The organism is Paraburkholderia sp. IMGN_8 (genome assembly GCF_038050405.1).
Lineage (GTDB): Bacteria > Pseudomonadota > Gammaproteobacteria > Burkholderiales > Burkholderiaceae > Paraburkholderia.
Map to the genome: position 1 here is coordinate 2,587,741 of NZ_CP150901.1, position 115,343 is coordinate 2,703,083.

Sequence of the window (115,343 nt, forward strand, 5' to 3'; positions counted from 1 at the left end):
TTCTCAATTACAAAAATATTGCATAGAATGCGCTTCGCAAGACTTTTGTAATAAACATGAAATATCCGGGCAAGGATGTCGATACCTGCCCGGTCATCAGACTCATGACGGGAAGAAAGATGAAGTTGCGGTCCGACGAGCCGAAGCTCGGCAAAATCAGCACGACGCTGTGCAGCATGTTGGCTGCCGGCCCCGCCCTCGCACAGGGCACCGCCGGCACGCCGCCGCCCGACAAGGAAGGCCAGCTCGCGCCGATCGCCGTGCAGGGCCAGGCGGACGACGGCTTCAAGACCGACCATTCGGCGTCGGTCAAATTCACCGCGCCGTTGATCGATACGCCGAAATCGGTGACCGTCATTCCGCAGGAGTTGATCCAGAGCACCGGCGCCGCGACGCTGACCGAAGCCCTGCGCACGGTGCCGGGCATCACCTTCGGCGCCGGCGAAGGCGGCAATCCGCTCGGCGACCGGCCGTTCATCCGCGGCTACGACGCGCAGGGCAGCACGTTCGTCGACGGCTTGCGCGACATCGGCGCGACCACCCGTGAAGTGTTCAACATCGAAAGCGTCGAAGTGACCAAGGGTTCCGACGGCGCGTACGGTGGCCGAGGCGGCGCGGGCGGCAGCATCAATCTGATCACCAAGACCCCGCATCTCGGCAACTCCGCCGCCGGCAGCGCGGGCCTCGGCACTGACCGCTACCGCCGCTTCACCGCCGACGGCAACTGGCAGATGGCCGACCACGCCGCATTCCGCCTGAACGTGATGAGCCACAACAACGACGTCGCCGGCCGCGACGCGGTCAACAACGAACGCTGGGGCATCGCGCCGTCGTTCACGTACGGTCTCGGCACGCCGACTCGCGTGACGGCCAGCTACTACCACCTGTCGACCGACGATTTGCCCGACAGCGGCATTCCGTACTTCTACACGACCACCAACAAGCCGGCCAACGTCGACACGATCTATCCGGCCAACGTGGACCGCCACAATTTTTACGGCCTGATCGACCGTGACTTCCGCAAGACGACCTCGGACGTCGGCACGGTGCGCATCGAGCACGACATCAACAGCAACCTGACGATCCGCAACACCATGCGTTATACGAAGTCCACTCAGGACTACATCTGGACCCAGCCGGACGACAGCCAGGGCAACGTCGTCAACGGCATGGTGTGGCGCCGCACGAATACGCGTGCGAGCGACGTCTACAGCCTCGCGAACCAGACCGAACTGTTCGGCGAGTTCAAGACGGGCTTCATGAAGCACAGCTTCACCACCGGCCTCGAACTGTCGCGCGAAACCAGCGTGAACGATTCGTACAACGTGGCGGCGGCGAGCGGCGCGATCTGCAAGACCAAGGGTATCGGCGCGGCGTCGGGCTATAACTGCACGAGCCTGTGGTCGCCGAATCCGAACGACCCGTGGGCCGGATCGGTTAGCCAGGCGAACGATCCGAGCGAGCAGCGCACGGTCACCAAATCGCTATATGCGTTCGATACGATCGAATTCACCAGGCGCTGGCAAGCCAACGTTGGTTTGCGCGTCGACGATTATTCGACGGATTTCCGCAATACGGTCGCCAACGGCGGCAAGCGCACCTCGCGCGACGACACGCTGTTCAACTACCAGTTCGGCCTCGTCTTCAAACCGGCGTCGAACGGCAGCATCTATGCGTCGATTGCGACCTCGTCGACGCCGGCCGGCGCGCTGCTCGGCCAGGGCAGCGAAACGCAATCGCTGACACCGGGCCGCGGCGGCGTCGGTGCGAACGCCGATCAACTCGCGCCGGAAAAAAACCGCAGCTACGAAATCGGCACCAAGTGGAATGTGCTGAACAACCACCTGTCGCTGACGGGCGCGCTGTTCCAGATCGACACGACGAACGCGCGCGTCACGCTGCCGAACAACGAATACGCGATGGTAGGCAACAAGCGCGTACAGGGTTTCGAATTCGGCGTGGCCGGCCAGCTGACCAGCAAGTGGCAGGTGTTCGGCGGCTACACGTATATGAAGAGCGAGTTGCGCGACAACGGCAAAACCACCTCGGACAACGGCCACCAGTTCCCGAACACGCCGAAGAACAGCATCAGCCTGTGGACCCACTACGACGTGCTGCCGAAGTTCACGATCGGCGGTGGCGCGTTCTATATGTCGCAGGTGTACGGCGACACGGCGAATCTGCGCGCGGTGCCGTCGTACTGGCGCTTCGACGGCATGGCGACGTACCGGATCAACAAGAAGGTCGATCTGCAACTGAACGTGCAGAACATCTTCAACCGGACGTATTACGACCAGGCGTATCCGGCGCACTACGCGTCGATCGCTCCGGGACGTTCCGCGTTCCTGACGCTCAACGCGCGCTACTAAGTCACGGCCAGATGGAACACGTGACGTTGAAGGCGCTGGCTAGCGTGTCGCATGACGAGCTTGCCACGATTCTCTCCGGGCCGCCGGCCAAAGCGGCCGCATGGGTGGCGGCGGCCGCGCATAACGGCATTGTCGAGGCGCAGGCCGTGTATGGGCAGTATCTCCTCGACGGCCACGGTGTCGAACGCAACGCGGGGGAAGCGCTGACGTGGTTCAGGCACGCGGCGCGACGGGATCATCCGATGGCGATGAACATGCTGGGCCGCTGCTACGAACACGGCTGGGGAATCGCAGCATGCGCGCCGGTGGCCGTCTACTGGTACCGGCTCGCGGCACAGGCGGGGCTCGACTGGGGCATGTACAACTACGCGTCGGCGCTCGCGCTCGGCAACGGTATCGAGTGCGATCGCGCGCAGGCGTTGCAGTGGTTCCGGCGCGCCGCCGATCTGGGTCACGTGAAGTCGATCAATTTTATCGGCAGCTTTTACGAGGATGGTTGGGAAGTCGATGCGGACACAAGCATCGCGTTCGACTATTACCGGCGTGCGGCACAAGGCGGCGACTTTCGCGGTCAATTCAACTATGCGCGGCTCCTCGCCGAGCGCGGCGAGATCGATGCCGCGCTCGGGTGGTTGCGGCGCGTGCCGCATACGGCGACCGCGGCGTTCGTCGCGAAGATGCAGGCGTGGCTCGCCGCTTCGCCGGTGACTGCATTTCGCGCGTTGGCGGAGGACGTACGCGCTGCAATGAACCTGACGCAGGAGTCGCGCGCATGATGCTGCATCTTCAGGCTCTGCTCAGCAAACAGCAGGTCGCGCAATGCCGTGAAGTGCTCGACGCGGCGCAATGGATCGACGGCAATGCGACCTCCGGCGAACAGTCGGCGCAGGCCAAGCGCAACCAGCAGTTGCCCGAAGGATCGCCGGCCGCGCGCGCGGTGGGCGACGCGATTCAGGACGCGCTCGGCCGCCATCCGCGCTTCTTTTCCGCCGCGCTGCCGCTCAAGGTGTTTCCGCCGCTCTTTAACCGCTATGCGGGCGGCGACGGTTTCGGCACCCATGTCGACAACGCGATCCGTCAACTGCGCGGGACCGACTTCCGCATTCGCAGCGATCTGTCGGCCACGCTGTTTCTCGCCGAGCCCGACACCTACGACGGCGGCGAACTTTCCATCGAAGATACCTACGGCGTGCATCGCGCAAAGCTGCCCGCCGGCGACATGGTGCTCTACCCCGCTTCGAGCCTGCATCACGTGAGTCCGGTGACGCGCGGTGTACGAGTCGCGTCGTTCTTCTGGATTCAGAGCATGGTGCGAGACGACGGCGAGCGCGCGCTGCTGTTTCAACTCGACAACGACGTGCAGCGCCTTGCCGCCGAGAAAGGTTCAAACGATTCGACGGTGGTCAGTCTCACCGGCATTTATCACAATCTGCTGCGCCGCTGGGCCGACGCCTGAAGCGGCGGACTACTCATCTCGCGCAAAACAGTCTTTCTTTTTGCACCCAGAAAGACGGCCCTCCAGCATATTTACTTTCCAGTTCGTTAAGCGCAACGTCCGTTGTTGACACGCGCCGCTACGGTACGGGTTGCTCTTCCCCGCTTTAACCTGACTCTTCGCGGACTCGCTGCTGACTCGCTGTCACGTTGAAGATGGACCCGCTCGCGCTGCGCATGAAGAACTACGCCGATGCCGATCCGCAAGAAAACAAGCCGTGGTCAAGCAAGGCCTTGCGCGAGTGCTATCGGCTCGGTGCCGAGAAATTCGGCTGATCGCGGCGTACGCCCGCACCGCGTTCGATGCGCAACGGCAGCACGCTGATCGGCATGGGTATGGCGAGCGCGACCTATCCGGCCAATCGCAGCGAAGCCTCGGCCATCGCGCGGATTCTGCCGGACGGCACCGCGATGGTCGCCTCCGGCACGCAGGACCTCGGCACGATCCGCGTGCCGCGCGTGGTCGGCGTGTATGACGTGGGGCGCGTGCTGAATCAGAAAACCGCGCGCACTCAACTTATGGGCGGCATCGTGTGGGGCGTGGGCGCGGCGTTGCAGGAAGAGACCTCGCTCGATGTGCGCTATGGGCGCTTCACCAACGCGAATCTCGCTGAGTATCACGTGCCGGTGAATGCCGATATCGGCTCGCTCGATATCACCTTCCTCGATCAGCCCGATCCATATATCAACTCGCTCGGCGTACGCGGGATCGGCGAGATCGGCATCACGGGCGTGCCGGCGGCGATCGCGAATGCGGTGTATCACGCGACCGGTGTGCGCGTGCGCGATCTGCCGGTGACGCTCGATAAGGTGATGGGCACGGTGCGGGTGTGAGGTGGGCCTGCTCTGTGGGCCCGTTGTGTGGCCAGTTAAGCGCCGGCCGCGCGGTTCATGATCTCAGCCGTCGTGGCGATCTCCGCGTAGTCCGCCGCGAGATTGGCAAGCGAGAGCGCATGCACGTCTTCGGCCGCCCACATGCGGCCGTTCAGGTCGTGCATGTCGAACGTGAAGGCCGCGTCGCTTGCCACTAGCGTCTTGAAGCCAAGGTTGCCAGCCGTGCGCGCGGTTGATTCAACCGAATTGTTCGTGATGACACCCGCAATCACCACTTCGGCGATCTGCCGCACCCGCAGCCAACGTTCGAGTGCGGTCGCGATGAACGCATCCGGCACGTTCTTTTCGACAACATGCTCGTAACCGTTCGGCGCGAACGCCGCCTGAAACTCGACGCCGCTCTGCCCCGGCCAGAACACCGATTCCGGCTCGCGGGAAATGTGGCGCACGTGGACGATCGGCCGCGCGGTCTCGCGCCAACGTGCGAGCAAGGCCGCGAGATTACGCTCGGCGTCCGGGTTGTTGCGGCGGCCGAGCTTCGGATGCTGAATGCCTTTTTGCAGATCGATCAGGATCAGCGCGGCGTTGTCGTCGAGGCGCTTCATGGCGAGGAAGGTCCGCTTTGATGTGAGGTAAGCGGCTCATTGTACGAGCACGGGCACGCATAGCGGCACACCTTAGCCGATGCATTGGCGCTTGCCTGCAACTGCGTTGCATCGCACAATCGTCCTCATCCCTTCTACCGGTGCCCGCCCATGGCCTATGCCTCGCTCGCCACTGGCGTGCTGCTCGCCGCAGGCTTCGGGTCGCGCTTCGATCCGGACGGCCTGCACAACAAACTGCTTGCGCGCATGCCCGACGGCACGCCGGTCGCCCACGAAGCCGCACATCGGCTGCTGCAGGTCGTGACGCGGGTGCTGGCCGTGGTGCGGCCGGGCTCGGACGCACTCGCGCGCTTACTGAACGACGCCGGTTGCGACGTGATGTTTACCGCCAACGCGGCGCGCGGCATGGGCGCGAGCCTCGCCGCCGGCATCGAGGCCAGCGAAGATGCCGAGGGCTGGATCGTCGCGCTCGCCGATATGCCGCGCATCGCCGTCACGACGATCGAAGCCGTGGCGCACGCGCTCGATGACGGCGCTTCGCTGGTCGCGCCGTTTTACCAGGGGCAGCGCGGCCATCCGGTCGGCTTCGGCATCGAGCACCGCGACGCACTGTTGACGCTCGACGGCGACACCGGCGCACGCTCGCTGCTGACTTCGCACCACGTGATGCGGCTGAATGTCGACGACGCCGGGATTCTGCGCGACGTGGATACGCCAGAAGATTTGCGCAATGTCTAGCGCTGGCGCGATCGGAGCGGATTCCAGGCCGGGACGCTTGATCCGGGTCCGTGTTTAGACGCATACTGTACATTCATACAGTATTTTGGCCACTTGGATGGGCGCGTGACGCTGCGCGTGCATCCACGGCGCGTCCGCATGCAACGCATTCCGATCGAACCGTCTTTTGCCGCGTGGCGGCGCGCCGCACGAGCGCTGCTGCGGCAAGGTGTCGAACCAGGGCAGATCGAGTGGATCGAGTCCGACGGTGCGGTGGCACACGGCGAAAGCGACGAAAACGGCAATAGTGGCGCCGCCCGGCAAGATACACGCTCTTCGGCGGCGGCCGGCACTGAGGCTGCTTCCGGTACTTCAGGCACATCAAACGCCTCGGGCACCGCCACCACTACCACCGCCTTTGCCGTCCCCGCGATTCCCCGCGAACTGCTCGCCCGGCTGAAAACGGCTGGCTGCTTTCGGGCACCGGACCGCTGGGCGCTGTTGTATCGCGTCCTGTGGCGTTGGACGCACGGCGAGCGCAACGTCCTCGATCCCGGTGACGCCGACGGCGCGCTGCTCGATCAGCGCGTCCAGGCCATCGAGCGCGAAACGGACGATCTGCTCGCGCTTACGCTATTCAGACGGCGCGATCCCTCAATGGGCCCGCCGGAATTCGTCGGCTGGTACGAACCGCATCATGACCTGCTGGAGCGCGCCGCCGCGCGGTTCGCCCCCCGCACGGGCAATTCCACGTGGATGCTGACCACCCCGCGCGGCGCGGCATTCTGGAACGGGATGCTGCTGCGCATCGGCCAACCGCTTCCGGACGAAGCCGCTCATGCCGCTGAGGCCTCTCAGGCGTCAGCCGCAAGCGCCATGACCGGCGAAGCCATCACCAGCGAGCCTACTGAAGCGCTCTGGCTTGCGTATTACGCCAGCGCCTTCAATGCGGCGCCATCTTCCGTGCCGCTGCGCTACTGGAGAACGCCGCCCGCCGGCCCGCCATTGCCTGCGCACCTCGCGCGCGAGCGCAGCCGGCTTGGCGCACAAAGCGCCCCCGTCACCGTGCCGGATGCGCCGCCGGTCGAGTATTCGGCGCTGACGCCACCGTTTCGCGAGCCGACCGGACCGCTTGCCACCTGCAGACGGTGCGCGTTATGGCGCAACGCGACGCACGCGGTCGCGGGCGCCGGGCCGGCACATGCGGCAATCATGGTGGTCGGCGAACAACCCAGCGAGCAGGAAGACCGGCAAGGCGAACCCTTCACCGGACCGGCCGGCCAGCTGCTGGATGCCGTGCTCGCGCGCGCGGGCGTCGAGCGCGCGGCGCTGTATCTGACCTGTGCCGTCAAGCATTACAAATGGGAATTGCTCGACCAGCAGCGCGTCCACCGCACGCCCGCGCGGCGCGAGGTCGAAGCTTGCCACTACTGGCTCGAAGAAGAACTCGCGCGGATCGCGCCGCGCGTCGTCGTCACGCTCGGCCCGACCGCGCTGAAAGCGCTGACCGGCGCGCACGTCAATCTGTCCGAATACCTCGGTCAGACAATCGCCCACGGCGGGCGCCTGATCGTGCCGACCTACCATCCGTCGTACGCGCTGCGAACCGCCGACGCCCGCTTACGCAACGACATCGAGGCGACGATCGTGACGGCGTTCAGCCGCGCGGCGAAGCTGGTGGAGGGCTGAGCAGCGTTGCTGCCCCGGGCAACAATTTGCCGAACGCAGCATGCTGTTTGAAGGTGAGGAAGTTCGGGAAACATCAAAACCGCAACGGTGAGCATCTGCGGGAGGCCAGTACTAGCCAGGCGCCAGGCACGCGCCGGCTCGCCCCCGCCCGGCATGCCGCTTGCACGTGCCAAGACTGTCGCGCAAGCCGCGCCGATTCCGCCTAAGCTGATGTGACGCCGCGATCCCGAGCGCAACGCACAAACGGCGCATGAGCGGCGAACGAGCGTCGAACGCGGCCTGCGCGTATCCCACCCTACTATCCATGAGCGAAACCAGCCCGCGCCTTTTCATCGTGTCCCCCCATTTCGAGGACGCCGTGTTCAGTTGCGGCGCGCTGCTCGCCGCGCATCCCGATGCCGCGGTCTGCACGGTATTCGCCGCACCGCCCGAGCACCAGATGCATACCGAATGGGATGAAAAGTCGGGGTTCAAGGACGCTCATCAGGCAGTCCACGCGCGCACGCTCGAAGACAACCGCGCGCTCGAGGTGCTCGACGCGATTCCGCTGCGCATGCCGTTTCGCGACGGCCAGTACCTCGACTCGCCGTCGATCGCCACGTTGGCGGCGGCACTCGAAGAAACCATTTACCGCTCGACCGCCAACACGCTGCTGATGCCGCTCGGCCTGAATCACGCCGACCACGAACGGGTGTTCGAAGCCTGCTGCGAAATCCTGCCGCGCTTGTCGCATCTCACGTGGTTCGGTTACGAGGAAGCGATTCACCGGCGCACGCCCGGCGTCGTGCAGGCGCGGTTCGCCGATCTGGCGCGGCGCGGCATTGTTGCGACGCCGGCCCACCCGAGCGCACATCACACGATCGATCTGGAGCGCCAGGTGCTGCTCAAACGCGAAGCAGTCAACGCGTACGAAAGCCAGCTGCGCGCTTTCGGCGCGGGAAATTACGACGACGTTTTCGCCCCCGAACGTTACTGGCAACTCAGCGTAGGCCGTCGCGCGAAAAAGTAAGCGCCCAGAGCGTGTTGAATCGCCTACGCTTGAAGGGAATGGCAGGCGTGCTCAAGCGTGTACTCAGCCTCCGCCGGCCGTACCGGTCCACTTCTTCGCTACAGGTGATGCAATGAGCTACGACATGCATACCAGTCCGATTCCCGATCCGCACGCCGATCCGACCCGCGACCCGGAAGGCGATCCGCTAGTGCCGCCGTCGCCCGGCCATCACAACGAAGAGCCGCAGCGGCCGGAGGGGCCGCCGGACAAGGATCCGGTGTGAGACCGGGCGTTCATGAACACCGTCATGAGCGCCGACACGGAAATCAGCGCGTGAGTTCGGTGAAGCCTTGCAGCAAGCGGTCGATATCGGCGGCGTGGATGTTGCCCATGGTCGAAATGCGGAACAGTTCGGCCGACAGGCCGCCCTGACCGGCATAGATGACGAAACCGCGCGCCTTCAAGGCGTCGTGCAGTTGCGGATACGACACGCCGTCCGGCAAGCGATACGCCCGCAGCACCACCGACGACTGCTCCGGCGGCAACACACTGCCGATGCCCCGCTCCGCCAGACCCGCGCGCGCCTGCTCGGCGAGCGCGGCGTAACGCGCATGACGCGCGCGCCAGCCGCCTTCGTCGGCGATTTCGCGCAATGCCTCGACCAGCGCGTAGTACGCGTGGACCGACGGCGTGAACGGCGTGTTGCGCTGATCCTGCAAACGCGCCAGACGCCCGAGGTCCAGGTAATACGTGCGGCTCGCCGCTTGCGCAAGCGCGGCGCGGCGCACCAGCACGAACGACGCGCCCGGCACGCCATGCAGGCACTTGTTCGCGGTTGCCGCGACGGCGTCGAGACTGGTGTCCGCGAAATCGATTGCTTCCGCGCCGAAGCTGCTGACGCCGTCCACCAGCAGGCGCAGACCGCGCTCGCGGCACAGCGCGCCGAGCGCTTGCAGATCGTTCAGGCGGCCGGTCGTCGTTTCATGGTGAATCACGGCGACGTGCGTGAACGCTTTGTCCGCGTCGAGGTGTTCAGAAATCTTCGCGAGGTCCGGCGCCTGCATCCAGTCGTGTTTCAGCGACTCGTGTGCGATGCCGTACTGGGTGGCGATCTGCGAAATGCGCTCGCCGTACACGCCGTTTTCGATCACCAGCAGCTTGCCGTTCTGCGGCACCAGCGCGGCGGTCATGCTTTCCACGGCCGCGGTGCCGGAGCCGGTCATCAGCACCGCTTGCCACGCTTTGGCGTCAAGCCCATAGAGCTCGACCAGGCGCGTGCGCGCTTCTTCCTGCAAATCGAAAAACTCGCTTTCGCGATGGCACAGATCCGTTTGCAGCAGGCTGTTGCGGACGCGTTCGGTGAGCGTCACCGGGCCGGGATTGAGCAGCAGCATTAGCGCACTCCTTGAGCAGCGCCGATGTGGCGCATCAGGCGCGTCTTCACATCGGGCGGGGTGATAGTGGGACGCGGCAGACCATCCGGCGTGCCGCGGCGGATCGCCAGACGCGCGAAGCGCGGACCGTCGAGCGGCGGCGCTTCGAACAACGCGTCGATCACGTTCAGGCTGTCGCTTTCAACCGCCGATGCGTAACCACATGCCGCGGCGACACCTGCAAACGACACTTGCGGCGACACCGTCGCCTGACCGCCGGTCGAGTCGTGCGCACCGTTGTCGAGCAGCACGTGCGTGAGATTCGCCGGACCGTATGCGCCGAGCGTCGCGAACGCGCCCATACGCATCAGCGCGGCGCCGTCGCCGTCGAGCGCGACGACGTGCAGGTCGGGGCGCGCCAGGGCAAGGCCCAACGCGAACGGCGTCACGCAACCCATCGAGCCGACCATGTACAACTGGTTCGGACGATCGTCGATTGCGTAGAGTTCGCGACCGCAAAATCCCGTCGACGCCAGCACCACCGTCGATTCGAGCGGTGTGTGCGCGATGACTTTCTTCAACGCGTCGTGACGTGACGGCAATTCATGCGCCGCCACGTTCCTGAACTGCGAACGCGGCGCAGCCGGCACGCGGCGCGCGCCTGCATGGCTCTCTTTCAGTTCATATGGCGCGACGCTGCCCTTCTGCATCACAAGCGCGTATGGACGGCCGGTTCCATCCATGTGAGCGATTGCGCGATCCAGCGCCGGGCCGATCGCGTCGGTTTCAGTGGGGAAGGTTTCCCACGGAATGTCCATCGTATCGAGCATGGCGGGCGTGACCGGTCCCATCAGCGCGTGCTGCGGTTCGTCGGCAACGCCCGGCTGGCCGCGCCACGTGACGATCAGCAATTGCGGCAAGCGGAACGTCCACGTCAGCGAGGTCAAAGGGCTCACTGCGTTACCGAGCCCGGAGTTCTGCATCATCGTGATGCCGCGCCGGCCGTTTTGCGCGCCGAGCGTGACGCCCGCGATCAACGCGACCGCGTCGCCTTCGTTGGCCGCGGACACGTAGTGCAGCGAATCATCCTGCAACACGTAGTTGATGAACGGCGTGAGATACGAACACGGCACACCTGCGTACCAGTCGAAGCCGCGTTCGCGCGCCGCCTCGACGAATTGTGCTGCTTCGATCATTGCGCTGCTCCGCTGGCTTTGCCCTTGGCGTTGCTGTCGACGGTTGTCGCGAACGGCGCTTGCGCATGGGCAAAATCGCCGGCACGACGGAAGTCTTCCAGGTCGTTCACACCGCGCCAGTGGCCGTGCACGTATTGCACTTCGATCGATTCGCCTGCTTCGATCAGCGCGTTCAGCAGCGCGGGCATGTCGAGCGAATCGAAATCCGGACGTGCCTGCAACGTGGCGAGTACAGCTTGCAGACGCTCGCGGCCTTCACCGCGCACATTCAGCAGACCGACCCAGCGGCCATGCGGCGTTTGCGCAGCGATCGCCGACGCAGCCGCCTGCCCGCTCGACACATGACGCAGCACGACCTTGTTGCCGAACAGACCGCGATCGTCGGCTGCCGAGCACCACGCGAAGTCGCGCACGCTGGCGTTTTCCGCGTCGGTCAACGACGAATCGACCACCACGCTGAACGCCGCTTCGCTCTCGACCAGATCGCGCAGGATGTAGCTGCGGAACAGCAGATCGCCGTACGAGATGACCGTGTCGCCCGCGAGCTTGTCGACGGCGCAGGCGAGCGACGCGAGTTCGCCGGTTTGCGCATGACGTTCGTTGACGACCAGCTTGACGCCGGCCGTATCGATCGCATCGGCGCGATAACCGCCGACCACCGTGATGTCGTTGACGCCCTGCTTCTTGAACGCATCGACGAGCCAGCGCAGGAGCGGCTTGCCCGCGATCGGCAGCATGACTTTCGGACGATCTTCGGTGACCGCTTCGAGGCCCGCGCCGCGGCTTGCCGCCAGCACGACTGCCGCGCTTGCCGCGCGTCCACCCGACAGATAGCGGTCTTCGGCCTCCGAGTATTCGTCGGCATCTTGCAGACGGAAGATTTCGTTGACTGCCGCGATGCTGTCTTCGACGTTGACGAGCGTTTCGCTGCTGTGAATTTCTTTGGCGACCGCTTGCATCGCCGAGGTCGCCGCGCGGATCAGATGATTCGCCCAGATGATTGTGCTGATGCCAGCTTCGCGGAACACTTCGGTGGGGGTGCTGTAGTACTTGGTCGGCACAATCACGAGCGGCCCGCGGCCGGCCCATTCGCGCGCGAACTCGAGGATTTCGTCCGGCCGCGAGAGCTTGCTATGAATCAGGATCGCGTCGGCGCCTGCTTGCCGATAGGCTTCCGCGCGACGCAGCGCTTCATCCATGCCCCAGCCGGCGATGAGCGCTTCGACGCGGGCGACGATCGAGAAGTGCTCATCGGACTGCGAGTCTTTACCTGCTTTGATTTTGCCGCAGAACTCATCCATATCGGCGAGCGGCTGGCGTTCGCCATTGATGAAGCTATTGGTTTTCGGGAATTGCTTGTCTTCGATGCAGACGCCGGCGATGCCGCGCTGTTCGAGTTTGCGCACGAGGCGGCGCACGTTGTTGAAGTTACCGTAACCGGTATCGCCATCGAGGAGGATCGGCAGATCGCTGGCATCGGCCATGAATTCGAGGGTATCGACGACTTGCGTCCAGCTGGCTTCGTTGTTGTCGCGCACGCCGTATTGCGCGGAAATTGCGAGGCCCGAACCCCAGATTGCTTTGAAGCCCGCTTCGCGGACGATGCGGGCGGAGAGACCGTTGTGGGCCTCCATCATGAATTCGAGTTCATTGCTAATGAGCATTTGGCGCAGGCGCACGCTGCGGGAGGCGGTGATGAATGCAGGTTCGCGGGCGTTCATGTTTTTGCTTTGCTCCTGGTGACGGGCTATTGGTGTTTTTTTGCCCGGCTGGCGGCTTTGGAAAATGGCGACTATAGCTGAAATCGTTTTTATGCGTCTTTTTGCCCGTATTCGGCTTTTTGTTGTTGCCGTTAAGTGGAAAAATGTGCTGTTTTTTGCATTTCCCATGCAATGGGGGTTTGGGTTTTCTGGTTTTGGATTTGGTTGGCGTCTTGCGGTTTTATGAGGCTTTGCCTTGATGGGATTGAGTTGGTGGGTTTTTGTTTTGTCTTTTTGCCTTTGGCGATTTTGGTGGTTTTGAGGTTTTTTAATATCTGGTTTTATTCGCTTTCTGTACCAATTTTTATATTGGTTTATTAGCCCTGCCACTGGGGTGCTTGCCTGCTCGGCGCTTTTTTTCTGTGTGCCTGCGGTGGTGGCCTTTCCTTGTTTTGTTATTGGTCTATTAGCGTCGCCCCTGTGCGGGGCAGGCACTTACTTTCTTTGCCGCCGCAAAGAAAGTAAGCAAAGAAAGCGGCTTCACACCGCTAATTCTTAAGCGGGTCCCCTGGCTTGGAGGAGGTAGTGGAGCATCTGGAATCAGTGCTCTCGCACACTCCGCGCTGGTGACAAGGCAGTCATTCTTCCCGCCTCGCACTGCGTGCTCGCCGGAACGGTCCGCAAGGGAAAACCGCGGCTTCGTTTGCGCGCAGTCGGGGCCATCGGCTTCGCCTCGGCGAAACACTGAAGTTTGGGAGCGCGCGCCACTATGCCGGGCGAAACGTCGCCGCTGAAATCAGAGGGCGGCTTTGTGAATTACCGTCGAGTGCCGAAACCAACGGGCAGTTTGATGAAGTACCGCCACGGCGCGCGCAGCGCCGCCGGAAGTATGACTGCCTTGTCACAAGCGCGGAGTGTGCGAAGACACAGATTCCAGATGCTCCACTGCCTCCTCCAAGCCGGGGGACCCGCTTAAGAATTAGCGGTGTGAAGCCGCTTTCTTTGCTTACTTTCTTTGCGGCGGCAAAGAAAGTAAGTGCCTGCCCCGCACAGGGGCGACGCTAATAAACCAATAAGAAAGCAAGGAAAGGCCAACACCGCTGGCACACAACCAACAAGCGCCCCGCAAGGCAAAAACCCAAATCAACAGACAAATAAAAAAATAAAACAACGGGTTTCCCCTCCCTGCGGAGCAGTCGCTCCCGAGCCGTAAACACAGTCAGCGACAAGCCACTCGCTGCAAGCGACCAAAAGCGACCAAACCCGACCGACCACTTGCGAAAGCAAACCCCATCGCTATGACTCTGAACAAAAAACTAGCCTCAATGATCGCCGTCCTCTGGATCGGCTTGATCCTGATCGGCGGCTTCGGCGCATGGCAAAACCGCGCCTCCATGATTGCCGATCGCCGCGATCAACTCACCTCGCTGATCGACCAGGCGAACCACATCGTCAACCGCTATTACACGCTCGCGCAGCAACACACGATCACCGAGGAAGAAGCAAAAAAACAGGCGCTGGAAACGCTAGCCGCCATGCGCTATGGCAAAGACGGCTACATCTCCGTCAACGACTCGCAGCCCGTCATGCTGATGCATCCGATCAAGAAGGAAATGGTCGGCAAAAACTTCGCGCAGTTCACCGACCCGGCGGGTAACCATCTGTTCGTCGACATCGTCAACGCGGGCAATCGCGACGGCGGCGGCTTCGTCGACTATATGTGGGCCAAACCAGGCGGCGACCATCCCGTCGCGAAAACAAGCTACGCACTCCACTTCGCGCCGTGGGACTGGTATCTCGTCACCGGCATGTACATGGACGATGTGCAGAGCGCCTTCTACGCCAGTCTGCTGCGCTGGCTCGTCATCACCGTGACGCTCGGCGTGATCGCCTCGGCCGTCATGCTGCTGGTTCTGCGCAGTATCCGCCGCACGCTCGGCGGCGACCTGGAAGCGGCCGTCGAGGCAGCCCAACTCATGGCACGCGGCAACCTCGCCACGCGCGTGCCGGTTCGTCAGGAAGACACCGGCAGTCTGCTGCACGCACTCCACACCATGCAGACCGGTCTCGTCGATACGGTTTCGCGCGTGCGTCAGGGCACCGAAAACATCAATATCGGCGCGACCGAAATCGCCGCCGGCAACACGGATCTCTCGCAACGCACCGAAGAACAGGCAGCGGCGCTCGTCGAAACCGCGTCGAGCATGGATCAGATGACGGTCAACGTGAAGCAGAACGCGGACAGCGCGCAGCAAGCAGCGCAACTCGCCGGTCAAGCCGCGGATGTGGCCACGCGCGGCAGCCGCGTGGTCGACGACGTGGTCCGCACGATGGGCGAAATCACCAGCAGCTCGCGGCAGATCGGCGACATCATCGGCGTGATCGACGGCATCGCGTTCCAGACCAACATCCTCGCGCTCAACGCTGCCGTCGAAGCGGCCCGCGCGGGCGAACAGGGGCGCGGCTTCGCCGTCGTCGCCGCGGAAGTGCGCAGCCTCGCGCAACGCTCGGCCACGGCCGCCAAGGAAATCAAGGCGCTGATCGAAACGTCTACCGGTACCGTCGAAGCGGGCGCGTCGCTCGTCGCCAACGCCGGTTCGACCATGAGCGAGATCGTGCAATCGGTGCGCCGCGTCAATGAAATCCTCGAAGAGATCAGCAACGCATCGCGCGAACAAAGCGCGGGTATCGAGCAGGTCAATCGCGCGGTCGGCGAAATGGATCAGGTCACGCAACAGAATGCGGCGCTCGTCGAGCAAGCCGCCGCCGCGGCCCATTCGCTGAAAGATCAGGTGGGCGTGCTGCGCGAGGCGATTTCGAGTTTCGCTCTGCCGGCCTGAGGCTCAGTCTCCAAAGCGCGGCGCAGCACACAAAAAAGAAGGCGCTCAACAGGCAGAGAGCGTCTCTTAACACGCCGCGTCGGAATCGACGCATTAATCGAACGAACCAGCCGCGCGGATTTTTAAATCGCGCGGTTTTTTTGTTTTTCGCGCCCCCCATGAAGCGCCCGCTTTTCAGCAGACGCTCACCACGCTTATCACACCCATGACCGCAACCAGGTTAAGCCGAATTTGGCATTGCCGAATTCGGCTAAAGGCGTTTTCATCGGAACCCGCCGCTTCCGATAATGGCCGCTTTCAAACGCGCGCCTCGCGGCAAGCTCCGCCGGAGAGCATCCCGAGCGCCGTCCCATCAAGGCTCGCCGTCATGCTGCTACACCTCCTTTACCTGCTCGCCATCGTCGCCGAAGCCATGTCCGGCGCGCTGATGGGCATGCGCCGCGGCATGGATCGCTTCGGCCTGTGTCTCGTCGGCACTGTCACCGCGCTCGGCGGCGGCACGGTGCGCGATGTGTTGCTCGGCCACTATCCGCTTGCATGGGTCTCGCATCCAGATTACGTTCTGATTACAATCGGGGCGGCAGCAATCGCCGCGGCAGGCGCGAAGTGGCTACGCAACTGGCAACGGCTGTTCGTCACGGTCGACGCGATCGGCCTGATCGCCTTCGCGATCATCGGCTGCGACGTCGCGGCGACTGTGGACGTGAGCCCGGCGATCGTCGTGCTGGCCGGCGCGATCACCGGCGTATCCGGCGGCATGCTGCGCGACGTGCTGTGCAATCAGGTGCCGCTCGTGTTGCGCAAGGAGTTGTACGCCAGCATCGCGCTTGGCGCCGGCGCGCTGTACGTGGCTTTGCAAGCCTGCAACGTGGCGCCGGAGCCGGCCTCGGTCATCGTGCTGGCAGGCGGCTTCGCGGTACGCATGCTGGCGGTGCGGTTTCGTTGGCAACTCAAGGTATTCACCACCGCCGATTCGGGCGGTACAGGCTAATCCCGCCGCACGCCACACGCGTGCGGCTTTCGCTCAAGGAGCACGCTCGACAGTCACGCGTGACGGGCCGCCGGCTTCGCCGGTTTGCCTCGCCGCGCACTGCTGTTCGTATCCGCACCCATGATCCAGAAGAAGAAACTGCAGTCGCACGATCCGTACGTGCCCGTCGCGAAGAACCATTTGCTGAGCGCGCGCCTGCCGATGTGGCGCTCGAAACTCGTCATCCTGCTGGTGTTCGGCGCCTTCGCGTCACTGGCGGCCCGCGCGTTCTGGGTGCAGGTGGTGAATCAGGACTTCTACGTCGATCAGGGGCAAAAGCGTTATCAGCGAACCATTGAACTCGATGCGACACGCGGGCGGATCGTCGATCGCAATGGCTCGATGCTTGCTGTAAGCCTCGCGACCTACGAAATCTGGGCCACCCCGAAGCTGCTCGACGAAGCCGCCTTCCCGCCGCTCTCGAAGCTGCTCGACTTGCCGCTAACGGAAGTGCGCCGGCGGCTCACCGCCGACAAGACCTTCGTGCTGCTCAAACGCCAGGTGGACGCGGACACCGCGGATCACGTCGGCAAACTGGGGCTCGCCGGCATCACGCAAATCGCCGATTCGAAGCGCTTTTATCCGGAGGGCGAATCGGCGGCCCACGTGGTCGGCTTCACGGATATCGAGGACAACGGCCAGGAAGGCGTCGAACTCGCCGCCAACGAGCAGTTGCTCGGCGTGCCCGGCCAGCGCGAAGTGATCCGCGACCGTTTGGGCCGGGTCGTGTCCGAGACCGGGCCGCTGGTGCCCGCGCAGAACGGCGAAACCATCCACCTGACAATCGACCGGCGGATTCAACAGCTCGCGTATGCGCAGCTGAAAGCGGCGATCGCCAAACACCACGCCGAAGCCGGCAGCGTGGTCGTGCTCGATGCCCGTAATGGCGAGATCCTGGCGCTGGCCAATTATCCGAGCTTCGATCCGAACGACCGCGCCCGGCTGACCGGGCGGCAACTGCGCAATCGCGCGGTGGTCGACACCTTCGAGCCCGGCTCGACAATCAAGCCGGTGGTGGTCGCGCTGTCGATCGATCAGGGCAAGGTGCGGCCGCAAAGCATCATCGATACGGCGCCGGGCTGGTACAGGATCGGCCCGGCGGTGATTCACGACACGTCGAATCACGGCGCGATGACCGTCGCCGAAGCGGTGCAGAAGTCGAGCAACATCGCACTCGCCAAGCTCGCGCTGAATCTGCCCGCCGAAACGATCTGGACCAAGTATCGGGAATACGGGCTCGGGCTCCGACCCGATCTGACCTTTCCGGGCGTCGCGTCGGGCAAGGTGCGCCCGTACAAACGCTGGCGTCCGATCGAACAGGCGACCATGGCGTATGGCTATGGCCTGTCGGCATCGCTGCTGCAGATTGCCCAGGTCTACACGGCATACGCCGGCGACGGCACCATGCATCACGTGAGTTTGTTGCGGGATCCGGCGAGCGCCGCAAGCAGCGCCACCGCCGGTAGCACGGCGGCCGATGCGCCGGTGGCCGCGCGCAAGAGCCAGACGGTCACGACGCCCGCCACCGCGCGCGCGATCCGCTCGATGCTGGAAATGGCCACAGGCCCCGGCGGCACGGGACGCGCAGCGGCAGTGGAAGGCTACCGGATCGGCGGCAAAACCGGCACTGCACGCAAACAGGTCGGCGCGAGCTACGCGAAAAACCGCTACCGTGCATTGTTTATCGGCATGGCGCCGATGAGCGACCCGCGCCTGATCGTCGCGGTGATGATCGACGATCCGGCCGGCAAGGCGTTCTACGGCGGGACCGTGGCCGGGCCGGTGTTCGGCGCGGTGACGGGCGGTGCATTGCAGTTGTTGGGCGTGCCGCCGGATGCGTAACTGGCGGACGTCGAGGCGGACATCGCGAATGCAATGCACGCCGCATGCCCCCTCTCCTCCGCTCAGCCTCTTCAGCCTTCCTCAGGAGGTTTCATTGGGCGGCGTTCTGCAAGCCTTGCTAGACTAGCCCTCGCGTTGGACGATCTGGCATCCGGCGCCCCGTTGCGCATCGGTCGCCACGAGAGCGATCGGCGCATTCCCCCGCAAGCAAGCTAAGGAACAGCCATACCGAATCGTGCTTTGACGACCGCTGCAGGTACGCCGGTCGGCGATAACCAGAACTCGGAAACCGTCGGCCCGCGCGGCCCGATCACGCTGCAGGACTTCTGGCTGATCGAAAAACTCGCGCATTTCGACCGCGAAGTCATTCCCGAGCGCCGCGTGCATGCGAAAGGCTCGGGCGCATTCGGCACGCTCACCATCACGCACGACATCACGCGGTACAGCAAAGCCAAAGTCTTCGAAGTTGGCAAGGTCACGCCTGCTTTCCTGCGCTTTTCGACCGTCGCGGGCGAGCGTGGCGCGGCCGACGCTGAGCGCGACGTGCGCGGTTTCGCCATCAAGCTCTATACCGAGGAAGGCAACTGGGATGTGGTCGGCAACAATACGCCGGTGTTCTTCATTCGCGATCCACTGAAATTCCCCGATTTCATTCACACGCAAAAGCGCAATCCAAAAACCAATCTGCGCGACGCCACTATGGTGTGGGATTTCTGGTCGCGCAATCCAGAATCGCTGCATCAGGTCACGATCCTGATGAGCGATCGCGGCATCCCGCAGAATTACCGGCAGATGAACGGTTACGGCTCGCACACGTACTCGTTCATTAACGCGCAGAACGAACGCTTCTACGTGAAGTTCCACTTCAAGTCGAAACAGGGCATCGCCACCTACACGAATGCAGAGGCGACTGAACTGATCGGCCGCGATCGCAAAAGCGCGCAACGCGATCTGTTCGAGCAGCCGCGACGGCGCGATGCGTGCGGACGGCAATCTCGGCAGTATGCCGAACTATGAGCCGAATCGTTTTGGGGCCTTTCCGCAGGACCCTTCGGTCAACGAGCCGCCGCTTGCAGTGGAAGGCGCGATCGAGCGCTACAACCATCGCGAGGACGACCACTACTACAGCCATCCGCGCGCGTTGTACAAGTTGTTCGATGCAGCCCAGTACGAGCGCTTCTTCCGGAACATCGCTGAAGCCATGGCGGGCGTGCCGAAAGATATCGTCGAGCGGCAATTGGCGCTGTTCGAAAAGGTCGACCCGAGTTACGCCGAAGGTGTGAAGAAAGAGCTCAGTAAAGCAGGTCTCACTTCGGAAACGGCACTGTCTTAAGCGCCTCGCTTTTCAACGCGCCCTGCCGGTTGCGCACGCAACCGGTTGAAGGCGCGCGGCATGCCTGACCAGCGACTCGCCCCGCGCCGCCCTGGAAGCTATTAACGTTGCACGTTATCGCTGGCCGCTTTCGCAATCGCCTCGACGCGATTGCGGCCATTGCGTTTGGCCTGGTACATCGCGCGATCGGCTTCATCCATCATCGCCCGGCCAAGCGTGGTCGCATCCGCCGGCGCGCCGCTTATCGTGCGCGCCGCCACGCCTATCGACACGGTCAACGCGATCCGCTCGCCGTGGTCGTCCTGCAAATCCAGTTTTTCGACCGCCAGCCGAACGCGCTCGGCGACCGTCAGCGCGTCGCCTCGATCGCCTTGCAGCAGCGCCGCGAACTCCTCGCCGCCGTAGCGCGCCACGGTATCGCCAAGACGCACCTGCTGCCGCACACACGCTGCCACTGCCGCCAACGCGCGGTCACCGGTCTGGTGGCCGTAGGTGTCGTTGATACGCTTGAAGGAGTCGATATCGATGAACAGGCAGGCGACCGGCACCGCATAGCGCGCTGCGCGCGTGATCTCCTCGCGCAGCCGCTCGTCGAAGTAACGGCGATTGGCGAGGCCGGTCAGCGCATCGGTCATGCCGAGTTGCTTGAGACGCTCGCGATGCGCGACATTGTCGAGACTTGCCGTGACGATGCTTGCAAAGCGTTCCAGAATGTCCGTGGCCATGCCCTCGCCGAAACGCGCGGGGTCGTCACTACCGAGGCAAAGATAGCCGCTGATTGTGTCGCCGGCGGCAAGCGGCAGCACGATCGCGCTCGCCGGCAAGTCATCTTCACCGAAGAATGCGCTGCGTGTGGGTTCGTCCAGTTCGCGCACCTGACCCAACCACGGCTGGCCCGCGCCGCACAGACGCTGCGCGGCGAGTCCCCCTTCGCGCGACGTTTTAAGACTAGCCTGGCCGAGGACCTCCAAGGCGCCCGGCTCGAGCAGTTCGAGCAGCATCGGCGCGCGGTCGTCGAGCCATAGCGTGACGCTCGCCAGCGAGAATTCTTGCGGCAGATGGCTGAACAGCGTATCGAGAAACGACGCGAAATCCTGCGCGCCGATCAACCGCAATTCGACGCTCTGGAAACGGCGCAGCGTGCGCTCGTTGTGCTGCACGGTATCGACGAGCGCGCGCAGGCGATCGGAAAGCGGCGATTGGGCGAGATTTGTCACGTTATCAGCGATGCGCCCGGAGGCGAGGCGGGGTCAGCGGCCCCAACCACCGTAATAACGGCCGAATTTGCCGGGTCTTGAGGGTAGGATCGCCACCGACGTCCTCGCAGCGGGCCAGGCGTTTCAGCAATCGCTTCATTCGAAGCGTCGCAGCGCTTTTACATGCGATCTTAAGTTTGGCTTAATTCTTACCTGTAACTATGGCACCCAACATCCCCTGTTGAGCCGCCAAAACATCGGCGGCGTTTTTTTCTCCGGGGTGTCGCCGACGCGCCGAAAGATCGCATGCCTGCGAAGAAGGAGTCAAACAATGGTTGAAGACACGGTATTCGAGCATCTGCGCGCCATGCCCGGCAACGACTGGGTACGTCAGATCCACTCGTGCAAGGTCTCGGACCCATTGCAGCACCCTTGGGGACGCTCGTACAGGCTCGTCGAATGGACCATGAAACACACGCCAGAATCGAGTCGCCGCGTGGTGCCCGCGGAAAGCACGCCACTTGAAATCGCTCAGGCGGTCGTATCGCACATTCCGGGGCGCCGGTTTTGCCAGCAAGGCGACGAGTAGCCCCGCACTCGCCCATTCAGTTTTTCGCGCGTTTGGCCAGTTCTTCGCGATACAGCGCGAACTCCTCCGCCACCGCTTTCGCGACGCTCGGCCGTTGCATCAACCGCTTGTAGTAATCAGCGACCGCCGGCCATTGCGACAGATCGATGCCGCCGTAAGACGCCCAGTTCAGCACGGTGACCAGATAGGCGTCGCCCACGCTGAAAGCGTCGAGCAGGTACTCGTTTTGCGCGACATGATTCTGCAGGACACCTAGCCGCAATGCGGCCTTGTCGCGCGCATAACGCTTCACATCCTCCGGCGCGTGCTCATCGAGCAGCGGAACGAACACCGCCTTGTGCAATTCCGTACTGATAAAACCCAGCCATTGTTGCAACCGCGCGCGCTGCGGCGTGCCCGCGGCCGGCGCGAGCCGCGCGGCCGGAAAACGGTCGGCCACGTACGGCAGGATCGCCGTGTTTTCGCTCAACAGCCAGCCTTCATCGGTACGCAGCACCGGCACCTGCCCGAGCGGGCTGATCGGATAGAAGTCGGAACCGTCAGACAGCTGCTTCGATTTCGTATCGACCTGAATGAATCCGGCCTGTGCCCCTGTCTCATACAACGAGATCCGGGTAGCCATCGAACAAGCAAGTGGAGAGAAGTACAGATCCATGAGTCAACTCCCTGTGGTTAGTGTTTTTGTACTATATTGCATATAAATCACTTTTTCCATAATTTTTATGCCGACCAGTACAAAAAAAGAACTGCGTCCACGTGGACGCCCTCGGGCCTATGATTCCGACCAGGCGCTCGCCGATGCGAGAAACGTGTTCTGGCGCAGCGGCTATGCGGGCACCTCTCTGGATCAATTGAGCGCCGCGACCGGCATGAACCGGCCGAGCCTGTACGGGGCATTCGGCGACAAACACGCGTTATATCTGACGACGCTCGAGCGCTATATCGAGGCCGGCCGCCTCGCGATGGTTGACGCGCTCGGCGAAGATCTGCCATTGCCGCAAGCACTGCTGCGCGTTTATGACGGCGCGCTCGCGTGGTATTTGCCGGCGGGCAGCGATCAGCTCGGCTGCTTCATGATCGGCACGGCCGCGGTCGAAGCGGTGGATGACGCCGAGGTACGCGCTGCACTTGCCGAAGGACTGCGGACCTACGACAAGACCTTCGAGAAGCGCTTCAAGCTGGCACAGATCCAAGGCGAACTGCAAGCGGATGCCGAACCTGCGCTGCTCGCGAAGATCGCGTCAGCGATTCTGCACAGCCTCGCGCTGCGCGCCCGCGCGGGCGATTCGCGCGCGTCGCTGCGGGCGACAGCCGTCGCGGGTGTGGCGCTGATATGCGGCGGCGCGGGAGAATCGCCTGCGTCGGCGGGCAAAGCCGCAGCGAAGAGGCGCGCCGGGTAAGGGTGGCGCCGGCGAAAAACGGATGCGTTAGAAATTAACCGGGCGTTGTGGTCGAATCAAAATACGCCAATGCGTCGTCCAGACGATCGTTGCCCCAAAACATTTCATCGCCGGCAAAGAACGTCGGCGCGCCGAAGATGCCTTTGGCCGCGGCCGCTGCCGTCTGTTCGCGCAGGCGCAATTTGTTGGCGTCGCTTTGCGCGTCGGCGATGATCTGCTGCGCGGGCAAACCCAATTCGCCGAGCGCCTCGCTCACCACTTCGATTGAGCCTATATCGCGGTCGAGTGCGAAATTCAGTTGCATGATGTTGCGGCAGTACGCGGCTATCCAGCGTTGGTCCGCGCCAAGCAGCGCCACGCGCGTCGCCAGCAACGCGGTACGTGGAAAAGTCGTCGGGCGCGTCCATGCGAGGCCGTATTTGCGGCACTGCCGTTCCATGTCTTTCCACACGTAGGCACCCTTCTCCTTCTGCAACACGAACGGCGAGTTGGCGAAACCGAGAGCTCGGAGGATCGGTCCGAGCAAAAAGGGACGCTGCCGAAGTCGAACCAGAACTCGATTTCGGACGCACCGGCATTCACGGAAGACAACACAGCGTCATTCATTTTCGCCTCTCTGATTCCTACGCAGCGCGATATCGCGTTCAATAGTTCGGGATGCTCTTCATTCAGTATTGCAATGCGCTTTTTGCAATGGTTAACAGTCGCAGGAAATTATTCTGCCTATGATGGCCCATCCGCCCACCACGTTTATGGTTGTGCCATGAGCTATCCGTATGACGTCCTGATTGCCACGTGTCTGTTCATCATCGTCATCTCCACGACGATCATGCTCGCGCTTTCCTGAACCTCTATCGCGCTCCGCCCGTCCCGAGGGATTGCAAGCGCTCGAGCACCGCGTACGCGTTTCCGTAAAAAGACGGGATATACTGTACATATATACAGTATTTTCGTCTGACTAATGCGCCTTCCCTCTTTTGACCCGCCGACGCTCGCCGAACTGCGCGCCTGGTGGCGCACCCGCGACGAGCAGGCCGTCCAGCGGCTGATTCTCGAGGTCCAGCGCCAGCGGCTCACGCTGCTGGAGTTGCGCAACCTGATCGACGCCGGCGTCCAGCAGGCACGCGCGACGGATCGCGCATTGGTCGAACGCGGCGAACCGCTGATGACGCTGCGCATACGGATCGCACAGGAAGTGCTGCGCGTCGGCGACATCGACGATACGCGACAGATGAGCCGTGCCGAACAGGAGCGGCTGGCCGTCCGCACGCAAGGCCAGATGGAGTACGCGCGAGAAGGCCGCTTGAGACGGCAGCGCCGAAACATCTAGCTGCATCGCAGGCCGCATAAAACGGGCTGGCGCGCGGCTGGATCAGAACGACAGAGTCAGCGCGTTTGCGTCGCTACGCGCAGCCCGAGCGAAATGAACAGCACGCCGATGATCTTGTTCTGCCAGCGGCTAAGCCACGTCAAGCGTTTGACGAGTTTGCCCAACGGACGAATGGTCAACACGATGAGCGTTGTATAAATCGCGCTCATGCCAACGAAGATCAGTCCGAGCGTCGCGAACTGCAGGAATGAAGAACCATGCTCGGGATGGACGAACTGCGGCAGGAACGCGAGGAAAAACAGCGCCGTCTTGGGGTTCAACACTTCAGCGGGAATCGCCTGAAAAAAGGCTTTGGAAGCCGACACGGGCGCGACTGCCGGCATATGCGTGCCCGCCTGCTTTTCGCGCAACGCGCGAATGCCCAGATAGACGAGGTACGCGGCGCCGACGAATTTGACGGCATTGAAGGCGAGTGCGGAAGTCATCAACAGCGCCGACAGTCCGACCGATGCGCCTAGCGCATGAATGAAATCGCCAACCGCAACGCCAAGGCCGGTGAGAATGCCCGCCTTTCGACCGCCATGCACGGTGCGCGTCAAAACCAGCAGTACTGCTGGACCGGGAATCAGAAACAGCCCTAGTACGACGGCAACGAACGTCCCTAGTGTTGAAAGATCAAGCATGTCGTCTCCTTGGTGACGCGCTGTCTTCCGATGACTTCAGATGACAATCTGGACGCGCGTTCAGCCAATGATTGTAGACGAACACATGAAGTTTGGATTTGCGCGGCGCGCGAACGTGTTGGGACGTCTCTTACGATTATGCGTGGAGACTGTGAAGACACCGCGAGGAAACCGTCACGCGCGCCGGTGTGTGCGCAATGTGCAAAAAGCGGGGAAAGCGTGACGAACCACCAGATGAGGAGTCTGGTTTCGCCCCAGCCGGGAGCTCGATTCGCCACGTCCATGATTATGCTGCGAGCAGTGTTCTACGTCACTGCGTCACTTCGCAAGAGACCGTTACCGAATCAGCGAGAATCGCGGCGAGGCGGCCTTGCATGGGTGATACGCCGCCTATGTATTGCCTATCCGTTACCATTGCGGATACAGGAGCGTGTGCGTCCTGGATTTTTTCATCAACCGAAGTCTTTGCCTTGCCCACTTATACATTGCCTGCGGCGCTGACCGCGGAACTCGAGATTCGCAAGAGCCGTTTTATTGCGCATGCGATACCGGTCGCCGACCGCGACGCCGCGATGGCCGAATTGCGTCGCCTGCGCGAGGAGCATCCTGCCGCGACGCATGTGTGCTGGGCGTTGCTGGCGGGCGGCCAGTCAGGCATGTCCGACGATGGCGAGCCGTCCGGGACGGCAGGCAGACCGATTCTCGAAGTATTGCGGCACCATGATCTGGACGGCGTGCTGGCGGCCGTCGTGAGGTATTACGGTGGAGTGAAACTGGGCGCCGGCGGGTTAGTGCGGGCTTATACCGATGCTATCGCTTCGGCTTTGCTGGATGCACCGAGGGTGGAGCGGGTTGCGCAGGTTATGCTGACCGTCGAGGTTGGGTATGGCGATGAGGCGAAAGTACGGAGATGGATCGAGGCTCAAGGGTATGGGTTGGTGGAGAGTGTTTATGGGATGTTAGTGCGGGTGACTGTACGGTTGCCGGTTAATGCCGTTGATGACGCTCGGCGGGAGTTGGTGGATATGACTCAGGGGAAAGCTGGGTTTTTTTGATTTTTTTTTGCCTACGCGGCGCTTTTGGCTGTACGCCTATGGTGTTGGCCTTTCCTTGATTTCTTAGTGGTCTATTAGCGTCGCCCCTGTGCGGGGCAGGCACTTACTTTCTTTGCCGCCGCAAAGAAAGTAAGCAAAGAAAGCCGCTTCACACCGCTAATTCTTAAGCGGGTCCCGCGGCTTGGAGGAGGCAGTGGAGCATCTGGAATCGGTGCCCTCGCACATTCGGCGTGAGTGACAAGGCAGTCATACTTCCGGCGACGCTGCGCGCGCCGCAGCGGTACTTCCCAACACCGATTGAACGTATGCGCTTCCCGCATCATTCTTTCCGCCTCGCACTGCATGCTCGCCGGAACGGTCTGCAAGCGAAACCAGGGGCTTCGTTTTGGTTTGGCGGGGGCCATCGGCTTCGCCTCGGCGACGCGCCGAGGCGGTTTGCGGAAAAGTGACGCCCGGCGGTAATTCGGCGAGATGCAGAGGCTGCTGCGGTATTGAGAAAGGTACGCGCCGATCGCTACAGATCCACGCAAATGCGGGCCACCTTACCAGGCAAAACGTTGACGCGAAAATGGCAGATGGTTTTGTGAAGTACCGCGTCGGCGCGCGCAGCGCCGCCGGAAGTATGACTGCCTTGTCACTCACGCCGAATGTGCGAGAACACCGATTCCAGATGCTCCACTGCCTCCTCCAAGCTAGGGGACCCGCTTAAGGGTTAGCGGTGTGAAGCCGCTTTCTTTGCTTACTTTCTTTGCGGCGGCAAAGAAAGTAAGTGCCTGCCCCGCACAGGGGCGAAGCTAATAGACCACTAACAAATCAAGGAAAGGCCAACCCCGCAGGCACACAGAGCATAAGCGCCGCGAAGGCAAACAAGATCAAGGAAAACCCACCACCGCAGGCACACAGACAAAAAGCGCCGAGCATGCAAACAAAGCAAGGCACATTGAAAATCCTCACCCTTAGGCCACGCCAAGAAATTTCACGACAGCGCCTCACTGTTACCATGCTGTCCTGTACAGCGATATCACATGCCCGTATGGGTTCACGAAAGCGCCGAGGAGGCTCCGCGAACCCGGCTCGCATGCGTTATCTCACCCTATGACCGGCCGCCGTTTTCGAATACGCGTCAATTTAAAAGGCACCTCCTCTGAAATCGACTGCCGCTTTTTCCCGCACAGCGTCTGAGTCGCCGCACCAGAGCCTATCTCTGCTGCAATCGCTCAGCCCCACTCGTCCGCCCCTGAGATCCACTGTGCTCAAGGGCTGCGGCGCCGTCGCACTGCCGTTGATGCTGTCCGCATGTTCATGGTCGTGGTTCGGCCTGAATAGCCCGCCACGCGCGGCGGTCCACCCAACAGGCTGGCTCAGCGTCGCCCCGGCCCGCGACTTCGCCTACGTGCCGGCGAGCAGCGGGCGCGTATCGCCGAATCGGATCGAAAACACGGCGATGACCGGCATCGTGCTAAAAAACGATATCAATGAAGCGGTACGCAACGGTATCGTGAGCCGCTTGCAGATCGCCGGCTTTCACCTCACCGAAGGCAAAAAGATACTGAGCGGCAGCATCGAGGATTTCACCGTGGACGACGCACGTTCGCCGGCGTTCTGGACACTGAAAATGCGCTACGTCGTCACCGATGCCACTACCCGGAAGGTTGTGTTTTCGACCACTAAAACGGTCCGGCAGAAGTCACCCAAGTTCACCAGCAATACCATTGCTATCGAGGACACGGTCAAGCTGAGCGTCGATGCCTTGATCGGCGATCCGGGTTTCGTCAAATCGGTGAATTGAACAGACAGGCCAAATCGGTACGACCCGGCATTTCGCTACAATCGGATAAACGTGCGCCGGGTGCCCGCCGCCTCGCACGTCCGATCATCCCCTTTTCGTGCGAGCCGTCATGTCACTCACCGCCTGGCTGTTCTTTCTGCCTGCCTGCTTCGCGATCAATCTCGCGCCTGGCCCGAACAATCTGCTATCGATCAATGTCGCCGCGCAGCACGGTTTCATGACGGCATTCCTGGGCGGCACCGGCCGGCTCGTCGCGTTCGCGCTGATGCTGGTGCTGGCCGCGACCGGTCTCGCCGTCGTGCTGCACGCATCCGAATGGTTTTTTCTCGTGATCAAACTGGCTGGCGCCGCCTATCTGATCTGGCTGGCGATCCAGTTATGGCGCAGCGACGCCCCCGCCATCGATACGATGCAGCAGGACGATGCGTCGCTATGGCGGATCGCGCGGCAGGAGTGCCTGGTGGCCGCAGGCAATCCGAAGGCAATTCTGGTCTTCACCGCGTTTTTGCCGCAGTTCGTCGATATCGCCAAGCCGATGCTGCCGCAGTTCACCGTGCTGGGTGCGAGCTTTCTGGTGCTCGAATGGGTGGCTATCGCGCTTTACTCCTGGGCTGGCATGCACCTCGGGAAATGGCTGGTTCGCGCGAAAGTTCGCCGCTGGTTCAACCGCTGCTGCGGGGCGTTTCTGGCAGCGATCGGAGTGAGCTTTCTGCTGGTACGACGCACATAGCACGCGCGAAAAGAAAAATACTAAGGTTACCAAACGATCTGCCTGGCGACACCCCGGCGAGGCGCGCATTGCCATGCAATGCAGCCGCTTCCTGAAACACGTCCGGTCAGTCGGCCACATCGGTGCATGCATAAACGATAGCTTATGCTCGACCCGAGAAACTTTAACTATCATCAATCCATCTCCCCCCCTATTCTCGAACAATGACCCGCCGACGCGGCATGGCGATGCGCGGCAACGGGCAAGCGACTTCTCATAGTCACAGGGGCGACATCATGAAGATCTGTATCTTCGGCGCAGGAGCGATTGGTGGTTTGATGGGCGTGCAACTGGCTCGCGCGGGTGCGGACGTGAGCTTCGTCGCGCGCGGCGCGCATCTCGCGGCGATGCGCGAACACGGCGCGCGCCTGCAGATGGACGGCGAGACTTTCAGCGCGCCGGTGCGCTGCACGTCCGACCCGCGCGAACTCGGCGCGCAGGACTTCGTCATCATCACGCTGAAGGCGCACTCGCTGCCCGGCGTGGTCGACGCAATGCAGCCGCTGCTCGGCAAGCACACGGCGATCGTCACGGGCGTCAACGGCATTCCCTACTGGTACTTCTATCAGCATGGCGGCAAATTCGCCGGCACGCGTCTCGCCAGCATCGATCCGGACGGCAGCCAATGGACGAAACTCGGCCCCGAACGCGCGATCGGCTGTGTGCTCTATCCTGCCGCGGAAATCGTCGAGCCGGGCGTCATCAAACACGTGTACGGCAAGAAATTCCCGATCGGCGAGCCGAGCGGCGAGCGCACGCCGCGTATTCAGCAGTTGCATGAGATCATGCAGGCGGCGGGTTTCGATGCACCCATCCGCGACAATATCCGCGATGAAATCTGGCTCAAGCTGTGGGGCAACCTGTGCTTCAATCCGATCAGCGCGTTGACGCACGCCACGCTCGACGTGCTCACCAGCGATCCCGGCACGCGCGCGGTATCACGCACGATGATGCTTGAAGCCAAACGCATCGCGGATCAATTCGGCGTGCACTTTCGCGTCGATGTGGAAAAACGGATCGACGGTGCGGGCGCGGTCGGCGCACATAAGACCTCGACGCTGGTCGATCTGGAAAACAGACGTCCGATGGAAATCGATCCGTTGCTGACGGTGGTCCAGGAAATGGGCCGCCTCGTTGCCGAACCGACGCCGTCCATCGACGTCGTGCTCGCTCTGGTCAAGCTGCGCGAGCGGATGGCATTGCAGGGCGCTTGAGATTGACCGCTTCTTTGCGACGATAGGCGGGATGTGAGGGATACGCGGGAAGAAAGGATCGAACGCCAGGGCGTTCGATCCTTTTTTAACATCGCTATTGATCGATCGCGAGCCACACCGCCTTCGGCTCGGTGAAGTTTTCAATCGCGACGTCGCCGTGCTCGCGGCCGAAGCCCGAGTCGCCGGAGCCGCCCCACGGCAAGCGCACGTCGGTATAGCCGTAAGTGTTGATCCACACCGTCCCCGCCCGCAAGTCACGCGCGACGCGATGCACACGGCCGATGTCCGCGCTCCAGACACCCGCCGCGAGGCTGTACAGCGTGCCGTTTGCGATACGCACCGCGTCGGCTTCGTCGTCAAAGCGGATCACACTCGCCACCGGCCCGAAGATCTCCTCTTGCGAAATGCGCATTTCGTGCTCGACGTTGGCGAACACCGTCGGTTCGACGAAGAAGCCGCGCTCCCCTACTCGCGCGCCGCCGGTCACGAGCGAGGCCCCTTCGGCCCGGCCGGTTTCGACATAACCGAGCACGGTCTTCATCTGCGCGGCCGAAATGAGCGGCCCCATCGAGGTCTCACGTTCCGCCGGATCGCCGACCTTGATCGACTTCGCACGCGCCGCCAGGCGCTCGACGACCTCGTCGTACACATCGCGATGCGCGAGAATGCGCGAACCCGCCGAACACACCTGGCCAGTGTTGAAGAAAATCCCCGACGCCGCCGCCCGCACCGCATTGTCGAGATTCGCATCCGCAAAGATCAGGTTGGCCGACTTGCCGCCGAGTTCCAGCGTGACGCGCTTGAAGTTGCCGGCCGCGCCTTGCAGAATGCCGCGCCCCACCGAAGGCGAGCCGGTGAACGTCACCTTGTCGACGCCCGGATGTGCGACCAGCGCATCGCCGACCACACGCCCCTTGCCGGTGACGATATTCAGCACGCCCGGCGGCACGCCCGCTTCCAGCGCGAGTTCGCCGATGCGCAGCGCGGTGAGCGGCGTGATCTCGGCGGGTTTGACGATCACCGTGCAGCCGCACGCGAGCGCGGGCGCGATCTTCCACATGCCGATCATCATCGGGAAATTCCACGGCACGATCGCGGCGACCACGCCGACCGGTTCGCGCAGCGTGTAGGTCAGCGCATCGGGCCGTACCGGCACCACCTGGCCGTTGATCTTGTCGCACCAGCCTGCGTAGTATTCGAGCGTATCGATCGCCGCCGGAATGTCCTGGCGCATCACCGCGGAGATCGGCTTGCCGGCGTCGAGGCTTTCGAGCGCGGCGAGCTCTTCCAGATTCGCGCGCATCAGGCCGGCCATACGGGCGAGAATGCGGCCACGCTCGACCGCACGTAGCGCGTTCCACACTTTCAGCGCGGCGCGCGCCGCATGCACCGCGGTATCGACATCGGCAACGCTGCCTTGCGCGACCAAGGCGATCGGCTCTTCGGTGGCCGGGTTGATGTCGACGGAATATTCGCCGGTGCCGGGCGGCAAGCGCTTGCCGTCGATCAGCAAATCATGGCGCCTTAGGCCGGTTTCAGTTTCCATCATGAAGCTCCTCGAATGAGATGTAGCCTGGACCGAATGGCAGCGGACCCGCTGGGGCCAAGGCCAAGGCCGGTGCCTAGGGCCCGTGCAGTACCGCGCCGCCAGGCGACGCGGCCGGCGATGCGAATTCGTGCGTAGTGGACGGTGCCGCGCCTGCGGCGTTCGAAGGCGCGCCGGCGGGCATGGCGAACTGCGCCCAGGCTGCCGCGGCGTCAGGTCTGAGGGAGCGGTTGCGACGATGTACGAGCATTGTCGTCAGGTTCATTTCGGGAACCAGCGGCCGGCTCACTAGCGGCGCGCGAAGCGCGGGCCAATGTGCGTCGATGGGTAGAACGCCGATGCCGAGGCCCAGTTCGATCATGCGCAGCACGGCCGCCACATGTCCGGGTTCCTGCACCGGCCGCCGTTTCAAGCCATGCGCGCTGAAGGCCAGGTCGAGCGCGGCGCGCACACCCGCGTCGGCGTTCAACGTAACGAGCGCCCACTCCTGCAACGCGCTCCATGCGACGCTCGCATGCCGCGCAAGCGGATGCGTATGCGGCATGACCACGTGCAGCGGCGTCGTGAAAACCACTTGAGCGTGCAACAGGTCACCGGCCAGAGGTTCGGCCACCGACACCACCCCGAAGTCGACTTCGCCTTGCTCGACACTCGCGAGCACGCCGCTTTGCGGTTGATCCTTGACGGAGACGATCAACTCAGGAAAAGCCGCCGCACAACGCGCGAGCCCTTCCGCCACCCAACTCGACGACAACACCGGATTGCTCGCCAGGACCACCACGCCGGTGTGTCCGTCATACGCGGCGCGCCCTTCGCGCAGCGTCAGCTCGATTTCGTCGAGCAAGCGGCCAATGCGCCGCTCGAGGCTGGCGCCCACATGGGTCAGTTCTACCTGGCGTGTGGTGCGGTCGAACAGTTTCAACTCGACGGTGTCTTCGAGTTCGCGCACGCAGCGGCTCACCGCCGATTGCGTCAGATCGAACTCGCGGGCCGCGCGCGTGAAGCTCCGTTCGCGCGCGACCGCGACAAACACCTTGAGTTGCTGCAGCGAAACGTTCATAACGTAGCTGCCGGGTGTGGGCGACTCGCTCTACTCACCCGTCTGCTCCGGCCAGTGACTGAGCGGCGAGCTCTTGCTGCCCGAAACAGCCAGCACGCCTTGAGGCTCATTATGCGACTCGATCCAGCGCGAACGCATTGGCGCGAGAATGAACTTCGCCGAGATGCCCGCCGCAATCGTCACGACCGCGGAGACGATAAAGACGAGGCTCCAGCCGCCAGTGGCCGACAACACCGAAGCAATCGGCACCAGCAACGAAGCCGTGCCCTTCGCGGTGTACAAGGTGCCCGCATTGGCCGCTGCATATTTGCTGCCGAAGGTATCGGCGCAGATCGCGGGAAAGATCGAGAAGATTTCGCCCCAGAACAGGAATATCAGCGCCGCGAAAGTCATGAACGCATACGGATTGGTGCCGTATCGCATCAGGCCGAGCAACGCGACGCCCTCGCCGATGAAGATCACGAACATGGTGTTTTCGCGGCCGAGCTTGTCGGAGATAAAGCCGCACAGCGGGCGCGTAAAACCGTTGCAGATATTGTCGATCGAGAGCGTCATCGTGAGCAGCGGCAAGGTCATGCCGAACATCGTCATCGGGATGCGCGCAAGTCCCCAGTCTTTCGCGATCGGTCCGATTTGCGCGGTCGCCATCAGGCCGCCGGCCGCCACTGCGACGAACGACACGTAGATCACCCAGAACACCGGCGTCCTGATCATCTGGCCCGGCGTGTAATCGACCTTGGTCACCGCGAATTTCTTTTTGGGCGCAGGAGCCTGGCGCAAATTCGGCTTCTTCAACATCAGCGCGAGCAGGAGAATGGATACGCCTTGCAGGATGCCGAAGAAGAAGAAAGTGTGCTCATAACCCGAGCGCGTAATCATATTGGCGATTGGAATCACCGTCACTGCCGCGCCGGCGCCGAAGCCGGCGGCGGTCAAACCCGCAGCGAGACCACGGCGATCGGGAAACCACTTCAATGCATTGCCGACGCAAGTGCCGTACACACCGCCCGCGCCGATCCCCGCGATGACCGCCGACACATACAGCATCGGCAACGTCGTCGCATACGAATTGATGACCCATGCGAGGCCGGCACATACCGCGCCGCCGGCGACGACCGGGCGCGGCCCGAACTTGTCGACCAGCCAGCCCTCGACCGGCACAAGCCACGTTTCAGTCAGGATAAAGATAGCGAAGGCGAGTTGAATCGATGCTTCGCCCCAGTGATGCCGCGCGTTCATCGGCGTGACGAACAACGTCCATGCGTACTGCAGATTGGCCACCAACGCCATGCACATCATGCCGATGACGAGTTGCCACCAACGGTTCGCCCAGAATACGCGGGCTGTGGTCTGCTGAGTGAAATCGTCCATGAGCCTTGTCTCCGCTATCTATTTAGTGCAGCCGGCCAAAACGCCGTGCTGTATACAGCTCACCCTATGGTTATGACCCGGAAAGCCTTGCCGTTCGGGAATATTTAATATTTGCGTCTTTAATTCGGTTATTTAACAACTGGCTAACTCAACTCTCACTTTTCTCAACCAGTTCTTTATTCAGATCAATGACGAATCGGCGCCATTTCCGCAACTGGCCGGCTCCCCCGCCGTGCCAGCAAACCAGGCGTTAACCCGGGTTAGACGCCGTCAATTCCGCTTTCTTATACAGACTCATGCTAGGGTCAATGCTGAATTACTAATAATTAAAGTTTGTTATTATGTTGATTCATGTTTGCTTATACACCGGCCATGACGATGCGCAATGCGACTCTGCGACAACTGAAGGTTTTCGAAACGGTGGCGCGCCACCTGAGCTTCTCGCGCGCGGCGGAAGAATTGCATCTGACGCAGCCCGCCGTCTCCACCCAGGTCCGGCAACTCGAGGAGCACGCGGGGCTGCCGCTGTTCGAACAACTGGGCAAGAAAATCTATCTCACCCCGGCCGGCACCGAGATGCTCCACTACAGCCGCGCGATCATCCAGCAGTTCCACGAAGTCGACGAAGCGATGAGTCAGCTCAAGGGCGTCTCCGGCGGCAAGCTGAACGTCGCGGTGATCAGCGCCGGCGACTACTTCTTTCCGCGCCTGCTGGCTGAATTCACGCGGCGCTACTCGGGCGTGGTGCTGAATCTCGCGGTGCACAATCGCGAGGAACTGCTGCATCAACTCGCCACCAATCAGACGGATCTCGCGGTCATGGTGCGCCCGCCGCACGAAACCGACGCAACCAACGAACCGTTCGCGCCGCACCCTTACGTGATCGTGGCGGCGCCGACGCATCCGCTCGCGAACAAGCGCAACATCAAGATGAGCCAGTTGGCCAACGAGGCCTTTATCGTGCGCGAACGCGGCTCGGACACATGGAATTCGATGGAAGAAGGCTTCGCCGGCCGGCTCACCAATCTGAACATCGCGATGGAGATCAAGAGCACCGAAACGATCAAGCAGGCCGTGATCGCCGGCATGGGCATCGCCTTTCTGTCCGCGCATACCATCAGCCTCGAACTGCAGGTCGGCCATCTCGTGGTACTCGACGTCGAGGGTTTTCCGGTCATGCTCAATTGGTATGTCGTGCATCGGAAGAACAAGCGTCTGCCGCCCGTTGCGGTTGCCTTCAAACGCTTCCTGATGGAGGAAGGCGCGAACCTGATCGAGAAAATCACGCGCGTGAAGGAATTGAGCGTGTATAAGCAGTAGGCTATGGAAGTCCAATAAAACTTTAACTATTTCGAATTGATCAGCACTTCCATGCTGCAAGTGAGTTCTCTCGTCAGTTCTCACGCTTTCTCGCGCAACTGATCTTGCACAAGAAAGCGCGGTAATACAGCCAGTTCGCTCCGGCGGGCCGCCGAGCGGCTGTAACTCGCCAGCCGCTCTGCTTGCCGTTCCACGCGTCGGGGTATTCATGTTCGAAGACGCGTCGCGCGATGAGTCGAACGGTAGCGGGCGCAGGCACGCTTATGCTCGCCTTTGTGACTACCGCTGTGCCAGCGGTGGCCATGCCGGTATGCCGCGGTGCGCACCATGCCCGGCGTCTTCTCGCGCAGCATCCACGCTTGCTCGTCGCCACCGTGCCATTCGATGCGCGCGAGCAGGTCCGTGTGTGCCGGTACGAGTCCGTGGCAACGCCCCGCAAATGCATAAGCGCGGACGCCATGACCGTTGGAATACTCACGGCTCGCCATCAGATGCGCGCCTAACGCAGCAGCCAGCGCGCTCATCGCGAGCAGCGCAGCGAGTCCGAACGGCTGCGCCTGTTCGGTGACAAAGCCGTAGCCGAGCCATCCACACAGCAGCAGCGCCAGTAGATTGACGAGGCGATGGCCCGGGTGCGCCGACGTGCTCGCATGCTTCGTGTTCAGCAAGCCGCGTAGTTTGCAAAAGGCGATCGCCGACGTCGCGAAGATCAACGCGCCGATGAATACCGCGGCATACAACTCGATACGCTCGACATCGGCCTGCGCTGCAGATGACAGCGCCGATTGCACGTAACGCGTAAAACCGCCAGCCATCGCCGCGAGCCCAACGCAACTGCCAAGCAGTGCGACAAGCCGGGGCCGTCGCGTCATCAAATCGCGCCGCCGCACCAGCCAGGCGCCGAGCCCGGCGCCCGCCACGGCAGCAGTCACCACGCCGCCGCTCGCGCCGATACCCGCCGCAAGCAGCCCGGCAAGCGCGGCAGCCAATAGCCCGGCGTGCCAGAACGGCCGACGCGGCGCGCGCCGCGCAAGCGGCAGTTGCCCGACAGCGGCCAGCACAACCGCCAGGCCGCCAGCCAGCAGAAAGCCGACGCCCATCCACGCGATACTGTCAGACACTTGCGGCATGCGTGCTCCTCCGTGTCGCGATGTAATGGAACCAGACCGAACCAGATTCAGTTCAATTCAGACAGCGGTTGCGGCGGCTTCCGATGCAGCCGATGCCGCCACCTCGCGCGCGGCAGTCAACGTATTGCTGAGCGAGCCGATCCCGTCGATCGTGATCGTCACCGTCGAGCCATCCTTGATCGAGCCCACGCCAATCGAGGTACCGCATGCGATCACATCACCCGGCTCGAGCGTCAGGTCCTGCGATATCAGACTGACCTGCTCGGCCGGCGAAAAAACCATATCGGCGAGCGGATAGTTCTGCCGCTCCACACCGTCGAGCATCGTCACGAGACGTGCCTGGCGCCAGTCGAAACCCGAGACGATCGAAGGTCCGATACAACAAAACGTATCGAAGCCCTTTGCGCGGCACCATTGCGGGAAGTGCGGATTTTCGTTCAACAGATCGGCTGCGGTCACATCGTTGACAAGCGTGTAGCCGAAGATCGATTGAGCGGCCTGTTCAACGCTCGCATCGCGGCAGCGCCGCCCGATCACGATTCCAAGTTCGCCTTCGTAGGCGATCTTGCCCGCATAGCCGAGCGGGCGCAGGATCGGTTCGCCCGAGCCGATCACCGAACCCGCCGGCTTCAGCAAAAACAGCGGATGCGCCGGCACCGGCTTGTCGAGCTTCGCCGCCAGCGCGTGAAAGTTATTCCAGAGCGCGACGATCTTGCCCGGCGCGCAAGGCGCAAGCGGCGTCAACGCGCGAGTCGACAACACCGCGCCGGTCGGCACCGGCTGATCGAAACTCGCGTACTCATGCAAATAGCCACCTTCGACCCGGCCGAACACAATGCCGCCGTCGTTCGACATGAACCGCATCCACGTATCCATACGTCGCTCCTTAAGCGCTTTGGCGCGATCCTCTTCGCGTTCGATTGCTGTGAGGGAAATCACGCCGTCACCTGCTTGATGCATCAAATCAAATCAAATGCGTAGCTTGCGCGTGGCTATCCGGCGTATGCGCGATGCCGCGCCGCTCTTTCAGCGAGAGCGAATCTTCGTATGCCATGTCCTGCTGTCTCCAATACGGATTCGCAAGGCGCCGCCCGGCTCCGCGCCAAGCTTTGCGGTTAGCGGCGTGCCACGATGTTTCTGTGCGCCTAAATCGCGCCGGCCGTGCGCAATGCGCTGATCTGCTCGGGCGAATAGCCGAGTTCGGCCATCACCTCGTCGGTATGCTCGCCGAGCAGCGGCGAACGCTTGACTTCGGTTGGGCTATCCGACAGTTTGATAGGATTGCCAACCGTCAGATACTTGCCGCGCAACGGATGATCCACTTCGACAATCGTTCCGGTTTTACGCAGCGACGGCTCTTCGGCGATTTCCTTCATCGACAGAATCGGTCCGCACGGAATGTCGTACTTGTTAAGGATTGCCATGGCCTCGAACTTGGTCTTGGTCATGGTCCAGCGCTCGATCTCCGCGAAGATGTCCTTCAGATGCGGCAGGCGCGCGGCGGGCGTCGCATAGTCGGGATCGGTGGCCCACTCTTCCTTGCCGATCACGTTGCAGATTTTTGCCCACACCGGCGCCTGCGTGATGAAGTAGATATACGCGTTCGGGTCCGTTTCCCAGCCCTTGCACTTCAGAATCCAGCCCGGCTGACCACCGCCCGACGCGTTGCCCGCGCGCGGCACCGCTTCACCGAACGTCCCGTTCGGATATTGCGGATACTCCTTCATCGTGCCAGTGCGTTCGAGCCGCTGCTGGTCGCGCAACTTCACGCGGCACAGGTTGAGCACGCCGTCCTGCATCGCAGCGAGTACGCGCTGGCCGCGCCCGGTGCTTGTACGCTGATATAACGCCGTGACGATACCGAGCGCCAGATGCAATCCGGTGCCGCTGTCACCGATCTGCGCGCCGCTCACCACTGGCGGCCCGTCGTCGAAACCGGTGGTCGAGGCCGCACCGCCCGCGCACTGCGCGACATTCTCGTAGACCTTGCAGTCCTCATAGGGCCCAGGGCCGAAACCCTTCACCGATGCGACGATCATGCGCGGATTCAACGCCTGAATCCGCTCCCACGTGAAGCCCATCCGGTCCAGCGCGCCCGGTGCGAAGTTCTCCACCAGCACGTCGCATGTCTGGATCAGCGCTTCGAGAACCTGTTTGCCTTCCGGGTTCTTCGTGTCGATCGTGACTGAGCGCTTATTGTGGTTGAGCATCGTGAAGTACAAGCTGTCCACGTCAGGGATATCGCGCAGTTGCTCACGCGTGATGTCGCCCGCACCGGCCCGCTCCACCTTGATCACATCCGCTCCGAACCATGCGAGCAGTTGTGTGCAGGTCGGACCCGATTGCACGTGCGTGAAATCGAGAATGCGCACGCCGTCGAGTGCTTTGCCCATGTCGTGTCTCCTGAAGTGTGCGTCTTACTTGTATATGGTCAGGTTCTTCGTGCCCGGCGCGTATTCGCGCGGGTCGACCCCTTCGTTTTTCAGCGCCTTCGCAACCCGATGCCCGCCCGGCACGACGCCGGCATTGCGGGACTTCTGCTTGAGCGTGTCTTCGGCCTTCGTGCTGCTCGTGGCGGGATTCAGGGATGAAACAACTGCAGACATGGTCGTCTCCTGGTCAATCGGTTGTGCAACGGTTGTCGACGGACGCGCCCGCTTCGATGACACCCGCCACTGCGGAAGTCTGGCTGGCCTGGGTACATACGGTATGTGATATATCACATTCAATCAAGGTCAATTTCAAGATGTGCTCGCGGCAGGATTTCTGCTTCAAACGCTTGTCTCGCCTGCATCACAGCGGAAAACTGCAGTTTTCCTGGCGCTAAACCAGGGGAAAACACCGACTCACATTCCGTCTTGAAGACGTTTGATATATCACATACCATATTTCAAAGGCCGTCGAGCACGGTTTATCCCGCACCGCGCGGTGCCACCCAACCCAGCGAGGAGACTGTGAACATTCACGAATATCAGGCGAAGGCGTTGTTGCGGGACTATGGCGTGGCGGTGCCGAACGGCCGCGTCGCCTTCACGCCGCAAGAAGCGGAAGACGCCGCGGCACAGCTCGGCGGCTCGGTGTGGGTCGTCAAATCGCAGATTCACGCGGGCGGACGCGGCGCGGGCCGCTTCACCAACGATCGCGCGGGGCCAGGTGGCGTGCGCGTAGTGAAAAGCGTGAGCGATGTGGTGCGCAATGCGGCGCTGATGCTCGGCTCGGTGCTCGTGACGAAACAGACCGGCGCGGCGGGCCGCGAGGTAAAGCGCGTGTATATCGAGGAAGGCTGCGCGATCGAACGCGAGTTGTATCTCGGCATGCTGATCGATCGCAACACGTCGCGCATCACGCTGATGGCGTCGACCGAAGGCGGCATGGAGATCGAGGAAGTCGCCGCGCGCACGCCGGAAAAGATCCTCAAAGTGGCAATCGATCCGGTCACCGGCTTGCAGTCGTTCCACGCGCGGCAAATCGCGTTCGGCCTCGGGCTGAGCGGCAAACAGGTGAGCGCGGCGGTGCGCTTTATCGTCAGCGTGTACCGGGCGTTTGTGGAACTGGACGCGTCGATTGTCGAGATCAATCCGCTGGTGGTGACTGCTGCCGGCGACGTGGTCGCGCTCGATGCGAAGATCAATTTCGACGACAACGCCCTCTTCCGCCATCCGTCGATCGAAGCGTTGCGCGACGAAGCCGAAGAAGACGCAGCCGAGCTCGAAGCCGCGAAACACGGCCTGAACTACGTGACGCTCGACGGCAACATCGGCTGCATGGTCAACGGCGCCGGGCTCGCGATGGCCACCATGGACATCATCAAACTCTACGGCGGCGAGCCGGCCAACTTCCTCGACGTAGGCGGCGGCGCGACCAAAGAACGCGTCGCGACCGCGTTCCGGTTGATCCTCAACGATCCGAAAGTCGAAGGAATTCTGGTCAACATTTTCGGCGGCATCATGCGCTGCGATGTGATTGCCGAAGGCGTGGTGAGCGCCGCGCGCGAAGTCGATTTGCGCGTGCCGCTGGTGGTCCGCCTGGAAGGCACCAACGTCGAACTCGGCAAGCAGATTCTGCGCGACTCCGGCTTGCCGATCCTATCCGCCGATCATCTCGCCGACGCCGCCGACAAAGTCGTCGCCGCCGTTGCCCGATCCCACGCAGGAGTGCAATGACATGGCCGTTCTGATCGATCGCAACACCAGGGTTATCTGCCAGGGCCTCACGGGCTCGCAAGGCAGCTTCCATTCGGAACAGGCGCTCGCGTACGGCACGCGAATGGTCGGCGGCGTGACGCCGGGCAAAGGCGGCACGCAGCATCTCGGCTTGCCGGTGTTCGACACGATCGCCGAAGCGGTGGCGCGAACCGGCGCGGATGCGTCGGTGATTTACGTGCCGCCGCCGCTCGCCGCCGATGCGATTCTCGAAGCCGTCGATGCGCAAGTGCCCTTGGTGGTGTGCATCACCGAAGGTATTCCAGTTGTCGATATGGTCCGTGTGAAACGCGCGATCGCCGGTTCGCGCACACGGTTGATCGGCCCGAACTGCCCGGGTGTGATCACGCCGGGTCAGTGCAAGATCGGCATCATGCCGGGGCATATCCATCGCGCGGGCAAGATCGGTGTGGTGTCGCGCTCGGGCACGTTGACCTATGAGGCCGTCGCGCAAACCACCGCCGCGGGACTCGGGCAGACCACCTGCATCGGCATCGGCGGCGATCCGGTGAACGGCACCAATTTCATCGATTGTCTCGAACTGTTTCTCGCCGACGACGACACCTACGGCATCATCATGATCGGCGAGATCGGCGGCGCGGCGGAAGAAGACGCCGCGCAATTCCTCAAGGATGCGCGCTCGAAGAAGCCCGTGGTCGGCTTTATCGCGGGGACCAGCGCGCCGCCGGGACGCCGTATGGGCCACGCGGGCGCGATCATTTCCGGCGGCAAGGGTACGGCCGGCGCGAAGATCGACGCGATGCGCGCAGCAGGGATACATGTCGCGCAATCACCCGCGGCATTGGGAGAGACGATGTTGGCGGCAATGCGGTGAGCTGTTGCGGAGGTTCCGGCTCAATCCAGAAAATCGCAATTCGCTTCGACGAATGCCGCGAGATCGAGCGAATGCTGGCGCACGAGCCGCTCAGCCAGTTCGGTATCGCGCTGTTCCAGCGCCTCGATGATGCGCAGGTGATCGACGATCGAGCGCGACGCGCGGTCGCTCTGCGAAATGGTCATGCGGCGAATCGCCCGCACGTGGATAAAGATGTTCTTGATCGTGTCGAGAATGATCCGCGACTTCGACAACTCCACGATCGCCTGGTGAAACGCAATATTCGCGTCCGAGTATTCGGCGATGTGCTCGGCCGGCGTGGCATCGCGGAAATTGTCGAACATGTGGCGCAGACGGGCGATTTCCTCGTCCGTGGCGTGCAGCGTGGCAAGACGCGCCGCCATGCTTTCCAGCGCGGCCCACATCTGGATCATTTCGACGATTTCGCGCTTGCTCTTGCGCACGATATAGATACCGCGGCGCGGCACCATGCGCAAAAAGCCTTCCTGTTCGAGCAGCGTCATCGCCTCGCGTACCGGCGTGCGGCTCACGCCGAGCGACTCGCTCAGCACGCGTTCGTCGAGACGAATCTCTTCGCGTGTCTGGTAGATGTCCGCGTCGGCAATGGCCTGGCGGAGCATCGCGTACGCCTGATCGCGTAAGCTCGCGCTTGCACCGATTGGCTGCAATGACAACGTCAACGGTGTGGCCACTGCTTCAGTTTGAAGTTCTGACGACATTCATCGCCTCTTGTTGAACATGCGCACGATACGGCGCCGCCGATGCAAACGCGCCTTGTTCGCCGAGACCGACGAACCGGCCATGTTGCGCCGCAAGCTGCGCAACCGGCTGCGGAATCCAGCGGGTCAGCAGAACGGTGGCGGCGGAGCCGAGACCAACAACCCCAACGGCCAGCAGCGAGAGAGGAACAAGTTCCATTTGTAACTCCGAATGATTAAGTGAACAGATGACTCAATCATATGCTGCAACGCCGCATAAATCAATATTTCGTATTCAATATATCAGCCGCTGTTGTTTTTAAGATTACACGCTCACGGTAGCACGGGCGAGCCGCGGACGGTTCACTGCTTATCCAGATAGGTCGAAGCTTGGTGTAAACGCGCAAAACGCGCGCTATTCGCGCAGACGCGATCGCTGATCGCGCAATCCGCATCGAATGCGGATTGTGGGATCAGCGGCACGTCATTAACCTTCGGAAATCCTGCAACGGGCCGGTAGAATCCGGCGCTCAGCGTCAGCCGCGCCGCCCCAGACAGCAGTCAGAAAGTTCCGAAGGAGACATCGTCATGAGTACCACCATCCCGACAGCCGCACTGGTCGACAACCGCACGGCGCGCAGCCGCGCACGCAAAGCGGCGCTCGGCAGCTTTGTCGGCGCGGTCGTCGACTGGTACGACTTTCTTCTGTACGGCATTGTCGCCGCGCTCGTCTTCAATGCCGAGTTTTTCCCGAAGGTCAGCCCGGCGATGGGCACGCTCGCCGCGTTCGCCACCTTTGGCGTCGGCTTCCTGTTCCGGCCGCTCGGCGGCTTCGTGTTCGGCCACTTCGGCGACCGGCTCGGCCGCAAGCGCATGCTGGTGCTGACCGTGATGATGATGGGCCTGTCCACCGCGGCGATCGGTCTGCTGCCGGCTTTCTCCAGCATCGGCTGGTGGGCGCCGGTGCTGCTCGTGACATTGCGTGCGATCCAGGGTTTCGCGGTGGGCGGCGAATGGGGCGGCGCGGCGTTGATGGCCGTCGAAAGCGCGCCGGAGAAGAAGAAGGCGTTCTACAGCAGCGGTGTGCAGGTCGGCTACGGCGTGGGCCTCGTGCTCGCGACAGGACTGGTCGCGATCATCAGCCGTTCGATGGACAACGCGTCGTTCCTGAGCTGGGGCTGGCGTCTGCCGTTTCTGTTCAGCGTCGTGCTGGTGCTGATCGCGCTGTGGATCCGCTCGAGCATGGAGGAGTCGAAGGAGTTCGTCGAGAAAGTCGGCGAGCACGGGGAACGCAGCGTGCGGCTGCCGATCGTCGAAGCGTTGCTGCAGCACCCGAAGGCCTTCCTGCTGATCATTGCGCTGCGCCTTGCCGAGTTGTTCACGATGTATATCGTGACCGCGTTCGCCCTGAACTACTCGACGGCGAATCTGCACATGCCGCGCGAGTTCTTTCTGTCGATCGGCCTGCTGGTCGGCGCGGTGAGCTGCGTGACGATTCCCTGTTTTGCGTGGCTCGCGGACCGCTTCGGCCGCCGGCGCGTGTATATCACCGGTGCGCTGATGGGCATGTTCAGCGCGGTGCCGTTCTTCCTCGCGCTGGACGCGCGCTCAACTGTGTGGATTGTGATCTTCGCCGTGATGCTCGCCAATGTCGCGCACGACATGGTAGTCAGCGTGCAGCAACCGATGTTCACCGAACTGTTCGGCACCGAGTATCGCTACAGCGGCGCGGGCGTCGGTTATCAGGTGGCGAGCGTGGTCGGCGGCGGCTTCACGCCGTTTATCGCGGTGGCGCTGGTCAGCTTTGCCGGTGGCTCGTGGCATCCGGTGGCGGCTTATCTGGCGATCGGTTGCCTGATCTCGGTGCTGGTGGCGGCAAAGATGAAGACCGGACGCACGGTCGTCTGATCCGGGCCTCGGCTGTTGCAGCGGGCCGGCGTGGCGAGGTTGCCACTGCCGGCCCGCTTTGTTTTTGGCGCCGGGTTTCTGGTAGTCGAGCTCTTTTCTTTTACCTGTCTCTCTCCTTCCTGCCGGTTCCGGTCTTCCATTTGCGCGCCATTCGATAGGCGCCCCTCGTGAATGAGCGCTGCGTTGCCTCAAACCGAAGGATTACGGTTGCATTTCACGCAGGTTATTTCCTTATGCATTTACATCTCATATTGCAAAGCCAGATTGCGCGTCCTATCGTTCGTCCGAATAATCGTTGGCCACAAAAATGTATGCATCATATGAAGTCAATGAACATAATTCGCCCGCGTTGATCACGTAATTTTTACACCGCGACACCTCAAGCATTTGTTTTAGGCGCCGATAACAAAGAAATCGTTTACGGAGACCGACCATGAGCAGCATCACTGAGCCGAGCGGCAATCAAGGCTCTGTCCCATTCTTTTCCAAACAGGCCACCGTCGCGAAACCGGGGTTCTCGCGCTGGATGGTTCCGCCCGCGGCTCTCGCCGTTCACCTCTGTATCGGCCAGGCGTACGCCTTTTCCGTGTTCAATGGTCCGCTGACCAAAGTCATCGGCATCACGCAATCCACCGCGGACGACTGGCCGCTGACTTCGCTTGGCTGGATCTTTTCGCTGGCGATCGTGTTTCTCGGTTTGTCGGCGGCGTTTGCCGGCAAGTGGCTTGAACACGTCGGTCCGCGCCGCACGATGTTCACCGCGGCATGCTGCTTCGGCGGCGGCTTTCTGGTATCCGCGCTCGGCGTGTATCTGCATCAGATCGCGTTGCTGTATCTCGGCTACGGCGTGATCGGCGGCATCGGGCTCGGCCTCGGCTATGTCTCGCCGGTGTCGACGCTGATCCGCTGGTTCCCGGACCGCCGCGGCATGGCGACCGGCATGGCGATCATGGGCTTCGGCGGCGGCGCGATGATTGCCGCGCCGCTCTCCGTGGCGCTGATGAACCACTTCAAGAGCGCGACCAGCGTCGGCGTGGCCGAGACCTTCGTCGTGCTCGGCATTGCGTACTTCATCTCGATGTCGATCGGCGCACTGGCGATCCGCGTGCCGCCCGCCGACTGGAAGCCGGCCGGCTGGACTCCGCCCGCGACCAATCAGAACAAGATGATTTCGCGCAACCACGTGCATATCGACCAGGCGCTGAAGACACCGCAGTTCTATCTGATCTGGCTGGTGCTGTTCCTGAACGTGACGGCCGGCATCGGCATTCTCGGCCAGGCTTCGGTGATGATTCAGGAGAGCTTCAAGGACACCGTGACGGCAGCCGCGGCGGCTGGTTTCGTCGGCTTGCTGTCGTTGTTCAACATGGGCGGCCGATTTGTGTGGGCATCGGCTTCTGACTGGATCGGCCGCAAGAACACCTACTTCATCTTCTTCGCGCTCGGCGCCGTGTTGTACTACCTCGTGCCGGGCTTCGCCGCTTCGGGCCAGATCGCGCTGTTCGTGCTCGCTTACTGCGTGATCCTGTCGATGTACGGCGGCGGCTTCGCGACGGTGCCGGCGTATCTCGCGGACATGTTCGGCACGGCGTTTGTCGGCGGCATTCACGGCCGGCTGTTGACCGCATGGGCCGCGGCGGGCGTGGCGGGTCCGGTGCTGGTGAACTACATCCGAGCGTATCAAGTGGCACATGGCGTTGCAAAAGCAGATGCCTACACGATGACGATTCACATCATGGTCGTGCTGCTGGTGATCGGTTTCGTCTGCAATCTGCTGGTCAAGCGTGTGGCCGACAAGCACCACATGACCGATGCACAACTCGCTAAAGGCGCCTAAGGAGACTCGTATGTCGACAACTCAAGCCGTTCATCCGACCAACAAGGTCAAACTCGCCGTCTTCTGGCTGTACGTGACGATTCCGCTGGCATGGGGTGTGGTGAATACCCTCTCGCAAGCGATGAAACTGTTCAAGTAAGCGCGCGGGCCCGGCACAGCTACCGTCTAGATCTTCTCGAACAGCACGTCCTGTGCGCCTTCCCACAGCACCTTGGTGCCGAGTTCACGCAGCTTCTCCTTACCTTCGACAATGGTCAGGAAGTGATTGCCCGCGAGCTGCCCCATCTTGCTCGCGAAGCAGCACGAGCCATACGCGAGGATGATCTCCGTTTCGCTGTAGCCACCCGGGTAGAACAGGATGTCGCCGACCGACGGGTGGCTCGTGTGATTCTCGAAGCCGACCGCCGCGCCGTCGTTTTCCAGCTTGAAGTCGCCGAGCGGCACCCAGCAGCCCTCGCCGCTCCAGCGCACGTGGATGATCTTCTGGCGGTACGGCAGCAGTTTCAGGAAGGCGGCCACGGTTTGCGGCGCGTCCGGATGGGTTTCGGCGGTAAACACATGGCCGCATGAAGTGATTCGAAGTCGGGTCATCGCTGGATATCCGGTGTAACGGGTTGAATGGAGTGGTCGGTCAGACGCCGGCTGGGCCAAGCCGTTGGCGCGATATTTTGTCGGCCGGTGCACGCCTTCGACAGATACAGTCGCCTTGCATCCGGTCAGGCCAGTTGAAAAAAAGAGTATGTAAGCAGCATCGAGGCCAGCAGGTGCCAACTCTCCCCCCGCGTCCTCCCCGAAAGTTCGTAGTTTGCAAGCCACGCAATGCGCAGCACACTTCGAAAAGTGTGTGATTGCCGCCATGGCGGCTCGTCGGGCTTTGCACTCAATGATTCCCCTCGGCCCCTGGCGATACGTTCCGCGCCGTAGCTTGTGACATCTTCCCGCGCCGCACAATGTTTACGCCGAAGATCATCCAGGCGGCGGCGGTGTTGCCGGCCGGCGGTCGCGGGCTCTCATCCAGCCCTGCCCGCCGCGCAAACCGTAGATCTCAGCCGCGCGACCGGTAAGCAAGCGGCGTCACGCCATAGCCACGCTTGAACTGCACGGAGAAATGACTGGCATTCTCGAAACCAACCGCAATGGCAATTTGCAGCACGGTCTGATCGGTAGCGCGCAGCAGCCTCGCTGCTTCCTCGAGCCGCAAGCGCGTGACGAACTGATGTGGCGTTTCGCCAGTCTCGCGGCGAAACACGCGCGCAAAGTGAAAACTGCTGAGTCCGGCGTGCGCGGCCAGTTCGCTGATCGCCAGATCGGCGGCAAGATTGGCGCGGACATAGTCGGTCACGCGGCGGATGCGGCGCGGCACCAGGCGCTCGGGCCCCGCAGCCTGCCCGGCTGAACCGGCGTTGCGGCCGCGCGAATAATGCTGCAACAGATGCGCGGCAAGCGCGTGAACCAGCGCGTCGACGTAAAGACGCGAGTCGGCCGGGTCACTGGCAGCGCGATGCAATGCACCGAGCATCGACGCGATCAGCGGATCGTGAAACTGCATGGCGTCGCCCAGCGACAACTCGCGTGAACCGCCCAATTCCATCTGGTCGGCCACGCTGTCGATCAGGCTGTGCTCAAGATGCAGGTGGACGGTCGACAACGGTTCGTCGCTGATCGAGCGCCAGCGCCAGGAGATCGGCGCGGGCGGCACGAACCAGACGTCGCCCATGCGCAGGTCGGCACTCTCCCAGCGGCCGCTGAGGTTGCGCTCGAGATGCTCGGCGCCGCTGCCGAGGGTCATCAGCGTGACGTCCTGCAAGCCGGGCGCCTCCAGCAGTTCCTGCTCGGCCGGTTCAAGATACGAGCGCAGCACCAGGTGCCGCCACGGACGGTCGACGCTCGAGACCAGTTTCTGGCCCGCCATGTAGCGGTCGTAGGCGAGCGTTGTTGTCAGCTTTGGAATTCTTGCCATCGCGTCTCCTGAAATATGCCGCATGCAAAAGAGAGAACCCTGCGGGTCCCGCGCCCGTTCACAAGCGGTCAGCGCAAGATCTCAAAAATGATAGCAAGGAACCGGCTACCGTAATATTTGGAAATAGTTAATCATCCAGGTTGTCGTCCATCACGCGTTTCGAACGCCGGAGCTACCGTTTCATGGAACACGAATGCGATACGCTGCCGCATTGGCTGACCGGCTCGCCGCAAGGCGAAGCCGGCCGGGCGTCGGCATCTTACAACTCAGCGGTTACCGCACAATCGGCTTACCCAGCCGACGCGCGGCGACCGGAGAACTCAGCCCACGCGGCTGAAGCAACCAGGGCGGCAGTCCGCACGGCATCGTCAGGCATGGTGCCGGCCGGCTTTCTCACGCTCTTCACCGAGGAGGAAATCGGCGCGCCCTTGCCTGCCGCGCGGCGGGCCATGCCCGTCATCAGTCCACTGGTGCGTTTTGGCAGTGCGCAGGACCGCATCGAATTCGTGCGGGAGCGCATCAAACAGCTCGGCTTCGACTCGTTCAGCTATTCGGCCACGCGCACCACCGCGCATCACAAGACGATGTTCGTGCTGACCAGCTACGAGTCGCAGACGTGGCTCACGCGTTATTTCCGCGAGCGTTATTTCGAGCTCGATCCGCGTGTCGCGCTCGCGTCGCCGACCGGCCTGCCGTTTTTATGGAACACGGCCGACATGCGCGCCGACCTGCCGCGTGCGCAAATGCGCAGCGAGCGGCTCTGCGGTCTGATCGACATGCTGGAGGCGACCGGCCGCAAGAGCGGGATTCTCACGCAGATGCCGCTACCCGAGCCGGAGCTGAGCGCGAGCCTGTGCTTCAACTCGGCGATCGCCAACCCGCGCTGGATGACCGAATCGATCGTGGCCGAGACGCTGATGTTCGCGCACACGATCCACGAATTCATCTGGACGCACGCGAAAAGCGTGATCGGCATTGCGCCCGCTCAGCAGCAGCGCGTCACGCTGAGCAACTTGCAGCATGCGGTGCTGAAGGCGGTCGTGCAAGGACAGCGCGACAAGGAAATCGCCTACTTCCTCGGGCTGTCGCCGCACAACGTCGACTACCACCTGCGCCGGCTGCGGCAACTGTTCAACGTGCGCAACCGCGTGCAGTTGATCAACGTCGCGCAGGGGTATGTGTCGTGATGGCTGTGCGTTGATTTCGCGCATGGCGTGCTCGCCGGCGGCACCGGTCAGCACGCCATACGCACGGCAGTGCCATCAGGACTTGAGACGATAGCCCGTCTTGAAGATCCACGCGACGATCGCCAGAAACACGGCGAGAAACACCGCGGTCATGCCAAGGCTCACGCCGACGTTCACATCGGCGATACCGTAGAAGCTCCAGCGAAAGCCGCTGACCAGATAGACGATCGGATTGAACAGCGTCACGACCTTCCAGAACGGCGGCAACATGTTGACCGCATAGAAACTGCCGCCGAGAAACGTCAGCGGCGTGATGATCAGCAGTGGCACAAGTTGCAACTTCTCGAAGCTATCGGCCCAGATGCCGATGATGAACCCGAACAGACTGAAGGTCACCGCGGTCAGCACGAGAAACAGGATCATCCAGAACGGGTGCTGCACTTGCAACGGCACGAACAGTCCTGCGGTCGCGAGAATGATCAGGCCAAGCAGAATCGATTTCGTCGCCGCCGCGCCCACATAGCTCACGACGATCTCCAGATACGAAACCGGCGCCGACAGCAACTCATAGATCGTCCCGGTGAAGCGCGGAAAGTAAATCCCGAACGATGCGTTCGAAATGCTTTGCGACAGCAACGAGAGCATGATCAATCCCGGCACGATGAACGCGCCGTAACTGATACCGTCCACTTCCTTGATACGCGAACCGATTGCGGCCCCGAACACGACGAAGTAAAGCGAAGTAGAAATCACCGGCGCGATGATGCTTTGCATCAACGTGCGCCATGTGCGCGCCATTTCGAACTTGTAGATCGCGCGAATTGCGTAAAGATTCATTGGTCACCTCGGAGCAGACTGACAAAGATGTCTTCGAGCGAACTTTGCGTGGTATGCAGGTCCTTGAAACGGATGCCGGAATCGTCGAGCGCTTTGAGCAGCGCGATGATGTCGGTGCGGCCGCCGTCGCCTTCATACGTGTAAATCAGTTCGTTGCCGCCGTTCGCGACATCCAGGCCATACCCGGTCAGTGTCGGGGGCACCTGCTCCAACGGACTATCCAGCTGCAACGTCAACTGCTTCTTGCCGAGCTTGCGCATCAGATCCGTTTTCTCTTCGACCAGCATGATCTCGCCCGCGTTGATCACGCCGACGCGGTCGGCCATTTCCTCGGCTTCGTCGATATAGTGGGTAGTGAGAATGATCGTCACGCCGCTCGCGGCGAGCGAGCGCACCAGCTTCCACATGTCGCGCCGCAACTCGACGTCGACACCGGCGGTGGGTTCGTCGAGAAACAGCACGCGCGGTTCATGCGAGAGCGCCTTCGCAATCAGCACGCGCCGCTTCATGCCGCCCGACAGCGTGATGATCTTGCTATTGCGCTTTTCCCACAGCGACAAATCGCGCAATACCTTTTCGACGTAAGCGGGGTTTTTCGGCTTGCCGAACAGTCCGCGGCTGAACGAGACGGTCGCCCAGACGGTTTCGAACGAGTCCGTGGTGAGTTCCTGCGGCACCAGACCGATTAACGAACGCGCGCCACGGTAATCGGCCGCGATGTCGCGGCCGTCCACCGTCACGCTGCCTTCGCTCGCATTGACGATGCCGCAGATGATGCTGATCAGCGTGGTTTTGCCCGCGCCGTTCGGGCCGAGCAAAGCGAAGATTTCTCCGCGGCGGATCGCCAGATTGACGTTTTTGAGTGCGTGAAAACCTGTGGCATAGGTTTTTGAAAGATTCGTAACCGAGACGATTGGCTGCATGGATTCGACGATGGCAGACACCGGGATTGGATTGGAAGGAGGCGGTGCGAACGCGCGACCGCACCCGCAATGTAAATGAAAGAGCGAAAACGTGCAGCGCGCCGTTGTTTTACTTTAAAAACGCGCAGGCTCTGCTCACCCCGCCCTCACGATTGCGCGCACACGAAACTGCTGGCGAGATTCAGATTGCCCGTGCCCACATAACGTGGAAACAGCGGATAGCGGCACAATGGACGCGAGCGCCCGTTGGTCGCGGCGGCAATGTCGGTCGCGGTCAGTGTTTCAGGCGATGCGCCACGCGTCACCCAGTTGTCGAGCGCGCCGAGCAGATCCACCGACGGAATGAACACGCCGCTGCCGTGCTGGAAGCCCGGCACCATATAAAGCCGCATGAACGCGTTGACCTGGTCGATGCCGAAGCGATCGATCAGCGCTTCATAGTAGGCGATCGTCTGATTCGGGCTGATGACTTCGTCGGCGAGGCCTTGCAGCGTGATGAGCTTGCCGCCGCGTGCGATATAGCGCGTCAGGTCGGTGTTCATCGCGCCGATCGTCTGCGACAGCGCGAACAGTTGAGCGCGATATTTCCCCGGATGCTGCGGGTCGAATGTGAGCGAATCGAAACTCGCATCGCGCGCGACGAAATAGCGGATGTAGCCGTCGCCTTGCGCGAACAGGTAGCCGTTGGCCAGGAAGGTCGGCACCGGCAGCCGGCCGGGCTGACGCCCGAGCCCGAGCGTGCTGGTCAGATGGGTACCCTGGAATACGTTGTAGCCGTGATAGCCGCTGACGTCCCACGCCAGCCGGTATGGCAACGACAAACCATCGCGCATCACGAGCAAGGTGGATAGCTGTGCCTCGGTGAGGCATTCATCGTGCGACGGCCTATGCCCGGCGCAGCGCATTGAGGCGACGATTTCCGCTTCGTGCTCGCGGCATGCGGCGACGTCGCTGATGATACCGTCCACCGCGCCGTCGAGCCGGTCGCACACCGCCAGCGTTCGTTGATACACGTGCTCGAGCAACGGCGGTGGAATGAAGCCGCCGCGCGTGGCGTATTCGGCCTGACCGAGTTTCACGCCGAGCAGACGGACGCCGGAAAAATTGAGCGCGGGCGAATTGGCGATCACGCCGTCGTAGTCGTCCGGAAAGCGCTGCATCACCGTGTAGCCTTCGCGCCCGCCGGTCGAACCGCCGGCGAAGTACATCCGTTGTGGCGGCCGGCCATAGGCGCGCGCAATGAGTGCAAGCGCCGCGTCATGCGTCTTCTTCAGATGCGCGTAGCCGAAATTCGTCACCGCTTCGTCGACCAGCCCGAAGATCGCGAGCGACGAATCCCCCACATGACCCGAGTCGTCGCCGAAAGTCGCATAGCCTTGCGCGAGCGGTGCACGATCCGGCGAAAACGGCATCACGCCGGTGCCGCTGACCACCACGCCGTTGTACCCGCCGCCGCCGATCTGCAGCGCGCGGCCATTCCAGCGGCGCGGCAGATTCAGGTCGAAACGGATATCGGGTGTGCTCGCGTTGAGCCCTTTGATGCGGCCGGTGATGCGGCAATATTCGCCGCCTTGCTGATTGCCGGGCGCGGTCGCGCCCACCATCGCCGCGTTTTCGATCTGCGCGCCGGCGGTGGGCATGGCGATGAGTTCGGGCGGCAACACGGCGCCGGCGAATTCCGCGCAACGCATCGCGAGCGGCGCTTCCCTGGGCGCGCCAAACGCCTTGACAACGCTCAGCCATAGCATCGCACTGACGACCGTGATGACCGTGCGGGAAGCTGGTGTGCGCGTGCGGCGCGAACGCGCCCTCATCCGTAACCTGCGCCATTGGCCGCCGTGCGCGACTGCGGCCCTCTCCAGCCGTTCCAGCCGCGCGCGATCATCAGCACGGCGCCGATTGCGACCAGATCACCACCGAGTCCGACCAGCGTACCGCGGAAGCCGTGAAACGTATGCGGCGTCGCCGTATCGACGATCAACGACACCAGCGTGCCGGTGACGAAACACACGAGCCCGGTACGGCCGACCGTCACGACCGCGGGCAGCCGTTGCGCGAGCCACGCGATGCTGCCCGCGCGCACGAATTGCGCAGCGAGCCAGGCAATGACGACGAAGTTAATCACTCGATCCACGGAAAGGTTTTGTTTAAGCGTGCCGGGCAGCGGTTGCGTCAGCACGAAGAGTTTAACAATGGCGAACGCCAGCACCGCGATCGCCGCAACCCACGTGAGCCAGCGTGCGGTGCGGGTCGCGTGAAAGCGTTCGCTAACGGGCTGCACCCGGCACAGAATCCCAAGCACGAACATCAGTTGCCACGCAAACGGATTAAAAGCCCAGTCGGCCACGTCGTCAATGCTGAATAGCGCGGCCAGCGGCCGGGCAAGCGCCCAGATCGCCACACTCAGCCCCAGTGCCATCAGCGGTGAACGGCGCGCCAGCGGCACAGCGAACGGCACGCCCAGCGCGAAGATCAGGTACATGGGCAGCACGCTCGACAGATACGGCTGACGCCGCAGCACGGCGATATCGAGCGTTTCGCGCAGCGGCTGCATGGCGAACGTCGTCCAGCCGGACAGATCGACCATTGGCGGGTTCAGATGCAGCGTCGCGAGAATAGCGCCGGATAATAACGTCAATACGGCGGTCAGCAAGTAGGGGCGATAGATCTGCCAGCAGCGCTTGACGAAACGCATCTGCGCCGCGTTCTCGCCGCGGCCCGCGAGCACTGCCGTATAGGCGGCCGCTGACGCATAGCCGCCGAGAAACACGAACACTTCGGCTGAATCGCACAACGCATAGGCGTGCAGCATCAGGTGAGACAGCGCGCTGCCGGGAATGTGGTCCAGCACGATGACGATCAGCACGATACCGCGGAAGAAATCCACTTCGATCGAGCGTCCACGGCGTGATTCCATTCGGGTTCTCGCAGATGGCGCACGTCCGATGCGCCGGGAGAAGCGGTCTTGCACCGCAATTCTTCATAGGAACACCAAGACAATAGAACGTTCCCGCCGATGCCGTGCACTGCATCGACATGCGCTGACAACCGCCCTTTAAGTGCGCGTGCATTGGCAGCGATCTGAAATTTAGCTGTCGGCGTGTGGTAATGCTGAATTATTCGGCATTCGATCGCGCGGAAAGTTTTGCGGCTTTCAATGGGCAATGCGCGAGACATGCAGGTAATAACCGCCGAAAAAAATCGCTGAATGCGATGCGCGATTTTTTTCGCATTTTTTCATCGTAGGATGGGTTCATGGACGCCTGTGGGACATCGCACGTTCGAGCGATGTCCCCTCTCGACGGCGGCCATTCATGTGGACCGGACACGCCGCCGACCCGATCTTCGATCGGCTGGATCGCTGAGCGTCCTCGCGGCGTCCTCTATTTGCCGTTGCTGACTTTGCCGTCACAATGCGCGCCGGTCCTTCCACTACCGCCCTGAACGGCGACGCCTCGCGCGCTGCTGTTGCTCTGGAAGACGACCACATGAACAACAGGATTGCCGGCTTCGACGGATTGCGCGCGATTGCAGTCCTGATGGTGTTTTTTCAGCACCGCCTGTTTGGCGACATTGGCGAGGTCGGCCATCTCGGCGTATGGATTTTTTTCGCGCTGAGCGGCTTTCTGATTATCGGCATTCTGTCTGCGCAGCGTACGCGCATCGAACGCGGTGCCAGCCGCTTTGCTGCCGAGCTGAAGCGTTTCCTGTTTCGCCGCACGTTGCGCATATTCCCGATTTATTACCTGATGCTGGTGGTGATGTGCGTGCTGATGGCGTTCGGCATGGCGAGTCCCGAACTGGCTGGCGGCATGCCGTTTCATTTCGCTTATCTGTCGAACCTCTGGATCGGCTCGGTGCTGCATTACTGGCCGGGGCGTTACTCGCATCTATGGAGCCTGGCGATCGAGGAGCAGTTTTATCTGGTGTTTGCACCGTTGTTGTTGTTGATCGCTGCGCGCTGGCATCGTGCGGTGTGCCTTGCGATTGTCGCGGTTGGGCTTGCTTCATTGCTGGGGATGCGCGCGGCGCACTGGCAGGAGATCACGATCTATACGCATCCGCTGACTAACTTTTGGCTGCTGGCATTAGGTGGGATTGGAGGCCTGCTGATTGCAGGCAAAGAGAGCCGCTTGCGGGCTGTGCTGGGATATGGTGTGACGCTGTTTATTTTGAGTGTTTGTCTCGTGGGGTTTTGTGCGGCGGAGCCGGTGTGGAGTCGGTTCAGCAGTCCTGCTGAGTTTACTGTTGTTAGTGCTTTGTATGGGGTTTGCATCGCGGCGTTGGTGTGTTCGATTGCTTGTTGCCGGAGTGCTGCGGTGATCGGGTTGCTGGAGACCAGCTGGCTCGTGAGTTTTGGGCGTATCAGTTATGGGTTTTATCTTTATCACAATCTCATTCCGGATTTGACGCGGAATCATCGTGCCGTGGTGTTGTTCGGCGGTGCCGTGCCGGGGTGGGCGCACGCTGTCGGGATTGGTGCTTCGTTTTTTATTTCGTTGGCGATTGCCGGTTTGTCCTGGCGGTGGATTGAGGAACCTCTCCTGAGGTTTAAGGGCCCCAAGGGGGCGGGTGGTGCTGCTGCGCAGGGGGCTCGGCGTGGGTTTGTGGCTCGAAGTGATGCTCCTTGATGTTTGTTTTTGTTTTTGGCGGCGGCATTCTTCTGGGTGCCTACGGCGTTGGGCTTTGCTTTCGTTTTTGTCTACGCGGCGCTTTGGTTGTTCGCTTACGGTGTTGGCCTTTCCTTGATTTCTTAGTGGTTTATTAGCGTCGCCCCTGTGCGGGGCAGGCACTTACTTTCTTTGCCGCCGCAAAGAAAGTAAGCAAAGAAAGCGGCGGCGGATTCAACCGGTCGTTGCAACACCTCTGTTCCAATACGGAAATGGAGAGTGGAGCACGATGGAACGACAAAGAAGACCGTGGTTAAACACGGTGCAGAAGGCCGAAATCTGGAAGCTGTGGCGTGAGGGCGAGTCGCTGAGCGCAATCGCGCGGATGCTCGAGCGCCAGCCGAGTGCGGTTTATCGTGTGGTGAACAGGAACGGCGGGATTGCCCCGGCCGCCCGCACACGATCTGCGCGCGCGCTGACGCTGGCCGAGCGCGAGGAGATATCGCGAGCCCTGGTCGCAGACAGAACGATGGGCCAGATTGCACTGCAACTGGGGCGCTCGAAATCGACCATCAGCCGGGAAATCGCGCGTAACGGCGGCAGCCACAGGTATCGGGCGCACGAGGCCGATGCGAACGCCTGGGAGCGTGCACGGCGGCCGAAGGTGTGTGCGCTGTCGGGCAATGGGCGCCTGCGCCGGCTGGTGGCAGCCAGGCTCAAATTACAATGGGCCCCTGTACAGATAGCGGGGTGGCTCAGGCGCGAGTTCCGGGTCAACAAGGACATGCAGATATCTCACGAGACGATCTACCGGAGCCTGTTCATCCAGGCGCGCGGGGTCCTTAAAAAGGAACTCGTTGAGCATCTTCGTACGAACCGCACGATGCGCCAGGCAAAGAGCGCCTCGGCAAGCGGCCAGAACAGGGGCAGGATAGCCGGGGCAGTGTCGATCAGCGAAAGGCCAGCCGAGGTGGAGGACCGTGCGGTACCGGGCCATTGGGAAGGCGATCTGCTGGCGGGCTCGAACAACACCTACATTGCCACACTGGTGGAGCGGCACTCGCGTTATGTGATGCTGGTCAAGGTGGCAGGCAAGGACACGGCAAGCGTGGTGTCCGCGCTGATCAGGCAGGTGAACAAACTGCCCAAACAACTGCGTGGATCACTGACATGGGACCGCGGCACGGAGATGGCGAGCCACCGGAACTTCACGATTGCCACGGACGTGCAGGTGTATTTCTGCGATCCGCGAAGCCCATGGCAACGGGGCAGCAACGAGAACACGAATGGCCTGCTGCGTCAGTACTTCCCCAAAGGCAAGCCGGTGGACGGCTATTCGCAGGCGGAATTGAACAAGGTCGCCGCGCGCCTGAACGGTCGACCCCGTCAGACCTTGCAATTTATGAACCCTGCTGAAAAACTGGCAGAAACGTTGGGTGTTGCATTGACCGGTTGAATCCGCCGCTTCACACCGCTAATTCTTAAGCGGGTCCCCTGGCTTGGAGGGGATAGTGGAGCATCTGGAATCGGTGTTCTCGCACATTCAGCGCTGGTGACAAGGCAGTCATACTTCCGGCGGCGCTGCGCGCGCCGTAGCGGTACTTCCCAACCCCGATGGGGCGCACGCGCTTCCGGCATCATCCTTCCCGCCTCGCACTGCGTGTTCGCTGGAACGGTCCGCCATGAAAACCAGCGGCTTCGCTTTGGTTTGGTGGGCGCCATCGGCGAGGCGGCGAACTGTGGAAGTGCGAGCCACTTCGCTAAACGAAACGCAGTGGTGGAATTGCGGGTCACTGCGCCGAGCCAAACGCAGCCGCGAGTAACGCTAGCGCAGCAAACGCGAGCCATGACGCTTGAACAACCGCAGGCACCGGAAGCGCCCGACGGTTTTATGAAGTACCGCGTCGGCGCGCGCAGCGCCGCCGGAAGAATGACTGCCTTGTCACCGGCGCGGAGTGTGCGAGAACACCGATTCCAGATGCTCCACTACCTCCTCCAAGCCAGGGGACCCGCTTAAGGGTTAGCGGTGTGAAGCCGCTTTCTTTGCTTACTTTCTTTGCGGCGGCAAAGAAAGTAAGTGCCTGCCCCGCACAGGGGCGACGCTAATAGACCACTAACAAATCAAGGAAAGGCCAACGCCGTAGGCACACAGCCAAAAAGCGCCGCGCAAGGCAACCAGCACAGGGGCGACGCTAATAAACCACTAAGAAATCAAGGAAAGGCCACCGCCGCAGGCACACAACCTCCCGTCACTTGCTCTGTCACCCGGTTCAGGCCGCCGTGCAGCGCCGCACCGCGACACGCGCTTCCCGCTGGAGCCGCTCGAGAAGCATGATGACGCGGCGCCGCTGGCTGGCAACCAGGTCGTGCGTTTCTTCCAGCGCGCGAATGCGCTTTTCCCAATACTCATGGTCTAGCCGCGGTACAGCGCTATCCGCGTCCGCACGCGTCAGATACTGGATCATGCTCTCAAGGTGCTCCAACTGGCTGTCCACCATGCTGGCCGGACGCCTCCCGCCGCACCCCGCGGTCGGTTGATCGTTAGTGCCGTTCATTTTTTTCGTACCCCGTTGATTGGCCAGATGGACGATGCCTGTGGCATTCGCCTCGATGGCGCCGCGCATAGCAAGGCGGCGCTCTTTCCAACGCGCAGTTGCGCTTTCAAAACGGGGCGCGAATACACTGGATTGCCGCGCCACTAGCGAAAACGATCTGCATCTAGTCGTTGGACGATAGCGCGGCTTTTTTGTCAGGCTTTACCATACGTCTCAGTTCCCGGCGGCGAAGCGTTAAAATTGCGCTCACCGCGGCCTCCTTGCCCGAACCGCATGCCACGCTCGTCGCAACGGACCCATGAACCAGTGCTCACAGCCCTATCACCCGGCCGACGCTACCGCTGCTGCAACCGAACCGCGTGCCGCCATCGCGACGAGCCGTTTCAGCACGCACGCGCTGGCGGGCAACGCGCAAATGCTCGCCTGGCGCGAACGCGTGGGCCATGTGGTCGACGTCCTGCCGTCAAAACAACAGATCGCCGAGCGGTTCCGCGGAGAAATCGATAGGTATTCGCTCGATGGAATGATGTTTACTGACTGCCGCACCGACGAGATCGTGCTGGAACGTTCGGTGGCGCGCGTGTCCACCGACCATCGCCGGGACTACGTCTTCCAACTGTTCGTGGAGGGCGAGATCGGCAACGTGACGGGCATGCACAAGAAGCGCAGCGCGCCCGGCTCGGTGCAAGGCATCGTCGCGTTCGATCTGAACCAGCCGTTTCGGGTCGAGCGGCCCGCCTGCCGTCTGCTGAGTCTGTTCTTGCCGGCGTCGATCGTGGAGCAGGAACTTCGCGACGGCGCGTCGATTCATGGCCGCATCCTCCAGCAGGGCTCGCCGCTGACCAGCCTCGTGATGGATCAGATGGCGGCCATCGCCCGGGAAATACCGACGCTCGACCCGGACAGCGCGGCCAACGCGTTAAATGCCGGCGCCCAGCTTCTGATCGCGGCGTTTCGCAAGGAGTCGCGCCTGACGGGCGGAGGCCGCGCCGCGCTCCAAGCCGCGGTAATGGGACAGGTCCGGCGTTACGTCGAAGCGAACCTGCACCAGGGCGACCTCACGCCGACCAGCATCGTTCAGGCGCTGCAACTGAAGCGCGCCACGGTCTACCGCTGGTTCGAGCACGAAGGCGGCCTTGGCGCGTACATTCGCAATCGCAGGTTGCGGGAAGCGGCAGACGAACTGGTCCGTTTCCCGCATCTACAGGTCATGGAAGTTGCTTACGGACTCGGTTTCCAAAGCGCATCGGATTTCACGCGCGCATTTCGCCGCGCCTTCGACATGAGCCCGCACGACATGCGACTGCGCGCGCTGGACCTGCAACATAGCCGTGCGGCGCCGTGATGAAAACCGCCGGCTAAACCGGCCTATTAGACCCTCGAAGACCCTCGATTACGCCGGCGGCTGCGAAGCGTATGCGGCACCCTCAGCCGGCGCCTGCTCGGGAAACCGGTTCAGCGCGACAAGCGTGAGCCCGGTCGCCGCCATCAGATACCACGCCGGGATCATTGGATTGCCCGTCACGTTGATGAGCCATGTGACGAAGAACGGCGAAAACCCGCCGAACACAACGACACCAATACCGTAGATCACAGAAAGGCCTGCCGCGCGCCGATGCGGGGGAAAGGCCTCCATCATCAGCACCGAGTTCGCACCGTCGTTGTTCACCGCCAGCGCGACGTACGCCGTGATGATGACGAGCGCGGCGAGGTCGCCCACGCCATGGGTCAGCATCCAGAAAACGGGCCATGCCGCCGCCATCGATGCCACGAAAAACAGGGACTGGAGCGTCTTGCGGCTCGCGAACCGGTCGGCGGCGCGCCCCATCAACGGGGTCACGACGAAGATCACGAGCCCCGAGAGACAGGCGGTCAACAGGCTGATCGCCGGCGGCCGGTGCAGCGTTCGAACCAGATAGGACGGCATGTAGAACACGGTGACATAGATGCCCACCGAAGTCGCCGCTGTCATCAGAATGCCGCAGACGAGCGGGCGCGTGTGCTCGACGAACAGGCGGCCGGGATTCAGCCGTCCACCCGGCTGCCTCGGGACCGCGGGCATACGGCGGCGCAGATACCAGCCAACCGGGCCGATCAGGCCGCCCAATACGAAAGGAATGCGCCATCCCCAGCTCTGCAAGGCGGCGGGCGACAACAGCGCGGTGGTGCTCGCCGTGACCAGCGCGGCGGCGAAAGCGGCCGCACCCTGGCTCGCGCCACGCCAGCTCACCATGAAACAGCGGTGCCGGTACGCGACCGATTCCATCAGCGAAGCCGCCGCCGGCCCGATCTCCCCGCCTGTCGCGAGCCCCTGCATCAGCCGCGCGAGCACCATCAGCACCGCCGCCGCGGGACCGATCGACGCATAGGTGGGCAGGCACGCGATCAGCCACGTGCCGAGCGTCATGAGCGTGAGCGACACGGCCATGCCGGCCTTGCGGCCGTGGCTGTCGGCGATGTGGCCGATCACGATCGCGCCGAGCGGGCGCATCACAAAGCCGGCGCCGAAGGTGGCAAGCGAGAGCAGCAGCGATGACGCCGGGTTGCCGGACGGAAAGAAAAGATTGCCGATCAGCACGGCCGAAAAGCTGTAAACCGTGAAATCGTACGCAACGAAGCCGTTGCCGATCACGATCGCCACGACAATGCGCCTGAGTTCGGCGCCGGACAGGTTGGTCAGCTTGCCGGTGGCATTGTTGTGCATGGGCGCGGTTGACGGGTTCGTTGGAGTGTTCAGGAAGATTGACGCAAGAAAGATGATCTTTCTGTTTTAACGGCCGGGAAGTGGACGACTTTACCCCGCGCGCCAACAAAAGCGGATCGTGCTAGATTGCACTCACCACGCCTTCAACGGAGTTTCTTGCATGGATACCCGTTCAATTCTGGGCATGATTCACGCCGAAGAGGCTTTACTGGTCTCTATCCTACGGTCGTTGCCACCGGACATCAGGCGCAAGGTCGCCAACGATTTCCAGGAGCAGGTTGAGCTCTCCGAGACGTCGCAGCTGAGCCCGACAAGCGATCGCGAAACGAGCGACGCGTTCAAGGCCCATATCCGAAGAATGTCGATCATGCTGGCGTCGCTGTCTTAGCGAAAAATCGACCGACAACTCGCAATCCCGACGGTCTGCCTGCCGAGTATTTCGACGCGGCGAGGATCGTCGGCGGGGCGGTGAGTCGACGGTTCCGGCGACACCCGCTCATACCCCATCCATATTGCTTCCCGCCTCCTCAACATAGGCAGCAACGAGGCCCACCGCACACTTCGCGAAAGCACGAATCCGGTGAATATGAGAGATTGTGACTTACGACATGAAACGGCGAGCGACCGGACCCGGTCCTCACCCATCCTGTATGAAAACGCACCTTTGCATCGCTCTAGTCACGCTCACCGCGCTGCGCGCGACTCTCTGGTCGACGGTCGCGCACGGCCATGCGCTTGACAGCGAGTTCGACTGCAAATCGAATCCCCACACATTCATTACGTCGCTGGAGGATAGGCAATATATCGATTCGAAGCCGATGCGGGTCGAGCAGAATTCGGTCAACGCGTTTCGGCCGACCCGCGGCAGCGACCTGACGGTGTACGGCTTTCACGTCTATGCCGTCCTCGGTTACGAGCGGGACGACACCATCTTCAAGAAAGGAAGCGGCGATACGATTGCAGTGCCCCTTTATGGTGCCGTGGTGTCGGGGCCGGTCGAGACAGTGGAAACACGCGTGCGCCAGGCCGGCAGCGACGCCATTGTGCATCAGGTGATTCCCATGTTACTCACGGCAATCGTCTGCGATGAGCATCAGGTCGGGCAATGGACACATGAGACGCGTGAGACGCGATAGTCGCAATAGGCGTCCTACGGGCATGCCGCAGGCACGGCAACTGCTACGCATGCGCGCTTCAGGTCTGCGCCATCATCAGGTTGGCGTCGCGCACCAGCAGCCAGCGTCCGTCGGCTTCCTTGCGCAGAATCGTCAGCGTATACCCCGCGCGGCGCACCGCCGCTCCAGCGTCGGCGCCCGACGGCTTGATTGTGATGTCGAGGCGGTTACGCAGGAATGCCCAGTCGCCGAGTACGTTGAGCTCCTGAATCTCGCTATGCGCGTCAATCTCGACTTGCGGCTGCGAATTGATGGCGGCGGCAAACGCTGCTTTGCCAAACGGCTCCTGCCCTGGAACCATGAACACTACGTCGTCGGACATCAGGCTCAGCACGGTGGCGTAATCGCCGTTTTGGCTCGCGCCAAGCCAGGTGTCTACGAGGTTGCGAATCGCGCGTTCGTCGTCTGTCATGTCATCCACCCTTTCATCAAACGTTCAAAAGACACGCTGAATATTGCACCAACGTGGTTGGATAGCCAATTGCAACGCTAGCGGAAACCGTGTCAATGCGCAGATGATTTACAGATGCCGCTTCGCTTCGGCGACAACATGCTTCGCCGTCATGCCGAAGTGTTCGTACAGCGCCTCGGCAGACGCAGAAGCACCGAAGCCGGTCATCCCTACAAAGCCGCCCCGTTCGCCCAGATAGCGGTCCCAGCCGAAACGCAGCGCAGCCTCGATACCGACGCGCACGGTGCCTGAACCCAAGACCGCCGCGCGATAGGCGTCGTCCTGTTCATCGAAGATTTCCCAGCACGGCATCGACACCACAGCGGTTGCTATGCCGTCGTCCTGCAATTGGCTACGCGCCTGCAAGGCCAGCGCCACTTCCGAGCCGGTCGCGAGCAAGGTCACCAGGCGCGGCCCGCCGTGCGCCTCGGCGAGCACGTAGGCGCCGCGTCGCGACAGCAGCTCGGCACTCCGCGTGCGGCGCACCAGCGGCAGCGCCTGGCGCGCGAACACCAGCGTGCTCGGGCCACGCCGATGTTCGAGCGCGAGTGCCCAGCACTCGGCCGCCTCCACCGCATCGGCGGGACGCAGCACGCGCATGTTCGGCATCGCGCGCAACGAAGCGAGTATCTCGACGGGTTGATGCGTCGGGCCGTTCTTGCCGACGCCGATCGAGTCGTGGCTGAACACGAAGTGCACCGGCAGGCCCATCAGCGCAGCCATCCGCATCGCGGGCCGCTGGTAGTCGGAGAACGCCAGATAGGTGACGCTGGTCGCGATGACGCCGCCGTGCGCGGCCATGCCGTTGGCCATTGCACCCATCAGATGTTCGCGCACGCCGCAATGAACATAGGCGCCGCTGCGCTCCTCGGCGGTGAAGGCGTGCAATTGGCGCTTGTGTCCGGTGGGCGCTTCGAGATCGGCGCAACCGACCATGCGCTCCGGCAGCATCGGCACGAGCAGATCGCTGATCTCGCCCGACACCGTGATGCCGGGCTGCGGCTCGTCGCGCTCCGCAACGCGTTGGCGGTAGGCGTCAAGCACATCTCGCCAGCCATCCGGCAACTGGCCGGATTGAACACGCTCGAACTCGGCGCGCTGCGCGTCCGGCAACGCGGCTACGCGCGCTTTCCATGCGCTATGTTCCTGATCGTTGCGCCGTCCGGCCGCGCGCCACGCACTCAATATCTCTTCGGGCACCTCAAATGGCGCATGGGGCCAGCCGAGCTGTTCGCGTGCCGCGTCGGCATCCGCCTGGAACAGCTTGCCGCTATGGCCGCCCCGCTGCCCTGCCAGGCGCGCAATGCCGCGGCCGATGATGGTCCGGCACGCGATCATCGACGGCCGCGGGTCCGTGCGCGCGATCGTCAGCGCCGCCGAGACCGCTTCGAGATCGTGACCATCGACTTCGACAACATGCCAGCCGCCCACGCGGAACCGTGCGCAGACGTCCTCGCTGATCGATAGCGAGGTGCTGCCGTCGTCGGTAATCTGGTTATCGTCCCAGCATAGGATCAGCTTGCCCAGGCGCAGATGCCCGGCCAGCGAAATCATCTCCTGACCGATACCCTCCTGAAGACAGCCGTCGCCGACGAACGCGTACGTGTAGTGATCGACGAGTTCGCTGCCGAATTTTGCCGCGAGGTAGGCTTCGGCGATCGCCATCCCGAACGCGTTCGCGATACCCTGCCCAAGCGGACCGGTGGTGACTTCGATACCGTGCGCCGGTTCGTATTCGGGATGCCCCGCGCAGTGCGAGCCGAGTTCGCGGAAGGTCTTGAGCTGATCCAACCCGATGGCCGCATACCCGGTCAGATACAGCAGCGAATACAGTAGCAGCGACCCGTGACCATTGGACAGCACGAAGCGGTCGCGGTCGGGCCAGGTTGGATCGGAAGGGTTGAATTTCAGATGCCGGGTGAACAGCGCGGTCGCGATTTCGGCCATGCCGAGCGGCACGCCCTGATGACCTTCGCCGGCGCGCAGAATCGCATCGATGGAAAGAAAGCGGATCGCGTCGGCTAGCGGCAACTGGGGCGCTTGCTGTCGATATTGCGTCTGTGCTGCCGCGGCTTGCGGCGATGGCGGAATCGAAGCAAGCGAAGCAATCGGTGCAGCAGGCTGAGCTTCGGTAGTGGACATGACAAAAGGCTCCTCAACGCCGTCCCGCGATGCGAGGCGGCTGCAATCAAAACGAACCAGAAGGAATCAGGCGGAAGAAATCCGCGCCCATGCCGCAACGGCCAAGCGCGTCAAAAGCTCAATGCAGGAAGCCGGTCGAAATCCACGGCACCGCGGCGACCACGATCAACCCGACCATCAGCGCAGCGATGTAGCCGAGAATCGGCTTCATGCCTTCGTCCGGATGAATGCGGCTGACCGCGCACGCCGAGTAGTAGCCGACACCGAACGGCGGCGCGAACAGGCCCACGCCCATCGACAGGATCACGACCATCGCGTAATGCACATCGTGAATACCCATCTGCCGCGCGATCGGAAACATCAGTGGGCCGAACAGCACGATCGCCGGGATGCCCTCGAGCACGCTGCCGAGGATCACGAACACGCAGATCGACGCCGCCATGAACATCGCCGCGCCGCCAGGCAACCCGCCCAAAGTTTGCGCGAGTTGGCCGGAGAAGCCCGATTGCGTCAGTGCCCACGCCATACCGGTCGCCGCGCCAATGATCAGCAGGATCGCGCCGGACAGGGTCGCGGTATCGATCAACATCGGCTTCACGCGCGCCCATTCGAAACGGCGATAGATCAGGAGCCCCGCCAGCACCGCATACGCGATGCCGATCGTGGAGACTTCCGTCGCCGTCGCGATGCCTTCGACCACCGCCGCACGGATCACGAACGGCAGCGCGAGTGCGGGAAACGCGATCACCAGCTTGCGAAGAATCTCGCCACGACTCGCGCGTTTCACCCCCGACAGGTCCTCACGCCGGTAACGCCACTGCACCACCGCGCACAGCGTGATCGCCAGCACGATGCCCGGCAGCATGCCGCCGGTGAAGAGCGCGGAGATCGACACGCCCGTCACCGAGCCGAGCGTAATCAGCACGAGGCTCGGCGGAATCGTTTCGGTCTGCGCGCCGGTTGCGGCCAGTAGCGCGACCAGATCGCCAGGTTTCGCGCCGCGCGCCTTCATCTCCGGAAACAGCACCGGCGCGACCGCCGCCATGTCCGCCGCTTTCGAGCCCGAGATGCCGGACACCAGATACATCGCTCCGACCAACACATACGACAGCCCGCCGCGCACGTGGCCCAGCAGACTCGCGAGGAATGCGATCATCGCCGCGGCCATGCCGGTCATCTCGATCAACTGGCCGAGAAACACGAAGAGCGGTACCGACAACAGGATCAGATGCGACATGCCCTCGTCCATCCGTCCGACCACCACCGGCATCGGCGTGTTGGTCGTCAGCGCGAGGTAGCCGAAGGTGGCGAGCCCGAACGAGAAGGCGATCGGCACGCCGCTCAGCACACCGAGCGCCACCAGTCCGACAAAAAAGATCAGCAGGTTGATATTGCCGAGATCGCGCAACAGCGGGCCGAGCGCGATGAAGCCGCCAACCAGCGCGCCGACCGTCGCGAGCGCAGCCAGCGTCAGACGCCAGTTGCCCATGAGAGCAAGCCGCACCACGGCGACCAGCAACATCAGCGCCGAACCGACCGGCAACGCGGCGGCGCGCCACGAATTCGACAGTTCGAGCGCCGGCGTGGTGATGAACGACTCGTCCTGCGCGAAGCTGATCGCCGGACCGATCACCATCGCGAGGAACGCGATCGGCGCGGCGATCGCGACCACATCGAGAAAGGCACGGACGCCCGGCGGCGCCATGCCGACCAGCGCCGTCATCCGCATATGCTCGCCGCGCCGCAACGCGATTACCGCGCCGAGCATCGCGAGCCACAGGAACAGCATCGACGCGAGTTCATCGGACCAGACGAGCGGCGCGTGCAGCAGGTAACGGCTCGTCACGCCGGCCAGCAGCACGACGATTTCCGCGAGCACCAGCAAGGCCGCGGGAATCTCCACCAGATGGCCGAGCGCCGAATCGAGCGCGCAGGCGAACCGATGCTGCGCCTCGTGCGAATAGGAGATCGTGATCATCGCCTTACCCCAGTTTCCCGACGGACTTCTCCAGCAGACCCCAAGCCTCGTCGCCGTACTTCGCCTTCCAGTCGTGGTAGAAGCTCGTCCTGGCAAGTGCGGCGCGGAACGCCTCCCGGTCGACGTCGATGAAGGTAATGCCCTTCGTTTTCAGATCGTCGCGCAACGAGTTGCTCAACTTCGCGATGTCGGCGCGTTGCAGTAACGCGGCCTTTTCGAATTCGCGCGTGACGATCGTGCGGATGTCGGCCGGCAAGCGCTCCCACGCTGCGCGGTTGCCGAGAATCCAGTAGCCGTCCCACACGTGCGATGTGAGGCTGATGTACTTCTGCACCTCGTAGAGCTTGGCGGTGGCGATGATCGGCAGCGGATTCTCCTGGCCTTCGACCACGCCGGTTTGCAGCGCCGAATACAGTTCGTTGAAATTGATCGGCGCCGGTCCCGCTTCGAGCGCCTTGAACAGCGACGTCAGCATCGGCGCTTGCGGGACGCGAATCTTGAACCCCTTCAGATCGGCCGGCGTGCGCAGCGCACGCGTCGATGAACTGATCTGCCGGAAGCCGTTGTCCCAAACGCGGCTCACCGAAACGATGCCCGACTTGCCGATCTGCGCGCGGATGTAGTTGCCCAGATCGCCATCCATTGCCTTCCACACCGCGTCGTAGTCCTTGAACGCGAAGCCGGTGTTGACGATGCCGGCGGCGGGCGTCAGCGTCGCCAGAATCGACGACGCCTGGTTGAAGAACTCGACGCCGCCATTGCGTACCTGCGACAGCAGATCGGTATCGGAGCCGAGCTGGTTCTGCGGAAACAGCTTGATGTCGAGGCGGCCGTTGGTCGCTTCGCGGATCTGATTGATCGCCTCCTGGGCGCGGATGTTGACCGGATGGGTCGGGTCCTGGCCAGTAGCAAGCTTGTACGAGAACTCGGGGGCCGCCACGGCGCGCCGCGAGACGCTCCACAACGGCGCGGCGGCGGACAAGGTCGCGCCGGCCTTCAGAAAGGTGCGGCGGCTGATGCCCTTCGGGGCGTTCGAACGGGTAGTCATGGTGTCTTCCTCCAATCCTGGATCGCGCGTCGTTATGGTTTTCGAATCTGAACCATGGCGGCTGCACGTGTCGCGCGCCATGGCGTCCTGTTCTCTACTACTGGGTCTCCATCGCCGCCGTCGGCCTCCCGCCAGACGGCCCGTCCTGCCGTAGGGCGTCAGCCGTGAATCAGCATGCCGCCGTTCACGTCGATCACCGCGCCGGTGATATACGACGACAGGTCCGACGCGAGGAACAGGAATGCGCCGGCCACATCGTCGGGCACCCCCAGGCGATTGAGCGGAATGCCGGCGAGGATTTCGCCGCGCTTGTCGTCGCTGATCTTGCCGGCGTTGATGTCGGTCTGGATCAGGCCGGGCGTCACGCAGTTCACGCGAATGCCGTCGTTGCCGAGTTCGCGCGCCATCGCTTTCGCCAGACCCAGCACGCCGGCCTTCGCCGCCGAGTAATGCGGGCCGCCGAGAATGCCGCCGCCGCGCTGCGCCGACACCGACGACATGCAGCCGATCGAGCCGCTCTTCTGCTTTTTCATCTGCGGGACGATCGCTTGCGACAGGTACAGCACGCCGCGCAGGTTGACGTCGAGGATACGGTCCCAGCTCTGCGGGTCGATATCGAGCAGTTTGGCGGCCTGGGTGATGCCGGCATTGTTGATCAGCACGTCGATCGAACCGAAATCGGCGACGGTGCGTTCGACGGCGGCCTGACATGCGCCACGATCCGTGACGTTGCATGCGTAGCCGCGATGCTCGGGCCCGATCGACGCAGCGGCTTCTACTGCCGCGGTTTCGTCGAGATCGAAGATGGCGACGCGCGCGCCATGTGCGGCGAACTTGCGGGCGGTCGCCATACCGATACCGCGCGGCGACGCGCCGCCGGAAATGACGGCGACCTTGCCGTCGAGAAGACGTGATGCTGACATGATGCGGATCTCCTGAATAGGGTGCTTATGGTTTGCTACGTTGTCCGGTGTTGGCTATCGGTGACTATGTGTCAGCGGCCGCTATCGCAGCCAGCCTTTGATCGTGTCGCACATGGCCTGGGTGGAAATGCCGTAACGGTCGTGCAAGGTCGGCAGCGCACCTGCATCGAGAAACGCGTCGGGCAGGCCGATCTGACGGAACGGCGGCGTGACGCCGTTGGTCAGCAGCACCGTGGCGACCGCCTCGCCCAGCCCGCCGATCACCGTATGGTTCTCCGCCACCACGACGAGGCGCCCCGGACGGCGCGCTTCGCGCAGCAGCGTAACGGTGTCGAGCGGTTTGATAGTCGGCACATGCAGCACGCCCACGTCGACGCGATCGGCGGCCAGCGCCCTGGCCGTTTCCAGCGCGCGCATCGTCATGATCCCCGACGAGACGATCAGCACCTCAGCGCCGTCGCGCAGCAGTTTGGCCTTGCCGAGTTCGAACTGATAGTCGTATTCGTCGAGCACGACCGGCACGTTGCCGCGCAACAACCGCGCGTAGACCGGCCCGCGATGATCCGCGATCGCCGGCACCATCTGCTCGATTTCGAGCGCGTCGCACGGGTCGATCACCGTCAGGTTCGGCATCGCGCGGAACAGCGCGAGATCCTCGGCCGCCTGGTGGCTCGGACCGTAGCCAGTCGTGAGCCCGGGCAATGCACAGACGATCTTGACGTCTAGGTCGTCCTCGGCAATCGCCTGATGGATGAAGTCATAGGCACGGCGCGCCGCAAACACTGCATACGTCGTCACGAACGGCTGCGCGCCTTCATGCGCCATGCCGGCGGCGGCGCCCATCAGCAGTTGCTCGGCCATGCCCATCTGGTAATAGCGCTCGGGATATTCCTTCGCGAACAGATGCAGGTCGGTGTACTTGCCGAGATCGGCGGTCATGCCGACCACTTCGGGCCGGTTGCGCGCCAGTTCGACCAGCGCGTGACCGAATGGGGCCGAGCGGGTGATCTGCCCTTCGCCCGCGATCGACGCGATCATCGCCGAAGTCTTCAGGCGCGGTTTCGGTGCGGCGGCGCTCATACGTTTCTCCCGGCTTCCAGCGCCTGCAACGCGAGTTGCCACTCGTGCGCATCGACGCGAATAAAGTGGTTCTTCTCACGTGCTTCGAGAAACGGCACGCCACAGCCCATCCGCGTATCGCAGACGATCATCCGGGGTTGCGCTTCAGGATGCGCGCGTGCTGCATCGAACGCGGCGACTACCGCCGCGAGATCGTTGCCATCAATGCGCTGCACGAACCAGCCGAACGCTTCGAGCTTCTCGACGAGCGGTTCGAACGCCATGATCTTCGACGACGGCCCGTCGGCCTGCTGGTTGTTGACGTCGACCATCGCGATCAGGTTGTCCAACTGCCAATGGGCGGCAGACATGAGCCCTTCCCATACGGCACCTTCGTCGAGTTCGCCATCGGAGAACAGCGTGTAGACAAACGCGTCCGAACCCGTGCGTTTCAGGCCAAGACAACGGCCGACCGCAATCGTCAGTCCTTGCCCGAGCGAGCCGCCGGACATCTCCATGCCGGGCGTGTAGCTCGCCATGCCCGACATCGGCAGGCGGCTGTCGTCGCTGCCATAGGTCTCCAGTTCTTCGTCGGCGATGATGCCGGCCTCGATCAGCGCGGCGTACAGCGCGATCGCGTAATGGCCGTTGGATAACAGGAAGCGGTCGCGACCTTCCCACTCGGGGTCGTCGGCGCGATAGCGCATGGCACGGAAGTAAGCGACGGCCAGCACGTCGGCGATATCGAGCGCCTGGCCGATATAGCCCTGCCCTTGCACTTCGCCCATGCGCAGCGCGTTACGGCGGATCTGGTAGGCATGCTCCGCGAGCTTCGTGTACGGCGCGGTTTCGCTGGTGTTCACTTTTTGTCTCCTGTCGATCGGAGTTCGCGCTTTAGCGCGTTACTCCGGTCCCATGCAACATAGTTGCGCATGGGTCGCTTTGTGGCATGGGCCGCGTCGATGCCGCTGCCAGTGATTCAAGCGTAATCTCCCGCCCGCAAGTGCTCAAACGAATTAAGATGGTCAATGGATGAATTCAATTCACCTTGATGCTGCCATGCACAATCGCGTCACTCTCAAGTCGATACAGGCATTCGAAGCCGCCGCGCGGCTCTCGTCGTTCGCGCTCGCAGCAGAGGAACTGTTCGTGACACCCTCCGCCATCAGCCATCAAATCAAGCTGCTCGAAGAGCAATTGGCCATCCGCCTGTTTCATCGGCTGCATCGCACGGTGATCCTGACGGACTCCGGGCGGCAATACGCTGAGGAAATCACGTCGGCGTTCGCGCGAATCGACGCGGCGACCCGCGAGATCGGCCGGGTCGCGAAGAGCGACATCCTCACGATCCATTCCACGCCGAGCTTTGCGACCCAATGGCTGATGCCGCGCATTGCACGGTTCAGCGCGGCGCATCCGGATATCGATGTACGTTTGAACGCGTCGACAGAGGCGGTGAACCTGATCTCGGAGGCGGTCGATATCGACATCCGCTATGGGCTGCGCAAATTGCAGCCGGCCGGCACGATGGTGCTCGAATTGCCGCCCGAGACGATCGTGCCGCTGTGCGCGCCGGCGCTGATGGCGAGCGAGCACCCGCTGCGCAGCGTGGCCGACTTGCAGCACCATCCGTTGATTCACAGCGAAGGTTGTCTGGTCGGCTGGCGTGACTGGATGCGTCAGCATCGCAAGACGCGGCTCGACATCAGCCGCGGGCCGCGCTTCGATCGCTCGTTCATGGCGATCAGCGCGGCGGTCGACGGCCTCGGGGTTTGCCTCGAGAGCCTGCTTCTTGCGCAACGCGAACTGGAAACTGGCCGGCTGGTCGCGCCATTCGGCTTTGAAGGATTAAACGTGCATGGATACACGCTGAACCTGTTGAAATCGCGGGCGGAATTGCCGAAGCTGCATAGCTTCCAGGATTGGCTGTTTGCCGAACTGCAGAAATGACAAAATGAAACGCTTCGAATTGCTGGCCACCACCATGGCCGACGAAATCCGCTCGGGTAGCCGTCCCGTCGGCTCTCGCATGCCCTCGCTGAGACAACTCACGACGCAGCACGGCGTCAGCCAGTCGACCGTGTTTCGCGCCTACTATCTTCTTGAAGAGTGGGGCTTGATCCGGGCACGCGAGCGCTCCGGCTACTACGTGGCGCCGGGCGCAGCGCTTGAACAGCGGCAGACGCCACGTCCGCCTCCAGTTCTGGAGTCGGCCAAGGTCGAAATCAGCGACCTGGTCTTTTCGGTGCTCGAGGCGGCGAAGCACCCGGACATCGTTCCCTTGGGCTCGGCGTTTCCCTCACCACAGCTTTTTCCACTTCAGCGCCTCGCCAAATCGCTCGGGCATGCAAGCCGTTTGATCAGTCCGTGGAGTACGGTGGTCGACCTTCCCCCGGGAAACGAGCCACTGCGCCGCCAGATTTCGCTGCGGTACATGGGGATGGGCATTGCCCAGCCGATGGAGGAGATTGTCGTCACCAATGGCGCGCCGGAAGCACTCAACCTGTGTTTGATGGCGGTGACGCGTCCGGGAGACGTCGTGGCAGTCGAGTCACCAGGGTTTTACGCGGCGCTGCAAGCCATTGAGCGCCTCGATCTCCGGGCGGTGGAGATTCCGGTCGACCCTGTTTCAGGCGTCGATTTGCAAGCGCTGGCGGATGCCTTCGACAAGCACCCCATTCGGGCGTGCTGGTTCATGACCAACTTTCAGAATCCGACCGGCGCGGCGATGTCGCAGGAAAAGAAGAAAGCGCTGGTCGAACTGCTTGCACAGCATGATGTGCCGCTCATCGAGGACGATGTGTACGGCGAACTGCACCATGCACCGACGTACCCTCTGCCTGCCATGGCCTTTGACAAAAAAGGGCTCGTGATGCACTGCAGTTCGTTTTCAAAGACGCTCGCACCCGGATACCGCATCGGGTGGGTGGCGGCAGGCCGTTTCGCCGACAAGGTGCAGCGCCTGAAGTTGATGACCACTTTATCGGCCAGCATTCCGGCCCAGGCGGGGATAGCGGACTATCTTCAGCACGGCGGGTACGACAAGCATCTACGGAAACTGCGCGGCGCGTTTCGCAGCCAGCTCGCCGCGATGGATACCGCGCTACGCCGCTGGATGCCAGACGATGCGCATTGGACGCGACCGTCCGGAGGCTATTTTCTGTGGGTTCGACTTCCATCGCGTGTCGACGCGATGAAATTACACCGCCTCGCGATAGAGAACGGTATCAGCATCGCACCGGGGCCGGTTTTCTCCGCGAGGCACGCGTTCCGCGACCACGTCCGTTTGAATTTCGGCCATCCGTGGAGCGACAGAATGGAGAACGCTGTCAAAACGCTGTGCTCGCTGCTTGAACGTGCCGGCGAATGAACAACCCCATCAATGCGCCACGTTGACCGCAAGCTTCGCGAGGGCAAACAGCGTCGCGCCGAACCCGCCGGCGAGCACGACTGCGACTAGCGGCAACAAGGGCAGCTTGACGGCCGCGATGTCGGATTGATGCGAAGCGCCCCGGCGAACGCCAAAGAAACTCCACAGCACGATTCGCGTCATTTTCAACAGGTTCATGGCATCACCCCCTCAAGGCTGGATTGCTTCATCTCAAGCCATAGTTTGAGCCGGGCAGGCCGCGCAAAACAGTAGCAGTTGCGAACAATTCTGACGCAGCAGTCTCCCCTCCTGCTACCGCCGGCAACAGCCGCGACCTCGCTCGCCATCTGCTAGCGCGTTTTAGTCGGCATCTGCTACTTTTCGGCGACCGCCCCTGCGTCTATCTTTGCCCCCTGACCAGGCTTGGCTTCACGACGTTGAGTTTCATCGAAAGTGTGGCCGCAGACGCACCGGACCATGTACCAGTACACCGAGTTTGACAAATCATTCGTGCGCAGCCGCGCTGCGCAGTTTCGCGACCAGCTCGAGCGTTGGCAGTCCGGAAAGCTCAGCGAAGACGACTTTCGCCCACTCCGTCTTCAAAACGGATGGTATGTGCAACGGCACGCGCCGATGCTGCGCGTGGCTGTCCCATACGGCGAGCTGTCGAGCGCGCAATTGCGCATGCTCGCGCGGATTGCGCGGGAATACGACGAGCCCGAGGCCGACATATACCGGCTTGCCTGCGAGGCACAAAGAAAGCTCGGGACCACCCACTTGCCTACGCACTACGCGCATTTCACCACTCGCACCAACGTCCAGTTCAACTGGATTCCCCTGTCAAAAGCAGCGGACGTGATGGACCTGCTCGCAAGCGTCGACATGCATGGCATTCAGACCAGCGGCAATTGCATCCGCAACATTTCCTGCGACGAGCGCGCCGGCGTCGCCCCGGACGAAATCGCCGACCCGCGGCCCTTTGCTGAAATCATGCGTCAATGGACGACGCTGCATCCCGAGTTCGCGTTTCTTCCGCGCAAGTTCAAGATTGCCATCACTGGCGCGGCCGAAGACCGGGCCGCGACGGATTGGCACGATGTCGGTTTGCGGCTCCTGAAAAATGACGCAGGCGAACTGGGCTTTCGGGTGACAGTCGGTGGAGGGATGGGCCGCACGCCAATGATCGGCGTGGTGCTGCGCGACTTTTTGCCGTGGCATCAAATCATGAACTACATCGAGGCGGTGGTGCGGGTATATAACCGCTACGGCCGGCGCGACAACAAATACAAGGCGCGCATCAAGATTCTGGTCAAGGCCGAGGGTCAAGGATATATCGACGAGGTAGAGGAGGAGTTCCGCCAGATCGTCGAACGCGACGGTGGTCCGCACACCCTCCCTCAAGCCGAATTGGACCGCGTCAGCGCGTCGTTCGTGCCACCCGGTCTGAACAGCCGGATACGCCAGAGCGACGAGCGTGTCAGTTCAGATCTGCGGGCGCAAGCGGAGGCCCATCCGCGTTTCGGCCGTTGGCTGCAACGCAACGTGGCGCACCACAAGCATCCGGCGATGCGCGTTGTCACGCTGTCGTTCAAACGCCTGCTTCAGGCACCTGGCGACGCGTCCGCCGCTCAGCTCGATGTTGTCGCCGACCTGGCCGAGCGATTTTCCGCAGGAGAAGCGCGCGTGACGCACACGCAAAACATCGTGCTGCCCTGGGTGCATGTCGACGATCTGTTCCTGCTCTGGAAAGCGGCTTGCGACGCAGACCTCGCCAGCGCGAACGTCCATCTGCTCACCGATATGATTGCGTGTCCCGGCGGCGATTTTTGCGCGCTCGCCAACGCACGTTCGATTCCCATTGCAGAGGCGATTACCGAACGATACCAGGACCTGGATGAACTCGACGACATTGGCGAGGTCGACCTGCACATCAGCGGCTGCATCAACTCATGCGGCCATCATCACAGCGGTCACATCGGCATTCTCGGCGTCGACAAGGACGGACAGGAATGGTACCAGGTGACGCTCGGCGGTTCGGACGGCAAAAGCTCGAGCGGCGCGGCGCAACCCGGAAAGGTCATCGGCCCGTCATTCTCCGCGTCTGAGGTGCCTGACGTTATCGAGGCGATTCTCTCAACCTACCGCGATATCCGGAACACAGCCGGAACACGGGAGACGTTTATTCAAACTTTGAAGCGCGTCGGACTGGAACCGTTCAAAGCAGCAGCCAACGACGCTCGCCGGAAGGCGGAGGTTTCCCTGTGACAAACGGTACTCGCCTGCGAATCTTGACGGCGGCAGAACATCTCGCCGACGGCGTCACGCCCGCGCTTCAGCTCGGCAACGACGCTGACCCGATGACGCTTGCCGACCAGATTGAACAGAATGGCCGCATCGACCTGCACTTCCCCCACTTCACCGACGGACGCGCGTACAGCCAGGCCTATCTCCTGCGCCGCAGGCTCGGATTCAAGGGCGATTTACGCGCGACTGGCGACGTTTTGATAGACCAGCTCGTACAGATGGAAAGAACTGGATTTTCGAGCGCGGTGCTGAAAGAGGGTGTCGACCCGGCCGACGCGAAACGGCAGTTCGAACGTTTCCCCGGGTTCTACCAGGCCGACGCTGCGCAGACGCCAACGGTATTTAAAACCTGAATCGCTGAACCCGGCCGGTCCCGAGCGGTTGCCGGGAAGCAGACTGTCGTTTTCACGTCTGCCCCCTCAGCCGTTTACCAAAGTGAGCAGGTCAGGCGCTTAACGCGCCCGCCCATCTGCTCTCTGCTGCGCGGCCTCGTTCAACAAAACCTCAGAAACTCGTGCGCAAACCAATCCGCGCGAGCGTCTGCGACCGGTTGCTCGCCGCGCCGTCCGGTTGCAGCAGGCCGTTGATCCACGCCCGCGTCACGGCCGCATCACCGCTCGCGCGCTGATAGATCGCTTCGACATACGCGGTTGTGCGCTTCGAAAAGCTGTACTGCAGCGCCGTCGTGATCTGTTGCGCCTTGTTGTTCAGGAGCACGTCGTTACCTTTCATGTACGCATAGTCGAGGCCGAGCGTCCACGGCCCGGAGATCGTCCACGACGCGCCACCCTTGTACACATCGATCTTCGCACCGCTCGCGGTATTTTTGGTGTTCGTGTACAACAACATCCCCAGCACACTACCGAAGTTGTAGTGCGCGCCAAAGCCAAAATTGCGAATGCCGTCGTGACCGTTGCCGAGTTGCGGGTACTTCACTTCGACATATGCCGCACCGACTCCGAATGGACCGTTCGCATAGTTCGCGCCGAAGCTCATCGTCGAGTCGGAGGAGAACGAACCGGGCACGCCGCCGAATCCATAGAGCGCGCCGAACGTGAAACCCGAGATATCCGGGCTGCGGTACTTGACCGAATTCGCCACGCGGGTCGCGCCCGCCATCCGGTCGAAATCGAACGATCCGGTCGGATTGTTCGGCACGCCGAGTGCGGTAAACGGCCCCTGACGAAAATCGTAGATACCGCCGAACAGGAACGCGCCATCATAGAGCCCGAGCGTCAGCGTCTCGAACATGAAGTCGTACTGGTTGCCGAATGTGAGCGAGCCGAAGCGGTCGTTGGCAAGTCCGACCAGGGCCGTGCGGTTGAAAATCTGGCCCGCACCTGGAATCGTCGCGCCGTTGCCCAGATCGAATTGCGACGTCAGTTCGAAGATCGCCTTGTTGCCGCCGCCCAGGTCTTCGCTGCCTTTGAAGGTCAGCAGATCCGGCGACAGCACGCCGCTGTCGAACAGTGTCGCGGCGCCGCCATGCTGGTTGTTCACATACGTGACACCCGCATCGATCACGCCCTGCAGCGTCACGCTGCTTTGCGCGCTTGCGATGCCCGGCGCGATGAATGCAAACGTGCAGCCCGCTATCGCCAGGCGCTTTGGCTTCGTTCTCTTCATGCCTATCTCCTCCAGTCGTTATTGAATATTTGCCCTTGCTCGATGCGAATGGCGACCGGCGTGAGCGCCGCGCCCTCACACGGGCCGTCGATGCACAGGCCGTCTTCGAAGCGGAACATCGCGCTGTGATGCGCGCACATCAGCAATTCGGCGTCGTAGGCCCAGAAGGTGTTCGGCTCGTAGTTCAGCGGAATCGAAAAGTGCGGGCACATGTTGCGATAGGCCCAGACCTCGTCGCCGCGGCGCAACACGACAACGCCTGGCGCGCCGGTTTGCTCGGCGGCAATTTCAAGCGCGCCGCCATCAGGAATGTCGTCGAGCGCGCACAGGAAGCCCGCCCGAGATTCGGGACTCGCCACGTTCATCGCCTTGCCTCCTCATACACGCCGTTGAGACAGTACGAAGTCGCGCTGGACCTCGAAGAACGGGCTCGGCAAGTCCCACTCTTTGGCGGCTGCCGCGTTATCGTTCGGCACGTAGTCGATCACGAGCGACGGCTTCGCGCCGAACACCGCGTCGGATTCAACGTACGGGTCACCGGCGGAATACAGCGCAGTCGTCAGCGTTTCGTACCCGGGTGCCTCGATCATGAAATGGACGTGAGCGGGCCGCATCGGATGACGTCCGGTCGCCATCAGCATCTTTCCGACCGGACCGTCGGTCGGAATCGGATAGCTGGTCGGTTTGATGGTTCTAAACGCGTATTCGCCGTTCGGCCCCGAGCGGAATTTGCCGCGCAGATTGCTCTCTGGCTGATCGGGGTCCTGGCCTTCGTACATGCCGTTGTTCGCCGTTTCCCATACTTCGATGAGCGCACCGGCCACCGGCGCGCCGCGGTCGTCGACCAGACGGCCGTGAATCAGCGCCGGCTCGCCTTCCGTGCGCGCGATGTTGGCGCCGAAGGCTTCGTCTTTTGCGCCCTCGCGATAGAACGGGCCGAGCAGGCTGCTCTCGGTGGTGTCGCCCTCGCGAACGTGATTGATCGCATCGACCATGATCGACAGGCCGAGGGTGTCCGACAGCAGAATGAATTCCTGGCGGATGCCGCTGCACTTGTCGCCGGTGGCGGTGAGAAACTCGATACCGCGGCGCCATTCGTCGCCGGTCAGTTCGACCTCGTTGGCAAACGCATGCAGGTGCCTGACCAGCGCGATCATGATCTGCTTCAGGCGCGGATCGGTGCAGCCGGCAAACGTCTTGAGCACATTCTGGGTAAGCGGATGGATGGCTTCGTCGTTCATCATCGACCTCATGCGCGGTGTGCCGCCGACGGCGCGTCGAGCGAATCGGTCGCTCCGCCTGGCGAAGGTTGCTGGGACGGACCGGCGTCGGGAAACACCACGCGCCGGCCCACGGGGAACAATTGCAGGCCGTAGCGGCGCGACACGAAGCCCCACAGCCCTTGCGGAAAGAACATCGTCACGACGATCGCCAGCGTGCCGAGCCCGATCAGATACCAGGTGCCGAAGTCGGACAGAAACTGATTGAGCACGAAGAAAATCAGCGCGCCGACGATCGGTCCTTCGAGCGTGCCGAGACCGCCGATCATCACGATAAAAATACCAAATGCGGTCCAGTTCACCGAGAACGCGGCGTCGGGCGAAATGCGCAGGTTGCCGACGAAGTACAGGCCGCCCGCCAACGCCGTGCCGCACGCGGACACCAGATAGACGATTAGCCGCGCGCGTTTCACATCGACGCCCTGGCTACTGGCCGCCACCGCGTTGTCGCGCATCGCGGTCAAGGCGAGACCGGCTTTCGAGCGCAGGAACAGATACAGCAGTCCGATCGCCGCCGCGACGATGGCGAGCGCAAGCCATAGCGTCAGCGATTCGCGCAGCGCACGCGGCACGGCCTGCAGCGCGGTGAGGCTGGTGCCGGAACCGCCGCCGAGCACCGACACGTTCGCCACTGTCAGCCGGAACACTTCCGCGATCACCCATGTGCCGATCGCGAAGTAGCCGCCTTCCAGCCGGAACGCCACGAGCGACACGGGAATCGCCACGACCGTCGCGATCACAGCTGCGATCGGTACGGCAACGAACGGCGAGAGTCCGCAATAGTTCGCGAGGATCAGCATCCCGTAGCCGCCGATGCCGAAGAACGCCTGCTGCCCGATCGACACCATGCCGCCGTAACCCGCCAGCAGGTTCCACATCAGCGCGAACACCAGATACGACGCGAGCTGCACGAAATCGCGCATCGCATCGCGTCCGGCCCACCATGGCGCGCTCGCCACCGCCAGCGCGACGATCAGCAGCACGATCGCCGCTACCCGGCTCGCGCGGGTCGCGCGCCGCACTTCGAAGCCCGTTGCGGGCGAGTTCAAATGCATGATCATGTCGAGCCTCTATGCGGTTTTGGGCAGCAAGCCCTGCGGCCGGGCCACCAGCACGCCGAGAAACACCACGTGGCCGAGCCAGATGCCCCAGCCAGGATCGAAATAAAAGCCCACCTGCTGCGCAACGCCAAGTGCCATGCCGCCGACGAAGGTACCCCAGAAAGACCCCATTCCGCCGATGATCACCGCTTCGAACGCGTACAGCAGCAACGCCGGGCCATCGGTCGGCGAGACCGCGGTGCGCATCGAATAGAGCGCGGCGGCCACCGCGATCAGCACAAACGCGATGCCCATCGCCAGCGCGTAGGTGCGGCGGTACGAGACGCCCATCAGTTGCACGATCTCACGATCGTCGGAGGTCGCGCGAAACGCGCGGCCGAGCGGCGTGCGGCCGAACAGCCACTGCATGGCGAAAGCCAAAGCGGCGGTGACGACCAGGGTGACAAGCGGCAGATAGCCCAGCGTGATGCCGCCCGCGAGCGTGATGCTCTTCGACTCGAAGCTGCCGGTTGCAACCGAACGCGGATCGGCGGAGAACACCTGTTGCAACACATTCTGGATCACGATCGACAAGCCGAACGTGACGATCAGCGAAGGCAGTGGATCGCGGCTACTGACCCGGTTGAGGATCGTGTACTGCACCGCATAACCCGCGCCGAACGCGATCACGAGCAGCAGCACCAGCGCGACGGCGAGCGGCAGATGCGCGTAGTTCGTTAGCGCGAACAGCACGAACACCAGCAGCACGATGAAGTCGCCGTGCGCGGTGTTGGTGAGCCGCATCACGCCGAACACCAGCGACTGCCCCATCGCGAAGAGTCCGTACAGCGCGCCGAGCAATACGCCCTGCACGACGATATTGATGAACGTAGTCATACGACCGCTCCAAAATACGCTTGCGTGATCGCCTCGTCCGACACTTCGGCCGATACACCCGCCAGCGATACGCGTCCTTCCTGGAAGCAATAGAAGCGCGACGATACGCGGCGCGCCAGCTGCACGTCCTGCTCGACGACGATGGCGCTCATGCCGTCCGCGACGATCGCGGGCAATGCCGCGTAAATCTCGCGCACGATCACCGGCGCGAGGCCGAGCGAAAGTTCGTCGCACATCAGCAGATCGGGATTGCTCATCAGCGCCCGGCCGATCGCGACCATCTGCTGCTGGCCGCCCGACAACGCGGTAGCCGCATGGTGACGGCGCTCCTGCAACGCCGGAAACAGCGCGTAGACGCTCTGCAGATTCCAGCGTCCCGGCCGTTTGCTATATGCGCCGAGCAACAGGTTTTCTTCGACGGTGAGGCTCGCGAACAGACGCCGTCCTTCCGGCACCAGCGCAATGCCCTTGCCGACGATGTTCGCCGCAGCCGCGCCGCCAATCGGCTCGCCGCGATACAGGATCTGCTCGGCGGTGCGCGTGCGCAGCAGACCCGCCACCGATTTCAGAAAGGTCGATTTGCCCGCGCCGTTCGAACCGATCAATGCGATCACCTCGCCGGACGCGACCGTCACGTCGATTCCGAACAGCGCCTGGAAGTCGCCGTAAAACGCGCTAAGCGCGCGTGTTTCCAGTAATGCCGACATGGTCATGCCTCCAGTCCGAGGTACACCCGCCGCACTTCGGGATCGTCCATCACGGCGGCGGGCAGACCCTCGGCCAACCGTTTGCCGAAGTTGATGACGAGCAGCCGGTCGGCCACCGCAAGCAGCGCATGCACGACATGTTCGATCCACACGATCGTCACGCCACGCTCCTTGACGCGGCGAATCTCGTCGACGAGTTCGTGCGTTTCGGGTTCGGTAAGGCCGCCGGCGATCTCATCGAGCAGCAGCAGTTGCGGTTGCGTGGCGAGCGCGCGGGCCAGTTCGAGGCGTTTGCGGTCGAGCAGCCCCAGCGTGCCGGCCAACTGGTTGGCGCGGGCTTTGAGGCCGGTGCGGTCGAGCACGTCGATGCAGACGTCGTAGGCGGCGTGTTCGGCCAGTTCACCGCCGAAGGTCGCACCGACCAGCAGGTTTTCGAAGACCGTCATGCCGCCGAACGGCCTCGGCACCTGATACGAGCGGCCGATTCCCGCCGCGCAACGGCGATGCGGCGGCAAGTGGTTCACGTCCGCGCCGTCGAATTCGACGCTGCCCCGGTCGGGCCGCACGTCGCCGCTGACGAGGTTGAACAATGTGGTCTTGCCGGCGCCGTTCGGACCGAGGATGCCGTACGTCTCCCCGCGTTCGACTGCGAAGCTGATGTCGTCGGTCACCTGTAGCGCGCCGTAGCGCTTCGATACGCCGGTTAGTCTGAGAACTGGGTTCATCGCCGCTCTCCGCTATGACTGTGAATTCACGCGATCAGCTTGAGCGGGCCGGATAGCGGCACGCTCGGCGCGAGCTGGTTATTGACGATCGCGAGATCGAAGCGGTGCTTCTGGCCTTTCACCCATTGCCCGCCCACAAGCGGCGTCTTCGCAACATTCTTCACCGGCCCGCTGCCCCACGCGACATGGCCGACCAGCGTGTCGAGCCTGGTCGACGCCACCGCGTCGCGGATCGATTCATTCGAATCGATATCCTTCGCGCGCTTTAACGAATCGACCGCGATTTCGAACAGTGCGTGCGCGAAGCCGATCGGCTGGGTCCATTGTTTCGACGTCACGCGCTCGTAGTCGTCGGCGAGTTGCCGCGCGCTTTGGCCGGTCAACGACGACTTGAACGGATGCGACGGCGACCACCACACCTCGGTGGAAAGACCCTCGCCGAGATCGCCGAGCGCTTCGATCGAGGTCGGAAACAGCAGCGCCTTGCCGATCGAAATCACCTTGGGTTTCAGGCCTTGCTGACGCGCCTGGACGAGAAAGTTCTTCGCATCGGGCGGGATCACGACGCCCGTGACGATCTGCGCATTCGCCTGCTTGAACGACGAAATCTGTGCGGAAAAGTCCTGCGTCATGCTCTGGAAACGCCCCGGGTCCTTCAGCGTGAAGCCCTTTTGCGCGAGCACCGGCGGAAAGCCGAGCTTCGCGTCGCCCCATGCGTTGCCGTCGCCGTCGTTCGGGAACAGGCCACCGACGCTGCGATTCGTCTGCACCGATTGCCACATGCCGGTGAAAACGGCGATCACGTCCTCCAGGCCCCAGAAGAAGTGATAGGTAAAGCGGAAACCCTTCTTCGGATCGCCCTTTCTGCCGAAAAACCACGGCTGCCACGGCACCACCGTCGACACGCACGGCATCTCGTTCAGCTCGCACGCGTCGCTGACCGGATTCGCGGTCTCTGGCGTGCCCGACACGAGCATGATGTCGACCTTGTCCTTGAGGATCAGATCGTTCGCCACTTCGCCGGCGCGATTCGGATTCGACTGGCTGTCCTTGACGACAATCGACACCGGATACGTTTTGCCGCCGATCACGATGCCGTTTTTCAGCGCGGTCTGCATTTGCTGGATCGTGAAGCGGTCCGCTTCGCCGAACGGCGCGAGCGGTCCGGTTTGCGGCGAGACGTAGCCGATTTTCAGCGTGCGCGGGCCGGCAGCGAAGACGAGCGGCGAGAACGCCGAGGTCGTCGCGGCGAGCGCGCCGCCCGCCGCGAGTGTGACGAAGCGGCGACGCTTCGCATCGAAGGAATGTGCGTCCATGGTTGTCTCCTGAATTTTTTGTATGAGTGGGATCGAGCGCGCTAGTCAGGCCGTCTCCCGTCGAAGGCGGCTTCGAGCAACGCGCGCAACGGAATCCGTTCGACCGGCCGCGGATTCCAGTAAGGGTTCTTCAACGCGAAATCGAGCGCGACGTCGAGATCGGTTGCGGTGAGGCCGATGTCTTTCAGCGCGGTGGGCGCGCCGTGATCGCGTGCGAGGTCGAACACGGCCTGCGCGGCATCGTCGGCGTGAAGCGCGCGAGCGATACGTTGCATCGCATCCGGTGCGGCCTCGCGGTTATAGGCCAGCACGTGCGGCAATACGATCGTGTGCGTCTCCGCGTGCGGCAGGTTGAACGTGCCGCCGAGCGTATGGCACAGCTTGTGATGCAACGCCATGCCGACGCTGCCGAGTACCACGCCGCATAGCCATGCGCCATATAAGCAGTCGCCACGTGCCGCGAGATCGCCGGGTTGCTGCATCACGCGAGGCAGCCCCTGCCCGAGCGCGCGGATGCCCTCTTCCGCCATCAGCGCGATGATCGGATTCGCGTCCTGCGCGTAGAGCCCTTCCGCTGCATGCGCGATCGCGTTGATGCCGCTCGTCAGCGACAACCCAGACGGCAGCGACGTCGTCAACGCCGGGTCGTAAATCACCGTCTTCGGCAGCACGCGCGGATCGCGGCCGGTCTTTTTCACGCCGCCCTCGGTGAGGCCGTAAATCGGCGTCATCTCGGAGCCTGCGTAGGTGGTCGGAATCGCGATGATCGGCAGCGAGGTTTCGAGCGCGATCGCCTTGCCGAGACCCGTCGTCGAACCGCCGCCTATCGCAATTGCGCAATCGGCGCCGACCTGTGCGGCAAAGTCGCGTGCCGCACGCGCCGTTTCGATAGGCACGTGCATCACGGCTTGCGCATAGACGCCCGCCGCCCGCGAGCCGAGGCTTGCGGCCAGTGCTTCGGCCTGCGCACGCTGTTGCGGCGTGGACAGCACGATCGCCCGCTTCGCACCCAGCAAACCGATCTCGCGATCGAGCTGGTCGAGACTGCCCGCACCGAAGATCACGCGTGACGGCAGGCCGTTGTAGATGAACGGTTCCATGGCGGTTCAGCGTGGGTAGTAAGGCGGAATCTGCGCGTCCACGTTGACCCAGACCGACTTGGGCTGCGTGTATTCGCGCATCGCTTCGAAACCCATCTCGCGGCCGTAGCCGCTCGCGCCGACGCCGCCGAACGGCGACGCGGGGCTCACGCGCTTGTAGCAATTGATCCACACCATACCCGCGCGAATCTCGCGAGCCACCAGATGCGCGCGTTGCAGATCACGCGTCCAGAGGCCCGCGCCGAGACCGTATTCGGTGCCGTTGGCAATTGCCAGCGCCTCTTCGTCGGTACGGAATTTCGTGACCGTCATGAACGGGCCGAACACTTCCTCTTGCGAGACCCGATGCTCGGGCTTCGCTTCGACGATGGTCGGTTCGACGTAGCAACCGTTCGCTAGCGCTGCGTCGTCGGGCGCCTTGCCGCCCGCGAGCACACAGCCGCCCTGTTCGCGCGCGACGTCGACGAACGACAGCACACGGTCGCGATGCTGACGCGACGTCAGCGGTCCCATTTCGGTCGACGGATCGAGCGGATCGCCGATCCTGATCGTGCGGCTGAGCGCGACGAACTTCTCCAGTACTTCATCAGCGATCGATTCATGCACGATCATCCGCGAGCCGGCGATGCACGCCTGCCCCTGATTGTGGAAGATCGCGAATGCGGAGCCTTGCACAACGGCGTCGATATTGGCGTCGCCGAATACGATGTTCGCGCCTTTGCCGCCGAGCTCGAGCTGCACCTTCTTCAGATTGCCGCTCGATGCCTGCACGATCTTGCGGCCCACAGCCGTCGAACCGGTGAAGGCAACCTTGCTGATCTCCGGATGCTCGGCGATGTACTGCCCGGCCACGTGGCCCAAACCCGGCAGGATATTGACGACGCCGTCCGGGAAGCCGACTTCGGCCATCAGCTCGGCAATCGCGAGACTCGACAGCGGCGTGAGTTCAGCGGGCTTCATGATCACGCAGTTGCCTGCGGCGAGCGCGGGCGCCATCTTCCAGCTCGTGAACATCAGGGGGAAATTCCACGGCACCACTTGCCCGACGATACCGACCGGCTCGCGCGTCATGTAGTTCAGAAAGCCTTGTTCGACCGGAATCACCGAGCCTTCGAACTTGTCGGCCATGCCGCCGAAATAACGGAACGTGGCCGCGGTGCGCGGCACATCGAGATTGCGCGTGTCACGGATCGGGTGGCCGGTGTCGAGCGATTCGAGCCGCGCGAGCGCATCGGCGTTCGCTTCGATCGCGTCGGCGAGTTTGAGCAGCAAGCGCCCCCGCTCCATCGCGGCGAGATTGCTCCACTTCGGAAACGCCGCTTTTGCCGCTGCCACGGCGCGATCGACGTCGGCCGGTCCGGCCATCGCGACTTCGGCGATCACCGAGTTGTCGTGCGGATTGAGGGAGGCGAGCGTTTCGCCGTTTGCGGCCGGCACGAAGCGGCCGCCGATGAAGAGTTGCGTTTGCATATCAATCCCGCGCAAGTAAAACCTGGACGTGACATCCCCCGCGGCGCCAGCGGTCTGGCGCCGTTCGATCGACGATCGGAGGGAATGCCGGCGAGTTACATCTGGATCGGATACGGCGGCAGTTCGCCGCTTTCGTAGCGCTTGGGCAGATCGGGCGTGGCGTTCTCCCACACGAGCAGCATTGAACGCTTCTGCGAGTAGCCCTTGTGACGGATGTCCGCCGGCATCGCGGCGATATCGCCCGCGTTCATGGTGATGCGTGCGCGCGGCTCGCCGCTATCCTTGTCGGCGACATCCCAGATGATCTGGTCGGACAGTTGCAGAAACCACTCGACGCGGTCGTTACCATGAAACACCGGCAGCACGAATTCCTCGGTGGTCGGGCAGAACAAGCTTTGCTGACAAACCGAAGTCACCGACGGATTCCACGTCACGTCCGAGCGCGACAGGTACTTGAAGAGGCTGAATGCGTGCAACGCGCCTTCAAAACCGGGCTCCGCATGAATCTCCGGTTCGTCCTGACCGACGTCGGCGAACTGCCGATTGACCGGCAAGTCGTCGCGCAACGGCGAATCGCCTTCGAGTCCCGGCATGCGCCTGGTGGCGATCCGCGTGCGCTCGATCGCAGCGATGTTGTCGCCATGCTTCGCGCCGAACGCGGAGCCGGTTTCTTCAGGCGCAGCGAACGGATCGAAGCCTTCGTTGACCCAGTCCCTCAGAATCGCCTTGAAGGTCGCCATGATGAGCGGCGTGTCGAACTGCTGCATATGATCGACGCCCGCTTCCTTGAAGTTCGCGTTATACGCGCCGGCGTACATGTCGACCTTGCCGTAGTGATTGCGCGTGCCGATCACTTCGTCGAAATTGACCCAGCCGTAGAAGAAGCCCCACGCGACATCGCGCATCATCGCGCGCAGGAAGTCGTCGGCGTGCATCTGGTGCGAGCGGATCTGACCTTTGGCAGGCCATCTGACGGTGGCGAAATACGCATCGCGGCTGAACTCGAAGTCGCCGAGGCGGAACACGCGATAGCCGGTAACCGCATCGGCCTCGCTCGCGGTGACGTTTTGCAGGGTGCTGGTTTTGTCCATGACGGGCTCCAGGAGAGGATCGATCGTGTAGCGGGAATCAGTGGATGCAGATGTCGGCCCACTTCTCGACCGAATAGCGTCCGAGGATCGTCTGCACGAGCAGCACGCCCTTCGTCACCGCTTCGAAACGGTAGGCGGCGCCCGCGGGCAGCAGCGCCTGGTGGCCGCGGCGCAGCCGCACATAGCCCATCGACTGGCCGGACGGCTGGCCGTCGAGCCGCACGCTGCCTTCGGTCTGTGCGTCGACGAGCGGCCCGTCCGACGGCTTGATGAAATAGACGTCGATCTCGCCGTCGAGCACGACCGCGAATTCGTCGTGCGACGCAGCAAACCACGGCGAGGAACCTTCCGCGCGCAGCGTCTCGATCACATACTTGAGATTCTTGCCGACGACGACTTTCTCGTAGGGCTCAGCGCGGCTCGCTACGTCGAACACATTCGACATCGCGTAATGCTCCGGTTTGCCCTTGATGATTTCGATGGAGCCTTTCCGATAATTGTCCAGGCTGCCGAACCAGGTCTGTTGCATGTCTGCCTCCAGTTGATTTACGAATGCGTTGCCTGATTCGAAGATTAAGTGGCGGCAGGCGCAACAGCAATGTTCCGAGGGTCGGGAAACGCGAACCATGGGTGCATCAAAATCCCGCCAGGGAAACTACCTGGTGGCGAATCCGGACAGGCGCGCGGCGAACCTCAGTCCTCGGCCAGTTCCTCGCCGACGCTTTTGGTCTCGTCGTCCGGCGGCGCAATGCCGAGCGCCTTGTCCCACTGCGGTTCGCGCAGATAGCGCGCACGCAGGAAGTCGACGAAAGCCTTGACCTTGGTGGTCGAGCGGTGCGACGCGGGATATACCGCCGACAGCCACAGCGGCGGCGCAGCGTACTCCGGCAGCACCCGTTCGAGGCGATGCTCCAGCAGATCGGCAGCCGCGACCATGGTCGGCAAATAAACGACGCCCGCGCCGGCTCGCGCGAACTCCAGCAAGAGGTGCACGCTATTGGTTTTCAGCACCGGATTCAGCGCGATTTCGAAGCATTCGTTGCCGCGCATCAGCGGCCACTTGTCGCCCCACGGATAGTACGAATAGCGGGCGAAATCGTGCCGAAGAAGGTCGAGCGGTGTTTCGATCAGCGGCTCTTCCTTCAGATAGCCGGGCGCGGCGCACAGCACGCCGCGCACCGGGAACAGACGCCGCTCGACCAGCAGATTGGAGGCCGGCGGATAAATTTGCAACGCCAGATCGAAGCCTTCCTGAACCGGATCGATGACCCGGTCGTTCACAGTCACGACGAACTCCACGCGTGGGTACGCGGCGCGGAATTCGATCAGCGTCTGCGAAAAGTGTCCGAGTGCGAAGCCCGGCAGCACGTGGACGTTGAGCGTGCCGGCCAGCGCTTGCGGGTCGCCCCGCGAGCGTCCGGACAGATCGTGGACTTTGTTGACCAGTTCGGCGCACTCGCGGTAATAAGTCTCGCCCAGTTCCGAAAGGCGCACGGCCCGCGTCGAACGATGAAAGAGCGGCACGCCGAAATGGTCTTCAAGTTGCTTGACGCGCGAGGTCACCACCGATTTGGCAACGCCCAGCTGGCGCGCGGCGCCGGCAAAGCTCTGCGCTTCCGCGGCCCGCACGAACGCTTCCATCGACATGAAGAGGTCCATGTTGTCTCCTGTGGCCGCTGTGCCCGCGGCCTGCTATGCGGCTGAAGTGTAATCCTGTTTGCGAGGTGTTGCGCCGCGCGAGAAACTCGTGCTTTCAGCGCGCTTACGAGAAAGCCGGCATGCTCCGCGCATCGAAAAATCGGCAAAACTGAGACGCACGGTCAAGCGAACCGTGGAAATGCTGAAATAATCGAACCCAATTGGAACAAGCTCGGTGTGCTGGATCAGATCGTCGCTTTGCTTGAAGTGGCTGAGCAGGACGCCGGGACGGAGTTCGCGCGAGAGGCGGAAGAAGTGGTGAGCTAACGGCGGATGCTCTGGTGTCGCGAAGCACACGCACCCACCCTTCCGTTCGCCAGGTATAGCAAAGCGGTTGTGTAAAACGTATGTTCGACGCCGGTCAAAAAAAGCCGGCGCGAAGCCGGCTTAAGAAGTCCCGGCCGAGGGCGACCAGAACCTGAGAGACGTATTCGCGATGATCGGTGGCCCCGTCATCCCTATCAGCGGGAACGGTTCCCCGCTTGGTCGTTATGATGAACGGCGCCCCCGATGGTCTCTTTTCTCGTCGCTCGCCGTTCAACGCTATTCTTCTATGGGTGGCCGGCGGGGTGTGTGCGGCGGCGCACAATCCATCGCGACATTCGCGGCGCGCTCACGCGTCTTGCGACTCAATATTCCACGAGGATGGTCACGCGGCGATTCGCGGCTCGCGCCGCCGCGGCGTCGCCGATAATCAGGGGGAAATTGTCAGCCCTACCGATCGCGGCCATCCTGTGGGCTTCGATTCCTTTGTCGGCGAAGAATCGAACTACCGCCCCTGCGCGTGCCGACGACAGCTCCCAGTTGGATTCGTATTTCGTCGTCGATATCGGCACACTGTCAGTGTGCCCCTCTACGAGGATGTTGTTTTTTGAATGGTCGCGCAGCACCACAGCGACCTGGCTCAACACGCCGAAAGATTCCGGCAACAAACGCGCGTCGCCCGAGTTGAACAGGATTTTCGCGTTGATTGCGATTTCAACGCCTTGTACGACATTCGAAATCGTAATCTGCCGTTTGTCCTGAAGCGGCGCTAACAACGATAGAAGCTGCCTCCTTGCGGCATCCGGCGCGCCCGGCGCAACGATAGGCGCGTCAGCGCTGCCGGTGCCCGTCACCTCCTTCACTGCCTTCACCTCGTGATGCTCGAGCATCTTTATTTCAAGCTCTCTATTTTTCGCCAACTGCAGCACATAAAGCGCAAGGAACAACACCATCAGCGTGGTGATGAGGTCCGCGTAGGAAATCAGCCAGCGCCCGGACTGCTCCTCGGCATCGTCGCCTTTCCGATAGCCGGCGTTGTCTGACACAAGGCGCTTGTTACCCGAGGAGGTGTTCATACACGAAACGTCTATTTCCAGATTGCGTTTGAATGGGCCGGCAACATATCGCCAACTGATCGAGGCCGGGTTCGAGGTCGATTAGCCCAGCAACTCAGCCGATCTTTCGCGGACGTCGCCCGCCAACCGGGTTTCGATCGTGTGGGGCGACTCCTTGCGTGATATCGCCAGCAAGCCATCGAGGTATAAACGCCTGAAGCGCAACTCGCTGTCTACCTGCGCCCTTATCTTTCCGTATAGCGGCAGAAAGACCAGGTTCGCCAACGCGAGGCCGTAAAGCGTTGCCACGAAAGCGACGGCGATGCCTTGCCCGAGTTGCGCGGGCTCGAGCATATGGCCCGTTACCTGAATCAGGCCGAGCACGGCCCCCAGAATGCCGAACGTCGGCGCGTAACCACCCGCCTGCTGCCATATCCGCGCAGCCGCCATGTGATTGCGCTCATACGCATCCAGTTCTCTTTGCAAGGCGTCTTCGAGCACGGCAGTCGATACACCATTTGCCAGAAGCTCCAATCCTCTTCTGGCAAACGGATTGATTCCGCCCGCCTCTATCGACTCGAACACCAGCATGCCGTTCAGCTTCGCCTGATCGCCCCACTCCAGCAGCACAGACAAGCTTTCCCGGTCGACCTGCCGCGCTTTCACAAAAGCCAGGCGCAGTTGCTTGACGCCGTCATAAAACCTGGCCCAGGTGTTCTGGATCATCACGGCGCCGAGGGTGCCGCCCAATACGATGACGAAGGCCTCCAGTTGAAAAAGCGAAGTGAAGTGCCCACCCTCGAGCGAGAATCCGATAACGATGGCCGCCACGCCGAACAATGCGCCAAATAGCGTCAAAAGATCCATACATCCTCTCGAACGGCCGTCCCAGCCATCGGGACCCGAAGTGAAAACAGCCTGCTATTCGTGCACCAGTTGTCAGGCACCCAGATTGGAAAGCGACGCTGCATTGGCCGCCGGGGATTTGATCGCTCGCACGGTATCGAGGAAGCGCTCCTCGATCTCGGCAATCTCGAGCGGATCGATCTTGATGTCGCGCCGCATGACCCACGACACCTCTTTCTTCCTCGCCTCGGTCATCACCGACAGCAGGCGCTCGGCAATGGGCTGGCCCTCCAACGCGGAGAGCAATTTCGCGAGATCATAGGTGTCGAAAGCGCTCACGGCTTCGAACAAGGTTCGCTGGTCGACAAACTCCAGATCGTCCAGCGATTTCAGGTCGCCTGGGCCACGAGAATTTCGTCGGGAAAAATACGTGACGCCCTTTTCCTCGACATAATTCAATACCTTGGTCTTGCGAAACGCGAAGATATCCTCGGCGATTTCCCCGTGGGACAGCTTGTTGAGAATCAGCTTCTTCTCGACGCCGATCAGGGCTTCAAGATCGGCCAGCTCGATCAGTTCCAGCTCACTGCCAAGCGAGATGTCGAAATCGGGATCCGCCACCTGCTGGGCCCTCTCCGTGATCCGTACAGGATCGAACGTAACAACCTGCCGGCTCGTTGCTCCGTCCTGCGCTGAATATCGCGCCGACGTGTTGGTCAGGCGATCGGACCGGCCCGGTTCGAGCGTGACGAGGTTGAGTTTCTCCATCCGCTTGAGCATGGCCATCACATGTGGACGTGAATGGCCGGCAATCGCATGGCACTTCTTGATGACTTCGGGCAGGGGCACCGAGAACTCCTCCCCTTGAGCACGGCGTGTGCGTCCATCCAGCTTGTCCGCGTTCTCGGCACCCGCCATCAGAGCCAGCACATGAGCATACGAAAGAACACCTGGCAGGAAATCAGCATGCGTATAGGTGGCAAGGACATCGTCCTTCTTCTTCACCCGTCGAATCATGGTGCGCACGATATGGCGAAGCAGCGGCGATACGCGCTCAAGCTCCTCTTCCACTACGTTTGCTGCGATGACGGTGAATTGACAGAAGCTAAGTGCTTTCGCGGTGTGCGCTCGCGGTTCGGACGGCAATAAGGCCGCTTCGCCAAAAAACTCGCCCTTTCCGAGCGTAGCGAGAATGATTTTCTTTTCGTCGCAATGAGTGGAGATTTCGACTTTGCCGTCCGCGATGACGTAGATGACGGCATCGCCTGCGAAGCCTTCAGCATAGATGACTTCGCCCGGAGCCGCTGTTCGCGACCATGGCGATCGTTGGTGATTCACGATTTATTCCCCCGAAGAACTATTTTCTCGTTCAGCCCGCGCCTTGCTGACGCATAAACATGTCCGATGGTCCTGACTTATTTGACTGGATAACGACAAGCGATACGCAAATCTTTAACGCGCGCAATCATCAGATGTAATGGCGGGAATCAAACGCCATGGCGCAAACGTTTGGCAACCCTAGCCGGGGCTTCGGAGGACTGTGATTATTTTTCCCGCTCTGCCGGAAACCGGTGGAGATATGCCTGGAGGCGCATCCGCGATTCGACGATTCCGTTTTACTGTCGCAACGGTCACAGATTCAATACGGTCTACGCCGCATCAGTGTCAGTCTGTGCGCTGCCACCCTGACCATTGACGCCACAGACTCGCCTTTCTCCGCCCAGAACCGCTTCTCCACGCTACCCGCTGTAGCATGGCCCTACACAATGCAGGCGCGGGGATAAGACACATTGCGGGAATAGAAACAATGGACCAGAGACAAGAGACAAGAGGCCGTCATGATCGGTTACTCCCCTGCCTTGATAAGCATCACCTTGCTGACGACCACGTTCGGGATATTCCAGCTATGGCAAGCACGGCCGAACGCCGCGCCAGCAAGTTCGCCGCTGGCACGCAACGCCGAGATAAATGGGTTGCGCGCCTTTCTTGCGATCAATGTCGCCGTCAGTCACTTGCTGCGCACCCATAGAGCTATCGAGACAGGTGAATGGGAAGGCGTGATCGGCTATTTCGAGTCGTTTCCGCTCTTTTTTATGATCACGGGATTCATCTTTTGGGAAAAGGTCCTTAAGACCGGCACCAAGACCGATTGGTTGAAGTTGTATATAAGCCGTCTGTTTCGCATTGCTCCGATGTATTTGTTCGTCGTCGGCATCATGCTGTTTGTCGTCTTTGCGCGCACCGGTTTCACACTGCACGAGTCGGCAAGCAGCGTCGCGTACCAGGTGCTGTGCTGGCTCGGGTTGGGCATCGTCGACGTGCCGCATACGGTGAACGGCCACCCGAGGGCTGACCTGATCCTGGCCGGCGTCACGTGGACATTGCGCTGGGAGTGGTTCTTCTACGCGAGCCTGCCCGTGCTGGCTCTGCTATCCGGAAAGAAGACCCGCGTGCTCTTCCCGTTGCTCAGCCTGGCCGCCTGCCTGCTCGTCACGGCACTGACGAGCCACAAAACGGTGCCCATGTTCGCCTCTCTATACCTTGTCGGCATGAGCGCCGCGTCACTTCATCATACGGGCCACCGGCTTCATCTCGGCGACCGTGTTACGTCGCCTGCCGCGTTGTTTCTGCTTGCCGTCATGTTTGCCGCGCCGCATGCGTTCGAAGCGCTCTCCCCGATATCGGTCGCGTTCTATGCACTTTTCTTCTATCTGATCTGCTCCGGCTCTACACTTTTCGGCTTACTGACGAGTCGGGCCGCGCGGATGCTGGGACAAGTGAGCTATAGCATCTACCTTGCCCAAGGGCTGTTCCTCACGCTGCTCTTTTCCATTCCCGCAGTCCGCTCGTTCGCATTCGCCGGCGTGCCGGCATTTTGGCTTGTCGGTCTTGCGTATCTCGTTCTGCTCTGTGCGAGCGCATCGTTTTCATATCGATACATCGAAGCGCCATGCATCTCGCTCGGCAGGACGCTGCATCTCAGCGCACCTACCGGGATGCCCGCATCAGCGGGCGATTGACTGCGATGCGCGAGCAACAGCAGTTAACGCGTCTTTAGTGCGGCACGTTCACCACCCCGTGGCTCACGCCGATCGCATTACTACCTGGATTCGCCACGATAGCCGGCAGGTTCGCCACGCTTAACGCTGGCGCGGCGCCCGGGGTGCCGCCACGCGGCACCGTGCGGATCACCTGCGACGGCGGCAGCGGCGTGCCGTTCTTCAGGTGGCTCCACATCTGGTTGAGCGCCTGGATGTTGTAGTAGTGGACCGGGACGAAGCGTGTGTCGAAGCCCGGCACCCCGAGGAACGCGTCGAAGTGCTGTCCGTTCGTCACTTCGTAGAACGACAACTGGCTGCGCGAGCCTTCCCTCATGCTGTTCGCCGCAAGATACGCGCGCGAGGCATGATTCACCGGCACGAGTGCATCGCTGCGGCCCTGCACGATGATCGCGGGCTTTCCATGCAGGTTCGCATTCACGCGGATCGCTTCGACACTCGCCAGCATGCGCGGGTCCCGATTCGTCCATAACGCGCGCGCGCATGCCGCACCCGTGAAGCTTGCGTCGGGAGTCGCGAGCCGATGGTCGGCGCCACCTTGCGGCGTGACGTTGTAGACGAGACTGATGCCGTTGGTCGGCGGCACACCGTTACCCAGCCCGAAGACCGTCAACATCGGCGAGACGGCCGGTGTAAAGCCCGCGCCGCCCGTTGCCGGGTTCGTTGTGCCGAAGCTGAAACCACACAGGTTGTCGATCACACTCGACCTCGTGTACGCATTGGCGTACGTCACGGCCACGGCCGGCACGGCCTGCGAGTCCCACATGGGTGCGTGCAGGAGGTCGGAATCGGCTTCATAGCCAGCGTCGTGCAGCAGCGCGAGCGCGTCGTTCGCCTGCGTTTGCGTGTCGCTGCCGCGCACGTAGCCTGCCGCTGCGAGCGACGTGCAGCGAGCCTGGCGGATAGCCGTCGTCGTCGCAGTGGGCAGCGCCGTCAGATACGGAGCGCCGGCGGCGGCCTCCGCGAGCGCGGCACACGGCTGGAGCAGGTTGGCGAGCGTCATGTAGTCCGCCAGCGGTTTGCCGGCTGCGGCGATACGCTGACCGCCCTCGATCACTTGCGCGTTCCCGCGTATCCGGACGTTGACCTGTGGTTCGCCGACGACCACCGCCGTGATCCACCCTCTCGTGTCCTGCTCGGCGGCCGCGAGCGACGCGCCACCGCCGTTGCTCACGGACGCCGCGATCGTGGTGATGCTGCCCGGGCGGTAGCGCACGCCGTGATGCGACGAATCGGCGAGCGTTGCGAACTGCCGGTTCAAGGCCCAATAGGCGAATTTCACAGCCTCGAGCGTGTCCTCGCCCCATTCCTGTTCCGGATTCTGCTGCGAATGTGCGTGCTTGAACGCATAGCGGTTGGGGAAGTTCTGGTTGTACGTGGCCAACGTGCCCGCGGGTACGTTGGCGGTGAAGAGACTGTTGGGCCCGGCCGTGGCGGCGTCGGCGAGAACGCCGTCAATCAGCGTGACGAGACCGGTCCTCATCTCGTGCGCCCCGTTGCCAGTGCCCTTGTCGGTATAGGCGACGGCGCAGCCGCGCTTGAGCCCCCACTCACCAGCCGCCGAAATGGCGCCGTAGACCCCGCGCGAGCCCGACGACGTAGCCGTGACAATGCACGGGTTCGCCGGGTCGAAGCTCGTTGGCACCTGAACGAGGAGACTCACGTTGTGCCGGCCACTGCCGTCGTCGGCATATGCGAGGTATTCGGTGCCGGCAATTTTTCCTTCGCCGAGGGTGTCGTTGCCGTACAGATCGACATTGGGTCCCCAGAATCGACCGTAGCCGCCCTTTGCCGTCATGTCGACGAGCGCGCGGTAATTCGACCAGATCGCAAGCCGCCGCAACTCGGCTGCCGTCGGGCTCGCCGGGTTCGCAATAGCGGGTGCAGGCCCCGCGAGTCCGGTTTTGCCGAGGCCGGCGGTCAGCAGGTCATCGCTGACGCCGTCATACGTGGTTGTCCTGAGGCTGCTTGCCACGACGAACGGCGGCAGCCTATGCACGGCTGAGCGGCCGCCGTCGTGATCGTCGGCACGCGCTGCGGGGGCGAGCGCTACGGCCACTATCGCCGCACTGAGCATTGCCGCTTTAATCCGGGCTGCGATCGGGATGTCTTTCATCCGTGTCTCCTTGTCCATTGTTCGAATGCGACGCGCCACGCACTGCGAGAACCATCGTGCAGCGTTGGATCACGGTGCCACTAGACATTAGAACGTCGGAGGCGCAGTTTCAATGAAGGTTTTCGCCCGACCGCCAGGTTCTCGGCGGTTTGCGGACATTCAAGGCTGCCGATGCTCACCTCGCGACTTGAGCGTAAATATAGTCAAAGCTCGTTAATCCAGGCAGTCGACCGTAGCTTTGACATGCGGGTGCGATTAGACAAGGCGGCGTGCTAGTGAGAAAGAAAGGACCGGTTCGCACGGCAATACTCTATCTCATGTCCAATCACATCCTTGCGCGCCTTGCATGTGTTCCAGAGCGCACTACGGAGAACGCACGATGAACGCGATCAGATTTCCGTGGTTCCGAACCGGCTACGTCGCCGTAGCCGTTTGCCTGACGATCGGTGCATCGTGCACGCTGCCGGGACCCGGCCTGATGCGGGCGTTCATGACTGTCGGAACGGACGTTCAGCTGCCGCTCGAACGCATCGCCGCAGATAACCGGGAGCCTGCACAAGTCACCGACCTGCCGGAACCGCTGCACACTTCCGCTTCGGAATCCGCGCATGCGCAATCGTCGATTCATTCGTGGCAGGAGAGCAGCCACCGCGCGGACGCCAATGCGCGCGCACCACGTCATACGCCCGGCTATCAGCGAACGATTACGGATTTCAAGTACTGGACGTAATGGTGCGGCGAGTCGGCGTTGATGGCGCGGATTGAAACGCATCTTGCCGAAGCGTGCTGCTGTGTGTGAGTTTTGAGGTTCGATCGGCGCCGCCCGGATGAGCGGCGCTTTTTTATTCTCGACCGGATGCCGAGGCAACGCTCGTGCGGACGACGACGCCAGCCAGCGCAAGCCGCGCGAGAAAGAAGCGAAATCAGGTTTCTGTTGCGTCGTCGAGCGCGGACGTCAGGATCATTGCGCCGGCATTGCACGGCTGAGGCCGGCAGGGACGCGGCTTGAACACCGCGTCGCCGGGACGAATCGGGCGCCCGCTTATCGCGCAGACGCCCTCGGTGCGAGCCCGCGACGAGCACCAGACCTGGTCACCATAGCAGCAACGGGTCGAGTCGCGCCAGGAGATGGTCGCCGTCGAAGGCGTCGGCCGGTCCACCAGGCTCACCCTGACGCCGTGAAGCGCCGTGCCGTCCACGTGACGCGCCCTGTTGCCTTCAATCAGCCCACTGCCGCAGCCTTTCGACTCGCCTGCAGGCACGGACAACAGGCCAATGGTTTGCATCCACGGATCGATGATGTTTGCGTTTGCCAGCATGTCGCGACTCCTGTTGAAGCGTTACCTGATCGAATGGTTTTGCGCGAGGTCTATTGCAGCGGATCGCGGCATTCACAGACCGCTTCACCGTGCGCGTAGGCCGTCATGGGGATTTCGTCGGCTTCGCGGCTATCGTCGATGGACAATGAATCGCCGGTGTGCTTCAGAAACGCCCCGCTAATCGCGAGAAATAATTGAACCTGCTTATTGAGCGCCATTCGCTTTCATCCTCCAGCAGTAAGGCGTCTCGCCGACAAAGCGTTTGAACACAGTCGTGAAATGCGCTTGCGAGCGAAAGCCGCAGCTCAACGCGACATCGAAGACGTTGTGCTTCGAGTTCAGCAACAGATGCTGTGCGTGTTCGATCCGGCGGCGCAGCAGGTATTCATGCGGACGCAAGCCCGTCGCGCGCCGGAATTGCGCGGCGAAATGCATGCGGGTGAAGCCGGCGCTCGCGGCAATGTCGGCGAGGCCGATCGCTTCGGACAGGTGCGCGTCGATGTACTCGATCACGCGATTCATGCGCCACTGCGGCAACGCGGCTCCTTCGCGGTTCCGCGTGTTCGACGCAGTGAATTGACGCGCGACGATGCGCGACACGATGGCGAGACCGACACTTTCAGTGAAGACCTTGTCCAACGCGGCGTCGTCGGTCCGTGACACGACTAGCGCCTGACCAAGCCGATCCAGTGCGGGATCGCGGATCAGCTTCGGGTCGCCAAGCACGATGTCGCCCGCATGCGGACGCTGGAACAGATCTTCGTAGCACTCCGCGAGAACTTGCTGCGACGCGAATAGATGCAGCACGTCGGCAGGCGACTCGAAAACAGCGCTGACGGGCACGGCGGGCGCCGTGACCTGAACCGCACCCGCAGTCACCCGCCCTTGCATGAGCCTGCGGCCCGCATGATGGAAGGTCAGCGACACGCATTTCAGAGACAGGCCGATGCAGTGATCGGACTCGTTGCCGTGATTGACAACTTCGAACGGCGTAGTGATGTTGCGCGTCCAGCGCGACACCAGCACATTGCCCTGCTGCCGGTGCGACTGCGCATGATGCGCACGCAGGCTGCGCCATTGATCTTCGGTGTCGATTGAGCTGGCGATGCGCTGCGGCGCGATGTCGGCACAGGGTTCAGGATACGAGAGCAGCGAGCTGGTCATGATATGTCCGTCCGATAGAGTGATCTGCCTGCGGTCGAAACACCGGCACCGCGATGACTCAAAGTTAATCAAACGGAGCTCGCGCGCCTAGCCGTACATACGGTTGCCTACGGCGTCGAATGGGTGGGTCAACCTATATGAAGGTTTAATGCGGGCGGGAAATGCGCGGATGCAATAGCCGCGCGGCGGCGCCTGTTTGCGCACGGGGGCGTCACATTGAGAGGAATTCGAGGGAGAAACGAACGGCGATCCGATTTTCGCCGTTCGGGAGGCAAGGATGCCCGCGCGGTTCAGCCGCGCTGAACGCGCGGCGGCGTAGTGGTGCCTTGTGACGATTTGACGCCGAGTGCTTCCGCCTTCAGCACGAAATCGGCAAGCGAGCGCGACTCCATCTTCTTCATCCCATTACCGCGGTGAATCTTCACCGTGATTTCACTCAGGTTCATTTCGGCGGCGATCTGCTTGTTCATCAAGCCGCTCGCGACCAAGGCCATCACTTCGCGCTCGCGCGGCGTGAGCGACTCGTAGCGGCGGCGCAGATCCGCGACCGAGCGGTCCGCTTCGCGCCGTTCTTCGTCCTTGCCGAGGGCACTTGCCACGGCGTCCAGCATGTCCTGGTCGCGAAATGGCTTCGCGAGAAAGTCCATCGCGCCGGCCTTCATCGCCTTGACCGACATGGCAATATCGCCATGCGCGGTCATGAAAATAATCGGCACACGCAGTTCGCCCGCCGAAATCTGTTCCTGCACCGCGAGGCCGCTCTGCCCTTTGAGCCGCACATCCAGAATCAGACAGCTCGGCACATCCGGCATCTGGAACGCAAGAAATTCATGTGCGGATGCGAACACTTCGACCCGCAAGCCCACCGAGCGCAGCAACCTGCTGACCGCTTCACGCATCGACTCATCGTCGTCGACGACATAGACAATCGAGTTACTCGCGGCGTTGCCCGTTTCACTGCTCATGGCAGGTTCCCTCATCGAGCGGCAGAATGAACTGCAGCACTGCACCCCTTCCCTCTTGCGATTCCGCCCAGATCCGGCCACCGTGCGCCTCGACAATCGAGCGGCAGATCGACAGTCCCATTCCCATGCCTTCCGCCTTCGTCGTAAAGAATGCGTTGAAAAGCCGCCCGGCGTTCTCTTCGCTGATGCCCGTGCCGGAGTCTTCTATGATCACCTGGGCGTGCCGCGCATCGAAGCGGTGCGTGCGGATCCGCAATTTCCGCGGCCGTCCCGTGATGCCCGACATCGCCTGCATGCCGTTCATCACGAGGTTGATGACGACCTGCTGCAACTGCACCCGGTCGGCACACACCTGCGGCGACGGACACGCGTAATCGGCATCCACTTCGACACGGTGCCCATCCAGTTCGCGTCGCACCAGTTCGATCGATTCTTTCACTACAGCGTTCAGATCGAGTATAGCCTGACTCGGATCGCGCTTTTGCGCCATCGACCGTATCTGGCGAATCACGTCGCTGGCGCGCTTGGCATCGCGAATCATCTGGTTAATCGACTGCCCGACTTCCGTCAGATCCGGTTGCGGCCGATTCTGCCAGCGCAGCGCGGCGTCGCCGCAGGTGACGATGGCGGCAAGCGGCTGCGTGACTTCGTGCGCGATCGACGCGGCCAGTTCGCCGAGCATCGTCACGCGCGTCACGTGCGCGAGTTCCGCCGCCGAGCGGTCGAGCGCTTCCTGCGCGACCTGTCTCTCCGTCACGTCCATCAACGCACCAACGTACTCGGTATCCGCCGACTGCGGCGCCACCAGACGCGCAACATAGTGCACGTATTTGACACTGCCATCCGGCATTGCAAGGCGATGTTCGACGTCGATAACCGGCTCCCCCGCGACGCTGCGTTCATACGCCTGCCTGACGAGCGCGATGTCGTCGGGATGCGTACGCGCGAGGATCAGATCGATAGTGGGCGTGACGTCCTGCGAATAGTCGAAGATCCGGTACGTTTCATCGGACCACCACATATCGCCGTCGGGCAGTTTCGTCGCAATGCTGCCGGTGCGGCTCAGGCGCTGCGCGTCGGACAGGAATGCTTCGCTGCGCTCGAGCGCCTGCTTCGCCTGCTTGAGTTCTTCGATATCGGTGTTTACGCCGTACCAACGCAAAATGTTACCGGCGTTATCGCGCAGCGGTTCCGCGCCGATATGCATCCAGCGGTACACCCCATCGCTGCGCCGGATGCGCAAGACGTTATCGAAGGGCGCGCCCGTTGCAATGGCTTCGTGCCAGGCGTGCTGCGCCGCGGGGTGGTCGTCGGGATGAACGATCGAGCGCAAGATATCGCCACCATTTTCGGCAAGCGTTACGCCCAGTTCGTTCCAGCGCCGGTTGATGAAGGTCAGGCGCCCGTCGCTCGACGAACTCCAGACCATGCCAGGAATTGCATCGATGGTCGCGCGCAATTCGTCCTGCTGCCGCTGCAATTCCACTTCCATCTGCTTGCGAACGGTGATGTCGTTGTTGGTCGCGAGCACGGCGCGCGGCTTGCCCTTCGCATCGCGCCACAACGCCAAGCGGCTCGAAATGATGACGGTGGCGCCGTCATTGCGCACGCGCTGTATTTCGCCTTGCCAGCGCCCCGAACGCAACAGCTCACTGCGAATCTCGTCGAGTGAGACTGACGAGTGGGTTTGCGTCAACTCATGAATCGGCTGGCCGATCGCCTGGTGTGCGGTCCATCCGTAGAGTTCTTCCGCGCCGTGATTCCAGAACGTGATCAGATCGTTCATGTCGTACACGACGATTGCGTCATGCGTCAGATCGAGCAACTGCAGTTGCTCTTGCAGCGTCGCGGTGTTCTTCTGATTGCGCAACGCCAGCACCGACGTCGTGGCGATGGCGAGCAGGCTGACGACACATCGCTCAATCGCGCCGCTCGGGTAGTGCCCGTGATGCGACATCACAAACGCGATCAACGTGAGCGCCACGCAGCTCCATGCGGTGAGGATCGCAGCAGGCCGCGACCCTGTCGATGCGACGAGCAAAACCACGACCACATACAACACTGCAATCGCGTTATCGTGCGGCATGAGCGCGTCGAGCAGGAATACGACCAGCGCGATGGCGGCCGCGAGAATGCACGGCACGCGCGCGTCATGCTGCATCGGTTCGTCGGTGCGTGAGCGGAATATCATGTCGACGATTCAGCGCGCCGCGCGGGAAGGAGGGAGACCAGACGGCGCGATGTTGGCATAGGCATTCGAGGCAAACGTTCGTTGACGAGTACCGGAACCCTGTCTCGTGCCGCAAGAACGGCACATCAAAGTCAGACATGCAGGATGCCGACCATTTAATCCGGTACGTATTTTATCCGAATCTTTCAATATCCAACAATTAAGGTCCGCTGCGAGCGAGCTTCAATGAAGCTCGCCGCCTTTGGCCTGGAGCCTTTCGAGGCAACGCGACACGGCCGCGCCATCGACAGGTTTGCTCAGCACGCACATCGCTCCGCTGTCCAGCGCCTGGCGGCGCACCGTTTCCGATGCAAAAGCGGAGATGAAGATGATCGGCAGCGTAATCCCTCCGTCGAGCAGACGCCGCTGCATCTCGAGTCCGGTCATGCCAGGCATCTGCACGTCGGAGATGATGCACGCGACATCGCCGATCTGGCCGGAGGCGAGGAAATCCTCGGCGGAGCCATAGAGCCGGACGTCCCAACCTAGTGAACGAACGAGGCTCGATGTGGCGATGCGGACGGATTCGTCGTCGTCGATGATGGAAACTATCGGATGGGTATGCAAGCGACTTATCCTCTGCCATACATGCGGTTGCGACGGCACGATGTTGTCTTGCCCGCCGCTCAGGTGTTCCCATCTTATGGAAAAACCGCTACCGCGAGAATCATATGTATGTATAGGGGAACGCGGGGAAGGCGGGAAACAGGCCGGAGAGCGGCGTTATTCGGCAATCGCGCTTTCATGGTCGCACGTCGGCCTCGCGATGCACCCGTTTGTGCCCGCCTGCCGCGGCCCGTCGTGCGTATTGGAAATCGCGCGTGCCTTCACTAAACGACGCTTGGGGCGAAGCCGCTACATTTGCGACATCGATAACGCATTCACCCGGCAAGATCGTCATGCACGACGCAACCCAACCTCTTTCCGCGCAGCGTCGGTTGCGCGCCGATCATCATTCGCGCTTTCACGCGCCGCGCGGGCGCCGGACGTCCGTGAACGCGGAAGGATCAATCTGATGTCGCACAATTTATCTGTTCCCTCCTTCGACACCCTTCTCTATGAAAAGAGAAATGCGACGGCCTATGTGACGCTGAACCGTCCCGAGGTGATGAATGCGCTGAACCAGAAGGCGATCGCAGAACTACGCGCGGCGTTCGAAGATGCGCAAGACGACCCGCAGATTCGCGGCGTCATCATAACCGGTGCAGGCAATCGGGCATTCATCGCCGGTGCCGATATCAGCGAGTTGGCCAAGGCAACGCCAATTGAGGCGGAACGCCAGACACGTGCGGGTCAAGCGTTTCTCAATCTTGTCGAACATCTCGGCAAGCCAGTCATTGCTGCAGTGAACGGCCTGGCACTTGGCGGCGGATGTGAAACCGCGCTCGCCTGCACGATCCGGCTAGCCAGTCCGGGCGCGAAGTTCGGGCAACCTGAGATCAGGCTGGGACTCATCCCTGGCTTTGGCGGAACGCAACGACTCCCTCGCCTCGTCGGCAAAGGTGTTGCGCTGCAACTCATCCTCACCGGCGAGATGGTGTCAGCAGAGGAAGCCTATCGGATCGGCCTCGTGAACGAAGTCGTGGAGGCCGGCAGTCTGATCGCTCGCGCCGAAGCGATTCTGGCGCAGATTGCCGCTAACGCGCCGCTGGCCGTCGCTTATGCGATGAATGCCGTCAACCTTGGACTCAACGCGGCTTTGCCAGAAGGACTCGCCCTGGAAGGGAAACTTTTCGCGCTATGCGCCGCGACCGAGGACATGAAAGAAGGGACCACCGCCTTTCTCGAGAAGCGCCCGCCGAAGTTCCAGGGTCGTTGAGACGTGACGGTTCTTCGCTGTCCCGGCTCGCGATCCAGACGAGCTTCCACTTGCATAGAGTCAATACCTAAACTCGAATCGAGAACACTTTCATGATTGACGGACAACACATTTTTTCAGGTCTCAAGGTACTCGATCTCGCTAGCTATATTGCGGGCCCCGCAGCCACGACGATTCTGGCGGACTTCGGCGCAGACGTCATCAAGATCGAGCCTCCGGGTACGGGCGATGTCTATCGCTTCTTCTCGACGATGCCGCCGAACCCGGTGGCCAATACAAACTACGCCTGGCAGTTGACGAACCGCAACAAACGCAGCATCGCCATCGACCTCAAGTCCAGTGAAGCCAGAGAAGTACTGGTGCGCCTTGTTCAATGGGCAGACGTCGTGGTCGTCAACTTCCCGCCACGCGTGAAGGCCTCTTTGGGCGTGACCTACGAGGCCCTCTCGCCGCTCAACCCAAAACTGATCTACGCAGACATTACCGGCTATGGTTCCGAGGGGCCCGAGGCCGACACCCCGGGTTTCGATGTCACGGCCTATTGGGCACGCTCCGGCCTCATGGAGGTCACCCACGATGCCGGCAGCCCGCCGACGCTTCCCATTCCCGGGATCGGCGACCACGCCACGGCAACGACACTCTATGCCGCGATCGTCACGGCGCTTTATGTGCGCGCCACGACCGGCAAAGGCAGCCATGTGTCGACTTCGCTGATCGCCAATGGCATCTGGGCGGCAGCGGCGTGGGTCGAGGGCGGTCTCAATGGCGGTCAGTTCTTCGCCCAGCACGATCGAAAAAATCCACCCAACGCGCTGCTCAACCCTTACCAGACAGCCGACGGACGCTGGATCCTGCTGGTCGCGGCCCAACGCAAGGACTGGCCTGTCTTCACCCGCGCTATTGGCATGCCCGAGCTTCTGGACGATCCGCGCTTTACCGACGACCGGCGCACCGACAACGCGGCCGCACTGGTCGAGATTCTCGACCCGTTGTTCGCCAGTCAGCCGCTTGCCTTCTGGAAACAGGCGCTCACCGCCGCACGAGTGATTTTCGGCGTCGTGCAGATTGCCGAGGAGATCATTCACGACCCCCAGTTGACGGCCAATGGGATAGTCGTGCCGCTCGACGTGCCGGGCAAGCCCGCCATGCGAACGGTAAGCAATCCGATCCAGATCATGGGAGAGCAGAAGGTCAAGCCGCGCGCCGCGCCGCAACTTGGCGAACACGGCGCGGAGATCCTGAAAGAGATGGGCTTCAACGAGAGCGAAATCGCACGCCTTCACGACGCGGGCGTAGTCGCGAGCTTCGAAGACTCGGTCTGAATCTGATCGCGTTTAACGATTTGAACGAACGCCTCTGGCGGCAAGCCACTGACGAGCTACAGCCCCACTACACACCCGGAGCTTTCCATGACTGAAGACGAAATCCGCACCCGCGCTTACGCGATGCCGATCAGCAGCCCAGCCTATCCCAAGCCGCCTTTCCGGTTCGTCGATCGCGAATTCATCATCATTACCTATCGCACTGATCCAAAAGCGCTTGCCAGCTTCGTTCCCGCGCCGCTGCTTCCGGCCGAGCCGATTGTCAAATACGAGTTCATCAGCATGCCCGATTCTAGTGGGCTAGGTTCCTATACCGAGACTGGTCAAGTCATTCCGGTGACGTTCAACGGCGAGTCCGGCGGCTTCACCCACGCCATGTACCTCGACAACGAAGCCGGCATTGCTTCCGGCCGTGAGCTGCTCGGCTTTCCGAAAGTGCTCGCGCAACCGAAGCTTGAAGTCCGCAACGACGCGCTGGTGGGAACCCTCGACTACAACGGCGTGCGCGTTGCGACCGCAACCATGGCCTACAAGTACGAGCCGCTCGATCTCGCCGCCGTCAAGAAGACGCTCGCGGCACCCGGCTTCCTGCTGAAAATCCTGCCTCACGTCGACGGGTCGGCCCGGATCTGCGAACTGGTCAAGTATTACGTGACCGACATCACGGTGAAAGGAGCCTGGACCGGGCCTGCCTCTCTGGAACTGCATCCCCATTGTTTCGCGCCCGTCGCAAAGCTGCCTGTGCTCGAGGTTCTATCCGCAATCCATATCCTGACCGATCTGACGATCGCGGGAGCAGAAGTCGTTCACGACTATCTGCGCGCCCCCTCGAACGCATCCTGATCAACGCCCTTGAGGAAATCATCATGACTGCCAGCGCGAAGCCAAACCACCCGCTTCCGGCCCCCGACAGCGACTTCTATCTGATTCACGAGATCCTTAGCGATGCCGAGAAGGCCCTGCTAAAGCAGGTGCGTGCCTTCATGGAGAGCCAGGTCGCTCCCGTGATTAACAAATTTTGGGCCGAGGACGCGTTCCCGTTCGAGCTCATTCCCGGGATCCGGGATCTCAATATCGTCGGCGTCGGGTTCGAAGGCTACGGCTGCCCTGGCGGCAGCACGCTTCTCGATGGATTCATCGCCATGGAACTGGCGCGCGTCGACTCGTCCATTGCGACCTTCTATGGGGTCCATAGCGGGCTGGCGATGGGATCGATCTATCTCGGCGGTTCGGAAGAGCAGAAGCAGAAATGGTTGCCGCCCATGGCGCGATTGGAGAAAGTCGGCTGCTTCGGATTGACCGAACCGCTGGTGGGATCGGGCGCCGGCGGGGGCCTGCTGACAACCGCCAGGCGAGAAGGCGATACGTGGGTTCTCAACGGTCAGAAGCGGTGGATCGGCAATTCGACCTGGTGCGACCTGTCGATTATCTGGGCGCGCGATGTCGATGACAATCAGGTCAAAGGTTTCATCGTCGAGAACAAAACCACCCCGGGCTTTTCCGTCGAAAAAATCGAGAACAAGATCGCGCTGCGAGTCGTGCAGAACGGCGTCATCACGCTCGACAATTGCCGGGTACCTGAAGAAAACCGCCTCCAGGGCGATCTGTCCTTCCGGGACACGGCGCGGGTGCTGCGGCTGACCCGTCAATACGTTGCATGGGAATCCGTCGGCTGCAGCATGGGCGCTTACGAACATGCGCTGCGCTACGCGCAGACCCGCGAGCAGTTCGGCAAACCGATCGCATCGTTCCAGATGGTGCAGGACCTCCTCGCCAAGATGCTCGGCAATATCACCGCGTCCCAATGCATGGTCGTACGGCTGGCCCAATTGCAGGACCAGGGCAAGCTGCTGGACCAGCATGCTTCACTGGCCAAGGCATTCTGCACGACCCGTATGCGCGAAACCGTTGCCTGGGCGCGGGAAATATTCGGCGGTAACGGGATCGTGCTCGACTACAACGTCGCCCGCTTCGTTGCCGACTCGGAAGCGCTCTATTCATACGAAGGCACGCGCGAAATAAACTCCCTGATCGTCGGCAAGGCGATCAGCGGCTTTAGCGCGTTCGTCTGACTCCACTCCACTCGAAGGATTGTTAGCCATGGGCAAAGATATCAACCGCATTGCCATTATCGGCACCGGCGTCATTGGCGCAAGTTGGGCCGCCCTGTTTCTGGCCAGAGGCCTGGATGTCATCGCCACGGACATTGCGCCGGATGCCAAGCCGAAGCTCGAGGCATTCATCAAAGCGGCATGGCCCGCCCTGGAAGGATTGGGACTGGCGCCAAAGGCCTCACGTTCCAGACTGCAGTTCACCGCCGATCTTGACGAAGCGGTGGCTGGCAGCGATTTTGTTCAGGAGAATGGGCCCGAGCGGATCGACTTCAAGAAAGACCTCTACAGGCATCTCGACAACATCCTCGCACCCAGCACGATCATCGCATCGAGTTCGTCGGGCCTGACCATGAGCGAGATCCAGTCGGCTTGCAGACACCACCCCGAGCGGTGCGTGATCGGGCATCCGTTCAATCCGCCGCATCTGATACCGCTTGTTGAAATTGTCGGCGGCGCCAGGACATCGGAAGAGACGATTGAACGCGTCGCGGCTTTCTACAGCAGTCTGGGCAAGCGCACGGTCCGGCTGCACAAGGAGGTGCCGGGGCACGTCGCCAATCGACTGCAAGCCGCGCTCTATCGTGAGATGGTGTACCTGATTTCGGAAGGCGTGGTCAGCGTAGCCGACGCGGATACCGCCGTTTCCTGGGGTCCAGGCCTGCGCTGGGGGGGCATGGGGCCTAGTCTGCTCTTCCATCTGGGCGGAGGCGACGGCGGCATCGAACATTTCTTCGAACAGTTCACTGGCCCTTTGACCGCGTGGTGGCACGTGCTTGGCACGCCCGAGTTGACCCCCGAAGTCCGCGCGACCATTATCCAGGGTGTTCACGAACAGACGAAATCCCGATCTGTGCAGGACCTTGCTGCGCATCGCGATGAAATACTGCTCGGCCTTTTATCCCTTCGGCGGGACGAGATCTAACATTGTCGCGCGCTTCGCCGGACGCTTTACCCGGCGCGGCGATGGCGCACTCGGTGCCGTGCATTGGCATCGACGAGCGATCTTCGTTTTCTCAAGGCTGGTCAATATCCTGCCCTTTCAGCTCTTTGTGTTGCGCGGAGATCGGCGCATGCATCGCCTTGCTCGTCTCACTAGCGACCGGGATGCTCGGCGTCGCGCCTGAATAGCTCCTAAAGAGAACGACGTGAATCTGACACTTCTATCCGCCGCCATGCTGGTCGCGATCACCATCGTGGGAGTGCTCGGGCTTCGGCGATTCTCGGACAAAGTCCGGATCACGTTCGACCTGAGCTGTTTTCTCGCCATCAGCTTCTACTTTCACGAACAGGGCATTTTCTTCCCGGTGTTTCCGCCCTTGCACGCTCCGGCCGACAGTGGTGCATTGTGGTTGCGTGCAATAGGCGGTGCATGGTGGCTGCTGGGTTCGCGGATTGTTGTCGCCGCCCTCTGGTTCGCGCATCATCGGGATAGCCGCTCGCGCGGAGCCAGGCTTTTCTCGGACCTCGCTGCCGCCGCTATCTATATCGCGACGGCCGCGATCGTTCTGAACTCGGTCTTCGCGCTGCCGGTCACAGGCGTGGTCGCCACCTCAGGCGTCGTGGCGATCGTGCTCGGTCTTGCGCTACAAAACACACTAGCCGACGTGTTTTCCGGCATCGCAGTCGGCATCGAGGCACCGTTCAGCGTGGGTGATCGAATTCAGATCGCGGACAAGATCGAGGGAATCGTCGTGCAGGTCAACTGGCGGTCGATCCGGATCCACACGGATGGGGACGACATGGCGATCATTCCGAACAGCCTGATCGCCAAGGCCGAGATCGTCAACAGAAGCATCCCGAGTCCGCGCAGGGCGGCATCAGTCGAACTATCCTGTCCGGAAAGCGCCGTTCCGGATCGCGTCATCGAGACCATGCTTCAAGCGACGCTGCTCTGCCCGGACATCCTGCGAACGCCGGCGCCGAGTGCCGTTCTGACTCAGCTCGGTGCGAGGCGGAACGCCTTCAAGATTTCATTTTTCGTCGGGGACACCAGTCATCTCGGATCGACCAGGGATCTCCTGCTGCGAAGCATGCGCCGCCAACTCCACTACGCCGGGTTTCTCGACCAGAGCCGCCAGGAAGAAGCTTCAAAGCTCAACCTCACGGAAGAGGCGCTGACCACTCGCCGTCTGGTTCGCGACGTCATCCTGTTCGAGTGCCTCGACGAGCAACAACTCGACGGTCTTGCTGCGCTGCTCGAATTGCTTCGACTGGAACCCGGGGATGCGCTCTTCTCGGAAGGGGCGATCGACGCCTCGCTCTATGTCGTCGCCTGGGGCATCGTCGAACTGAGGCAACAGTCAGGAGCCTCGGCCGAGACGATCGGTCGCATTGGTGCTGGCGAATACGTCGGCGAGATCGGCATGCTCATCGCGGCGCCTCATGCGGCGACTGCTGTCGCACTCACGCATTGCAAGATCTACCGGCTCCCGCGCAAGGCGATCGAGCCATTGTTGTCGAAACACGCAGAATTGGCGTCGGCTTTCGACAAATCGGTACGTCGCGGAATGGAAGCGCTTCATCGTAAGGTTGCGGTTCTCGCCTCGCCTGACATTGGTCCAACCGGGCAACTGCTGCTAAGAATTCGAAGCCTCTTCCATTTCGACTCTAATTGACGCATCAGCGTTGTAACCGTACGGCAATGACTCGGCCGCTTCTTTCCCAGATCTGACTCCTCGATTACAGGTTTGCTATCTGCTTTGCGGTTCGCGTCCGCCGCTGCAAGCCGCGATCGCCCGAAACGCGCGCGGACTCGCCAACAGCGTGCGAATCCTGAACTCGCGGGCGATTACTCAATCTTCGCGAGTCCTGAACGACCATGATTACTCCCAGTCGTCCCCATCGTGACTGTGAGGAAAGAGACATGGCCAGGAAAAAAGTCATACGCATCTATAGAGAACCCCCGGGCGGCTGGGGTGCGCTCAGGCAACCGGCGAAGCGCCCGCTCTTCAAGGCGTGGCGGTATCCGGCGCGAAGACACTGCTGCACACGAAATTGGCGAGCAACGCGACTTCACATGTCCACGGCGCATTCGAAATGCCCGGTGGAAACACGCAGCCGCTGCTCGGCTCAGGCATATCAATAAAGCATGCCTTACATCGCAAAAATGCATATTACATATGCGAACGCGAGCGCCATACTGCTTTTCAACCGACGTGCCGGGACCGGCAACAGTGTGTACACCGCGATTTTCGCGGACGGAACAAGTCACCTGAGATCTCCCGGGGTCACACAAGCGTGACCGCCGTCGCTACCCATTTTCCTTCGATCAATTGAGGGCTTTTCAGCCATGACGCTCACAGTCGGCGCATTGCTTGCACTGTCGTTTCTCATTTCCGTGCTCGGGCTCTTCATGTTCATCTGGGCACAGACACGAGGTTTGATGCGGGCCGGCCCAGAGGCGGCACAGGTGATATTCGAAACGGGTGAACTCGGCATGGTCGAAGAACCCGGGATTTCGGCGACGCAACGCAGCGCACTGCAAAGGGCCGAAAGCAATGCCAATGCTTCGGCGACGCGCGGCGACGCGCAACGGGCCGCGCACACGCGGCCTGATTTGCTGGCCCGCGAAGCGCAGGACAGGTCGAGCCGCGCCGCCGCGTTCGCGTTTCTCACGTCGTCGATCCTGTGGCTGGTACTCGGCTCGCTCGCCGGCCTGGTCGCCTCGCAAAAGCTGACGTCGCCCGACTTTCTGGCGCAATCGGCCTGGCTGACGTTCGGCCGCATCAGAACCGCGCACTTGAATATGGTGATCTATGGCTGGGCATCGATGGCAGGCCTGGGCATCGCGTTATGGATGCTGCCGCGGCTGCTGAAGACCCGTCTGGTCGGCGAGCGCTACGCCGTCGCGGGCGCCGCTCTGTGGAATACCGGCGTCGCGGCCGGTGTCGTGGCGATTCTCGCGGGCTGGACAGACGGCTTGCAGTGGCTCGAGATTCCGTGGCAGATCGGCATTCTGCTGGCGCTAGGCGGCGCACTGTCAGCCGTGCCGCTATTTTTGACGCTATCCCGCCGCAATGTGGACCACCTGTACGTGTCGGTCTGGTACATCGCCGCAGCCCTGCTCTGGTTTCCGGTCCTGTATGTCGTCTCGAAAGTGCCGTATGTGCATTTCGGCGTGGAGCAGGCCATCGTCAACTGGTGGTTCGCACACAACGTGCTTGGCTTGTGGCTTACGCCGCTCGGTCTTGCGTCAGCCTATTACTTCATCGCGAAGGTGCTCGGCCGTCCCATCTATTCATACAACCTCTCGCTGGTCGGCTTCTGGGCGCTGGCGATGTTCTATAGCCAGGCCGGCGTTCACCATCTGCTCGGCGGCCCCGTGCCAGCATGGCTGCAAAGCGTCTCGGTCGTGCAGAGCGTGATGATGCTGATCCCCGTCCTCGCGGTCGGCGTCAATCAGCACATGACGGTGGCCGGGCGCTTCGCGACGCTGCGATATTCGCCCACGCTGCGCTTCGTCGTGCTGGGCGCAGCGCTGTACACGCTCGTTTCGCTGCAAGGCTCGCTCGAAGCCGTGCCGTTCTTCAATCGCCTCGTGCACTTCACACAGTACAAGGTCGCGCATGCGCATCTCGGCCTGTATGGCTTTTACTCGATGATCATGTTCGGTTCGATCTATTTCGTGATGCCACGCATACTGGAGCGGGAGTGGCCCTATCCGAAGTTGATTGCCCTGCATTTCTGGCTGGCTGTGACCGGCTTCGCGATCTACTTCGTTTTTCTGAGCATCGGCGGTGTTCTGCAGGGCATCGCCATGCTTGATGCCACGCGGCCCTTCATGGATTCCGTCAACGTGCTCACGCCTTACCTGAGAGCGAGAACGTTCGGTGGCGTGTTGATGACCGCCGGGCACCTCGTATTCGCATGGCACTTCTTCGCGATGCTGCTCGACCGCGGGACGATCCGTTCCGGCCAGGCGCTTATCGGCGGCGCGCCGTCCGCAGGAGTCTGACCATGAACCGGGTTCTCACCATTGTCATCGGCGCGCTGATCATGCTGGCGATCGCCACGCTCGTGCTGGTCGCATTGCCGTATCGCGAGCTGCAGGACGAATCGCCGCCCGAACAGCTCAAGCCGTACACCATCGCACAACTGCGCGGCCGCGCCACATACGTCAACATGGGTTGCGTGTATTGCCACTCGCAACAGCCGCGAGCGGCGACCCTGGGTCCGGACGCATTGCGCGGCTGGGGCCGACCGTCGGTATCGGCCGACTATGCGTACGACTACCCGCAGTTGCTGGGCGTGTCGCGCACCGGCCCGGATCTGTTCAACATCGGCGCACGGCAACCCAGCGTCGACTGGCATCTCGCTCACCTGTACCAGCCACGCAGTGTGACGCCTGGAAGCGTAATGCCGTCGTACCCGTTCCTCTTCAAGGTGGTCGCGCATCCTGGACCGGGCGACAAGGTCGTGACGCTGCCGCCGCAATTCGCGCCGGCCGGCGGCCAGGTCGTCGCCACGCAGGAGGCGCTCGATCTCGTCGCTTACCTGACTGCACTCAATCACACGTATCCCGTTCCCGCCACTGAATCCGGAGTGACGAAATGAAACACGACACGCAGCAAGACACGATCCACACACGGGAGCATGCGGAACCCATCGAACAGGCGAATCCGGTGCCCTGGCTTCTCGGGCTCGTCGGCGCATCGCTAGCAGTCTGGGGGGTCAGCTACTTCCTGCTCAATCCGGACCTTGCGCCGGCCAGCGCCAAAGATGCCAGCCGCGACGCTGTGACGAGCGCCGCAGCACCCGCCGCAGCCGACGGCGCGCAGATCTTCGCGAGCCGCTGTGCCTCATGCCATCAGGCGAGCGGCGCCGGCCTGCCCGGCGTGTTTCCGCCACTGGCCGGCTCCGCCTGGGTGAACGGCGACGCGAAGACCGTCGCGCGCATCCTGCTGCTGGGCATCAACGGCAAGATCGGCGTTGCCGGCGCAACCTTCAACGGCACGATGCCCGCCTTTGGCACGACCCTTTCCGACGCGGAAATCGCGGCGGTGGCCACGCACGTTCGCGCGAGCTTCGGCAACAAGTCGGCTGCACTGACAGCCGACCTTGTGAAGGGCGAGCGCACCGCTCTGGGCACGCGAACGACGCCGTGGGCAGGCGGCGACGAACTCTCGAAGCAGCCGTAGAGCCGGACGAAACGCAAAATGCAATCCAACCTTCCAGATAGTGCGCTGCTGGATGTGCGCGGCATGTGGTGCACCAGTTGCGCGAACGCATTGGAAAGCATGCTGCGGCGCCAGCCTGGCGTGCTCGCCGCCAGCGTCAGTTTCGCGGCCGAGTCCGCCTCGCTGCAATGGGACCCGCTCTCGACGTCGCTTGAGCGCGTGCTGCAGCGCGTCGCCAAACTCGGATACGCGTGCGTCCCCGAAGGCGCGGGGCACGACCGGCGCGCGCATTTCGCCAGAATCCGCCGTGACCTGATGATCCGGCTCGTGGTTGCCGTGTTCTTTTCGATGTGGGTAATGCCGGCGCAATGGACGCTGTACGTTGCGCCCGAGGGCAGTCTTTCGCCGGCTGCCCAATTTGGGCTGGCGCTGTTTGCGGGGCTCGCCACCATGCCGGTGATCGGCTACAGTGCGCTGCCGTTTTTTCGCGCGGCGTGGCGCACGCTGCGCGCTCGAGCGCCGGGCATGGACGTCCTCGTCGCGGCCGGGGCCAGCGGGTCCTTCGTGCTTTCGGTATGGCAGTTGATACGGGGCGAGTCGACCGTCTATTTCGATTCCGCCGCAATGATCGTGGTCTTCCTGTTGGCCGGCAGGCTGCTCGAAACGACCGTGCGAAGCCAATCGGCCGACGCCGTACGCAGCCTGCTCGAATTACCGCCTGAAACCGCGCATGTGATCGATGCGTCCGGCGCCGAAACGCAAGTCCTTGCCAAGCGGGTGGAACGCGGCAGCGCGGTTCGGGTGTGCCCTGGCGAGCGCGTTCCGCTCGACGGCGTCATCACGCAAGGCGTGTCGTCGCTGGATCGCTCGCTGCTGACCGGCGAAACGGCGTTCATCACCGTCGAACCCGGCGACGTGGTCGAAGCCGGTGCGCTCAATGGAGACGGCGAACTGGTGGTGTTGGTCGAGCGCGCCTGGGGCGAGCGTCGCGTGGATCTGATCGCGCATAGCGTGCGGCAGATGCTCGCGCGCAAGACGGCGACCCAGGCACTCGCCGAACGGTTCACCCGCTACCTCGTGCCAGCCATCTGCGGGCTCGCGACGCTCGCCTTACTGTGGAACGCAGCCGAGGGTATGGCCATCGCCGCTGCACTCGAACGCGCCGTGGCGGTGCTCGTCATTACCTGCCCCTGTGCGCTCGGCATGGCCGTGCCGCTCGCGCTTACCGCTGGGGCGGGGCGAGCGGCGCGCGCGGGCGTGCTGTTCCGGGATGTCGAGGCGATCGAGAAGGCCGGTCGCATCGACCTCTTCTGTTTCGACAAGACCGGAACGCTGACCGAAGGCTCGCCCCGGCTCGTCCAGTCGCAATGTGCCGACAGCGTGAGCACAGTCGACCTGTTCGTCGACGCGGCGATCGCCGAGCGCGGCAGCGAGCATCCGCTCGCGAGGGCCATCGAATCATTGGTACCGCCGTCATGCCGTGCAGCCGTCGACGGCGCAACGGGAACGTCCCGTGCGACGCCCGGCGCGGGAGTCGAATGGATCGGCGCGGACGGCTCTCGCATTCTTGCCGGCAGCGCGTCCTTTCTCGGCGGGCTCGGCGTACCGGTTCCGGACACGGCAGCCACGCATACGACGGTTCATGTCGCGCGCGATGGGCAGTGGCGCGGCACGCTGCATTTCGCGGACGCGCCGCGTGCCGGTGCACGCCGCGCGCTGGCCACGTTGCGCACGACAGGCGCGGCGCTCGCGATGCTGACCGGCGACGAGCCGGCCGTCGGCTTGCGCGTCGCCGAGGCTGTCGGCATTGACTCCGGCGCCGTGTATGCGGGCCAGTCGCCGGAAGAGAAGGCCCGTCGCATCGTCGCTGCGCAGGCAGCGGGAACGAAGGTCGCGTTCATCGGCGACGGTCTCAACGACGCGCCCGCGCTCGCGGCGGCCGATCTCGGCATCGCCGTCGCCAACGCGACGGCGTCTTCGGTTGCCGCGGCGTCGATCGTACTGGTCGACGGCGGCATCGAGAAGCTCAATGCCGCGCTGGCGATCGCACGGCGCACTGCGCGCGTGATGCGCCAGAACCTCATTGCCGCAGCCATCTACAACTTGCTTGCCGTGCCGCTCGCGTTATCCGGAGTCGTGTCGCCAGTAATGGCAGCCGCGTTGATGATCGCCAGCTCACTTTCGGTGACGCTCAATTCGTCCCGCCTCGCTGCCGGCGCGATGAACCGGGACGGCGCTACTGCTGACACGTTCGACACGGACACCGCACATCACCGCAGCACACAGGATCCGGATCTGCAGCGCCCGCCTGCGCCGATGTTCAACACCTGACAGAAGGATGACCATGAAGAACGATGAACGCGACATCTTCCAGCAGCGCCGCAGGCTGCTCGGTGGCCTCGGTGCGCTAGGGCTCGCGGCATTGACGAATCCCATAACGGGGGGGGCGGCACAAGGCAACAACATCATGCTGCCCTTCGAAAATGGTGAGCGCCCGCTCACGTCCGCGTTTCCGCAGAAGTCCAACGTCATACTGCAAAGAACGCGGCCGCCGTTAATTGAAACGCCGTTCGAGGTGTTCGACCAGGGCGTCTTTACGCCAAACGACCGCTTCTATGTGCGGTGGCACCTTGCGAACATTCCAACGTCCGTGGATCCGGCCGCGTTCAGGCTGGACATCCGGGGTCACGTGAACAGGACTGTCAGCCTGACGCTGAACGATCTTGTGAAAAAATTCCCGCGCTTCGAAATTGCCGCAGTCAATCAATGCTCGGGGAATTCCCGCGGCTTTTTTAGTCCCCGCGTGCCAGGC

103 protein-coding genes and 3 pseudogenes (1 of these 106 running past the window's edge) are annotated in these 115,343 nt (G+C 62.2%); 49 read left to right on the forward strand and 57 right to left on the reverse strand.

Annotated elements, in window-relative coordinates; genetic code table 11:
- The first annotated feature begins 119 nt into the window (after window positions 1-119).
- From WN982_RS32760 to WN982_RS32775, 4 genes and pseudogenes are all read left to right on the forward strand, one after another.
- Window positions 120-2,369 carry a TonB-dependent siderophore receptor gene (locus WN982_RS32760; RefSeq protein WP_341319489.1) on the forward strand — a complete coding sequence of 750 codons (2,250 nt, stop codon included), beginning with the start codon at window positions 120-122 and terminating at the stop codon, window positions 2,367-2,369.
- Window positions 2,370-2,380: 11 nt separating this feature from the next.
- Window positions 2,381-3,145 (forward strand): tetratricopeptide repeat protein, encoded by a 765-nt coding sequence (locus WN982_RS32765; protein WP_341316177.1) that lies wholly within the window; start codon window positions 2,381-2,383, stop codon window positions 3,143-3,145.
- Window positions 3,142-3,825: a Fe2+-dependent dioxygenase gene (locus tag WN982_RS32770; RefSeq protein WP_341316178.1), complete on the forward strand. Its 684-nt coding sequence runs from the start codon at window positions 3,142-3,144 to the stop codon at window positions 3,823-3,825. The genes WN982_RS32765 and WN982_RS32770 overlap by 4 nt, the downstream gene beginning before the upstream one ends.
- A 176-nt stretch (window positions 3,826-4,001) precedes the next feature.
- A pseudogene (locus WN982_RS32775) lies at window positions 4,002-4,697 on the forward strand (molybdopterin cofactor-binding domain-containing protein); the annotation flags it as partial.
- A gap of 35 nt (window positions 4,698-4,732) precedes the next feature.
- On the opposite strand, the gene WN982_RS32780 reads toward WN982_RS32775, so the two are convergent.
- A complete protein-coding gene (locus WN982_RS32780) occupies window positions 4,733-5,302 on the reverse strand; it encodes a cysteine hydrolase family protein (protein WP_341316179.1) in 570 nt (189 codons plus the stop codon).
- Between the two features lie 150 nt (window positions 5,303-5,452).
- Between WN982_RS32780 and WN982_RS32785 the strand changes: the two genes are divergently transcribed.
- From WN982_RS32785 to WN982_RS32800, 4 genes are all read left to right on the forward strand, one after another.
- Window positions 5,453-6,040, forward strand: coding sequence for a nucleotidyltransferase family protein (locus WN982_RS32785; RefSeq protein ID WP_341316180.1), 588 nt, complete (start codon window positions 5,453-5,455; stop codon window positions 6,038-6,040).
- 138 nt (window positions 6,041-6,178) lie between these two features.
- Window positions 6,179-7,708: a UdgX family uracil-DNA binding protein gene (locus WN982_RS32790; protein WP_341316181.1), complete on the forward strand. Its 1,530-nt coding sequence runs from the start codon at window positions 6,179-6,181 to the stop codon at window positions 7,706-7,708.
- Between the two features lie 304 nt (window positions 7,709-8,012).
- Window positions 8,013-8,717, forward strand: coding sequence for a PIG-L family deacetylase (locus tag WN982_RS32795; RefSeq protein ID WP_341319490.1), 705 nt, complete (start codon window positions 8,013-8,015; stop codon window positions 8,715-8,717).
- A gap of 112 nt (window positions 8,718-8,829) precedes the next feature.
- Window positions 8,830-8,982, forward strand: a complete 153-nt coding sequence (locus tag WN982_RS32800; RefSeq protein ID WP_341316182.1) for a hypothetical protein — start codon at window positions 8,830-8,832, stop codon at window positions 8,980-8,982.
- Window positions 8,983-9,025: 43 nt separating this feature from the next.
- Here WN982_RS32800 and WN982_RS32805 read toward each other — a convergent pair whose 3' ends face one another.
- From WN982_RS32805 to aepX, 3 genes are read right to left on the reverse strand one after another with little or no spacing between them, the layout of a single operon-like run.
- On the reverse strand, window positions 9,026-10,093 hold the full coding sequence (locus WN982_RS32805) for a 2-aminoethylphosphonate aminotransferase (protein WP_341316183.1): 1,068 nt from the start codon (window positions 10,091-10,093) through the stop codon (window positions 9,026-9,028).
- Window positions 10,093-11,268: a phosphonopyruvate decarboxylase gene (aepY, locus tag WN982_RS32810; RefSeq protein WP_341316184.1), complete on the reverse strand. Its 1,176-nt coding sequence runs from the start codon at window positions 11,266-11,268 to the stop codon at window positions 10,093-10,095. Before aepY ends, WN982_RS32805 begins: the two co-directional genes overlap by 1 nt.
- Window positions 11,265-12,989, reverse strand: a complete 1,725-nt coding sequence (aepX, locus tag WN982_RS32815; protein WP_341316185.1) for a phosphoenolpyruvate mutase — start codon at window positions 12,987-12,989, stop codon at window positions 11,265-11,267. Before aepX ends, aepY begins: the two co-directional genes overlap by 4 nt.
- A gap of 64 nt (window positions 12,990-13,053) precedes the next feature.
- On the opposite strand from aepX, the gene WN982_RS32820 reads away from it, so the two are divergent.
- The 5 genes and pseudogenes from WN982_RS32820 to WN982_RS32840 all read left to right on the forward strand — a co-directional run bounded on the left by WN982_RS32820 (window position 13,054) and on the right by WN982_RS32840 (window position 20,013).
- Entirely contained in the window at window positions 13,054-13,215 is a 162-nt protein-coding gene (locus WN982_RS32820) for a hypothetical protein (RefSeq protein ID WP_341316186.1), read from the forward strand.
- A gap of 1,051 nt (window positions 13,216-14,266) precedes the next feature.
- Window positions 14,267-15,808, forward strand: coding sequence for a methyl-accepting chemotaxis protein (locus tag WN982_RS32825; protein WP_341316187.1), 1,542 nt, complete (start codon window positions 14,267-14,269; stop codon window positions 15,806-15,808).
- A 367-nt stretch (window positions 15,809-16,175) separates the two neighbouring features.
- The gene (locus tag WN982_RS32830) at window positions 16,176-16,799 is read left to right on the forward strand and encodes a trimeric intracellular cation channel family protein (protein WP_341316188.1); all 624 of its coding nucleotides are present in this window, start codon (window positions 16,176-16,178) and stop codon (window positions 16,797-16,799) included.
- Window positions 16,800-16,919: 120 nt separating this feature from the next.
- The gene (locus WN982_RS32835; protein WP_341316189.1) at window positions 16,920-18,680 is read left to right on the forward strand and encodes a penicillin-binding protein 2; all 1,761 of its coding nucleotides are present in this window, start codon (window positions 16,920-16,922) and stop codon (window positions 18,678-18,680) included.
- A 225-nt stretch (window positions 18,681-18,905) separates the two neighbouring features.
- Window positions 18,906-20,013, forward strand: a pseudogene (locus WN982_RS32840) (catalase).
- A 101-nt stretch (window positions 20,014-20,114) separates the two neighbouring features.
- Here WN982_RS32840 and WN982_RS32845 read toward each other — a convergent pair.
- Complete coding sequence (locus tag WN982_RS32845; protein WP_341316190.1) at window positions 20,115-21,230, reverse strand: sensor domain-containing diguanylate cyclase; 1,116 nt, start codon at window positions 21,228-21,230, stop codon at window positions 20,115-20,117.
- 310 nt (window positions 21,231-21,540) lie between these two features.
- Between WN982_RS32845 and WN982_RS32850 the strand changes: the two genes are divergently transcribed.
- On the forward strand, window positions 21,541-21,798 hold the full coding sequence (locus WN982_RS32850) for a DUF2866 domain-containing protein (protein ID WP_341316191.1): 258 nt from the start codon (window positions 21,541-21,543) through the stop codon (window positions 21,796-21,798).
- Between the two features lie 16 nt (window positions 21,799-21,814).
- On the opposite strand, the gene WN982_RS32855 is transcribed toward WN982_RS32850, so the two are convergent.
- A complete protein-coding gene (locus tag WN982_RS32855; RefSeq protein ID WP_341316192.1) occupies window positions 21,815-22,453 on the reverse strand; it encodes a glutathione binding-like protein in 639 nt (212 codons plus the stop codon).
- Between the two features lie 67 nt (window positions 22,454-22,520).
- Between WN982_RS32855 and WN982_RS32860 the strand changes: the two genes are divergently transcribed.
- The gene (locus WN982_RS32860; protein WP_341316193.1) at window positions 22,521-23,198 is read left to right on the forward strand and encodes a TetR/AcrR family transcriptional regulator; all 678 of its coding nucleotides are present in this window, start codon (window positions 22,521-22,523) and stop codon (window positions 23,196-23,198) included.
- A gap of 34 nt (window positions 23,199-23,232) precedes the next feature.
- Here the strand turns inward: WN982_RS32860 and WN982_RS32865 are convergent.
- Window positions 23,233-23,804: pseudogene (locus WN982_RS32865) on the reverse strand (2-hydroxychromene-2-carboxylate isomerase).
- A 355-nt stretch (window positions 23,805-24,159) separates the two neighbouring features.
- On the opposite strand from WN982_RS32865, the gene WN982_RS32870 reads away from it, so the two are divergent.
- Entirely contained in the window at window positions 24,160-24,528 is a 369-nt protein-coding gene (locus tag WN982_RS32870) for a hypothetical protein (RefSeq protein ID WP_341316194.1), read from the forward strand.
- A 56-nt stretch (window positions 24,529-24,584) separates the two neighbouring features.
- On the opposite strand, the gene WN982_RS32875 is transcribed toward WN982_RS32870, so the two are convergent.
- Complete coding sequence (locus WN982_RS32875) at window positions 24,585-25,211, reverse strand: LysE family translocator (protein ID WP_341316195.1); 627 nt, start codon at window positions 25,209-25,211, stop codon at window positions 24,585-24,587.
- Window positions 25,212-25,681: 470 nt separating this feature from the next.
- Between WN982_RS32875 and WN982_RS32880 the strand changes: the two genes are divergently transcribed.
- From WN982_RS32880 to WN982_RS32895, 4 genes are all read left to right on the forward strand, one after another.
- Entirely contained in the window at window positions 25,682-26,266 is a 585-nt protein-coding gene (locus WN982_RS32880) for a YigZ family protein (RefSeq protein ID WP_341319491.1), read from the forward strand.
- A 1,249-nt stretch (window positions 26,267-27,515) separates the two neighbouring features.
- On the forward strand, window positions 27,516-28,055 hold the full coding sequence (locus WN982_RS32885; protein WP_341316196.1) for a hypothetical protein: 540 nt from the start codon (window positions 27,516-27,518) through the stop codon (window positions 28,053-28,055).
- A 109-nt stretch (window positions 28,056-28,164) separates the two neighbouring features.
- Window positions 28,165-28,785, forward strand: coding sequence for a LysE family translocator (locus WN982_RS32890; protein WP_341316197.1), 621 nt, complete (start codon window positions 28,165-28,167; stop codon window positions 28,783-28,785).
- 275 nt (window positions 28,786-29,060) lie between these two features.
- Window positions 29,061-30,038: a 2-dehydropantoate 2-reductase gene (locus tag WN982_RS32895; RefSeq protein WP_341316198.1), complete on the forward strand. Its 978-nt coding sequence runs from the start codon at window positions 29,061-29,063 to the stop codon at window positions 30,036-30,038.
- A 94-nt stretch (window positions 30,039-30,132) separates the two neighbouring features.
- Here the strand turns inward: WN982_RS32895 and WN982_RS32900 are convergent, their stop codons facing one another.
- The 3 genes from WN982_RS32900 to oxlT form a co-directional block, all read right to left on the reverse strand.
- Window positions 30,133-31,584, reverse strand: a complete 1,452-nt coding sequence (locus WN982_RS32900) for an aldehyde dehydrogenase family protein (protein WP_341316199.1) — start codon at window positions 31,582-31,584, stop codon at window positions 30,133-30,135.
- A gap of 76 nt (window positions 31,585-31,660) precedes the next feature.
- Complete coding sequence (locus tag WN982_RS32905; protein WP_341316200.1) at window positions 31,661-32,644, reverse strand: LysR family transcriptional regulator; 984 nt, start codon at window positions 32,642-32,644, stop codon at window positions 31,661-31,663.
- A 30-nt stretch (window positions 32,645-32,674) separates the two neighbouring features.
- Window positions 32,675-34,015, reverse strand: coding sequence for an oxalate/formate MFS antiporter (gene oxlT / locus WN982_RS32910; RefSeq protein WP_341316201.1), 1,341 nt, complete (start codon window positions 34,013-34,015; stop codon window positions 32,675-32,677).
- A 372-nt stretch (window positions 34,016-34,387) separates the two neighbouring features.
- Here oxlT and WN982_RS32915 point away from each other — a divergent pair, with 372 nt between their 5' ends.
- The gene (locus WN982_RS32915; RefSeq protein ID WP_341319492.1) at window positions 34,388-35,335 is read left to right on the forward strand and encodes a LysR family transcriptional regulator; all 948 of its coding nucleotides are present in this window, start codon (window positions 34,388-34,390) and stop codon (window positions 35,333-35,335) included.
- A gap of 206 nt (window positions 35,336-35,541) precedes the next feature.
- Here the strand turns inward: WN982_RS32915 and WN982_RS32920 are convergent, their stop codons facing one another.
- The 4 genes from WN982_RS32920 to WN982_RS32935 form a co-directional block, all read right to left on the reverse strand.
- The gene (locus tag WN982_RS32920) at window positions 35,542-36,465 is read right to left on the reverse strand and encodes an NAD(P)(+) transhydrogenase (Re/Si-specific) subunit beta (RefSeq protein WP_341316202.1); all 924 of its coding nucleotides are present in this window, start codon (window positions 36,463-36,465) and stop codon (window positions 35,542-35,544) included.
- 57 nt (window positions 36,466-36,522) lie between these two features.
- Window positions 36,523-37,341, reverse strand: a complete 819-nt coding sequence (locus WN982_RS32925) for a fumarylacetoacetate hydrolase family protein (protein ID WP_341319493.1) — start codon at window positions 37,339-37,341, stop codon at window positions 36,523-36,525.
- 269 nt (window positions 37,342-37,610) lie between these two features.
- Complete coding sequence (gene frc / locus WN982_RS32930) at window positions 37,611-38,858, reverse strand: formyl-CoA transferase (protein ID WP_341316203.1); 1,248 nt, start codon at window positions 38,856-38,858, stop codon at window positions 37,611-37,613.
- A 24-nt stretch (window positions 38,859-38,882) separates the two neighbouring features.
- Window positions 38,883-39,071: a hypothetical protein gene (locus WN982_RS32935; protein WP_341319598.1), complete on the reverse strand. Its 189-nt coding sequence runs from the start codon at window positions 39,069-39,071 to the stop codon at window positions 38,883-38,885.
- Window positions 39,072-39,419: 348 nt separating this feature from the next.
- Between WN982_RS32935 and sucC the strand changes: the two genes are divergently transcribed.
- Window positions 39,420-40,628 carry an ADP-forming succinate--CoA ligase subunit beta gene (gene sucC, locus WN982_RS32940; protein ID WP_341316204.1) on the forward strand — a complete coding sequence of 403 codons (1,209 nt, stop codon included), beginning with the start codon at window positions 39,420-39,422 and terminating at the stop codon, window positions 40,626-40,628.
- A gap of 1 nt (window position 40,629) precedes the next feature.
- Entirely contained in the window at window positions 40,630-41,502 is an 873-nt protein-coding gene (gene sucD / locus WN982_RS32945; protein ID WP_341316205.1) for a succinate--CoA ligase subunit alpha, read from the forward strand.
- Window positions 41,503-41,522: 20 nt separating this feature from the next.
- Here sucD and WN982_RS32950 read toward each other — a convergent pair whose 3' ends face one another.
- Window positions 41,523-42,242, reverse strand: a complete 720-nt coding sequence (locus WN982_RS32950; protein ID WP_341316206.1) for a GntR family transcriptional regulator — start codon at window positions 42,240-42,242, stop codon at window positions 41,523-41,525.
- On the reverse strand, window positions 42,220-42,441 hold the full coding sequence (locus WN982_RS32955) for a hypothetical protein (RefSeq protein ID WP_341316207.1): 222 nt from the start codon (window positions 42,439-42,441) through the stop codon (window positions 42,220-42,222). Before WN982_RS32955 ends, WN982_RS32950 begins: the two co-directional genes overlap by 23 nt.
- A gap of 368 nt (window positions 42,442-42,809) precedes the next feature.
- On the opposite strand from WN982_RS32955, the gene shiA reads away from it, so the two are divergent.
- From shiA to WN982_RS32970, 3 genes are all read left to right on the forward strand, one after another.
- Window positions 42,810-44,129: a shikimate transporter gene (shiA, locus tag WN982_RS32960; protein WP_341316208.1), complete on the forward strand. Its 1,320-nt coding sequence runs from the start codon at window positions 42,810-42,812 to the stop codon at window positions 44,127-44,129.
- A 433-nt stretch (window positions 44,130-44,562) separates the two neighbouring features.
- Window positions 44,563-45,966 (forward strand): OFA family MFS transporter, encoded by a 1,404-nt coding sequence (locus tag WN982_RS32965; RefSeq protein WP_341316209.1) that lies wholly within the window; start codon window positions 44,563-44,565, stop codon window positions 45,964-45,966.
- A 10-nt stretch (window positions 45,967-45,976) separates the two neighbouring features.
- The gene (locus WN982_RS32970; protein ID WP_341316210.1) at window positions 45,977-46,105 is read left to right on the forward strand and encodes an oxalate:formate antiporter; all 129 of its coding nucleotides are present in this window, start codon (window positions 45,977-45,979) and stop codon (window positions 46,103-46,105) included.
- 26 nt (window positions 46,106-46,131) lie between these two features.
- On the opposite strand, the gene WN982_RS32975 is transcribed toward WN982_RS32970, so the two are convergent.
- Window positions 46,132-46,557: a DUF3830 family protein gene (locus WN982_RS32975; protein ID WP_120295817.1), complete on the reverse strand. Its 426-nt coding sequence runs from the start codon at window positions 46,555-46,557 to the stop codon at window positions 46,132-46,134.
- A gap of 454 nt (window positions 46,558-47,011) precedes the next feature.
- Window positions 47,012-47,926 carry a helix-turn-helix domain-containing protein gene (locus tag WN982_RS32980; protein ID WP_341316211.1) on the reverse strand — a complete coding sequence of 305 codons (915 nt, stop codon included), beginning with the start codon at window positions 47,924-47,926 and terminating at the stop codon, window positions 47,012-47,014.
- A gap of 182 nt (window positions 47,927-48,108) precedes the next feature.
- On the opposite strand from WN982_RS32980, the gene WN982_RS32985 reads away from it, so the two are divergent.
- On the forward strand, window positions 48,109-49,113 hold the full coding sequence (locus WN982_RS32985) for an autoinducer binding domain-containing protein (RefSeq protein ID WP_341316212.1): 1,005 nt from the start codon (window positions 48,109-48,111) through the stop codon (window positions 49,111-49,113).
- Between the two features lie 75 nt (window positions 49,114-49,188).
- Here WN982_RS32985 and WN982_RS32990 read toward each other — a convergent pair whose 3' ends face one another.
- From WN982_RS32990 to WN982_RS33005, 4 genes are all read right to left on the reverse strand, one after another.
- Entirely contained in the window at window positions 49,189-49,950 is a 762-nt protein-coding gene (locus WN982_RS32990) for an ABC transporter permease (protein ID WP_341316213.1), read from the reverse strand.
- Entirely contained in the window at window positions 49,947-50,873 is a 927-nt protein-coding gene (locus WN982_RS32995; RefSeq protein WP_341316214.1) for an ABC transporter ATP-binding protein, read from the reverse strand. The genes WN982_RS32990 and WN982_RS32995 overlap by 4 nt, the downstream gene beginning before the upstream one ends.
- Window positions 50,874-51,019: 146 nt before the next feature.
- Entirely contained in the window at window positions 51,020-52,621 is a 1,602-nt protein-coding gene (locus WN982_RS33000) for a tannase/feruloyl esterase family alpha/beta hydrolase (RefSeq protein ID WP_341319494.1), read from the reverse strand.
- A gap of 62 nt (window positions 52,622-52,683) precedes the next feature.
- Window positions 52,684-53,790: an OpgC domain-containing protein gene (locus WN982_RS33005; RefSeq protein ID WP_341316215.1), complete on the reverse strand. Its 1,107-nt coding sequence runs from the start codon at window positions 53,788-53,790 to the stop codon at window positions 52,684-52,686.
- A gap of 571 nt (window positions 53,791-54,361) precedes the next feature.
- On the opposite strand from WN982_RS33005, the gene WN982_RS33010 reads away from it, so the two are divergent.
- Together WN982_RS33010 and WN982_RS33015 are read left to right on the forward strand one after the other, a co-directional pair.
- Window positions 54,362-55,504, forward strand: a complete 1,143-nt coding sequence (locus WN982_RS33010) for an acyltransferase (protein WP_341316216.1) — start codon at window positions 54,362-54,364, stop codon at window positions 55,502-55,504.
- Window positions 55,505-55,772: 268 nt separating this feature from the next.
- Window positions 55,773-56,939 (forward strand): IS30 family transposase, encoded by a 1,167-nt coding sequence (locus WN982_RS33015; RefSeq protein ID WP_341315730.1) that lies wholly within the window; start codon window positions 55,773-55,775, stop codon window positions 56,937-56,939.
- Window positions 56,940-57,753: 814 nt separating this feature from the next.
- Here WN982_RS33015 and WN982_RS33020 read toward each other — a convergent pair.
- Complete coding sequence (locus WN982_RS33020; RefSeq protein WP_341316217.1) at window positions 57,754-58,107, reverse strand: hypothetical protein; 354 nt, start codon at window positions 58,105-58,107, stop codon at window positions 57,754-57,756.
- 229 nt (window positions 58,108-58,336) lie between these two features.
- On the opposite strand from WN982_RS33020, the gene WN982_RS33025 reads away from it, so the two are divergent.
- The gene (locus WN982_RS33025; protein ID WP_341316218.1) at window positions 58,337-59,383 is read left to right on the forward strand and encodes an AraC family transcriptional regulator; all 1,047 of its coding nucleotides are present in this window, start codon (window positions 58,337-58,339) and stop codon (window positions 59,381-59,383) included.
- A gap of 48 nt (window positions 59,384-59,431) precedes the next feature.
- Here the strand turns inward: WN982_RS33025 and WN982_RS33030 are convergent, their stop codons facing one another.
- The gene (locus WN982_RS33030; RefSeq protein ID WP_341316219.1) at window positions 59,432-60,742 is read right to left on the reverse strand and encodes an MFS transporter; all 1,311 of its coding nucleotides are present in this window, start codon (window positions 60,740-60,742) and stop codon (window positions 59,432-59,434) included.
- A gap of 160 nt (window positions 60,743-60,902) precedes the next feature.
- On the opposite strand from WN982_RS33030, the gene WN982_RS33035 reads away from it, so the two are divergent.
- A complete protein-coding gene (locus WN982_RS33035) occupies window positions 60,903-61,130 on the forward strand; it encodes a hypothetical protein (protein ID WP_341316220.1) in 228 nt (75 codons plus the stop codon).
- Window positions 61,131-61,392: 262 nt separating this feature from the next.
- On the forward strand, window positions 61,393-61,878 hold the full coding sequence (locus tag WN982_RS33040) for a hypothetical protein (protein ID WP_341316221.1): 486 nt from the start codon (window positions 61,393-61,395) through the stop codon (window positions 61,876-61,878).
- A 58-nt stretch (window positions 61,879-61,936) separates the two neighbouring features.
- Here the strand turns inward: WN982_RS33040 and WN982_RS33045 are convergent, their stop codons facing one another.
- From WN982_RS33045 to WN982_RS33075, 7 genes are all read right to left on the reverse strand, one after another.
- Window positions 61,937-62,329: an SgcJ/EcaC family oxidoreductase gene (locus tag WN982_RS33045; protein WP_341316222.1), complete on the reverse strand. Its 393-nt coding sequence runs from the start codon at window positions 62,327-62,329 to the stop codon at window positions 61,937-61,939.
- A 108-nt stretch (window positions 62,330-62,437) separates the two neighbouring features.
- On the reverse strand, window positions 62,438-64,510 hold the full coding sequence (gene tkt, locus WN982_RS33050; RefSeq protein ID WP_341316223.1) for a transketolase: 2,073 nt from the start codon (window positions 64,508-64,510) through the stop codon (window positions 62,438-62,440).
- 118 nt (window positions 64,511-64,628) lie between these two features.
- Window positions 64,629-66,488 (reverse strand): TRAP transporter large permease subunit, encoded by a 1,860-nt coding sequence (locus WN982_RS33055; protein ID WP_341316224.1) that lies wholly within the window; start codon window positions 66,486-66,488, stop codon window positions 64,629-64,631.
- Window positions 66,489-66,492: 4 nt separating this feature from the next.
- Window positions 66,493-67,536, reverse strand: coding sequence for a TRAP transporter substrate-binding protein (locus WN982_RS33060; protein WP_341316225.1), 1,044 nt, complete (start codon window positions 67,534-67,536; stop codon window positions 66,493-66,495).
- Window positions 67,537-67,694: 158 nt separating this feature from the next.
- Window positions 67,695-68,459 carry an SDR family NAD(P)-dependent oxidoreductase gene (locus WN982_RS33065; protein WP_341316226.1) on the reverse strand — a complete coding sequence of 255 codons (765 nt, stop codon included), beginning with the start codon at window positions 68,457-68,459 and terminating at the stop codon, window positions 67,695-67,697.
- Window positions 68,460-68,540: 81 nt separating this feature from the next.
- Entirely contained in the window at window positions 68,541-69,539 is a 999-nt protein-coding gene (locus WN982_RS33070; RefSeq protein ID WP_341316227.1) for a transketolase family protein, read from the reverse strand.
- Complete coding sequence (locus WN982_RS33075) at window positions 69,536-70,381, reverse strand: transketolase (protein WP_341316228.1); 846 nt, start codon at window positions 70,379-70,381, stop codon at window positions 69,536-69,538. Before WN982_RS33075 ends, WN982_RS33070 begins: the two co-directional genes overlap by 4 nt.
- Before the next feature lie 169 nt (window positions 70,382-70,550).
- Between WN982_RS33075 and gcvA the strand changes: the two genes are divergently transcribed.
- Both gcvA and WN982_RS33085 read left to right on the forward strand, forming a co-directional pair.
- Window positions 70,551-71,468: a transcriptional regulator GcvA gene (gene gcvA / locus WN982_RS33080; RefSeq protein ID WP_341316229.1), complete on the forward strand. Its 918-nt coding sequence runs from the start codon at window positions 70,551-70,553 to the stop codon at window positions 71,466-71,468.
- Between the two features lie 4 nt (window positions 71,469-71,472).
- Window positions 71,473-72,888, forward strand: coding sequence for a PLP-dependent aminotransferase family protein (locus WN982_RS33085; protein ID WP_341316230.1), 1,416 nt, complete (start codon window positions 71,473-71,475; stop codon window positions 72,886-72,888).
- A 9-nt stretch (window positions 72,889-72,897) separates the two neighbouring features.
- On the opposite strand, the gene WN982_RS33090 is transcribed toward WN982_RS33085, so the two are convergent.
- Entirely contained in the window at window positions 72,898-73,086 is a 189-nt protein-coding gene (locus tag WN982_RS33090) for a DUF2970 domain-containing protein (protein ID WP_341316231.1), read from the reverse strand.
- A gap of 279 nt (window positions 73,087-73,365) precedes the next feature.
- On the opposite strand from WN982_RS33090, the gene WN982_RS33095 reads away from it, so the two are divergent.
- Both WN982_RS33095 and WN982_RS33100 read left to right on the forward strand, forming a co-directional pair.
- A complete protein-coding gene (locus WN982_RS33095; protein ID WP_341316232.1) occupies window positions 73,366-75,153 on the forward strand; it encodes a nitrite/sulfite reductase in 1,788 nt (595 codons plus the stop codon).
- Window positions 75,150-75,545 carry a DUF934 domain-containing protein gene (locus WN982_RS33100; protein WP_341316233.1) on the forward strand — a complete coding sequence of 132 codons (396 nt, stop codon included), beginning with the start codon at window positions 75,150-75,152 and terminating at the stop codon, window positions 75,543-75,545. Before WN982_RS33095 ends, WN982_RS33100 begins: the two co-directional genes overlap by 4 nt.
- Before the next feature lie 151 nt (window positions 75,546-75,696).
- On the opposite strand, the gene WN982_RS33105 is transcribed toward WN982_RS33100, so the two are convergent.
- From WN982_RS33105 to WN982_RS33185, 17 genes are all read right to left on the reverse strand, one after another.
- Window positions 75,697-76,818, reverse strand: coding sequence for a porin (locus WN982_RS33105; RefSeq protein ID WP_341316234.1), 1,122 nt, complete (start codon window positions 76,816-76,818; stop codon window positions 75,697-75,699).
- A gap of 2 nt (window positions 76,819-76,820) precedes the next feature.
- Complete coding sequence (locus WN982_RS33110; RefSeq protein ID WP_341316235.1) at window positions 76,821-77,183, reverse strand: Rieske 2Fe-2S domain-containing protein; 363 nt, start codon at window positions 77,181-77,183, stop codon at window positions 76,821-76,823.
- A 12-nt stretch (window positions 77,184-77,195) separates the two neighbouring features.
- Complete coding sequence (locus WN982_RS33115; RefSeq protein ID WP_341316236.1) at window positions 77,196-78,059, reverse strand: intradiol ring-cleavage dioxygenase; 864 nt, start codon at window positions 78,057-78,059, stop codon at window positions 77,196-77,198.
- An 8-nt stretch (window positions 78,060-78,067) separates the two neighbouring features.
- Entirely contained in the window at window positions 78,068-79,159 is a 1,092-nt protein-coding gene (locus tag WN982_RS33120; protein ID WP_341316237.1) for a branched-chain amino acid ABC transporter permease, read from the reverse strand.
- Between the two features lie 9 nt (window positions 79,160-79,168).
- Window positions 79,169-80,035 carry a branched-chain amino acid ABC transporter permease gene (locus WN982_RS33125; protein WP_341316238.1) on the reverse strand — a complete coding sequence of 289 codons (867 nt, stop codon included), beginning with the start codon at window positions 80,033-80,035 and terminating at the stop codon, window positions 79,169-79,171.
- A complete protein-coding gene (locus tag WN982_RS33130) occupies window positions 80,032-80,742 on the reverse strand; it encodes an ABC transporter ATP-binding protein (RefSeq protein WP_341316239.1) in 711 nt (236 codons plus the stop codon). Before WN982_RS33130 ends, WN982_RS33125 begins: the two co-directional genes overlap by 4 nt.
- Window positions 80,743-80,744: 2 nt before the next feature.
- Window positions 80,745-81,467: an ABC transporter ATP-binding protein gene (locus WN982_RS33135; RefSeq protein ID WP_341316240.1), complete on the reverse strand. Its 723-nt coding sequence runs from the start codon at window positions 81,465-81,467 to the stop codon at window positions 80,745-80,747.
- Window positions 81,468-81,493: 26 nt separating this feature from the next.
- Window positions 81,494-82,783, reverse strand: a complete 1,290-nt coding sequence (locus WN982_RS33140; RefSeq protein WP_341316241.1) for an ABC transporter substrate-binding protein — start codon at window positions 82,781-82,783, stop codon at window positions 81,494-81,496.
- A gap of 41 nt (window positions 82,784-82,824) precedes the next feature.
- A complete protein-coding gene (locus WN982_RS33145; protein WP_341316242.1) occupies window positions 82,825-83,883 on the reverse strand; it encodes a maleylacetate reductase in 1,059 nt (352 codons plus the stop codon).
- A 6-nt stretch (window positions 83,884-83,889) separates the two neighbouring features.
- The gene (locus tag WN982_RS33150; protein ID WP_341316243.1) at window positions 83,890-85,353 is read right to left on the reverse strand and encodes an aldehyde dehydrogenase family protein; all 1,464 of its coding nucleotides are present in this window, start codon (window positions 85,351-85,353) and stop codon (window positions 83,890-83,892) included.
- A 95-nt stretch (window positions 85,354-85,448) separates the two neighbouring features.
- A complete protein-coding gene (locus tag WN982_RS33155; RefSeq protein WP_341316244.1) occupies window positions 85,449-86,444 on the reverse strand; it encodes a hydroxyquinol 1,2-dioxygenase in 996 nt (331 codons plus the stop codon).
- A 37-nt stretch (window positions 86,445-86,481) separates the two neighbouring features.
- Window positions 86,482-86,973 carry a hydroxyquinol 1,2-dioxygenase gene (locus tag WN982_RS33160; RefSeq protein ID WP_341316245.1) on the reverse strand — a complete coding sequence of 164 codons (492 nt, stop codon included), beginning with the start codon at window positions 86,971-86,973 and terminating at the stop codon, window positions 86,482-86,484.
- A 164-nt stretch (window positions 86,974-87,137) separates the two neighbouring features.
- Window positions 87,138-88,103 (reverse strand): LysR family transcriptional regulator, encoded by a 966-nt coding sequence (locus WN982_RS33165; RefSeq protein ID WP_341316246.1) that lies wholly within the window; start codon window positions 88,101-88,103, stop codon window positions 87,138-87,140.
- A gap of 33 nt (window positions 88,104-88,136) precedes the next feature.
- On the reverse strand, window positions 88,137-88,439 hold the full coding sequence (locus WN982_RS33170) for a hypothetical protein (RefSeq protein ID WP_341316247.1): 303 nt from the start codon (window positions 88,437-88,439) through the stop codon (window positions 88,137-88,139).
- Window positions 88,440-88,771: 332 nt separating this feature from the next.
- Window positions 88,772-89,482 carry an OmpA family protein gene (locus WN982_RS33175; RefSeq protein ID WP_341316248.1) on the reverse strand — a complete coding sequence of 237 codons (711 nt, stop codon included), beginning with the start codon at window positions 89,480-89,482 and terminating at the stop codon, window positions 88,772-88,774.
- 81 nt (window positions 89,483-89,563) lie between these two features.
- The gene (locus WN982_RS33180) at window positions 89,564-90,328 is read right to left on the reverse strand and encodes a flagellar motor protein (protein WP_341316249.1); all 765 of its coding nucleotides are present in this window, start codon (window positions 90,326-90,328) and stop codon (window positions 89,564-89,566) included.
- 72 nt (window positions 90,329-90,400) lie between these two features.
- Window positions 90,401-91,645: a cyclic nucleotide-binding domain-containing protein gene (locus tag WN982_RS33185; RefSeq protein ID WP_341316250.1), complete on the reverse strand. Its 1,245-nt coding sequence runs from the start codon at window positions 91,643-91,645 to the stop codon at window positions 90,401-90,403.
- Window positions 91,646-92,145: 500 nt separating this feature from the next.
- On the opposite strand from WN982_RS33185, the gene WN982_RS33190 reads away from it, so the two are divergent.
- A complete protein-coding gene (locus WN982_RS33190) occupies window positions 92,146-93,327 on the forward strand; it encodes an acyltransferase (RefSeq protein ID WP_341316251.1) in 1,182 nt (393 codons plus the stop codon).
- Window positions 93,328-93,361: 34 nt separating this feature from the next.
- Here the strand turns inward: WN982_RS33190 and WN982_RS33195 are convergent, their stop codons facing one another.
- Window positions 93,362-95,482 (reverse strand): D-(-)-3-hydroxybutyrate oligomer hydrolase, encoded by a 2,121-nt coding sequence (locus WN982_RS33195; protein WP_341316252.1) that lies wholly within the window; start codon window positions 95,480-95,482, stop codon window positions 93,362-93,364.
- Between the two features lie 379 nt (window positions 95,483-95,861).
- Here WN982_RS33195 and WN982_RS33200 point away from each other — a divergent pair, with 379 nt between their 5' ends.
- On the forward strand, window positions 95,862-96,212 hold the full coding sequence (locus tag WN982_RS33200; RefSeq protein ID WP_341316253.1) for a hypothetical protein: 351 nt from the start codon (window positions 95,862-95,864) through the stop codon (window positions 96,210-96,212).
- Window positions 96,213-96,405: 193 nt separating this feature from the next.
- On the opposite strand, the gene WN982_RS33205 is transcribed toward WN982_RS33200, so the two are convergent.
- From WN982_RS33205 to WN982_RS33230, 6 genes are all read right to left on the reverse strand, one after another.
- The gene (locus WN982_RS33205) at window positions 96,406-96,801 is read right to left on the reverse strand and encodes a DUF3331 domain-containing protein (protein ID WP_341316254.1); all 396 of its coding nucleotides are present in this window, start codon (window positions 96,799-96,801) and stop codon (window positions 96,406-96,408) included.
- 50 nt (window positions 96,802-96,851) lie between these two features.
- Window positions 96,852-97,019 carry a hypothetical protein gene (locus tag WN982_RS33210; protein ID WP_341316255.1) on the reverse strand — a complete coding sequence of 56 codons (168 nt, stop codon included), beginning with the start codon at window positions 97,017-97,019 and terminating at the stop codon, window positions 96,852-96,854.
- Window positions 97,006-97,965, reverse strand: coding sequence for an AraC family transcriptional regulator (locus WN982_RS33215; protein WP_341316256.1), 960 nt, complete (start codon window positions 97,963-97,965; stop codon window positions 97,006-97,008). The genes WN982_RS33210 and WN982_RS33215 overlap by 14 nt, the downstream gene beginning before the upstream one ends.
- Before the next feature lie 290 nt (window positions 97,966-98,255).
- Entirely contained in the window at window positions 98,256-98,930 is a 675-nt protein-coding gene (locus tag WN982_RS33220) for a response regulator transcription factor (RefSeq protein ID WP_341316257.1), read from the reverse strand.
- Window positions 98,920-101,091, reverse strand: coding sequence for a PAS domain S-box protein (locus WN982_RS33225; RefSeq protein ID WP_341319495.1), 2,172 nt, complete (start codon window positions 101,089-101,091; stop codon window positions 98,920-98,922). The genes WN982_RS33220 and WN982_RS33225 overlap by 11 nt, the downstream gene beginning before the upstream one ends.
- Before the next feature lie 252 nt (window positions 101,092-101,343).
- Window positions 101,344-101,727: a response regulator gene (locus tag WN982_RS33230; protein WP_341316258.1), complete on the reverse strand. Its 384-nt coding sequence runs from the start codon at window positions 101,725-101,727 to the stop codon at window positions 101,344-101,346.
- 76 nt (window positions 101,728-101,803) lie between these two features.
- Here WN982_RS33230 and WN982_RS33235 point away from each other — a divergent pair, with 76 nt between their 5' ends.
- From WN982_RS33235 to WN982_RS33285, 11 genes are all read left to right on the forward strand, one after another.
- The gene (locus tag WN982_RS33235) at window positions 101,804-102,979 is read left to right on the forward strand and encodes an enoyl-CoA hydratase-related protein (protein ID WP_341316259.1); all 1,176 of its coding nucleotides are present in this window, start codon (window positions 101,804-101,806) and stop codon (window positions 102,977-102,979) included.
- Between the two features lie 92 nt (window positions 102,980-103,071).
- Window positions 103,072-104,301, forward strand: coding sequence for a CoA transferase (locus WN982_RS33240; RefSeq protein ID WP_341316260.1), 1,230 nt, complete (start codon window positions 103,072-103,074; stop codon window positions 104,299-104,301).
- 87 nt (window positions 104,302-104,388) lie between these two features.
- Window positions 104,389-105,144 (forward strand): acetoacetate decarboxylase, encoded by a 756-nt coding sequence (locus WN982_RS33245; protein ID WP_341316261.1) that lies wholly within the window; start codon window positions 104,389-104,391, stop codon window positions 105,142-105,144.
- Between the two features lie 23 nt (window positions 105,145-105,167).
- Complete coding sequence (locus WN982_RS33250; RefSeq protein WP_341316262.1) at window positions 105,168-106,373, forward strand: acyl-CoA dehydrogenase family protein; 1,206 nt, start codon at window positions 105,168-105,170, stop codon at window positions 106,371-106,373.
- A gap of 28 nt (window positions 106,374-106,401) precedes the next feature.
- Complete coding sequence (locus WN982_RS33255) at window positions 106,402-107,337, forward strand: 3-hydroxyacyl-CoA dehydrogenase NAD-binding domain-containing protein (protein WP_341316263.1); 936 nt, start codon at window positions 106,402-106,404, stop codon at window positions 107,335-107,337.
- A 250-nt stretch (window positions 107,338-107,587) separates the two neighbouring features.
- Window positions 107,588-109,030, forward strand: coding sequence for a mechanosensitive ion channel family protein (locus WN982_RS33260; protein ID WP_341316264.1), 1,443 nt, complete (start codon window positions 107,588-107,590; stop codon window positions 109,028-109,030).
- A gap of 674 nt (window positions 109,031-109,704) precedes the next feature.
- Window positions 109,705-111,369 (forward strand): cbb3-type cytochrome c oxidase subunit I, encoded by a 1,665-nt coding sequence (locus WN982_RS33265; RefSeq protein ID WP_341316265.1) that lies wholly within the window; start codon window positions 109,705-109,707, stop codon window positions 111,367-111,369.
- A gap of 2 nt (window positions 111,370-111,371) precedes the next feature.
- Window positions 111,372-111,968, forward strand: coding sequence for a cbb3-type cytochrome c oxidase subunit II (locus WN982_RS33270; RefSeq protein WP_341316266.1), 597 nt, complete (start codon window positions 111,372-111,374; stop codon window positions 111,966-111,968).
- Window positions 111,965-112,552, forward strand: a complete 588-nt coding sequence (locus tag WN982_RS33275) for a cytochrome c (protein WP_341316267.1) — start codon at window positions 111,965-111,967, stop codon at window positions 112,550-112,552. The genes WN982_RS33270 and WN982_RS33275 overlap by 4 nt, the downstream gene beginning before the upstream one ends.
- A gap of 18 nt (window positions 112,553-112,570) precedes the next feature.
- Window positions 112,571-114,862, forward strand: a complete 2,292-nt coding sequence (locus WN982_RS33280) for a cation-translocating P-type ATPase (RefSeq protein WP_341316268.1) — start codon at window positions 112,571-112,573, stop codon at window positions 114,860-114,862.
- 13 nt (window positions 114,863-114,875) lie between these two features.
- Window positions 114,876-115,343 carry the 5' end (the start) of a molybdopterin-dependent oxidoreductase gene (locus WN982_RS33285; RefSeq protein WP_341316269.1) on the forward strand. Its footprint extends 774 nt past the window's final position, so 468 of the gene's 1,242 nt are visible here — the first part of the coding sequence; the start codon lies at window positions 114,876-114,878; its stop codon lies off the right edge, out of view.

Coding starts and splice junctions, on each gene's coding strand:
- WN982_RS32760 (WP_341319489.1), top strand. CDS start 120: ATGAAGTTGCGGTCCGACGAGCCGAAGCTCGGCAAAATCAGCACGACG.
- WN982_RS32765 (WP_341316177.1), top strand. CDS start 2,381: ATGGAACACGTGACGTTGAAGGCGCTGGCTAGCGTGTCGCATGACGAG.
- WN982_RS32770 (WP_341316178.1), top strand. CDS start 3,142: ATGATGCTGCATCTTCAGGCTCTGCTCAGCAAACAGCAGGTCGCGCAA.
- WN982_RS32780 (WP_341316179.1), bottom strand. CDS start 5,302: ATGAAGCGCCTCGACGACAACGCCGCGCTGATCCTGATCGATCTGCAA.
- WN982_RS32785 (WP_341316180.1), top strand. CDS start 5,453: ATGGCCTATGCCTCGCTCGCCACTGGCGTGCTGCTCGCCGCAGGCTTC.
- WN982_RS32790 (WP_341316181.1), top strand. CDS start 6,179: ATGCAACGCATTCCGATCGAACCGTCTTTTGCCGCGTGGCGGCGCGCC.
- WN982_RS32795 (WP_341319490.1), top strand. CDS start 8,013: ATGAGCGAAACCAGCCCGCGCCTTTTCATCGTGTCCCCCCATTTCGAG.
- WN982_RS32800 (WP_341316182.1), top strand. CDS start 8,830: ATGAGCTACGACATGCATACCAGTCCGATTCCCGATCCGCACGCCGAT.
- WN982_RS32805 (WP_341316183.1), bottom strand. CDS start 10,093: ATGCTGCTGCTCAATCCCGGCCCGGTGACGCTCACCGAACGCGTCCGC.
- aepY (WP_341316184.1), bottom strand. CDS start 11,268: ATGATCGAAGCAGCACAATTCGTCGAGGCGGCGCGCGAACGCGGCTTC.
- aepX (WP_341316185.1), bottom strand. CDS start 12,989: ATGAACGCCCGCGAACCTGCATTCATCACCGCCTCCCGCAGCGTGCGC.
- WN982_RS32820 (WP_341316186.1), top strand. CDS start 13,054: ATGGCGACTATAGCTGAAATCGTTTTTATGCGTCTTTTTGCCCGTATT.
- WN982_RS32825 (WP_341316187.1), top strand. CDS start 14,267: ATGACTCTGAACAAAAAACTAGCCTCAATGATCGCCGTCCTCTGGATC.
- WN982_RS32830 (WP_341316188.1), top strand. CDS start 16,176: ATGCTGCTACACCTCCTTTACCTGCTCGCCATCGTCGCCGAAGCCATG.
- WN982_RS32835 (WP_341316189.1), top strand. CDS start 16,920: ATGATCCAGAAGAAGAAACTGCAGTCGCACGATCCGTACGTGCCCGTC.
- WN982_RS32850 (WP_341316191.1), top strand. CDS start 21,541: ATGGTTGAAGACACGGTATTCGAGCATCTGCGCGCCATGCCCGGCAAC.
- WN982_RS32855 (WP_341316192.1), bottom strand. CDS start 22,453: ATGGATCTGTACTTCTCTCCACTTGCTTGTTCGATGGCTACCCGGATC.
- WN982_RS32860 (WP_341316193.1), top strand. CDS start 22,521: ATGCCGACCAGTACAAAAAAAGAACTGCGTCCACGTGGACGCCCTCGG.
- WN982_RS32870 (WP_341316194.1), top strand. CDS start 24,160: ATGCGCCTTCCCTCTTTTGACCCGCCGACGCTCGCCGAACTGCGCGCC.
- WN982_RS32875 (WP_341316195.1), bottom strand. CDS start 25,211: ATGCTTGATCTTTCAACACTAGGGACGTTCGTTGCCGTCGTACTAGGG.
- WN982_RS32890 (WP_341316197.1), top strand. CDS start 28,165: ATGTCACTCACCGCCTGGCTGTTCTTTCTGCCTGCCTGCTTCGCGATC.
- WN982_RS32895 (WP_341316198.1), top strand. CDS start 29,061: ATGAAGATCTGTATCTTCGGCGCAGGAGCGATTGGTGGTTTGATGGGC.
- WN982_RS32900 (WP_341316199.1), bottom strand. CDS start 31,584: ATGGAAACTGAAACCGGCCTAAGGCGCCATGATTTGCTGATCGACGGC.
- WN982_RS32905 (WP_341316200.1), bottom strand. CDS start 32,644: ATGAACGTTTCGCTGCAGCAACTCAAGGTGTTTGTCGCGGTCGCGCGC.
- oxlT (WP_341316201.1), bottom strand. CDS start 34,015: ATGGACGATTTCACTCAGCAGACCACAGCCCGCGTATTCTGGGCGAAC.
- WN982_RS32915 (WP_341319492.1), top strand. CDS start 34,388: ATGACGATGCGCAATGCGACTCTGCGACAACTGAAGGTTTTCGAAACG.
- WN982_RS32920 (WP_341316202.1), bottom strand. CDS start 36,465: ATGCCGCAAGTGTCTGACAGTATCGCGTGGATGGGCGTCGGCTTTCTG.
- WN982_RS32925 (WP_341319493.1), bottom strand. CDS start 37,341: ATGGATACGTGGATGCGGTTCATGTCGAACGACGGCGGCATTGTGTTC.
- frc (WP_341316203.1), bottom strand. CDS start 38,858: ATGGGCAAAGCACTCGACGGCGTGCGCATTCTCGATTTCACGCACGTG.
- WN982_RS32935 (WP_341319598.1), bottom strand. CDS start 39,071: ATGTCTGCAGTTGTTTCATCCCTGAATCCCGCCACGAGCAGCACGAAG.
- sucD (WP_341316205.1), top strand. CDS start 40,630: ATGGCCGTTCTGATCGATCGCAACACCAGGGTTATCTGCCAGGGCCTC.
- WN982_RS32950 (WP_341316206.1), bottom strand. CDS start 42,242: ATGTCGTCAGAACTTCAAACTGAAGCAGTGGCCACACCGTTGACGTTG.
- WN982_RS32955 (WP_341316207.1), bottom strand. CDS start 42,441: ATGGAACTTGTTCCTCTCTCGCTGCTGGCCGTTGGGGTTGTTGGTCTC.
- shiA (WP_341316208.1), top strand. CDS start 42,810: ATGAGTACCACCATCCCGACAGCCGCACTGGTCGACAACCGCACGGCG.
- WN982_RS32965 (WP_341316209.1), top strand. CDS start 44,563: ATGAGCAGCATCACTGAGCCGAGCGGCAATCAAGGCTCTGTCCCATTC.
- WN982_RS32970 (WP_341316210.1), top strand. CDS start 45,977: ATGTCGACAACTCAAGCCGTTCATCCGACCAACAAGGTCAAACTCGCC.
- WN982_RS32975 (WP_120295817.1), bottom strand. CDS start 46,557: ATGACCCGACTTCGAATCACTTCATGCGGCCATGTGTTTACCGCCGAA.
- WN982_RS32980 (WP_341316211.1), bottom strand. CDS start 47,926: ATGGCAAGAATTCCAAAGCTGACAACAACGCTCGCCTACGACCGCTAC.
- WN982_RS32985 (WP_341316212.1), top strand. CDS start 48,109: ATGGAACACGAATGCGATACGCTGCCGCATTGGCTGACCGGCTCGCCG.
- WN982_RS32990 (WP_341316213.1), bottom strand. CDS start 49,950: ATGAATCTTTACGCAATTCGCGCGATCTACAAGTTCGAAATGGCGCGC.
- WN982_RS32995 (WP_341316214.1), bottom strand. CDS start 50,873: ATGCAGCCAATCGTCTCGGTTACGAATCTTTCAAAAACCTATGCCACA.
- WN982_RS33000 (WP_341319494.1), bottom strand. CDS start 52,621: ATGCTATGGCTGAGCGTTGTCAAGGCGTTTGGCGCGCCCAGGGAAGCG.
- WN982_RS33005 (WP_341316215.1), bottom strand. CDS start 53,790: ATGGAATCACGCCGTGGACGCTCGATCGAAGTGGATTTCTTCCGCGGT.
- WN982_RS33010 (WP_341316216.1), top strand. CDS start 54,362: ATGAACAACAGGATTGCCGGCTTCGACGGATTGCGCGCGATTGCAGTC.
- WN982_RS33015 (WP_341315730.1), top strand. CDS start 55,773: ATGGAACGACAAAGAAGACCGTGGTTAAACACGGTGCAGAAGGCCGAA.
- WN982_RS33020 (WP_341316217.1), bottom strand. CDS start 58,107: ATGCGCGGCGCCATCGAGGCGAATGCCACAGGCATCGTCCATCTGGCC.
- WN982_RS33025 (WP_341316218.1), top strand. CDS start 58,337: ATGAACCAGTGCTCACAGCCCTATCACCCGGCCGACGCTACCGCTGCT.
- WN982_RS33030 (WP_341316219.1), bottom strand. CDS start 60,742: ATGCACAACAATGCCACCGGCAAGCTGACCAACCTGTCCGGCGCCGAA.
- WN982_RS33035 (WP_341316220.1), top strand. CDS start 60,903: ATGGATACCCGTTCAATTCTGGGCATGATTCACGCCGAAGAGGCTTTA.
- WN982_RS33040 (WP_341316221.1), top strand. CDS start 61,393: ATGAAAACGCACCTTTGCATCGCTCTAGTCACGCTCACCGCGCTGCGC.
- WN982_RS33045 (WP_341316222.1), bottom strand. CDS start 62,329: ATGACAGACGACGAACGCGCGATTCGCAACCTCGTAGACACCTGGCTT.
- tkt (WP_341316223.1), bottom strand. CDS start 64,510: ATGTCCACTACCGAAGCTCAGCCTGCTGCACCGATTGCTTCGCTTGCT.
- WN982_RS33055 (WP_341316224.1), bottom strand. CDS start 66,488: ATGATCACGATCTCCTATTCGCACGAGGCGCAGCATCGGTTCGCCTGC.
- WN982_RS33060 (WP_341316225.1), bottom strand. CDS start 67,536: ATGACTACCCGTTCGAACGCCCCGAAGGGCATCAGCCGCCGCACCTTT.
- WN982_RS33065 (WP_341316226.1), bottom strand. CDS start 68,459: ATGTCAGCATCACGTCTTCTCGACGGCAAGGTCGCCGTCATTTCCGGC.
- WN982_RS33070 (WP_341316227.1), bottom strand. CDS start 69,539: ATGAGCGCCGCCGCACCGAAACCGCGCCTGAAGACTTCGGCGATGATC.
- gcvA (WP_341316229.1), top strand. CDS start 70,551: ATGAATTCAATTCACCTTGATGCTGCCATGCACAATCGCGTCACTCTC.
- WN982_RS33085 (WP_341316230.1), top strand. CDS start 71,473: ATGAAACGCTTCGAATTGCTGGCCACCACCATGGCCGACGAAATCCGC.
- WN982_RS33090 (WP_341316231.1), bottom strand. CDS start 73,086: ATGAACCTGTTGAAAATGACGCGAATCGTGCTGTGGAGTTTCTTTGGC.
- WN982_RS33095 (WP_341316232.1), top strand. CDS start 73,366: ATGTACCAGTACACCGAGTTTGACAAATCATTCGTGCGCAGCCGCGCT.
- WN982_RS33105 (WP_341316234.1), bottom strand. CDS start 76,818: ATGAAGAGAACGAAGCCAAAGCGCCTGGCGATAGCGGGCTGCACGTTT.
- WN982_RS33110 (WP_341316235.1), bottom strand. CDS start 77,183: ATGAACGTGGCGAGTCCCGAATCTCGGGCGGGCTTCCTGTGCGCGCTC.
- WN982_RS33115 (WP_341316236.1), bottom strand. CDS start 78,059: ATGAACGACGAAGCCATCCATCCGCTTACCCAGAATGTGCTCAAGACG.
- WN982_RS33120 (WP_341316237.1), bottom strand. CDS start 79,159: ATGATCATGCATTTGAACTCGCCCGCAACGGGCTTCGAAGTGCGGCGC.
- WN982_RS33125 (WP_341316238.1), bottom strand. CDS start 80,035: ATGACTACGTTCATCAATATCGTCGTGCAGGGCGTATTGCTCGGCGCG.
- WN982_RS33130 (WP_341316239.1), bottom strand. CDS start 80,742: ATGTCGGCATTACTGGAAACACGCGCGCTTAGCGCGTTTTACGGCGAC.
- WN982_RS33135 (WP_341316240.1), bottom strand. CDS start 81,467: ATGAACCCAGTTCTCAGACTAACCGGCGTATCGAAGCGCTACGGCGCG.
- WN982_RS33140 (WP_341316241.1), bottom strand. CDS start 82,783: ATGGACGCACATTCCTTCGATGCGAAGCGTCGCCGCTTCGTCACACTC.
- WN982_RS33145 (WP_341316242.1), bottom strand. CDS start 83,883: ATGGAACCGTTCATCTACAACGGCCTGCCGTCACGCGTGATCTTCGGT.
- WN982_RS33150 (WP_341316243.1), bottom strand. CDS start 85,353: ATGCAAACGCAACTCTTCATCGGCGGCCGCTTCGTGCCGGCCGCAAAC.
- WN982_RS33155 (WP_341316244.1), bottom strand. CDS start 86,444: ATGGACAAAACCAGCACCCTGCAAAACGTCACCGCGAGCGAGGCCGAT.
- WN982_RS33160 (WP_341316245.1), bottom strand. CDS start 86,973: ATGCAACAGACCTGGTTCGGCAGCCTGGACAATTATCGGAAAGGCTCC.
- WN982_RS33165 (WP_341316246.1), bottom strand. CDS start 88,103: ATGGACCTCTTCATGTCGATGGAAGCGTTCGTGCGGGCCGCGGAAGCG.
- WN982_RS33175 (WP_341316248.1), bottom strand. CDS start 89,482: ATGAACACCTCCTCGGGTAACAAGCGCCTTGTGTCAGACAACGCCGGC.
- WN982_RS33180 (WP_341316249.1), bottom strand. CDS start 90,328: ATGGATCTTTTGACGCTATTTGGCGCATTGTTCGGCGTGGCGGCCATC.
- WN982_RS33190 (WP_341316251.1), top strand. CDS start 92,146: ATGATCGGTTACTCCCCTGCCTTGATAAGCATCACCTTGCTGACGACC.
- WN982_RS33195 (WP_341316252.1), bottom strand. CDS start 95,482: ATGAAAGACATCCCGATCGCAGCCCGGATTAAAGCGGCAATGCTCAGT.
- WN982_RS33200 (WP_341316253.1), top strand. CDS start 95,862: ATGAACGCGATCAGATTTCCGTGGTTCCGAACCGGCTACGTCGCCGTA.
- WN982_RS33205 (WP_341316254.1), bottom strand. CDS start 96,801: ATGCTGGCAAACGCAAACATCATCGATCCGTGGATGCAAACCATTGGC.
- WN982_RS33210 (WP_341316255.1), bottom strand. CDS start 97,019: ATGGCGCTCAATAAGCAGGTTCAATTATTTCTCGCGATTAGCGGGGCG.
- WN982_RS33215 (WP_341316256.1), bottom strand. CDS start 97,965: ATGACCAGCTCGCTGCTCTCGTATCCTGAACCCTGTGCCGACATCGCG.
- WN982_RS33220 (WP_341316257.1), bottom strand. CDS start 98,930: ATGAGCAGTGAAACGGGCAACGCCGCGAGTAACTCGATTGTCTATGTC.
- WN982_RS33225 (WP_341319495.1), bottom strand. CDS start 101,091: ATGCAGCATGACGCGCGCGTGCCGTGCATTCTCGCGGCCGCCATCGCG.
- WN982_RS33235 (WP_341316259.1), top strand. CDS start 101,804: ATGGAAAAACCGCTACCGCGAGAATCATATGTATGTATAGGGGAACGC.
- WN982_RS33240 (WP_341316260.1), top strand. CDS start 103,072: ATGATTGACGGACAACACATTTTTTCAGGTCTCAAGGTACTCGATCTC.
- WN982_RS33245 (WP_341316261.1), top strand. CDS start 104,389: ATGACTGAAGACGAAATCCGCACCCGCGCTTACGCGATGCCGATCAGC.
- WN982_RS33250 (WP_341316262.1), top strand. CDS start 105,168: ATGACTGCCAGCGCGAAGCCAAACCACCCGCTTCCGGCCCCCGACAGC.
- WN982_RS33255 (WP_341316263.1), top strand. CDS start 106,402: ATGGGCAAAGATATCAACCGCATTGCCATTATCGGCACCGGCGTCATT.
- WN982_RS33260 (WP_341316264.1), top strand. CDS start 107,588: ATGCTGGTCGCGATCACCATCGTGGGAGTGCTCGGGCTTCGGCGATTC.
- WN982_RS33265 (WP_341316265.1), top strand. CDS start 109,705: ATGACGCTCACAGTCGGCGCATTGCTTGCACTGTCGTTTCTCATTTCC.
- WN982_RS33270 (WP_341316266.1), top strand. CDS start 111,372: ATGAACCGGGTTCTCACCATTGTCATCGGCGCGCTGATCATGCTGGCG.
- WN982_RS33275 (WP_341316267.1), top strand. CDS start 111,965: ATGAAACACGACACGCAGCAAGACACGATCCACACACGGGAGCATGCG.
- WN982_RS33280 (WP_341316268.1), top strand. CDS start 112,571: ATGCAATCCAACCTTCCAGATAGTGCGCTGCTGGATGTGCGCGGCATG.